Consider the following 115,343-nt stretch of genomic DNA (forward strand, 5'->3'; position numbering starts at 1 on the left):
ATAGTCAAGGCTTCGTCGGGTTTTGACTTCAGCCACCACAAGGGTGTCTCCGTCGATCGCGACGATGTCGATTTCACCGTCTGCGCATCGCCAATTACGATCGACGATCCGCATCCCCTGGCTTTCCAGAAAACCGGCCGCCAAGGCCTCGCCGCTCCTGCCCAGCAGGTCTTTTGGTCTCATGACCATCACCTCCGCTTACCAGCTTTCCGGCTGGCGGCGGTGGGCTGCAGGGGCTCACGGGGCTATGTGGGTAAACCTTCCCGGATCACTGCTGTGGAGGAAGAGTCAGATGCTAGTTTCCAAGATCGCCCAAGTCCCCGAGCCCGCCATCCTTGGGCAGGGACAGGTCTTCACTGCGGGGCAGCTCTTCGACATTGACGTCCTTGAACGTGATCACGCGGACGTTCTTCACGAAACGGGCTGAACGGTAAACATCCCATACCCAGGCATCCTGGAGGGTCAGGTCGAAGTAGACTTCACCGTCCGCGCTGCGTGCCTGCAGATCAACATGATTGGCCAGGTAGAACCGTCGTTCAGTTTCCACGACGTAGCTGAACAGACCGACAACATCCCTGTACTCGCGGTAGAGCTGCAGCTCCATGTCGGTTTCATAGTTCTCAAGGTCCTCGGCACTCATAGTTCCATCTTGCACTATCTGCCGCGCGGCATGCGCCAACCGGAGCATGACCCCAGGCCACAGCAGGGCAGCAGCACTGTGCGGTGTGCCGTCAGCCGGCGTCAGGCCCCGTAAGGTTCCAACTGGTCCGGTGGTAGGCGCTGGGCCCTTGGAGCCGGATCACGTCCCTGTGGGCGGAGGTGGCATATCCCTTGTTCTCGTTCCACCCGTAGGCAGGGACCTCCGAATGGAGATCCACCATGATGCGGTCACGTGCCACTTTGGCCAGGACACTGGCAGCTGCAACGCTGAGGCAGCTCATGTCTGCTTTGACCCGGGTATGTACGGGAGCCTCGCACCAAGGTCCCGGCGCGGGCTCGTCAAAGAGGGACGCCTGAACATCCGGGGAGAGCCAGTTGTGGCTGCCATCCAGGAGGACGACGTCTGGCGTGGTTCCGCCGGCCAGGATCTCCAGCCACGCACGCGTCCCTGCCAGGCGCAAGGCTGCAATAATGCCAATGTCATCAATTTCCCTGGACGAGGCGTGTCCTACGGCGGAAGCAACAGCCCATTCGCGGACCAAGGGTTCCAGCCTGTCACGGTCCTCAGGCTTGAGAAGTTTGCTGTCCCGCACATCGGCCAACAAGCCATGATCCTCTAGGTTGACCACGGCAATCCCGACACTGACGGGTCCAGCCAGGGCGCCACGACCCACCTCATCCACACCGGCCAGCAACCGCACGCCGGGCGCCAGGAAGGACCGCTCCACGTCAAGGGTGGGGAAACCCACAGGGCTCTTGGCCTTGGTGGCGGGCTTGGCGCTCTTCTTGGTCTTGGCCGGGACTTTGACCTGCGTCTTGCCCTTGGGGCCGGCAGCCGTTGTTGCCATTATTTTGCCGGGGTGCTTTCGGGGACATCGCGGAAGACGTCCGGAAAGTTGTCGAGGTAGGTCCAGCGATTGACGGGCCAGGCTATGACAGTGGCCCTGCCCTCAATGTCTTCAATGTTGATGAAGCCGCCGTTGCTCTCCTGGTGGGCCCGTGAGTCCGCCGAATGATTGCGGTTATCGCCCATCACCCACACCTTGCCCTCCGGAACCACAATGTCGAAGGCATTCGGCTGCGGTATCTCGGCCGGGTTGATGTACGTCTCATCCAACGGCACACCATTAATACTGACACGCCCTTGGGCATCGCAGCAGGAAACCCGGTCCCCGGGAAGCCCAATGACACGCTTGACGAGGTGCTGCTCATTGTCGTCGGCAGCCAACCCCACAAACTCCAGCGCGTCCCCCACCCAGTCCATGGGGCCGGCAGGCTCTTTGGCTACCGGCGTCAGCCAGTTCTGGGAGTCCTTGAACACCACAACATCTCCACGTTGCAGGGCGAAAGGTTCAGGGACCAGGAGGTTGATGAAGATGCGGTCGTTGACGTCGAGGGTGCTTTCCATGGACTCCGACGGAATGTAGAACGCCCGGAAAAGGAAAGTCTTCAGCAGGAAGGACAGCACCAGCGCGATGGCCACCACGGTCACAATCTCTTTGACCCAGACCAGGACAGGGTTCTTGCGGGGCTTCTCCACTGCGTGGGCGCCGCCCGTCGATTCACGGGCGGCTGTCTTGCCGTTGCCGGGGGCAGCAGCTGCGTTGCCGGAACCACCTGACGCGTCGTCGGGTTGGCGCGGTTCATCCACCCCGGCGGCAGGTGCCGTTCCGTCCGAGACCCGGGCGTCGTCGTCGTACCGCTCGGGATTCTCTGGAGCCTTGTCCGGCATCTACTGTCCGTTCTTCGATGTTTCGGCCTGCGTAGAGCGAGGCATCTCTGCAAATCTATCAAGTGGCCAGATGATCTGGACCGGCCGTCCTATCACCCGTTCCACAGGAACCATACCGCCGCCCGGCGCACCCAGCAGTCCCCGGGAGTCTGCGGAGCGGGAGCGGTGGTCACCCATCAGCCACAGGCGGCCCTCGGGTACCATGACGTCGAATTTCTGCTTGCTGGGTGCATCCCCTGGATACACATAGGGTTCCTCAACCGGCTGGCCGTTGACTGTGAGGTGGCCACTGGGATCGCAGCACTGGACGCGGTCCCCTGCGACGCCGATGACCCGCTTGACATAGGTGGTGTCGCTGCCGGTCAGTCCAAACCACTGGCTTGCAGCCGAGACGGCGTCAACAAAAGGGCCTTGTCCGCTGCTCAGCGGCGCGAACGAGCCACGGCCGTCGAAGACCACGATGTCACCGCGGCGGATCGGCTCGGAAGTAAAGGCCGTCCGTGACACCAGGATCCTGTCCCCTGCCCCGAGGAGCGGCTCCATGGATTCGGATGGGATGTAGTAAACGTCCAGCCACAAGGACCGGACCAGTCCGCTGATGGCCACGGCGAGGACCAGTGCAAGGAAAACAAAACGCCAGCCCTGTTTCCGGGGCTGGCGTTCTGATGTGTCCATGACTCGTATCCCTGTTGCGTTGCGGATTGCTCCGGAACAACCGGGCACGAATCCTGGACCCGTTACATAAGTCGCAGGACTTACTTGGCGAAGTCGCGCTTTTCCTTGATCTTCGCAGCCTTACCGCGCAGTGCGCGCATGTAGTAAAGCTTGGCGCGGCGGACGTCACCCTTGGTGACGACCTCGATCTTCTCGATGATCGGGGAGTGTACCGGGAAGGTGCGCTCTACGCCGACACCGAAGGAAACCTTGCGCACGGTGAAGGTTTCGCGAACGCCGTCACCCTGGCGGCCCAGGACGAAGCCCTGGAAGACCTGGACACGGGAGTTCTTGCCTTCAATGATGTTGACGTGAACCTTGAGGGTGTCACCCGCGCGGAACTCAGGAACATCGTTACGCAGCGAGGCTGCATCTACGCTATCGAGGATATGCATTAATCCACTCCTGGTGAACGCCACAGGTCATTCACTTTGGGTTACGGCAGACAAGCCCGGGGCACGAAGGGCCGCCGGAAATCTCCGCCGAAGTTTCTTAGTGTCCGGCTCCGCCACTGATTGGCGCGGCCGGGTTGTCCGACTGTTGGCTGAACTCCCCCTGTGGCAGGTGTCAGCCCAGTAGACACAAGGGTTAATTCTGCCATATGCGCTGCCATCGGGCCAACTGTCACGACTATTGAACTTTCGACGGCGGCAGCGGACCTCAGATTGCGGCGTCGCCGCCAGGGCGGGGACGCAAGCGACCGTCGACGACGTCGTACCCGAGGTCAGACAGGGCGTTGCGGTCAGCGCGGCTCAAGGTACCGGCGTCGAACGTTTCCAAAAGGTCCGGACGCCGCTCTGCGGTCCGCCGGAATTGCTCGTGGCGCCGCCATTGGGCGATTTTTCCATGGTTGCCGCTCAGCAGGACAGCAGGGACGTCATGGTCGCGCCACGCGGACGGCTTGGTGTAGACGGGGTACTCCAGGAGGCCGTCCGAATGGGACTCTTCCACCAGTGACTCAGGGTTTCCCACCACGCCGGGAAGGAGCCGGCCGATGGCTTCGACCATGGCCAGCACCGCGACTTCGCCGCCATTGAGCACGTAATCACCGAGGCTGACGGGCCGGACAGTGAAGTGGTCCCGCGCCCAGTCGATGACCCGTTCGTCGATGCCTTCATACCGCCCACAGGCGAAGACAAGCTGCTGCTCCTCGGCGAGCTCATAGGCGAGGGCCTGGTTGAACCGCTCCCCTGCCGGCGACGGAACAATCAGTACCGGCTTGGACCCTTCAGGAGCACCGGCCACTGATTCAAGGGCCTGTGCCCACGGTTCCGGCTTCATCACCATCCCGGCGCCACCACCATAGGGTGTATCGTCCACAGTTCTGTGCTTGTCCGTGGTGAACGCGCGCAAATCGTGGACGTTGAGTTCCAGCAGGCCATCCTGGCGGGCTTTTCCTATGAGGGAGAGCTCCAGCGGTGCAAGGTACTCCGGGAAGATGCTGACAACGTCAATCCTCATTCAGGCTTCATCCCCCGTGCCGTCCTCGGGCTCCCCGGATGAGTCGTCGTTGACTTCAAAGAGCCCGGCCGGCGGGGTGATCAGGATGTACCCGTCCTCAACATTGACTTCGGGAACGATCTCCTCGACGAAGGGAACCAGGATTTCCTTGCCATCGTCCGTCTTGACCATCAGCAGGTCCTGGACGGGCAGGGTGTTGAGGGCGGCCACCTTGCCAACCACCTGCGAACCAACACGCGCCTCGAGGCCGACCAACTCGTGCTCGTACCAGCCTTCGTCGTCGTCTTCGTCGTCAAGTTCTTCGGTCTCGATGAAGAGCTTCGCACCACGGATGACTTCCGCTTCGTTGCGGTCGGCGATCTCCTCGAAGCCCAGCAGCAGAATGTCCTTGTTCCACCGGGCACTGCGGATGGTCAACGGGCCGGCCGATGCCGGTTCCACAATGAACTCGGTTCCTGCGACGAATCGCTCGGAAGGGGCGTCGGTGAGCACCTGGACGGTCACCTCGCCGCGGATGCCATGGGGTTTGCCGATCCGGGCCACCTGGAGCTGCATGGGTTCCTCTGAATTCTTGTGTACCGCGCCGCCGGGCAGCCACGGTGATGAAAGGGTGGATAAAGCAATCCGGCCCCTCCACCATATTCGGTGAAGGGGCCGGACCTAAGACAAGCAGTGCTGAGCGCGTTACCGGCGGCGGTCGGTGTCGACGACGTCGACCCTGACCTGCTCGCCACCTGCCAAGGCTGCAACCACTGTGCGCAAAGCGCGTGCGGTGCGTCCTTGACGGCCGATCACCCGTCCGAGGTCCTCCTGGTGAACGCGCACCTCAAGGGATTCCCCGCGGCGGTTGTTCTTGGCACTGACCTTGACATCCTCAGGGCTGTCAACGATCCCACGGACCAAGTGTTCGAGCGCTTCTGCCAGCAACTTACTCAGCCTCGGTGGTCTCTGCTTCAGCCTCGGCCGGAGCTTCTGCTTCGTCCTTCTTGGCCTTCTTGGTGATGGCTTCCGGAATGATGACGGAACCCTTCTCCGGTGCTACGAAGGCTTCCTTCGGAGCTTTGGTCTTCAGGGTGCCTTCCTGGCCCGGGAGGCCCTTGAACTTCTGCCAGTCACCGGTGATCTTGAGGATCGCAGCAACCTGCTCGGTCGGCTGGGCGCCAACGGAAAGCCAGTACTGGGCGCGCTCGGAAGCGACCTCGATGTACGACGGCTCTTCGGTGGGGTGGTACTTGCCGATTTCTTCAATGGCACGGCCATCGCGCTTGGCGCGGGCATCCATGACGACAATGCGGTAGTACGGTGCGCGCATCTTACCGAAGCGCTTAAGGCGAATCTTTACGGCCACTTTTGTGGTCACTCCTGTTTCTGAAACGAGGTGAACCCGACGTTCTGCACCCGTGGGGCGGGCCATACTGGACGGTTCGAAGGACAAGATACGAGCACGGAGAGAGGGGCCGCACCGATCGAGTACCTGTCTATTGTGCCAGATGCCCGGAGCAAATACGACTTACGCCACCTGGGCCCGTGTGTTGTTGCTCACCCGCGGGGTGCAAGGTGCGCCCATGCCCGGGCGGAAGTGCTATTCGGACCAGACGTAGAGCCCGGCGCGCTCCACCTTTTCAACATCGGTTGCCAAGGCAGCCAACTGCTGGACGTACTGGCGGGATTGGGCAGCGTCGAAGGGCATATCGTCCTGCGCAGCCCAGGCTGCGGCAACGTCATCGAGGACATTTGCCTCGCCTTCGCTCTCGTACGTCAACAGCTCGGCCAAGGCCCGCACCATGGCTTCGGGGACACCCAGAAGCGCATCGCTGGTGACATCAACCAGGGCAAGTTCGTAGTCAGCACCGGCTGCGTGGACCGCCTGGCCGGCAAGGTCACCCAGCTGCTCCACTTCGAAATCGGTAATGCCGTCAATCCTGACGGCGGGGCCGGTGACATCCGCGCCCTTATCCAGGGCCGCTGCCCTCTTGAGTGCTTCATCGTGGGTGGCTACAAAAATTTCGGCAAAGCCCATGGAAAGTACTCTCATTCCTTCGTGCTGACGGGGCGGCGGCACAAAACCCGGTTGGATCCGTGCCGTCACTGCCCAGCCTAATGCAGGAGTGGGCGGCGCAACGGGAGTGTGCCGGCGCAGCAGGAGTGGCGCTGCTTAGCGGACGGCAACCCGCAGTTTGTTCCGCCACGGATCCTCGAACTGGAGTTCGGCGCCGGTGTGGTGGTTCTGCACTCCTGCGATCTTCAATCGATCCGCAAGCGCCGCTACGTCGTCGGCGTCGGGGACCTCAATGAGCACTTCCCCCAGGCCCAGCGTGTCCTTGCGGGGCCCGGCGCCGCGGCTGTTCCACACGTTCATGGCCATGTGGTGGTGGTAGCCGCCGGCGGAAACGAACAATGCCTGGCCATGCCAGCCCGCGGTCCGCTCAAAGCCCAGGGTTTCCACGTAGAAGTGTTGGGCAGTTCCGACGTCACCGACTTGCAGGTGGACGTGTCCAATTCCGGCCGCCGCCTCGCGCTGCCCGGTCACCGCGGCTTCACTCAGGTGCTGCTCGAGGAATCGCTGCGGAGGCAAGGCAACATTGTCCATCACCACATTCCTGCCATCCCACTGCCAGAGTTCACGCGGCTTGTCGTAGTAGAGCTCAATGCCATTGCCTTCAGGATCGGTAAAGTAGAACGCTTCGCTGACCAGATGGTCGGCACTGCCCGCGAACGCTCGGGGCTCGTACTCGGCGGCGGTAGCAATGGTGGCAGCCAATGAAGGCTGGTCGTCGAACAGAATGGCCGTGTGAAACAGGCCAGCCTCCCCACGGCCTGGAATCTGGAGACCGGACGCCGGGGCAAGATGCACCACGGGCTTTCCGAGCCGCCCCAGGTAGAGCCCGCCATCCTGCTCGGCCACCACGTCAAGGCCAAGGGCGCGCTGATAGTAGTCGCTCATGACAGCCATGTTGCCGACCTTGAGCATGACGGTGCCCATGGTCAGTTCGGCAGGCAGAAGATCCTGGCTGAGTGGTGTGGTCATGTGACGCTCCCGGGTTCGAGGTGCCGCTCATCAGCACCTTTCTACTTCTCTAAATTACTTGAAGCTTCAATTTATTCCTAACGGACCAGTGAACCGCGCAGCACGATGTGTTTAAGGCTGGAAACAGTTTCCAGCTCGATCCGGGGATCCTCGGAGCACAACACGACGTCGGCACCCGCCCCTTCGCTGATGCCCTCGGCCCCCAGCCACTCCCGGGCACGCCACGCCGCGGCGTCCAGGACCGCGGCCGGCGGCAGGCCGGCGTCGTGCAGTTCCTTCATTTCGTCTGCGATCCTGCCGTGCTTGATCACGCTGCCGGCGTCCGTGCCCGCATAAATGGCCACGCCTGACTCAAAGGCCTCCAACACCCGCTCGCGCCGACGCTCCCAAAGCCGCACCATGTGGTCCGCATAGTCAGGAAACTTTGGGGCAGCCTGGGCAGCAATGTCCGGGAAAGTCGCAATGTTGACCAAGGTGGGAACGATCGGCACGGACTGCTCCACCAAGCGCGGAATGTGTCGCGGCAGCAGGCCCGTGGCATGTTCGATGCAGTCGATGCCTGCATCTAGCATGTCGTCCACTGTGTCCTCGGCAAAGCAGTGGGCCGTCACCCGGGCACCTTCATCGTGGGCGGCAGCGATGGCATCCTTGACGATTTTGGCGGGGAAAGAGGCAGCGAGGTCACCCACGCCACGGTCGATCCAGTCCCCCACCAACTTGACCCACCCGTCTCCATCCCGCGCTTCCTTCCGGACGGTCTCCACGAGTTGGCCGGGTTCGACTTCATGCCCCAAACCGCGGAGGTACCGCCGGCTCCGGGCAATGTGCCTACCTGCCCGGATCAACCGGGGAACGTCCGCGCGTTGCTGGACCCAACGGGTGTCACTTGGTGATCCGGCATCCCGTATCAGCAGAGTCCCGGCGTCGAGGTCAGCGTGGGCCTGCGCAAGGGTGGTCCGCTCGTCAACGGCGCCACCCACACCCAAACCGATGTGGCAGTGGGCATCAACGAAACCCGGGAGGACCCAGCCATCCAACACCAGGTCCGGTGTGGCCGTGGGGCGTTCGAACGTCAGGACTCCGTCAACAGACCACATCCCTTGGCGCTCTTCGTCCGCCGAGACAAGCACAGATCCGCTGAATTCGATGATGGTGGCCATATCAAAAGCCTAGTCCGCAGCGGCGTCCTGGACGCTGGTTCGTTCATGTGACTGGGTGCCCGTTGTGAGCTGTGGTAGCTTCGTCTACGACCACACGGGGGCCCCTGCAGGGGCTGAGATCGGACTGATGCAGTCTGCGACCGTTGAACCTGTCCGGGTAATGCCGGCGAAGGAAGTGAGTAATCCTTTGAGCACCACAAAAACACAGCACAGCCCTGCCCAAAACCGGTCCGGCTCCAGCGCAAGGACGCCGGAATCTGTGACCCAGTCGCTGACATCCCATTCATTGGCCTACCTGGAGGACCCGGACCACGGGATCCGGGTGCCCGTCACCGAGATCGCCTTGGAACCGTCTCCCAACGGCACAGCCAACCCGGCGTTCCAGGTGTACCGCACTGCGGGCCCCGGCAGTGATCCCGTTGTGGGGCTTGAGCCTTTCCGCGCTCCATGGATCGAAGCCCGCGGTGACACCGTGGCTTACCGCGGACGGGAGCGAAACCTGCTGGACGACGGCAAGTCAGCGGTGCGGCGCGGGGAAGCATCAGCAGAGTGGAAGGGCACCCAACCGGTGCCCCGCCGCGCCGTCGAAGGTAAAACCGTCACGCAGATGCACTACGCCAAGCAGGGCACGGTGACTCCCGAGATGCAGTTCGTCGCGTTGCGGGAAAACTGTGACGTTGAGCTGGTCCGCAGCGAAGTTGCCGCAGGACGGGCGATCATTCCGAACAACATCAACCACCCCGAGTCAGAACCGATGATCATCGGCAAAGCCTTCCTGGTGAAAATCAACGCCAACATCGGCAACTCTGCAGTGACGAGCTCCATCGCGGAAGAGGTGGACAAGCTGCAGTGGGCCACTCAATGGGGTGCCGATACCGTCATGGATCTCTCCACTGGGGACGACATCCACACCACCCGGGAGTGGATCATCCGCAACTCCCCGGTCCCGATCGGGACGGTCCCCATCTACCAGGCGCTGGAGAAAGTCAACGGCGAGGCGAACAAGCTGACGTGGGAGATTTTCCGGGACACTGTGATCGAGCAATGTGAGCAGGGCGTGGACTACATGACCATCCACGCCGGCGTGCTCCTGCGCTATGTGCCGTTGACCGCCAACCGGGTCACGGGAATTGTCTCCCGTGGCGGGTCGATCATGGCGGGTTGGTGCCTGGCGCACCACCAGGAGAACTTCCTCTACACGCACTTTGACGAGCTCTGCGAAATCTTCGCCCAGTACGACGTCGCCTTCTCCCTGGGCGACGGCCTGCGCCCGGGTGCAACCGCCGATGCCAATGACGCAGCCCAGTTCGCCGAATTGGATACCCTCGCCGAGCTGACACAGCGGGCGTGGGAGTTCGATGTGCAGGTGATGGTGGAAGGACCTGGCCACGTGCCGTTCCACCTGGTCCGGGAAAATGTGGAACGCCAGCAGGAACTGTGCAAGGGAGCCCCTTTCTACACCCTTGGGCCCTTGGTCACGGATGTCGCTCCTGGTTATGACCACATCACCTCAGCCATCGGCGCCACCGAGATTGCCAGGTACGGCACCGCCATGCTGTGTTACGTGACCCCCAAGGAACATTTGGGCCTTCCCAATAAGGACGACGTCAAGACCGGTGTCATCACGTACAAGATCGCAGCCCACGCCGCCGACCTGGCCAAGGGCCATCCCGGGGCCCACGAGCGGGACGATGCCTTGTCCAAGGCCAGATTCGAGTTCCGTTGGCGTGACCAGTTTGCCCTCTCCTTGGACCCCGTCACAGCAGAAGCCTTCCACGACGAAACGCTGCCGGCGGAACCGGCCAAGACCGCCCATTTCTGTTCCATGTGCGGCCCCAAGTTCTGTTCGATGCGCATCAGCCAGGACATCCGTGACGAATACGGATCAGAAGAGGCGCAGACAGCCATTGCGGAAATGTACAGCGGCATGCGCGGAAAGAGCCAGGAATTCCTGGCATCTGGCGGAAAGGTCTATTTGCCGGAACTGCAGGTACCCGGCAGCCCGGACACATTTGAGGCCGGCTCAGGAAGCCTGAACTGACATGGCCCGTCCGACGTCACCAACAAACGATCGGATGATGTGATCCCCGTCCACTGAATCCTGGGGCCGGTGCCCTCCCGCAGCAACACGGCGGAGGGCTCCGGTTTCCTGGAGGTAACCGGCAATTTCCTCATACAGGGGTTCCCAGCCACCCGTGAGGACCAACGTGGGGACACCGGGCACGATGTGCAGCGGGGCCTCCCAAGGCGGGGCCTGGAGCCTGAGCCTGCGGGCTGAACGGCGCGCTTCGGGAGTATCCAGTCCCCCCGTTTCGGCAGAAAACGCCCGGCGGTAGTACTCACGTTGGTAGTCGGCGTCGTTGAGCTGGCTCCGTACATCGAACAGGGGTTCCATAAGGGCCCGATGGGAGGCTGTGGCCGGAAGCTCGGCTGTCAGGGACAAACAAGCAGGCTCAACCAAGCTCAGCGAGTGCACCAGGTCCGGACGTTCTATGGCAGCCAGCATGGCGGAGATGGCACCTTGCTCGTGCGCTACGACGTGGCCGCCACCCGTATCCGCCAGGGAATTGATGACAATGGCAACGTCCGCGGCAACGCTCGATCCCACGGGTTCTGCTGCAACGTCAAAGCCATGCCGGCGCAGGAACAGCGCGTCATAAGCGAGGGCCATGCCGTGCTGTTTCGGCCATGCCGCAGCACCAAAGCTGCCCAGGCCGTGAACGAAGACTACGCGCTGCTTATGCATTGGTTCAGCCTATTCCACGGCCCTGACATCCCAACTGCGACGCGGTGGGGATGTCAGCCGCGGCCTATTTGCCGAGGAACTTATCGAAGCCCTTGGGAAGGTTGAGCGATGAGGGATCGAACTCTGCCGCGCCTTGGCCGAAAGCGGCACCCGACGGTGCTGCCGAGGCTGCGTTCGCCCGCTTGGCTTCGGCATCGCGCAGTTCCTGTGCTGCTTTGGCAGGGTTGCCTGAACGCGCCTTCTTCTTGGGCGCATTCTTGCCGCCCTTGCGGCTTCCGCCGGGGCCACCAAGGCCAGGCATCCCGGGCATCCCCGGCATGCCGCCGCCCTGCGCAAGTTTCTTCATCATCTTCTGGGCCTGGGCGAAGCGCTCCAGCAGGCCATTGACCTCGGACACGTGGACGCCTGAACCCTTGGCGATACGGGCGCGGCGTGAGCCGTTGATGATCTTGGGAGCGACGCGTTCGTGCGGCGTCATGGACCGGACGATTGCTTCGACGCGGTCGATCTCCTTTTCATCGAAGTTCTCCAGCTGCTGACGGATGTTTTGCGCACCCGGCATCATCATGAGCATCTTCTTCATGGAGCCCATGTTGCGGATCTGCTGCATCTGGGCGAGGAAGTCGTCCAGGGTGAAGTCTTCCTGGTCGGCGAACTTCTTCGCCATCCGGGCGGCTTCGTCCTTGTCCCAGGCCTTCTCAGCCTGTTCGATCAGGGTAAGGACGTCACCCATGTCAAGGATGCGGGAAGCCATGCGGTCCGGGTGGAAAAGCTCGAAGTCGTCCAGGCCTTCACCGGTGGAGGCGAACATCACCGGCTTGCCGGTCACGGACGCTACCGACAGCGCGGCACCACCGCGGGCGTCGCCGTCGAGCTTGGACAGCACGATGCCCGTGAAGTTGACACCTTCATCAAACGCCATCGCCGTGTTGACGGCGTCCTGGCCGATCATGGAATCGATCACGAAGAGGACTTCGTTGGGGATGATGGCCTGACGTATCCGGCGGGCCTGGTCCATCATCTCGGCGTCGACACCAAGACGGCCGGCGGTATCGACGATGACGACGTCGTGGAGCTTCTGGCGCGCTTCCTCGACGCCTGCCTTCGCGACCGCTACGGGGTCGCCGGCAGGGTGCTCGAGCTCGGAGGTGGCACCAGGGTGCGGAGCGAACACCGGGACGCCGGCGCGCTGACCCACCACTTGGAGCTGTGTCACGGCGTTGGGGCGCTGAAGATCGCAAGCAACCAGCATGGGGCTGTGGCCCTGGGCCTTCAGCCACTTGGACAACTTGCCGGCAAGGGTGGTCTTACCTGCACCCTGGAGACCGGCGAGCATGATGATGGTGGGGCCAGTCTTGGCCAGGCGGATCCGGCGTGTCTCGCCACCGAGGATCTCCACGAGTTCCTCGTTGACGATCTTGACGATCTGCTGGCTCGGGTTCAACGCACCCGAAACCTCGGCACCCAAGGCACGTTCGCGCACGCGGCCGGTGAACTCACGGACCACTGATACTGCAACATCCGCGTCCAGCAGGGCGCGGCGGATCTCCCGGACTGTGGCATCAACATCAGCCTCGGTGAGGCGGCCCTTGCCACGAAGGTTCTTGAAGGTTGCTGTCAACCGGTCAGAGAGTGAATTGAACACGCGCCGTGCACTTCTTTCGATGGTCTGCGAATGGCGGCCAATGCGGCACACCAGAGTCTTGACGATTGCCCCCAGCAAACATGTCTCAACCCAACAAATCTGAATCGACTAGGGGACTCGACTATCTAGGGTACCAAGTCGCACCTGCAAGATGGCATGCTGGCACAGTGACCAGTAAAACAACTGTAAAAACGTTGCTCATCCTCGGCGCGTCCGGGGACCTGACAGGAAGGCTCCTGCTGCCCGGGCTCGCCGGACTGCTGGCTTCCGGCAGGGCTCCCGGATTACGGCTGGCAGGTGCAGGCTCGGACCCCTGGTCTCCGGAACAATGGCGGGAGCGGGTTGCGGGTGCGTTCAACGCGGCCTCGGGCACGGCTGATGATGCCGGCCGTGCGGCACTGGCAAAAGTCGCTGACACCACCGAGTACCACCAGCTTGATGTCACAGCGGACGGTCCCCTGGCGGACCTCCTGGCCACCTTGCAGGGACCCGTCGCCATCTATTTCGCTTTGCCTCCCCACGTCAGTCAGAAGGCCTGCGAGGTACTTCACAGCGATCAGGTGCCTGCCGGGACCCGTTTGGTGATGGAGAAGCCTTTCGGCTCAGGCACCGAATCCGCCCACGAACTGAACAAGACGCTCGCGGCCCTGGTCCCCGAAGACCACATCCACCGCGTGGACCACTTCCTGGGCAAAGCCACGGTGTTGAACATCCTGGGCCTTCGATTCGCCAACCGGTTCCTGGAGCCCGTGTGGAACCGCGAACACATCGAAAAAGTGGAAATCGTCTTTGACGAGGATTTGGCCCTTGAGGGACGCGCACGCTACTACGACACTGCCGGTGCCCTCCGGGATATGATCCAGAGCCACCTCCTGCACATCATGGCTTTCCTGGCGATCGACGCGCCGGCAACCATCGAGGAGCGGGACCTGCGCGACGCCGTGGCAACCGTTCTGCGTGCCAGCAGCATCAAGGCTCCGTTCAAGGAGTCCACACGGCGGGCACGGTACACCGCGGGAACCCTCGGGGAACGGACGGTGCCGGATTACGCAGCGGAGGACGGTGTTGATCCGGCCCGCAATACCGAAACCCTGGCCGAGGTCCGGGTGGAGATCGACAACTGGCGCTGGAAGGGGGTGCCGTTCATCCTGCGCTCCGGCAAGGCCATGGGACGCCGGCGCAAGGAAGCCGTCATTACCTTCCGCCCGGTCCCCCACCTTCCCAAAGGATTCTCCGGCGTGGACTCCCCCAACCAGTTGCGCATCGGCTTCGGTCCGGACGTGCTCCAGCTTGACGTCGATGTGAACGGCCCCGGCGACATCTTCACCCTGGACCGCGCCAGTCTGGTGACCCAGCTCAGCGCGGCCGGAATGCTGCCCTATGGAGAGGTGCTCGAAGGCATCATCAGCGGCGATCCCCTCCTGTCCGTCCGCGGCGATACGGCCGAGGACTGCTGGCGGATCATCGAGCCGGTGCTTCGCGCCTGGGAGAGCGGCGACGTCCCCTTGGAAGAGTACGACGCCGGCAGCGCGGGGCCGGCGGACTGGCCCACCGGCGTCGTGGACTAAAGACAGGCAGCGGCCTAAGATAGCAGGCCTCATGTCCTCCCACACGCGAAAGCGGGCCGGGTACCTTGACTGGTACCCGGCCCGCCTTTTTGGGTGAAGGACTTAGATTGCGGCCGAGCCGCGCTCCCCGGTCCTGACCCGGACTGCTTCGTAGACATCCACGGTCCACACCTTGCCGTCACCGGCGCGTCCGGTGTTGGAGCTGGCGATGAGGACATCCAGGATGTCGTCGGCCTGCTCATCCGTGGCGAGGACCTCAATGCGGATCTTCGGCAGCAAATCCACGTTGTACTCAGCTCCGCGATACACCTCGGTGTAGCCGCGCTGGCGGCCGTAGCCGCTGGCCGCGCTGACCGTCAGGCCCTGGACCCCGTAGGATTCGAGGCCTTCCCGGACTGCTTCGAGCTTTTCGGGGCGGACGATCGCTGTAATGAGCTTCATGCCTGGACACTCTCCTTGCCTTCTGCGGGGGTCTTGGCTGCGGCGGTTTCCGACTTTCCAGTCATGGCGTTGTGCAGCGGCTGGAAGCTGCCGCCGTGGCCGTTGACTCCGAATTCGTAGGCCGTCTCAGCGTGGAGGCTGAGGTCCACGCCAACGTTCTCCTGTTCCGTGGAAACCCTGAAGCCCATGGTCTTGTGGATGGCGAAGGCGATGATGGCCGTCATGATGGCCGAGAACGCGATGGCGATGCCGGCCGCTGCGAGCTGGGCCCACATCTGGGTCATGCCGCCGCCGTAGAAGAGGCCGCCACCTACGCCGTCGGCGGGAAGGGCGATGAAGCCCAGCGCCACGGTGCCGATGATGCCGGAGACGAGGTGGACGCCCACAACATCCAGCGAGTCATCGAAGCCCCAGCGGAACTTGAGGCCGACGGCCAGGGCGGAAGCCACACCGGCAACGACACCAAGCCCAAGGGCCCCGACCGGGCTGACGTTGGCACATGCCGGGGTGATGGCTACGAGGCCGGCAACCACGCCGGATGCTGCGCCCAGCGACGTCGGGTGACCGTCGCGGATACGTTCGGTGATGAGCCAGCCGATCATGGCCGCTGCGGGAGCTGCCAGAGTGTTGATCCAGATCAGGCCACCCTGCTCTGCTGTTGTTGCTGCACCGCCGTTGAAGCCGAACCAGCCGAACCAGAGGATTGCTGCACCGAGCATGACGAACGGGATGTTGTGCGGGCGGTGGTTCGGGTCCTTGCCGAAGCCGCGGCGGTTGCCGATGATGAGGACCAGGACGAGCGCCGCCACACCGGCGTTGATGTGCACCACGGTGCCGCCGGCGAAGTCGATGGCCGGGCCGAGGGCCTTGCCGATTGCGCCTTCGGGACCGAACAGGCCGCCACCCCAGACCATGTAGGCCAGCGGGCAGTAGACCAGGGTCACCCATACCGGAACGAAGATGCTCCAGGCGCCGAACTTGGCGCGGTCAGCGATCGCGCCGCTGATCAGTGCAACAGTGATGATGGCGAAGGTGGCTGCGTAGCCAACCTTGATGAGCCCATCAGGGGTATTGATGCCTTCGAGGCCGAAGGTGGCAAACGGGTTGCCCACGATCTCCATGAAGCCCTCGCCGGAGCTCATTGAGGCGCCCCACAGCACCCAGACGACGCCCACGATGCCGATGGAGATAAAGCTCATCATCATCATGTTCAAGGCTGCCTTGGCGCGTGTCATGCCGCCGTAGAAAAATGCCAGACCAGGTGTCATGAACAGCACAAGCGCCGCCGCCACCATGACCCATACGTGACCTGCGGTAAGTTCCATGGTGCACGTTCCTCTCTTGCTAGATCTGCGGTTCAACCGCTGTCCTGACGCCGTTTGCGTCCTGCTTAAGAGTTTTGTGCCGCCGTGTTTCACCTGCTCGGGTTTTATATTGCGCGCTGGTTACAACAACCTCCCCAACGTAAATGGTGCATATCTCCGGTGTTACGGATATGTTTCAGGCGTCGGACTTCTCTGGAAATCCCCGGTTTTTGACCATCCGGCCCACCACGGCCCCACATCACCTGAAGGACCCGCCCCGTATGACGCAGCCGCCCAGATCCGTCAAAGCTCCAAGGATCCGGCAGGAGAAAGCCCCGTTGCCCCGCGACATTAAGGTGATGTTGGCTGCAGCGTTCCTGATCGCCTTGGGGTTCGGGCTGGTGGCGCCCGTCTTGCCGCAATTCGCCGCCACCTTCGACGTTGGCGCCACGGCTGCCGCTGTGATCGTCAGCATCTTTGCCTTCATGCGCCTGGTGTTTGCTCCGGCAGGCGGTGCCCTGATCGGACGCTTTGGAGAACGGAACGTCTACGTCTCAGGCCTGCTGATCGTGGCAGTGTCCACGGCGGCGTGCGCGTTTGCCCAGGATTACTGGCAACTGCTGATCTTCCGTGGCCTCGGAGGAGCCGGCTCCGTCATGTTTACCGTGGCCGCGATGGGACTGCTCATCCGCCTCGCACCCCCTGAACGACGAGGGCGGGTCTCCGGCGCGTATGCCTCAGCCTTCCTGATCGGCAGCGTCCTGGGGCCGGTAGTAGGAGGTCTGCTGGCAGGTTTCGGCCTCCGGGTACCTTTCCTGGCGTACGCAGGAGCGCTCCTGGTGGCGGCGCTGGTGGTCCGGACCATGCTGAGCGGTGAGGGCAACGCCGCAGAAGATGCTGAGCCGGCACCGGCCATGACCCTGAAGGAAGCTCTGTCCGATTCCGCTTACCGTGCCGCGGTGTTCTCGAGTTTCGGTAATGGCTGGGTGACGTTCGGTGTCCGCATGGCTACTATTCCACTGTTCGCGGTGGCTGTCCTGCAGTCCAAACCTGAGACGGCAGCCTGGGCCTTGGCCATCTTTGCGGTGGGCAACGCCTTGGCGTTGACCTTCTCCGGGCGTTTGGCCGATGCCTGGGGACGGAAGCCCCTGCTGATCCCCGGACTGCTCATCACGGGCGCGGCCACCGGGGTTATCGGTCTCACCACGGACCTGACCGGATTCCTTGTCGCTTCTGCGGTGGCTGGGTTCGGATCCGGATTGTTGGGCCCGGCCCAACAAGCCGCCGTCGCTGATGTCATTGGCAGGGGACGCTCCGGAGGCAAGGTGCTCGCGGTCTTCCAAATGGCTGCGGACACGGGTGCCATCATCGGACCGGTTGTGGCGGGCCTCCTGGCCGACCAGCTGGGCTATGGCTGGGCGTTTGGCATCACAGGTGGCGTTCTGCTCCTCACGGCAGCAGGTTGGTTACTGGCCCGGGAACCCCTTAAACCCAAAAAACTGACGGGCAGCCATGGTGCGCCCTGAGTCCTCAGGGCGCACCAAGCTGCCAGCCAGTTGTATGCGGAGGGGTTTGGACCCGCGCTAGTTGAGCAGTGCGTCCACGAAGCTCTCGGCGTCGAACGGTGCGAGGTCGTCGGGGCCTTCGCCCAAGCCAATGAGCTTGACCGGCACGCCCAGCGACTTCTGGATGGCCACAACGATTCCGCCCTTTGCGGTTCCGTCCAGTTTGGTCAGCACGATGCCGGTGATATTGACCACCTCGGCGAAAACGCGGGCCTGGTTGAGGCCGTTCTGCCCGGTAGTGGCGTCCAGCACCAGCAGGACCTCGTCCACTTCAGCCAGCTTCTCGATGACGCGCTTGACCTTGCCGAGTTCGTCCATAAGGCCGGTCTTGTTCTGCAGTCGTCCAGCGGTATCCACCATGACAACATCGACCTCCTGGTCGATGCCGGCTTTTACGGCCTCGTAAGCCACCGAGGCGGGGTCGGCGCCGTCGATGTCGGACCTGACGGTAGGGACACCTACACGCTGTCCCCAGGTGGCCAACTGCTCGGCAGCAGCTGCGCGGAAAGTATCAGCGGCGCCCAGCAGGACGTCCTTGTCTTCGGCAACCAGGACGCGTGCCAGCTTGCCCACCGTGGTGGTCTTGCCCACGCCGTTCACACCAACAACAAGCACGACGGCGGGACGGTCACCCTTGCGCTCGACGTTCAACGAGCGGTCCATGGAGGGATCCACCAGCTTGATGAGTTCCTCGCGGAGCATCGCCTTGACGTCCTCGGGGCTGCGGGTGCCCAAGACCTTCACGCGCTCACGCAGTGCATCAACCAGCTGCATGGTGGGTTCGGTGCCGAGGTCGGCCAGGAGGAGGGTTTCCTCCACCTCGTCCCACACGTCTTCGTCGATCTTGTCGCCGGACAGCAGAGCCAGGAGGCCCTTGCCCAGGATGCTGTTGGACTTGACCAAGCGGGCGCGCAGGCGGGTCAGGCGGCCTTCAACCGGCGCAGGAGTGTCGATGGCAATGGTTTCGAGCCCGGCGGCATCATCGGGCACATCCGCGCCCTCGACGGTTCCGTCAAAGGTGGGAGCCGGGGCCTTCACCGCGTCCGGGCGCTCTTCCACCAAGGTTCCGCCGCCCGCTGCCGGCGACTGCAGGGGGTCGTTCGCATCCCGGGTTCCGGGGTATTTCGCTCCGGACTTCCGGGCCTTCAGGAGTACCGGCACGAGTCCGCCGACCACCACGAGGGCAGCGAGAATGGACAGAATTATGGGTAGGAAATCGTTCACTCCCCTACCTTCTCATAAAGCTACGCCCCGGCACCGAGCCTCTGGCTGATGACGGTGGAGACGCCATCGCCCCTCATCGTCACCCCATAGAGGGCGTCTGCCACTTCCATAGTCCGCTTCTGGTGGGTGATCACAATCAACTGGCTGGACTCGCGCAGTTCCTCAAAAATGGTGATGAGCCGGCCCAGGTTCGTGTCGTCCAGTGCCGCTTCCACTTCGTCCATGACATAAAACGGCGACGGGCGGGCTTTGAATATTGCCACCAACAGTGCCACTGCCGTGAGGGACCGTTCACCACCGGAGAGCAGGGACAGCCGCTTGATCTTCTTCCCCGCGGGCCGTGCCTCCACTTCGATTCCCGTGTTCAGCATGTCGTCGGGATCCGTGAGTACCAGCTTTCCCTCACCGCCGGGGAAAAGCCTGGCAAAGACGTGGTCGAACTGGGCGGAGGTGTCGGCGAAGGCCTCAGTGAAGACCTGCTGGACCCGGGCGTCCACTTCTTTGATGATGTCCAACAGGTCTTTGCGGCTGGATTTGAGGTCTTCGAGCTGCGAGCTGAGGAACTGATGCCGTTCTTCCAGTGCGGCAAACTCCTCCAGAGCCAGGGGGTTCACTTTGCCCAAGGCAGCCAGCTCCCGCTCAGCCTTTCTGAGTCTTTTCTCCTGCTCAGCCCTGACGAACGGAATGCCGTCCACTATTGCCTGGCCATGCTCATCAACGGGTGTCCGGAGCTCTGCCCACTTGTCGGCAGTGGCTCCGGCGGGCACCGGAACAGGCAGCCCGGGTCCATAGTCTGCCACGAGTTGTTCGCCGGACAGGCCGAGTTCCTCTATGGAACGTGTCTCCAAGGCCTCGATACGCAGGCGCTGCTGGGTCCGCGCCATCTCGTCCCGATGCACGGAGTCCGTCAGTTCGGCCAACTCCTTCGCCAAGGCCTCATTGCCGGTCCGGACCAGCGTCAGCTCCGTCTCCAGCCGTTCCCGGGTCTGCTCTGCGAGGTCGCGCTCCCAGCCGGCAGCCTCCACCGAGACATCGATGAACCGCAGGGCCTGTTCCACCGCTGAAGCTACTGCTGCCGCACGCTGCGCCTGGGCTCGGCGGCGCTGGGCCCTACGGGCCGCCTCTTCACGGGCGCGCCGTTCCGTTGCGGCTGCCCGCTCAAGCGACGCGGCCCGGTTGCTGATCGCCCCCAGTTGCTCTTCTGCCGTCCTGAGGGCCAGGCGGGCTTCTGTTTCGAAGGAACGGGCCATCCTGGCTTGCGCGGCCAGTTCGTCGCGCTGATCCGTGGATGGTTCCTCGTCCGGGGCCTCCTGGGCGGCGGCGAGGCGTTCCGCGGCGACTTCAAGATCCAGTTGGGCTTCAGCGATGTTGGCTTCGGCCTTGGCCATGGAGGCGGCCAGCCTGTCGCTTTCGCCCACGGCACTGCGAAGAACGGAATTCAGGTGGCCCAGGCGCTCCGCCACTGCAGCCAGTCGGGCATCGGACTCGTGCAGGCGTTCCAGCGCGGCGTCCGCACGGTCCTGCGCTTCAGCGCGGCGGGACTGGGCGCCGGCAAGGGCAAAACGGCCCCGCTCCAAGCGGGCAGTGACGTCCTGGAGGCGGGCACCGGCGTCGTCCACTGCTGCCTGGACTTCCAACAGCGACGGCGCTGTGGCCGAACCGCCGGTGACGGTCAGGGAGGTGAAGACGTCACCTTCCCTCGTCACCGCCTTCAGGTCCGGTTGTTCGGAAATGAAGGCCGCCGCGGCGTCAAGATCGTCGACGACGGCGGTCCCCGCCAGAAGGGCCAACACGCCTTCCGCTGCGGGATCGGAAATTTTCACGACGTCGGACGCCCAGCGGCCGCCGTGCGGAAGCGGCACGTCGGCTGGAGTATCTCCGTCAGCGGCGGAACCACCGGCGAGAACCAGGGCTGCCCGCCCGGCGTCGGCGTCTTTCAGGGATCTGAGGGCTGCTGCTGCACTTGCAGCATCTGCAACGACCAAGGCGTCCGAGGCGCTCCCCAATGCTGCGGCGACGGCTGCCTCGAAACCGGGCTCAATGGCCACCAACGCAGCCAGCGGTCCAAGAACGCCCTCGGCCGTCAGGAGGCTGCCGGAGCCATCCTTCCGGTTGAGTCCCAGTTGCAGGGCATCCCTGCGCGCTGTCAGGGCATCCCTCTCGCGGACAGCTTCCCGTTCCGCGGCTTTCAGTTCCTCAATTTCGGCAAGGACAGCATCCAGGACATCGTTCGCATTTTCGTAATCGGCATCCAAGCTCTCCTCGCCGTCCTCAACGCCGGCCACCTGGGATTCAAGCGCCGTGAACTCGCTCTGGGCCTTGCGGCGACGTTCATCGCCGGATGCGAGGGATTCCCTGAGCCGGCCACGTTCAGCTTCGGCGGCTTCGGCCCTGGACCTGGCGGCCGCCACTTGGCCTGCAAGCCTGGCGAGCCCTTCCCTGCGGTCGGCAGCGGCGCGCAACATGGCCGTGAGCCGCTTGTCTTCGGCGGCCGCCAGCGATTCAGCAGCGTCCTTGGCCACCGTGGCTTCAAGAAGTGCGGCTTGCTTCGCCAGGATGTCATGCTGCAGGGCGGACTCTTCCTCGCGCACCCGGGCGGCCTGGCGTTCCAGCTGCTCCGGGTCCCGGCCTGTATCCGCCGCGGCCTCGGAAGAACCCAGAAGCCGGCGACGCTCAGAAGCAAGGGATCCAAGAGAACGAAACCTCTCCCGGCCGGCAGAGAGCTGGTACCAATGATCACGCGCGGCGTTGAGCTTCGGGGTTGATTCGGCTGCCTGCTGTTCCAAGGCAGCCTGGCGCCGACGTCCCGTCCCCAGTTCCGCCTCCACCACCTGGCGTCGTTCCTTCAACGCCGCTTCGTCGGCAACATCCTGTTCAAGACTTGTAGTGAGCTGCACCAGGTCATCGGCCAGGAGGCGGGCCCTGGCATCCCTGACATCGAACTGGACCGTCTGGGCACGGCGGGCGATTTCCGCCTGCTTGCCCAAAGGAGTCAATTGACGCCGGATTTCCGCGGTAAGGTCGCCGAGCCGTGCCAGGTTGGCCTGCATGGCTTCGAGTTTGCGGACGGTCTTTTCCTTGCGGCGGCGATGCTTGAGGATTCCTGCTGCCTCTTCAATGAAACCCCGCCGGTCTTCCGGTGTGGCGTGCAGGACCCTGTCCAGTTGGCCCTGGCCCACAATGACGTGCATTTCGCGACCCAGGCCGGAATCTGAGAGGAGTTCCTGGATGTCCAGAAGCCTGCAGGGTGCGCCGTTGATGGCGTATTCGGAGCCGCCGGTCCGGAAGAGTGTCCGGGAGATGGTGACTTCGCTGTAGTCGATGGGGAGCGCGTTGTCCGCGTTGTCGATGGTGAGGGAGACATGCGCACGGCCCAGAGGCGGCCGGCCGGACGTGCCGGCGAAGATGACATCCTCCATCTTGCCGCCGCGCAGGGTTTTTGCACCCTGCTCCCCCATCACCCATGCCAAGGCATCAACCACGTTGGATTTACCCGACCCGTTGGGACCGACGACAGCAGTGACGCCGGGCTCAAAGTCGAACGTCGTAGCCGACGCGAACGACTTGAATCCTCGGACAGTCAAACTTTTCAGGTGCAAGGCGCTTCGGTTCTCCTGGGTGGCCGTTGTATCCCCTAAATCTACTGCCGTTTGAGCGAAATCCATGGATCTGTTGCCGGAACGCCTTGTGATCGGCCGGACACACCCCTACACTCCTGCCAAGGGCTACTTGGCCTGTTCGTTCCGGTGATCCGGCTGCAGCATGAACTTTGGTTCTGCCACTGCCGGATCCGGTCCCGATCTTCGGAACGTCGAGCCAAGTGCACAATGCCCCATGTTCATAACTGAAGATCTTGGTTTGACCCTGGCTGGGGAGCGGCAAGCAGGGCCCGTGTATGAAATCGCGGACCCGCATATGCATTTTCGGCGCGCCACCCCCAGGAGTTCTGATGCCCGGTACTTCAGCCAACCGACCCCAGCGAGTCCTCAAGGGTTTCCTCGTGCCCTTGGTGATCGCCACGGTGGCGGCCCTCTTGCCCCTTACTGCGCCAGCGGCGGTGGCTGCGGGTCCGTGCGACCCTGTAGTGAACGCCGTGGTGTGCGAGAACTCCAAGACGGGAAGTCCCGCCTCCGAGTGGGATATTGATGGTGCCGGCGACGATACAATCCAGGGATTTTCCACGGAAATTAGTGTCAACGCCGGCCAACCCATCCGCTTCAAGGTGGACACTAACGCGCCCAACTACACCATCGCGATTTACCGGACAGGCTGGTATGCGGGCAATGGAGCCCGAAAGGTCGCCGATGTCACGCCGTCAGTCCTCAGGCAAAACCAGCCAGCTTGCCGGACTGATGTCACCACCGGAATTTACGACTGCGGCACTTGGGCGGTATCTGCAACGTGGCAGGTGCCCTCCACGGCCGTATCGGGTGTCTACATTGCGCTCCTCCGTCGTCCCGATACGGGCGGCATGAGCCACATCACGTTCGTCGTCCGCAACGATGGCAACCGTTCTGCCGTGGTCTTCCAGACCGCGGACCAGACCTGGCAGGCGTATAACTCCTACGGCGGGGCTGACTTTTATCAGGGGGTGAACGGCCGCGCCTATAAGGTCAGCTACAACCGTCCCGTGGCAACCAGGGGAGGTCCGGATGGCCGGGACTTCTATTTCGCCAACGAATACCCCATGGTGCGTTTCCTGGAACAGAACGGCTACGACGTCAGCTACATCAGCGGCCTCGATGCTGACCGCAACGGCGGAGAATTGCTGAACCATAAGGTATTCCTGTCAGTAGGACACGACGAATACTGGTCAGGTTCCCAACGGGCCAACGTCACGGCGGCGCGGGATGCAGGGGTGAATCTCCAATTCCTTTCGGGCAACGAAATGTATTGGAGGACACGGTTTGAGCCATCGATCGTTGACGGTGCCGCCAACCGGACGCTGACCTGTTACAAGGAAACATGGGCAAATGAAAAGATTGATCCCACTGCCCAATGGACGGGCACGTGGCGTGATCCCCGCTTCGCGGCCCAAGCCAACGGCGGCGGCCTGCCCGAGAATGGCCTGACAGGCACGCTGTATATGTCCAACTTCTCAGACCTGCCCGTGACGGTGTCCGCGGAAGAAGGTAAGACCCGGCTGTGGCGCAATACGCCTTTGGCGGCGCTTCCCGCCGGTTCATCCGCAGCGCTGGCTCCCCATACTGTGGGATACGAATCAAACGAAGACCTGGACAATGGATTCCGTCCAGCAGGTTTGATCCGGTTGTCCACCACAGTGGGCAACGTTCCACAATATCTTCAGGACTTTGGAAACACCGTGGCTCCAGGGACTACCACGCATAATCTCACCCTGTATCGGGCAGCCAGTGGCGCGTTGGTCTTCTCAGCGGGCAGCGTCCAGTGGACCTGGGGCTTGGACCAGATGCACGACGGCAATGGTGCTCCCGCCGATGCCCGCATGCGGCAGGCGCAGGTCAACATCCTCGCCGACATGGGTGCGCAACCCGCCACTCGCGCGGCAGGACTGGTCGCCGCGGTCGCCAGCACCGATACCACCAAGCCCACCGCCGCCATCTCCGCACCAGCCAACGGAGCTACCGTGACGCACGGCAGCTCCGTCACCGTTACGGGCACTGCCACGGATGTGGGTGGCGTTGTGGCTGGCGTCGAAGTGTCCACCGACGGTGGAACCACCTGGCACCCCGCCACGGGAAAGCAGAGCTGGACCTATACGTACATCCAGAAGGGCCTCGCTACGGCCACCATCCAGGCGCGGGCCATCGACGACAGCGCCAACATCGGTGCCGCCGCCACCAGGAACCTGACCCTCAGCGGACCGTACAGCGTATTCGGCCAAACAGTTCCTGTGGTCAAAGACTCAGGTGACGGTGGAGCCTACGAAATGGGTCTGCGGTTCACACCATCGGTGGACGGCTTTATCACCGGCGTCCGCTTCTACAAGAGCACCGCCAACACCGGCACGCATACCGGCTCATTGTGGAGCGCAACCGGCGAGCGCTTGGCGACAGCCACGTTCACCAATGAAACGGCGTCTGGCTGGCAAACAGCCCTGTTCAGCCAGGCCGTGCCTGTTGCGGCCGGCCAGAAATATACGGCGTCCTATTGGGCACCCAACGGCCACTACGCCACCAAAGACCATCAATGGGCGAGTTTCGGTTCCACCGACGCGCCGTTGAAGGTTGCTGGTGGTTTCGGGGCTGAACCGGCGGGCGTCTACAGCACCTCGCCGGGATTCCCCACCACCAGCTTCAACGGTGGCAACTACTTCGCGGACGCGCTCTTCAGCACGGTAGACAGCTCCCCCATGACCGTCACGGGCCACTCGCCCATTCCGTCGTCGTCGAGCGTGTCCGTGAACACCAAAGTTAGTGCTGTCTTCTCCAAGCCCGTCACGGCGGCCAGCGTCCAGCTGACGCTGCAGTCGCCGTCGGGACCTGTGGCCGGCACTACGGCATACGACGCCGCGACGCGGCGGGCGACATTCACGCCGTCGAACGCCCTGGCGTTCAGCACCCAATTCACAGCGACGTTGTCAGGCACCGATTCGATCGGCGGCCCAGTCACTGCCGGAGGGACGTGGTCCTTCACCACTGCAGCGACGTTGCCTGTTCCGGGTTCTTGCCCGTGCAGCCTCTTCGATGATTCCGTCACACCCGGGATCGCCGAACTCCGTGAAGGCGTGCCGTTGACCCTCGGTGTGAGATTCTCCAGCGTATCGGCTGGTGAAGTGCTGGGTATGCGCTTTTACAAGTCCGCTGGGAACACGGGCACCCACAACGGAGCCTTGTACACCGCGGCAGGCCAGCAGTTGGCCACGGTGGCATTTACCAACGAAAGTTCCTCCGGATGGCAGACTGCGATGTTCAGCCAGCCTGTCCAGATGGCTGCCAACACGGAGTACATCGTGTCCTATAAATCGTTGACGGGTACCTACTCGGCCACCACCAACGGCTTCGGGTCAGGGCTCAGTGTTGGTCCGTTGCGGGCGGCATCGGATGCCGGGGCGTACACCTACAGCGGCGACTTTGCCGCCTCACGATCGACCACCAGCTACTTGGTGGACGTCGTGGTGACGGTACCGAATCCGCCATTCACGGTCGGCTCACACTCGCCGCTGCCAAACGCTTCAAGTGTTCCACTGAACACCGCAGTCAGTGCCGTGCTGTCCGAGGCCGCGGTGGCGTCCAGCGTCAGCATGGCAGTCAAGGTGACGGGTGGCGCCGCAGTTGCCGGCGCGACGACCTACGACTCAGCTACCCGAAAAGTCACGTTCACCCCCACCGCTGCCCTGACCGCAGGGACCTCCTACACGGCGACGGTAACGGCAACTTCAGTCTCCGGACAACCTATGTCCGCCGGCGGAACCTGGACGTTCACGACTGTTCCCCCACCGCGTACCCCGGGTGTTTGCCCCTGCACGCTCTACCAGGACACCGTGACGCCCACAACGCCCAACGCCGATGACGGTGTCGCGCTGTCGCTCGGTGTCCGGTTCGCCAGCGATACGGCGGGCCAGATCACCGGGGTGCGCTTCTACAAGGCGGCCGGCAACACGGGAACCCACACCGGTTCGCTTTTCACTGCAACGGGACAACTCCTCGCAACTGTGACTTTCACCAACGAGTCAAGCACTGGCTGGCAAACCGCAACGTTCAGCCAACCTGTCACCATCGACGCCGACACTGAGTACGTCGCGGCTTACAAGACTCCCACCGGCAAGTACTCCTACACTGCCGGCGGATTTGGTGCAGGTTTGACGAGCGGACCACTGCGCACTGCTAATGACTCAGGTGCCTTCAGCTACAACGGCGACTTTCCCGGAGCATCGTCCACGGCCAGCTATCTGGTGGACGTAGTGTTCGCTACGCCCGCCCAGCCACTGACGGTAACCGAACAGGTCCCTGCCCCTGGCGCCACGGGCATTCCGACGGACGTTAGGCCATCCATCACCTTCTCGTCCGCCATCAACCCAGGAACATCGTTCACCCTGACGGCGAACGGCACTCCTGTAGCCGGTGCAGCTGCCCTCTCTGCGGACAGCCGGACCGTCACGTTCACCCCCACCGCGGCGCTGCCCAACAGCACCGTGATCTCGGCCAGCGTCAGTAATGTCGTCTCCCAACAGGGGCAGTCGTTCCCGACTACCAACTGGCAATTCACCACTGCGGCGCCCACCGTCCAGGTGTCCACGATCTTTGGATCGCTGACGCCCCAGATAGTTTCCGCGTCCGACTTCATGCCTGTGGAACTCGGTACTGCTTTCAGTGTTTCGCAGGCAGGGAACGTGACAGGCATACGTTTCTACAAGGGGGCCGGCAACACCGGAACCCACGTGGGTTCGTTGTGGAACTCGGCAGGTACGCGCCTGGCGCAGGTGACCTTCACCAATGAGACCGCCACGGGCTGGCAAACTGCCACCCTCTCCGCACCAGTCGCGTTGGTGACAGGCCAAACCTACGTAGTGTCCTACAGGGCACCCAATGGCCGCTACTCCTACACCTCAGGGTTCTTCAACCAGACTTACACCAGCGGGGTGTTCACCGCCAGTGGCCCGAACAACGGCCGCTACCGGTATGGATCCGGTGGCGTCATGCCGGCCAACTCCTGGAACGCGACCAACTACTTTGTCGATGTGGTGTACTCCTTCACCACCCCGGCGCAGCAGCAGGCTGCACCCGCTCCGTCGCCCACAGCTACTCAGACGGCCTCGCCCACACCGTCACCCACGGCAACGGCGACGGCTACTGCTTCCCCGGGCCCCTCGCCCAGTCCGACTCCCAGTCCAACCCAGTCGGGTGGGTTGCTCTGCGGGCTGCTGGGTACATGCTGAGGGTCTGCTGAGGCCAGCAGTATGCCGCCACCGAATACTCACCTTTCTTGGGAGACTTTTTCGGCAGAACGAAGGAGGACGTGTGCGAGTGTAAGGCCAACGACACACCACACAAGAGCGGCCAATACTGCGACCCCCCAGCCTTGACTGTCCTCCATTCTTAGCCAGCCAACTTGATAGGTAAGAGGGTTGAGCGCGGAGATAAGTTTGATGTACGCGGGCGCGGAATCCAGAGGATAAAAGAGCGGCGCAGCCAGAACCACCGGAAGTGTGGTCAGAGTGACTATCAGATCTCGCTTGGAGTAGGACTGGATTCTCGCTCCGGTCGCCGCACCGAATCCCACCCAGCCGCCTACGACCAAAGCGCCGATGAGCAAGTAGGCGCCCATATCCAAAGCGGTGAAAACTCCACCTCCGAAGATCAGCCATGCCACGAGAACCAGGAGCAGGACCTGGGCAGAGAATATCAAGACAGCGCATGTGACCAAGCTGAACAGGTATCCAGAGGTGCGACCACCTTGCATCATGAAAATAGCAAAGACACCCCATTTCCTGTCATTGGCCACATCGCTGACTGCGGCGGTGGCTGCCCGGAAGGCGACCAAGCAGATGACTCCGGACAGGACAAAGTTCGAGTAGTTGCCCTCACCCAAATCCATCGCTCCCCCAAGCCCTCCGCCCAGAAGAGCGAGATAGGCGATGGGTTCAATAAAGCGTCCTATATACACCGAACGCCAGTTCCACATTGAGAGAAAATGGAACTTGGTAAGAATCAGGGACCGAATCACGACTGACCCACCCGTGAGAGGTAGGCGTCCCAAAGGTCCTCGGACTGGGGGACAACACTCATGAATTCCCCCACAGGAAGATCCGAGATCAGGCTGCCATTTTCCATTGCGATGACCCTTGTACATCGGCTGGAAAAACGTGATGTCTCATGCGTGCTGATAATGGCGGCGGCACCATCGCGGCGGCGCCGCTCCAAGTAAGCAAACACTTCAGAAATTCCTGAGGGATCGAGACCTGTTGTAGGTTCATCAAGGATCATCAGGGGAGGATCTCCGGCCATGGCTCGAGCGATCTGGGTTCGACGAAGTTCCCCTCCCGACAAGGTCTCGGCAGTTTGATCAAGATACGGGGTCAGCCCCATGGCCTCACTGAGTTCCATAAGGTCCTGGCGCCCCCTCCGCAAGAAGCTCTTTTGGCGAAGTTCCAGTCCAAGGGCGATGTTCTGCCGTACGGTCAGGGACCAATCGATGATTTCCCTCTGGGGGCACCACCCTATTTCATCAACATCAACACAAAGTTCGACACTCCCCTTATCGGGCCTCGTTAGCCCACCGAGCATGTCAAAAAGTGAAGACTTTCCCGCGCCATTGTGACCCACAACGGCAATCACTTCACCTGACTCAATTTCCAATGAGACTCCGTCAACAGCAGGGCGCTCTTTACCTTTGTAATGTTTAGTCAAGTCTGAAGCTCGAATTAGAGTCATCGCATTAGTTCCATCTCAATAAAATTGGCAATGCATTCAGTACTGGTACCATCGGGGTATCGAACAGCAATTGCTTCAGCAGGTAACAAACTCTCCAGCAGCTCCGCGGGCGCACCACTGAACCACCCCAATTTTGGTGTTGACACGGATTCAATCACCATTTCACCCCCAGTTTTTGACAGGACCAGAACAAGATCAACACAACCCCCAGGTGAGTTACTTTCCCCCAGAATATCTTCAGGATGCACAAGTGCCACGAGTCCAGTATCCGGAGAGACCGATAAACGATGGTCAAAAGACGGGAGCGACGGTATCAGCTCGACCAAAGTGGACCGACGGAAGCCCAGCGGCATCTGAAATGTCTGGGCAGCGCTGTTAGCTGCCTCAAATATCATCAGGCTGTCACTGACAAGCTTCGATCCACGACGACAAAGTTCAAGCATCGTCGAGGTCTTCCCGACGTAGTGGTCTCCAATAATGGCAAGGACCCGGTCATCGGGGAGTCGGACTATCGCACCTGGATGACTTGCCAAGCGACCCCAAAGTCGGGAATGCAAAAATGGGGGAAGCGGGGAAGGCACTGTCGACCATGAAGTAAATTCGGAGACTTCCGGCGGCAAGCCATCGCGGCAAATGGTGATTCGCTTCCTCAGCCCATCCTTTGAAAGCAGACTTTGGAAGAACCCGCGCTCTGGCCAGTCCAGGCACTGGAGATGAACACTGACCTCAGGAGACGCACTGGGGGAAACAAACTTGCGGTAGAGGAACTCCAAGTCTTCGAAGTCGGCGGCTGTGCATGTAACCTCTACACCGACGCCAAAGAATTCCAAGAGCAGCATCTTTCCGAGGTTTGAATCCACGGATGGTGATCTCCCAGTCATTGTCTACCTTCCACGAGCACCAAGATTGCCTCCTGTGCCTGTGCCAAGTGAGTGCGGACATCAAACGAGATCTTGATGGTGCATGGCCCTAGCTTTTCAACATCGAAGTCCTCAGACGACTCCACAATGACAGTCCAAACCCATGCGGGCATCGCGGAACTAATAGCCGCACCAAAGTCCCTGGGATGCAGCGCCGCGGTAATGCCAGTGGGAGTATCAAATTTCTTCGCCTTAGACATAAAGGGCGCCAGCCATGGAGTCCGCTGCAGGGTAGCTTGCCGAATGCCCACCGGGCGCGTGAACGGGATGAAGCAGTGTTGAGCGGTTACAGGAACGGTATCGTCCGAAACGAAATGCCACCCCTCCTTGAGGAGGCCCAGCAGCAAAGAAGATTTCCCTACGGTTGAGGCGCCGTGAATGAGTAGGGCACGGTCAGGATCATCCCGCGGGGTTGCTGCGCAACCGTGGACCGTCCGCATTCGCGTCGACAGTGGAGGAAGGCCGAAGGGCGGCAAAGGAGTCGGCACCACCGACCTATTCACTGACGCGTTTCGCCAGACGCCTTCCTCGTCTTGTATCAAAACAACCTGGTCGTCCGCGACGTCCCACGTGAAGGGAACTGTGGGCGATCTCAGCCACAACCTGAACTCGGGCTCAACGTCGCTGGGCGCACTCCGATAGTCCTGAAAGTAGTAGTCAAGGTGGGCCCGATCATCATCATGATCAACGCGACACTTGGACCCCCCAAAAGTTAAAGCTCAACGACCCGCGAGATATCTTCTCGCCCTCGATACCGGCCCCCCTAGTCATAAATGCCGTCCACATACACACTGCAACCCGTATGGATGGACGAAACAAGGGTCTCAATATCTCCAACGGAGACAACTGCCATCTCTGGGCCCATATCGGAACGCCATGGGGACATAATCAGCGTGCACATACGATCTGCCGGATAGGAAGCTTTCACATATTCAAGCAACGGCATCAAGCGGGCCACTCGGTTCCCATTAATCCTCAGACTATCCGTACCAAAGTCCCCGACCTGTGAGAGCAATAAAGGGAATCTGGGATCAACAGCGACCTCATGCTGCATGAAAGTAGCCGCTTCGTACAGTTGCACTCCAGCATCAAACCGCTTACCAAGATCGATAAGTACCTGATCCACAAATGACGTCGCTGGCAGTGCCTTTGCTCGGAACCCCAGACTGGAGCATCTCTCGAGAAGGTTCCAGCCACTATTGACCAGGAAGAGCGGATGACCGTATGTCATGAAAGCAACCGACCCAAGGAAATGGTTGCGTTCTACATGGTCAAAAACAAATTCCTCCATGAGCTCGTAGGCCGTGACTGCATGATCAGTTGCTTCATAAGTCGACTGTAGATTGATAATATTTGATGTATATTGTTCGCGGATTTCTTTATCAAATGCGGTCAAGTGAAGGATAGTTGCGCAGCTGCGCAAAGCCTCATCAGTTTCTATAGTTCTCCGATTGAATCCGCCGATGCCAAGACCGACGAGGTAAAGGTCGGCCTTGGCATCAGGGACACGGAGATCTTCTCGCAAGTTTCGCAAGAAATACTCCTACACTTTAGCGGCTTGAAAGGACTTACATCTGAGTGAACTGGCGGTGGCCGCCACTCGCCTTCACTGTTTCTTCGATGGTCGGCACATAGACGGGAATGTAGGTTGAAGCGTCCGGCGAAACGAGAACTTCGTCAACTTCGACATTCTTTTCGAAAGTAGTCATTGCTTTCTCCTTCTTCAGTTGTGCCCGCAGGTAGCGTGACGTGACTCACGGTAACAGCAAAGGACTTGTTTGACAATTCATTAGATTTGGCGGAGCCCAGTTGACTTCAATTTTTAGAAGTATGCATATGACTTGCATCTCTGCCACATTTATGAGTTGAAACGCTTTTGCTGTTGACTTGCAATTGAATGGCCGACGTACTACTGCATATAATTTATGTCAATCGCGCACTGTCCGGGCTGAGGTGCCAGGTGGCAGGAGCAGATGTCCGACTCGCGGTGAATAACCCGCGCCTAGTGGGCTCAGCGGACGACGCTTGGAGACCACGCGTGGGCGATGAACAGGCTGGGCTGTGAGCCCGGTTCGGTGCCAAGCTGCCAAATGTTGCTGTCGCCCTCCACTGCATCATCTGCCAAGCCATAGAGCAGGTTCCGGTCATCCAGCCATTCGATCTGGTCATCCACGCTGCGCTTTTCCGCAAGAACCGTTTCCCGACCTGACGCGAGGTCAAGGACGGCGACCTTCCAATGGGCCACCAGCCCTCCGCCGTCGTTCTTCTTGTAAGCGATCCGAGTACCGTCAGGAGAAATCGACGGGCACTCCACATGGTCGTGAATGGCGGTGAGGGTTTTCGCGGACAGGCTCCCCCGGACCAGCCAGATACGGCCCGACGATGCCGCTGTGGCGTAGAAGACATCACTCTGTCCTGGCGCGAAGGTCACTCCCCAGATGTTCCTGTCCGTGGCAACCAGGCGCTCACCGTTAACCATCAACGCGAAGTCCTCAAGGTTTCCGGACGTACCCCCGGGCAAACTGATTTCAGTGGCTGTGGAAAATCCCGAAGCAGCGTAGGAGTGACCCGTGACAAAGACGGTAGTAGCGATCATGGAGCCGTCAGCGCTGACCCGGGTCCTGCTCGGAATGCCCGGGAGGGGCCATGAACGCTGGATCTGCCAGTCGCGGTTCATGACTGCTGCTTCGAAGGCGGTCACCAGCCCGCGGTTCGTCTTCAAGCACACTACAGTTTCGGCCGTTCCATGGACGCGGTCGCACTCTTGTTCACTCACCGCCCGGGTACCGCCCGGAGCGGACAGGGGCACAGTTGCCGCGTTGCCATAGCCCTGGCCCGACGCCGTGTTCCGGAAAAGGACAAAAGGGGCAGCCGGAAGCGGCTGGCCAGCAGTGATACCTACGGACGAAGCCTCGGTCCTGCTCTCTTCGAACCGCTGGTAGGCGCCCACCGCATAGATTCCGGCCGCTGCCAGCACGAGTGCTGTCACGGCGAGGAGAACACCCCACCGCGCCTTGCTGCCGGTCAGTGTCCCACTCATGCCCCGCTGCCCGCGTCCTGTTGTGCGGCTGGCCTGGCACTTCGCAGGATCACGGTGACAGCCACCACTGCACAGGCCAGGAGTCCGCTGGCCACCACCATCGCCGTCGACGCTCCCACGGCATACCAGAGCACGCCAAAGCCCGCGGAGGCGGTCATCCGGCTCAACGCCACCACCGTTTGGGCTGAAGCAATTCCTGTAGCAAGCTTCCCCGCCGGCGTGAGTTGGCTGGCCAAGGCGGCCAGGACGCCATCGGTTGCGGCGTAAAACGCTCCCAGGAGGACCAGGCACCCCACCGTGCCCCACAATCCACCGAAAGGCGCCGCAGCGAGAAGGTATGTTGCCAGCAAGGCGATATGCCCGCCCACAAAAACCGGAATTTTGCCCACCCTGTCAGCCAGCCGCCCCAGCGGAATTGCGAGGGCAAGGAACACCACATTGGTCCCGACGAACAACAACGGGAACCACTGGACGGCGAACGAGTCCCTGGCCTGCAGAACCAGGTAGATGAAGCCATCTCCGATGGTCACCACACCCAGAAGGCCTGCGGCGATCAGCAGCTTGCCCAGCCCCGGTTCCTTCAAATGGCTCCACGAAAAGGCAAAGAGACGCCGGTCCTCCCGTCCCTCAGTGCTCTTCAGGCCGTGGGCGCGGATATCCGGCACCACCAGTGCCAGGACGGCGACTCCGATCACCGCGAAGGCAAGAGACACCACAAAGACGGTGCTGAATCCGTTGGGAATCATCAACAGGACAAGGAAAGCGATCAACGGCCCGGCCGCAGCCCCTATATTGTCCAGCATTCTGTGAACGCCAAAGGACCGCGCCAAATGTTCTGGCTGGGCGGAGACCGAGATCAGTGCGTCCCTTGGCGCAGTGCGAATTCCCTTGCCGATTCTGTCGCCGGTCACAATGGCCGCAATCGCCCAGAAACCACCGGCAAAGAGGAAACCGATTCTGGCAAGCATGGAAAGGCCATAACCGGCCAGCGCTATCCGTTTGGGGTGCCCGCTGCGGTCGGCTGCCCACCCGGCCGCAATCCTGACGATGGCACTGGCGCCTTGGTTGATGCCGTCGATGAAGCCAAACGCGATAGTGGACAGCCCTAAAAACCCCGTCACGTACAAGGGAAGGATTGCCGTGACCGACTCGGAAGAAACGTCCGTCACCATGCTCACCATGCCCAACCAGAGGATGACCGGGGACAAACGGAACGGCACCTCCGCCGCCAGTGCCGTTGCGTTGTTCCGTGACTTGTCCCGTTTACCGCCGCTGTGGTCTGAAAGCGAAATGTACATCGATTCCCTACTCCGCCCTCGTGTGCAGGCTGCCCAGCAGCTGGAAGCGCGAGTTGCCGGTTCCCGTGGTGGCCACTGAAACCGTTACCGTGTCAGCGCCCCGCACAAAGCGTGCCGCTACCGCACCGTCCGGGGCCGGCGCGTCCTCGGTCCAAAAGCCGTGTGACACCAACGATTGGCGGAAGGAGTCCAGGACCTCAGCCCTCGGCTTGGCAACAATGCCATCCGCTGCCAGCTGGAGGATGTCACCGGACGTGGAAACCGAGGTGGACCCAATCGTAGTCCCGGCCGGCAGCGACAGGACGCCGTCGGGCCAGCCGTCCACCAGCTCGCCCGACGCACTGCCGGGCTCCGGAAGTGCACCAGTGATGAGCGGTGCCGGCGCGGAAGGTTCAGGTAAACCTGTTGGCGTGGCAGTGACGGGAGGCAGGACTTCGAGGGGCTTGGCCGTAGACGGCCCGGCATTGCCTTCTGCTCCGCTTGTCCCGTTTCCGCTGCCCTCGGTAGCTGTGCCCCCGGTTGCGCTGTTCGCAGCGTCAGGAGCCGGACTGCCGGATGTCGGCGCGGTCGCGCCGGTGGAACCGGCGCCCGCGGCAGGGGTGGAACTGGACGACGGCGGAGCTTGCGCGGACGTGGCTCCCTGCCTGGCCATCTGGTCGAAGACTACGGCCACGGCGGCAATGAGCACAGCAAGGCAGATACCTGCTATGACCAGCCGCCGCGCCATCATGGCGTACCCGGACCGGATGGGCCGCGGAAGCGGCAGTTGGATCCTGCATCAAGAACGGCTGCGGGTAGAAGTGACGCCACCCGGATTGAGGTGGCGTTGATCCTTGCGATGGCGATTCGAAGCGCCAAGCTGTTCATGGGGACAGTCTGCCATTGTGATCCGGATTCCGGAACAGTTTTGGCCCTACCAACGTCCGTTCCGTGGCCGGGGTTGGCATACGGGACACGTATAGGAGGAACGGTTCATGAACTGTTCCCTTTTCATGACACTGTGAAGGCCGATCGCCTCGCACCGGCTGCACAGTTCGCCGGCACGCCCGTACGCATTGAGGGACCGTGCAAAGTAGCCGGAGTCGCCGTTGACGTTCACGTAGAGGGAGTCGAAGCTGGTTCCGCCAGCGGCCAATGCGGCGTTCATGACGTCCTTGACCGCTTCAACCAGTTTCCCGGCATCCGCACGGCGCATGGTGTCCGTAGCCCTGGCGTAGTGGAGGCGGGCGCGCCATAAGGCTTCGTCCGCGTAGATATTGCCGATGCCGGAGATGACTGACTGATCCAGCAGCGCCCTCTTGATACCGGTCTTCCGGCTCTTGATCCTTCGGTAGAACGCATCGAAGGAAAAATAGGGATCCAAGGGATCCCGGGCAATGTGGGCGGCTTCCGCCGCGATCTCCGGCAGTGGTGTTTCGCCCAAGCCTCCTGGGCCGCCGTCCGGCGTCGGTACCAAGGACGTCACGAACAGTCCGCCGAAAATTCTTTGGTCCACGAACCGCAGCTGTTCCGGCATGCCGTCCGCCGGGCTGAGCTTGATCCTGACTTTGAGGTGTTTTTCATCCGGAACATCCGGGTCCTGCATCAGCAGTTGGCCGCTCATTCCCAGATGGGCCATCAGAGCCACCGCAGGGAGGCTTTCAGCTGCACCTGGGTCGGTGTGGGGCAAGCCCGGCATGGCAAGGGGCATCCAGAGGAATTTGCCTCTCCGCACCACATCCAGCACCGTGGCGTGTTCCAGGTTCCCGATGAAGTCCTCCGCTCCGAGGGCATGCCGTCGGATGGACCGCGGATCAAGGACATCGACGCCGGTCACGGAACGGCCGCGGACCCAGCGCGCCAGGCCGCGGCGTACTACCTCTACTTCGGGAAGCTCAGGCATCGGGGCTCAGGCGGATGCAGGACCGGCAGCAGTCGGATCCAAGGCAGTCAAAGCACGCCAGGCGTCGGCGGCGGCTTCCTGTTCCGCTTCCTTCTTGGAATGACCCGAGCCCCGCCCGTAGGGGGTTCCGCCGATGTTCAGCACGGCTTCAAAAGTACGGGCATGGTCAGGTCCGGAACCTTCCACGGCATAGTGGATGGCGCCCAGCTGCCGGCTGGCAGTCAGTTCCTGGATGCTGGTCTTCCAGTCAGTTCCAGCACCAAGGGCTCCGGCGTCCTTCAGGAGCGGACCCACCAGCCGCATCACTAATTGGCGGGCAGTCTCCATGTCGTTGGACAGATAGGTGGCGCCAATCAAGGCTTCCATGGTGTCGGCCAGAATGGAGGCCTTGTTCTTACCGTCAGTCAGCTTCTCGCCTTGCCCGAGGTAGATGAACTCGCCAACGCCAATTGCCCGGCCGATCCCGGCCAAGGCGCGCGTACTGACGACGGCGGAGCGGCGTTTTGCAAGTTCGCCTTCAGGCAGGGTGGGGTTCTCACGGTACAGAGAGTCAGTAACCGAGAATCCCAGGATGGAGTCGCCGAGGAACTCGAGGCGCTCGTTGGTGGGAATCCCGCCGTTCTCATACGCGTATGAGCGATGTGTCAGAGCAAGACGAAGCGTCTCGGTGTCAATCGAGACACCGAGACGCTTCAGAAGCTCTTCAGTTGAAGACATCCTTAGTCAGCCTGTACGGCAGATTAGGCGTCTGCGACCTTGCGGCCCTTGTATTCAAGGAACAGCGCGGTGCCGGCAGAGTCAGTAACGACCTTTGCCTGGTGCGGCAGGCTGTAGGTAACCTGACCGTTTTCGATGGTCTTGACCAAGTTGGGGGCAGTTGCCTTCCACTGGGCACGGCGGGCGCGTGTATTTGCGCGAGACATTTTCCGCTTGGGAACAGCCACGGCTATCTCATTTCTCTCTTAGACGAACACTTACTAATCGGTTTGCCGGTCAGTCTTAGCCAGATCAGCTAGGGCAGCCCAGCGAGGGTCAATGACCTCGTGGTGGTGCCCCGGCTCGTCTTCCAGGCGCGCTCCGCATTCGGAGCACAGACCCTGGCAGTCTTCCCGGCACACCGGCTGGAACGGCAGCATAGTGACAACTGCGTCCCGCAACACCGGCTCAAGATCGATCAGATCGTACTCGACTCGACGTTGCTCTTCATCGTCTTCTCCGCCCGAAAGCTCTACGCCTTCATAGAAGAAAAGTTCTTGCACATTGACTTCAAGGTCATACGCAAGGGGATCCAGGCATCGGCCACACTCGCCGGTTACATCGACGATTACGGTGCCGGATACCAGAATTCCTTCGTGTACGGCCTCAAGGCGAAGATCCAACTCGATATCCGAGCCTTCCTTCACGCCAATGAGCGCCACACCAAGGTCACTTGGCGCAGGTACATGCTCGTTGAGTGTCCGCATGGTCCCTGGACTGCGTCCAAGGTCCTTGACTACCAGCGCCAAGGGCGAACTTGCATCTCGCTTAATGAGAACTCCTGTAGAACATATGACCGACGTACCATCTTAGCCTGATCACGCTTGAGGACTCAAACTGACGCCGGGCGCGCATAAATGCGCGGTGGTTTCAGCTTGGGGCACTCCGCATAAGGGCGCGAGGTACCCATCAAGCCTACCCCTTGCGCGGGTGTTCCGTTGCAGGCTCGCCAGCGAGGAGACGTTTCAGTACTGACTTGGGCACGAAATCCGAGATGTCCCCTCCCAAAACGTTCACCTCTTTGATGAGTGTCGAAGACAAGTGAACATAGTGCGCTTCAGCAGGAAGGAACACAGTTTCCACACCGGCCAGCTGACGGTTCATGGTGGCCATGGGCAGTTCGTAGTCAAAATCGGACGATGAGCGGAGGCCCTTGACGATGGCCGATACGCCCCGGTGGCGGCAGTACTCAGCCAACAGTCCTTCGCCCATGGGCTCCACGATGATTCCGCGAAGGGACGCCAGCGTTTCGCGTGCCATTTCCATGCGGTCTTCCAGGCTGAACCTGTACTTTTTGGCGTAGTTGGTGGACACGGCCACAATGACTTCGTCAAAGAGGCCGGCCGCCCGGGCAATGACTTCGAGATGTCCGTTGTGGATGGGGTCAAAGGATCCAGGGCATACCGCTCGTCTCATGAGACGAACCTACCCCATAGCTTCGCCGGGATACCATGGCAGACATGGCATCCGCAGGCAGCAGCCCCTCCCTCGAGACGAGCGCCGGCACCACCCCCGGTACCAGAACAGCACCTTGGCAGCGGGCCGCAACCGGAGCCAATCTACTCTCACCCGAAGGAGGGCTGGGGGTGACCATCTTCGAGGAGATGACCACACTTGCACTCTCCACTGGAGCCATCAACCTTGGCCAGGGTTTTCCTGACGAAGACGGGCCCGATGAGATCAAAGCAGCAGCCCAAACCGCCATAGCCTCCGGGGCCAACCAATACGCACCCGGCAAAGGCCTTCCCGTTCTAAGGGAAGCGATCACGGCACACCAACAGCGGTTTTACGGCCTGGCCCCTGACCCTGACACCGAGGTCCTTGTCACCACCGGAGCAACGGAGGCGATCGCGGCAACACTGCTCGCCTTCACCCAGCCAGGTGATGAAGTCCTGACCTTCGAGCCCTTCTACGACTCCTACGGTGCCATCATTGGCATGGCAGGTGCCACGCACGTCACCGCTCCCCTGCTGGCACCGGACTTCCTCCCGGACCTCTCGGCCCTTGAAGGCGTCTTCAGTCACCGGACCCGCATTCTCCTCCTCAATAATCCACACAACCCGACGGGCGCGGTCTTCCCCCACCATGTCCTGGCGAAGATCGTGGAACTGGCTGCCAGATACGATGCCATCATTGTCAGCGACGAAGTCTACGAGCATTTGACCTTTGGCGTGGACCACATCCCCATCACGTCCCTCCCAGGAGCAGCGGACCGGACCCTCACCGTATCCTCGGCCGGCAAGACCTTTTCCTTTACCGGCTGGAAAATCGGCTGGCTCAGCGGTCCTGAACATTTGGTTTCTGCTGTGCGCACAGTGAAACAGTTCCTGACCTACAGTGCGGGGACACCCTTTCAGGGAGCCATTGCAGTCGGCCTCGGCCTTCCCGACGGGTTCTACACCGGCATTGCCAGTACGCTCCAGCACAAACGCGACATCCTGGCAGAAGGGCTGCGTGCGGCGGGGTTCGGGGTATACATCCCCAGCGGCACCTACTTCATCAATGTGGACACCGCCCCCTTGGGTATCCGCGATTCCGTGGACCTTGCGCGGCGCCTGCCGGGACTGGTGGGAGTGGCCGCAATTCCGGTTCCTGTCTTCTGCCATCCAGAGGGGGCAGCGCGCACCCGCAGCCTGCTGCGCTTCGCTTTCTGCAAAAAGACATCCGTCCTGGAAGAAGCAGCCGAACGCCTCGCCTCGCTCAAGGACCGGCTCTGAATACCACGGGCTCCGGACACCACGTCGCCTCGCGCTACCTCCGGACCACGGGGCAGCACGCCACCATTGACGCGGATACCCTCATTGAGGGCAGCTTCATCCTCAGCATCGGCGGGGCCGAGCAGTCGCACGTCAACCTCGCGGATCCGCGGGAGATATTTTATGAGTACCTGCGCAGGATCGGTCATGTAGTGGATTTGGCTGCGGCGCCCGGGGCACCCATCCGCGCACTGCATCTAGGTGCAGGGGCGTTGACCCTTGCCCGCTACATCCAGGCCACCCGCCCTGGTTCGGCACAGTATGCCGTTGAACTGGAACGCGAACTCCTGGACTTCGTGCTCCACAAACTGCCCATGCCCGACGGCACCACGCTGACTACCCACATTGGCGACGCGCGCGACGCGTTGGCGGAGCTTGACGCCGAGGTGACATTCGACGTCGTGATTCTTGATATCTTCTCCGGACCAGAGGCCCCAGCACACATCGCGTGCAAGGAATTCTACGAGGAAGCTGCCGCACGGCTGGGTCCTGACGGGGTCTTGATCGTCAACGTGGGAGACGAACCCGCCCTGACCTTGGTGCGGAGCCAGGTGACGGCCCTGCGTGAGGCCATGCAGGATGTTGCCGCCGTCGCAGAAACCGGCATGTTTGAGGGCCGTTACCCCGGCAACATCATTCTTGTGGGCACACGCAGACGGTGGACGCCGGAGTGGACGGTGGAGTTGCTGGCCCGCGGCCCGCATCCTGCCGCTGTGCTCACCGGGATGGACTTGGACCGGATTGCCGGCTGAGATCCCGGCCCCGAGCCGCCAGGCTCGCCCGAGCCGCCAGGCCGGCCCGACACGCTAGGCCGGTTCGGCGAACCATAGCTTGGTTTCGCCGTACTTCTTGTCGGCGAAGCACTCCATGGTCTCAGGCCACGCCGGTTCCGGGCTCCGCGAACTTCGCTCGACAACCACCACGGCGCCCTCATCCAAGTGCGGCGCGAGTTTTGCCAACACCTCGCTCAAGGCCGGTTCGTCCAAGGGGTACGGCGGATCGAGGAAGACCAAATCCCACAACCCGCCCGCATGTGCCCGTTCAAGGAACGATTCCACCTTGGAACGGTGGACCGAGACCTTCTTGCCGCCCAGGAGCTGGTTCACCAAGTCCGCATTGCGCTGGCAGACGTCGCTCGCCTTGGCGTCGAACTCCACCAGGTCCACGCTGCGGGCACCCCGGCTGGCGCTCTCAATGCCCAGGGCTCCCGAACCAGCGTAAAGGTCAAGGACACGGGCATCGGCGATGACCGCCAAGGATTCCAAGCGGGAAAAGAGAGCTTCCTTGACTCGGTCGGTCGTAGGCCGCGTGGCGGTTCCGGGGACGCTGGCCAGCGGGTTCCCGCCACCGACTCCCGCAATGATCCGGCTCACAGGAATGCTCCCGGTGCTGACGCGCCTTGCGGACCGCCACTCCTTGGTTTTCTAACCGCGCTCAAGGAACGCCTCCTTTTCAGGGTTCAAGTATTCGTCGATGGCTGCGGCAAGCCCCGGCTGGTGCTGGAGGGTGGGGTCCTCTGCAACAAAGCCCTGGGCGTCCGTGCGTGCGCGGGCAATGATGTCCTCATGCTCCAGGACACGGAGCAGCTTCAGCGTGGAGCGCCCACCGGATTGCGAAGCTCCCAGGATGTCGCCTTCGCGGCGGAGCTTCAAGTCTTCCTGCGACAGTTCAAAACCGTCTGTGGTTGATGCAACCGCCTCAAGCCGCCGGCGACTCGGATGCCCGGGTTCCAAGGTGGTCACCAGCAGGCAAGTGCCGGGCAAGCCGCCACGTCCTACACGCCCGCGAAGCTGGTGAAGTTGGGAAATTCCGAAGCGGTCCGCGTCCAGGATCACCATCAGGGTGGCGTTGTGGACATCCACGCCCACCTCAATGACGGTGGTGGAAACGAGCACTTTGACCTGGTTGGCGGCAAAGGATGCCATGGTCTCGGACTTCAGTTGCGGGTCCTGCCGGCCGTGGAGCGGTGCCACAGGGACACCGGCCAAGGCCGGTTCCTGCAGAAGGCTCTCGACGACGGCTGTCACCGATGCGAGCTCCCGCGCTGATCCTTCCTCCGCGAGCTCGGCGTCGCTGGGTTCGACCTCTCCCGGACTGAAATCGCCGTCGTCGTCCGTTCCAATCTTGGGGCACACCACGTACACCTGGTGGCCCGACTCAACCTCTTCACGCGACCGTTTCCAAATACGATCCACCCAGCCGGGGTTCTCCACCAGTCCCACCACATGCGTGGTGATAGGGGCCCTGCCAGCGGGAAGCTCATCCAGGATGGAGGTCTCAAGGTCTCCGAAAACCGTCATCGCCACGGTGCGGGGAATGGGCGTTGCCGTCATGACCAGCAAGTGGGGCGGCCGCTGCGCTTTGGCCCGAAGGGCGTCCCGTTGCTCTACGCCGAAACGGTGTTGCTCGTCCACCACAATCAAGCCGAGGTCCTGGAAGCTGGTCTTGTCACTCAGCAAGGCGTGGGTGCCAATAACGATTCCGGCATTGCCCGAGGCTGCGTCCAACATGGCCTGTTTGCGTGCCGCAGTAGGCATGGAGCCCGTCAGCAGCGTCACGTGGACGGACTCCTGCGCCGGGTCCCCGCCAAGCATCCCCGCCCCACCGAAGACATCGTCTCGTGCCAACGATCCCAACGTCCGGCGGATCGAGTGGAAGTGCTGTGCCGCCAACACTTCCGTGGGTGCCAACAGCGCAGTCTGGCCGCCGGCATCCACCACCTGCAACATGGCCCTGAGGGCAACAACGGTTTTTCCGGAACCCACTTCGCCTTGCAACAGCCGGTTCATCGGCGCATCCCGCGCCAGTTCTTCAGCAAGCGTCTTTCCGACGGCGGACTGGCCGGCAGTCAGCGTAAAGGGCAGGTTCCGGTCAAAGCTGCTGAGCAATCCGTCGGCGCGGGGCCTGCGTGCGGTGGCTTCCTCGGCTGCAAGTTGGGCGCGCCGGCGCGCAAGGGCCGTCTGCAGGACCAATGCTTCCTGGTACCGGAACCGCTCCTGCGCCCGTTGCCAGTCCTTGGCGGTCTCCGGCGAATGGATCAAGCGGTAGGCCTCAGCCACGCTGAGCAGCCCGTCCCTGCGAACGATGCTCGCCGGAAGGGGGTCTTCCAAGGCGTCAAGGTCCATTGTCTGGAGCAAGGCCGTAATCACTTTGTGGATGGACCAACTGGTCAGCTTGGCCGTTGCCGGGTAAACCGGGATGGGCATCGCGGCAAGCTTTTCGGGGTCCATGGAACCTTCGGCTTCCGGGTCCTCATCCAGCAGCAGGAAGTCGGGGTTGGTCAGGCCAAGTGAGCCACCATAGCGGGTGACCTTGCCGGAGAACATGGCCCGCCGGCCTGCCTGAAGTTCCGCTTTGGCCCTGAAACCGTTGAAGAAGCTGACTTTCAACGTGCCCGGAGCGCCGCTTCCACCGGCTTCGTCCGTCACCACAACATCAGTGATGGAGCCGCGGCGGGCCCGCATCTGGCGCGTACTGTTGGACAGAACCCGGGCAATCAGGGTGACTTCCTCATCCAGCGGAAGGTTGCTGATGGGGGTCAGCTCGCCACGGCTGAGATACCTGCGCGGGAAATAGTTCAGCAAGGCACCCGTGGATTTGAGTCCCAGGTGCTTGTCGATGACTGCCGCGGACCGCTTGCCGATTCTGCGCTCGAGGGGTAGTTCCAGCTCAGTCATCATGCCGTGGCTGGCCTGTAATGCTGGGTTCCTGTGATGTTGGAACCTGTCCATCCCCGCTGGGCAGTGCCAATTGGCTGACGGCGATGTCCGTGGGCTCGCCCAGTGACCGAATCAGGGCCACTGCCGGCTCGGGATCTGGAACGTGAACGTGCACCCTCCACCGATAGCTTGCTTCAACCGTGGATTCCTCGTCCTCATCATCCTGGCTCCGGGCACCGCCAACCTGGCTCATGATGACCGAATCACCCATCTCATCCAGACGCTGCCTCAGGATGGCTGCATTCAAGGGGGAAAGGTTGATGGTGCACATGACTTCCACGCCGTCGTCGGCCGGCATCCGCTCATGGATGTGGGGGTCCTGCAGCTTATAGCCGTGAAGCCCGTCCAGGAGTTCGTCCTGGAGTTCTTCGCCCAGGACTGCAGAACGCAGGCAGTCCAGGATCAGCAGCATGCCAACACCCCCGGCGTCCACCACGTGGGCTTCCTGAAGTTGTGCGAGCTCGCCTTCGGTTCGGACAACTGCCTGGTAGGCGGCTTCCACGGTGGCGTCAAGAGCGAGGGCAAGGGCGTGGTTGCTGTCGTCGGAGTTTTGGGAAGCATCCACGGCCTGCGCAGCGTCCGAAGCAGCTTCCAGGACCGACAGCATGGTTCCGGCTACCGGCTCACTCAATGCGGACCATGCCCGGATCTGTGCCCTGTTCAGCGCTGTGGCGAGCAACGGTGCACTCAGCCGCGATTTTCCGCCCAACGGTTCAGCAGCGGCACAGAGGAAGACAGCGAACAGCGTGCCCGAATTCCCCCGTGCCTGCTCCATGGCGGCTTGGCCGGCGCGCGACAAGACTGCGCCGACGTCGTTACCCGTTTCGGTGCTGTCCGGGGCTGCCCCGTCAAGGGCGGACACTGCTGCGCGAACCGTGAGGTACAGATTGGTGCCGGTATCGCCGTCGGCCACGGGGAAGATGTTGATCGCATTAAGGCGATCACTGTGGTTGCCGAGGACCACCTCCGCCTTGCCGAGCCAACGTTTCATGGCGTGCGCATTCGCGGCGATCTTAGTCTGCAAAGTGATCCCATCCAACGGTGTCAGCAGCTTGCCCGGCGATCCGGACGCCGCTGCCTGGCGGCTCGACAACGGCTTGAACTGAGCCTATCGCAGTGAACCCCCGCGGCAGCTGAATTCCTGCTGGGAAGGTGGCAAGCAATCCGTGGTCCTCTCCCCCGCCCAGAACCCACGGCATCGGGTCGCGGCCCAGGAGTACTGCAGCCGGTTCCAGCGGCAGCGCCTGGGTCTTCAAGGCCACGGGATCAAAATCCAGGGCAACATTGCTGGCTGCAGCGAGCTTGCTCCCGTCCCGTAGCAGGCCGTCCGAAATATCCATCATGGCGGTTGCACCGGCGCGTGCCGCCAAGGGTCCTGCTGCCAAAGGAGGCTGGGGACGGCATTGGCTCTCCACCAAACCCCGCTGTTCTGTGTCCAGGCTGCCCATGGGAAAATTGCTTTCCAACAGTGCCCAACCGGCTGCGGCCCTGCCCAAGGTCCCTGCAACAGCCACGACGTCCCCGGGTTTGGCTCCGGACCGCAGCACAGGCGCCACGCCACCGAGGGTTCCGACGACGGCCACCGTCACCGCCAGCTCGCGGCCCCTTCCGAGGTCTCCGCCGGCAACAGAACAATCAGGGGCGCCCAGGCCAACGATGGCGGCAGTGAGGCCATCGGCGAATGACTCGACCCATTCGACGGGAGTGTCCGGCGGCATGGTCAGGCTCACGACAAGGGAGGTGGCGCTGCCGCCCATGGCATTGATGTCGCTCAGGTTTTGCGCCGCAGCCTTCCAGCCAACGTCATATCCGGTGGTCCGGTATCCGTTGTTCCACTCCAACCTGAAGTCCTGGTCCTGGGTCTGGGTGTCTATGGAAATCAGGGCGCGGCCATCCGGTGCAGCGATCAGGGCAGCATCATCTCCCGGTCCCAGCAGGATGCCGGGGCTGTGGTTCAGGCGCGGAAAGATCCTGGCAAGGAGCTCGGATTCCGAAAGGTCTTGGACGGTTATTTGTTCTGCGGGCACGGCTCTACGCTATCGCGATCCACTGACACAATAATGCCGTGCACGTGTTGCGAAGCACGCGGGTGAATGTGACCGGGGTTACGTGAATCTGCCCGGCAGCCCTCGCGGGATAGGCTGGATGGATGCACCGAAAGACCCTCCGCCGGACAGCCCTGGCCGTATCCACAGCCGCTGTGGCCGTCCTCGCTTTGTCGGCTTGTTCTCCTGCCGTTGACGTCACGGCCGCCACCGACGCCGCCAATCCTGCCTGCGCGCCGATGATGGTTGCCCTCCCCGACAGGATCGGCGACGCCGCACTCCGCAAGACCAACAGCCAGGCCACGGCAGCGTGGGGCGATCCGTCCCAGGTCATCCTCCGGTGCGGTGTAAATGTTCCCGGACCCACCACAGACCGCTGCGTGAGCGTCAATGACATCGATTGGGTCATCAAAGAAGGCGATCCCGTATACACCCTGACCACGTTTGGCCGCGAACCGGCCACCGAGATCCTGATTGATCCGGTCAAATTGGAAGCAGCGAACATCAGCTCCGCAACCGTGCTCACTGAACTCGCGGCCGCGGTGGGCAAGATCAAGGCAACCGGCAAGTGCGTGGGCCAGGAAGACCTGCAGAACCTGCCGGCCGGCAAGTAGTACCGGCCGGACACGGTCAGCAGGCCACGGGTCAGCGCAGGCCGGTCTTACGGGTCAGCGCCAGATGAATCAGTTCGTCGATCAGCTCGCCATAGGCCAGACCTGACGCCGCCCACATTTGCGGGTACATGCTCTTGGGCGTGAAACCCGGCATAGTGTTGATCTCATTGATGATCAGCTCGCCGGCAGGGGTATAAAAAAAGTCCACGCGGCTGAGGCCTTCGGCTCCCACAGCATCAAAAGCCACAGCGGCCAGTTCGCGCACGCGGCTGATGGCTTCGTCCGGCATGTCGGCCGGGCAGCTCAGAGCGGCCGCACCGTCTTCGACGTACTTGGCAGCGAAGTCATAGAACTGGTGCTCCCCCGCTGCCACCGCAATTTCACCGGGCATGGACGTTCGGGGCGCGTCGGTGCCCCGCCCCTGGAGGACGGCACATTCAATCTCGCGTCCCACGATCCCGGCCTCGATCACCAGCTTCAGGTCATGCCGGCGGGCTTCTTCGATGGCGGCGTCCAGGCCCTCCAGGGAATCCACTTTCGAGATTCCCATGGACGAACCGGCGCGGGCAGGCTTGACGAATACGGGGAACCCGAGCTTGTCGACGCGCTTCCGGACAGCCTCGGCGTCGGTCAGCCACTGGCGGTCCGTCACTGCAATGTACGGTCCAACGCTCAACCCCGCGGACTCGAACACCACTTTCATGTAGTGCTTGTCCATCCCCACGGCGGAGGCCAGAACTCCGGCGCCAACGTAACGTGTGTCGGAGAGTTCCAGGAGGCCCTGGATGGTTCCGTCCTCGCCCCACGGCCCGTGAAGCAGCGGGAACACTACGTCCACGGAGCCCAGCTCCTGTGGCACGGCATTGGGCTGGGTCACGATCAGCTGGTGCTCACCGCCCACTTCGGCCAACGTCACTGTCTTTCCCGACGGCGCCACCTCAGGAAGCGCTGCGGAACTCAAGGACCACTGACTGGTGTCACCCGAGGCCAGGACCCACTGTCCTGATTTGGCGATGCCAATGGGAATGACCTCGTACTTGCTCTTATCGATGGCCCCCATGACGCCCGCCGCGGTGACGCAGCTGACGGCATGTTCGCTGGAGCGCCCGCCAAAGAGAACCGCTACGCGGGGGCGGCCGGTCGCAGGGGTGGAGTGATCTGTCACCATCAGTAGTCGCCTTCGGACTTCAGTGCCCGGGCCAGCAAACGTGGTCCCAGGTCATCAACGGACATTCTGCCTTCAAGCACCGCTACCACGGCTGCCGTAATGGGCATTTCAACGTTCAACTTGCCGGCAAGCTCGTGCACGGCAGGGCCGGACTTGATGCCTTCGGCGGTCTGCGTCATCTGTTCTGCGACCTGTTCCAGGCTGAGCCCTTCTCCAAGCAACCGGCCGGCAGTGTGATTGCGCGACAACGCCGATGAACAGGTAGCCACAAGGTCGCCCAAGCCGGCCAGGCCGGCCATAGTGTGGGCTTCACCGCCGAGCGCCAGGGCGAGGCGGGAGGTCTCTGCGAGTCCCCGGGTGATCACCGAAGCCTTGGTGTTGTCGCCCATCTGCCGGCCTTCGCAGATGCCCACTGCAAGGGCAATGACGTTCTTGACGATTCCGCCGATCTCAACACCAACAACGTCCGTACTGGTGTACGGCCGGAAGTACGGCGCGGTGCAGGACAACGCGATCGCTGCGGCGGTATCAGCGTCGCTGCAGGCAACCACGGACGCAGTCGGTTGCTCCCTGGCGATTTCCATCGCCAGGTTGGGACCGGAAACCACTGCTACACGGGACGCGGTAAGCCCCAGTTCCTGCGCAATGACCTCGCTCATCCGCGCATCAGTCCCCAACTCCAGGCCCTTCATCAGGGACACCACCACGGCATCGGGGGCCAGCAATGGCTTCCACTCGCCCAGTTGCGGACGCAAGGATTGGGCCGGAACGGCGAGGATCACCAGCGTGGCGTCCTTCAGCACCTCCGCCACGTCCGTGGACGCAGTGATGGTCGCGGGAAGCTCAATGTCTTTCAGGTACTGGGCATTGCGATGCAGCGAATTGATCTGCTCCACCACTTCGGGACGGCGGCCCCAGATCCGGATGCTGCGTTCAGCGCCGGCAGCCTCAGCGGCGTCTGCGAGGATTTTGGCAAACGTAGTGCCCCACGATCCGGCACCCAAAACCGCCACGATGTCCGGTGCGTGGACGTGGCTCTGGAGAATGGTCACTTACCGTCCTCCGGTTCCGGCGCCTCGGAGGATCCGCGCTCAACGAAACGTCCGTGCTTTGACTGTTTGTGAACAGCCGGATCCCAGCGTTCGGCGGGAGCGGGCTCGTTGCGCAGTGTGGCCAGCAGAGCGGTGATGGCGTCCATGATGACCTCGGTTGCCTCAGTCAGCGTGGCGCGGTCCATGGGCCGGTCCGCGAAGGCACTGAGGTCCACCGGTTTCCCGACAAGGACCCGAACCGTTTTGCGCGGGAAAAGGTGGAACCGCTTGGCATAGCGCGGGAAGACATCCTGCGCACCCCAGTGCGCCATGGGCACGACGGGCGCACCGGTCTGCAGGGCAAGCCGGGCGGCCCCTGTATGCCCTTTCATGGGCCAAAGGTCGGGATCGCGGGTCAGGGTGCCTTCGGGATAGATAATGATGGCACCGCCGGCATCCACCACCTCTTTGGCGACCTGCAGCGAGTGGTTCGCTCCCGCCGTCGAGCGTTCAACGGGTATCTGTTTGGTGGCGTTCAGCAAGGCCCCGAGCACGGGCACCTTGAAGAGGCCCTTCTTCGCCAGGAAGTGCGGCGGACGCTGCTGGTTGTAGACCAGGTGCCCGATCACGATGGGGTCGATCTCGGTGCAGTGGTTTGGCGCCGCAATGAAACCGCCGGACGGAAGGTTCTCGACACCTTCCCACTTTTTGGCCATCAGGAGGTTCATCAATGGGCGTGCGATGCCCGCCAGCAGCACGAACGTGGCACGGCTCTTGGCCGATTCCTTCAAGGGATCCCCCGCTACTTGGTGGTGGTGATATCGAAGTCTGCGCCCAGGCCGGCCAACTTCTCGGTAAAGCGCTCGTAACCGCGGTTGATGATGTCGATGCCCGTCACCCTGGAGGTACCAGTGGCTGCCAGCGCCGCGATGAGGTGGCTGAAGCCGCCTCGAAGGTCCGGGATGTCGATGTCGGTACCCCGGAGCGGGGTTGGTCCTGAGATGACGGCGGAGTGAAGGAAGTTCCGCTGTCCGAACCGGCACGGGACACTGCCCAGACACTCGCGATGCACCTGGATGTTCGCGCCCATCCGGGCCAACGCATCGGTGAACCCGAACCGGTTTTCGTAGACGGTCTCGTGGACGATCGACACGCCTTCTGCCTGTGTCAGGGCCACGACCAGGGGCTGCTGCCAGTCCGTCATGAAACCGGGGTGGACATCCGTTTCCAGGACCAACGGGGACAGCTTTCCGCCCTGGTGGTAGAAGCGGATGCCGTCGTCGCCGATGTCCATACCGCCACCCACTTTGCGGTAGGTGTTCAGGAAGGTCATCATGTCCCGCTGCGACGCGCCTTCAACGAAGATGTCGCCCCTGGTCACCAACGCAGCGGACGCCCAGGACGCGGACTCGTTGCGGTCCGGGAGAGCACGGTGGTTGTACCCGCGGAGATCCTTGACGCCTTCAATCCTGATGGTGCGGTCAGTCTGGACGCTGATAATGGCGCCCATCTTCTGCAGGACAGCAATGAGGTCGATGATCTCGGGCTCAGTTGCGGCACCGATGAGTTCAGTGATGCCTTCAGCTCGCGTTGCGCTCAGCAGCACCTGCTCTGTGGCACCAACCGATGGATACGGAAGGGAGATCTTGGCGCCATGGAGGCCGTGCGGTGCGGAGATGTGGATACCGCCCGGGCGCTTTTCCACTACTGCACCAAACTGGCGAAGCACGTTCAGGTGGTAATCGATGGGCCTGTCGCCAATTTTGCAGCCACCCAGGTCAGGGATGAAGGCCTCGCCAATGGCATGGATCAGGGGCCCGCACAGCAGGATGGGAATACGGGAATCCCCGGCGTGGGCGTCAATGGCGGTACTGGACGCAGTCTTTGCATCCTTGGGGTCAAGGGTAAGGTCACCCGTGACCGGATCCTTCACTACTGTCACGCCGTGCAACTGCAGCAGGCTGGTAACAACCTCTACGTCCTTGATTTCCGGCACGTTCCTCAGCACCGATGGTTCGCTGCCCAGCAACGCCGCCACCATGGCCTTGGGCACCAGGTTCTTGGCACCGCGAACGGTCACTCGTCCTGTTAAGGGGACGCCACCGCGGATTGTCAGAACACTACTCATCTATACCGGTTTCCTCACGACTACTCGCCCCCCAAACTTACAAAGGCTCCAGCTAAGCATAGAAGCTCGCGTTACCGAACCGAAATGGACGCACCCGGCGCCGCGAGCTTCAGCCATCAGTTGAACGTTGACGAAAAAGGACCGGCAGGCACTCCCACAGGGTGCCCACCGGTCCTTAATCTGCAGCTTGCGGCCTCAAACGGCGGCGCTATCCAGCTTGAACCTTCGCAGGAAGCGTCTTGGGCTTGAAGGAAGGACGCGTGGCCTCGTAGGCGGTGATGTCTTCTTCATGCTGAAGTGTCAGGCCGATGTCATCGAGGCCTTCCAGGAGGCGCCAGCGGGTGTAGTCGTCAATGTCGAACGGAGCCACGATGTTGCCGCACTCCACGGTCTTGCTGACAAGGTCAACCTTGACTTCGGTGCCCGGAGCGTTCTCCAGCACTTTCCAGATGAGCTCAATGTCATCCTGCGCGACCTGCGCGGCGAGCAGGCCCTGTTTGCCGGAGTTTCCCCGGAAGATATCGGCAAAGCGGGAAGACAGTACGGCTTTGAAACCGTAATCCTTCAGCGCCCAGACGGCGTGCTCGCGGGATGAACCCGTGCCGAAGTCCGGCCCGGCCACCAGGACCGAACCGGCATTGAACGGGGCTTGGTTGAGGATAAAGGAATCATCCTTGCGCCAGGCGGCGAAGAGTGCGTCTTCGAAGCCTGTCCGCGTGATGCGCTTGAGGTAGACAGCAGGAATGATCTGGTCGGTGTCCACGTTGCTTTGGCGCAGCGGCACGCCGATGCCGGTGTGGGTAGTGAATGCTTCCATGGTGATCCTCCTAGACTGCGGTTCCGGTCAGGCTGCCTGCCGGGACGGACTCCAGGTCCGACGGCGAGCTCAGCGTGCCGCGCACAGCCGTGGCTGCGGCAACGACGGGTGAGACCAAGTGCGTGCGGCCTCCCTTGCCCTGGCGGCCTTCAAAGTTGCGGTTTGACGTCGACGCGCAGCGCTCCCCCGGCTCCAACTGGTCCGGGTTCATGCCCAGGCACATGGAGCAGCCGGCGAAGCGCCATTCGGCCCCGAATTCCTTGAAGACCTTGTCCAGGCCTTCGGCTTCGGCCTCCAGCCGGACACGGGCCGATCCGGGGACCACCAGCATACGGACGTTGGGATCCTTCTCACGGCCGCGGATGATGTCGGCGGCAACGCGGAGGTCCTCAATCCGGGAGTTCGTGCAGGATCCCAGGAAGACCGTGTCCACACGGATGTCCTTCATGGGCGTGCCGGCTTCCAGGCCCATGTACTGGAGCGCCCGCTCGGCTGCGGCCTTGGCGTTCTCATCACCGAAGTCCTCCGGAGAGGGCACTTTCGCCGAGAGGGAAACGCCCTGGCCGGGGTTGGTACCCCACGTCACGAACGGCTCCAGGGTGTCCGCGTCCAGGTCCACCTCAACGTCAAAGACGGCGTCGGCGTCGGTGTGGAGCGTGTTCCAATACTCGACCGCGGCGTCCCAGTCAGCACCTTCGGGTGCGTGCGGGCGGCCCTGCATGTAGTCGTAGGTGGTCTGGTCCGGGGCCACCATGCCTGCGCGGGCGCCTGCCTCGATGGACATGTTGCAGATGGTCATGCGGGCGTCCATGGACAGGGCGCGAATGGCCGAGCCGCGGTATTCCAGGACGTATCCCTGCCCGCCGCCTGTGCCGATCTTGGCAATGACCGCGAGGATGATGTCCTTGGCCGTCACGCCGGGACGCAAGGTGCCTTCGACGTTGATGGCCATGGTCTTGAACGGCTTCAGGGACAGCGTCTGCGTTGCCATGACGTGCTCAACCTCGGACGTACCAATACCCATGGCCAACGCGCCGAAGGCCCCGTGGGTTGAGGTGTGGGAATCGCCGCAGACCACTGTCATGCCCGGCTGGGTCAGGCCCAGTTGCGGGCCGACCACGTGCACGATCCCCTGTTCCTTGTCTCCCAGGGAGTGCAGGCGGACCCCGAATTCCTTGCAGTTGGCACGCAGGGTTTCAATCTGGGTGCGGCTGGTGAGGTCGGCTATAGGCTTGTCGATGTCCAGCGTGGGGGTGTTGTGGTCCTCCGTGGCAATGGTGAGGTCAACGCGGCGCAGCTGCCGGCCGGCCAAACGCAGGCCTTCAAAGGCCTGCGGTGAGGTCACTTCATGTACCAGGTGAAGGTCGATGAAGAGAAGATCGGGCTGGGCGTTGGCTCCTTCGCCTTCACCTTTGCGCACTACGTGCGCGTCCCAGACTTTCTCGGCCAGTGTCTTTCCCACGGCCTTGCTCCCTTCACTGCGTTGGCTTGTTGCGTTGTTCTTGATCCACTGAAGCAGCATCGCTGCGAAATAGGCCAGCGAAAGAACTTGCATCTCAGATACTGAGACGGCAATATCATTACATGGACAATTCTAGTGGAGTCGGTGTCATTGATAAAGCGGCCCAGGTACTCGATGCCCTCGAGGCCGGGCCCACGACACTCGCCCAACTTGTAGCGGCTACGGGCCTGGCCCGGCCTACGGTTCACCGCCTCGCGCTGGCGCTGGTCCACCACCGGCTGGTGAGCCGCGACATCCAGGGACGCTTTGTCCTGGGCAGCAGGCTCGTGGAGTTGGCCTCCGCTGCAGGCGAAGACCGGCTGATCGCTTCTGCGGGACCGGTCCTGATCCAGTTGCGCGACGCGACCGGTGAAAGTGCCCAGATTTTCCGCAGGCAGGGCGATTGGCGCGTCTGCGTCGCATCAGCCGAACGCCCCATCGGCCTGCGCGACACCATCCCGGTCGGCACCCAGCTGTCCATGAAGGCCGGCTCCGCCGCCCAGGTCCTGCTGGCGTGGGAGGACCACGACCGCCTTCTTGAAGGGCTGCAAAACGCCCGCTTTACGCCCACCGTGCTGGCAGGAGTACGACGCCGGGGCTGGGGTCAGAGCCTCGGCGAACGCGAGCCCGGGGTCGCGTCAGTCTCTGCCCCCGTTCGTGGACCGTCCGGCCGGGTCATTGCGGCCGTGTCGATTTCGGGTCCCATTGAGCGGCTTACCCGCCAGCCGGGCCGCCTGCACGCCGAAGTAGTCTGCAACGCCGCCCGGGTGCTGACGGAAGCCTTGCGAAAGAACAACGATTAGGCCCGGCATGGACAACTACGCCGTCTTCCTCCGCGGCATCAATGTTGGTGGCATCAACATCAAGATGGCCGACCTCAAGGCTGCACTCCAGGACTACCCGTTCGCCAAGGTCAAAACCCTCCTGGCCAGTGGAAACGTCGTGCTGCAGAGCGAGCTCAAGGCTCTTGAGGTCAAGGCGCAGTTCGAGCAGTGCCTGCGGAAGACCTTCGGCTACGACGCCTGGGTAGTGGTCCTCACAGCAGCAAGGGTGGCCGACCTCGTGGAGGCCTGCCCCTACCCGGCTGATGACAAAACCACCCACAGCTACATCACTCTGGCCTCCGATACTGCGATGCTTGATGAACTCTTTGAAGCAGGTGCTGCCCTGGACGGCGTGGAGCAGGTACGGCTGGGCCCTGAAGCGTCAGCGTGGCTGGCACCCGCCGGCGGCACCCTGGACAGCCCGTTCAGCAAACTCTCCGCCAAAGCCCGCTACAAAGCCGGCACCACCACCAGGAACCTGCGCACCCTCATCAAAGTCCGGGATGCGGCCGCGGCCCTCTAAGCTGCACTCCTTCACTTGGAGCGGGCCGCCTTCAGCGCGGCGTTGAACGCTTTCAAGCGCGTAATTTCCACCTCAACAGGCTCCACGATCCTCTGTTCGGCAACTGATGCCACCGCGGACTTCAAGCGTTTCGCTGCCCCCGACGCCCTGATGCGCGCAGCCCAGCCTCCAAGAATCCTGCCAGTTATGGCAAGGACGATCCCCAGCCCAACTCCCCCGGCGACCATGAGGGTAGGCCACGGCCACCCTTCCGTTCGGGGAACCTCGGGCACCGGCATTTGGAAGTAACCGAGAGCGGCCAACACCCCCAGCCACCCCAGGCCCCCAACGGCCAGCACAAGCGCCAGCCATTGGAGGGTGTTGAACAACGCCCACCACAGTGGCCGCTGCGTGGCCTTCAGGTCAGTACCGGCGATGGCTTGATCCAAGGCATCGGGCAACTGCTCCCGGCCGTCCCTAGCCACGGCGCGGATTGCTGCCCGCCATGGTCCCGGTGCGCCGGCGGATGCGTCGTCCGCAAAATCCCGGACCGCAGCATCGGTTCGCGCCCGCTCCGGAGCACCGGCGGGCGGCAACGATGTCCGGCTGAGTTCGGGCCTGGTGTCCTCCCGCCGCAGGTTCAGCCTCCGCAAGGGATCCGGACGGAAGCGCAGCAGCCAGCGCGTCACGGGCCATCCGGTCCTGCGGGCCGACTCCCTCTTGAAGGACCGCTGGACTGCATCCACCACCACCGGCACGTTGGCCGCCGTCGCCAGTTCAGACGCAAGCCGCGCCTTGGCGCCTGCAGTGATGCCGCGGGCTTCACCGTCGCCGGACGCTTCGGCGAGTTCCGCGCCGGCTTTGACGACGTCGGCCGCCAGCCTCCGCGTTGTTGCCTCGCGTTGGACCACGACGTTCCTGATGGCAGCACGGACGGCAGGGACGCCGTCGCCGGTTAAAGCTGAGGCACCCACCACGCGGACTGTCCCCAGCCCGTCACGCTCCAGGATGCCCTCCAGTGATTGCATCACCGCAGAAGCATCCGCTGCGTTGAGCCTGTCCACCTGGTTCAGCACCACCAGGGTGACGGCGCCGTGGGAGGCCATGGGCCGAAGGAAGTCATTATGCACGGCGGCATCAGCGTACTTTTGCGGGTCCAGGACCCAGACGAGTACATCCACCATGCCCACCATGCGCTGGGCGATCTCCCGGTTTTCCACCCTGGTGGAGTCGAAGTCCGGCAGGTCAAGGAGGACCAGGCCCGTGTCTGCGTCGGCCAGCCCCGGGACAGGTGGCAACGTATGCCGTTCCTTGACGTCCAGCCAGTCGAGCAACGGGCCGCTGCCGTCCTCACCCCAAATTCCCGCCAGGGGCGCTGAAGTCGTGGGGCGTCGTGCTGTCGCGGTGGCGAGCCCGCTGCCGGACACGGCGTTGAACAATGAAGACTTACCGCTGCCCGTGGCCCCGAAAAAACCCACCACGGTGTGGCCGGCCGACAATGAACGCCTGGAGGTGGCACGCTCCAGGACGTCGTAGACAGATTGCAGGTTCTCGTCCGGAAGCACGCCTTCAGCGAGTTCACGGGCCGTATTCAGCGCCTCGAGCCGCCGCTGCAGTTGGGATGCCTCGCGCACCTGGCCGTGGCGGCTCATGCGGCCCCCGCCAGGCGGCGGAGGATCTTGGCGTGCTGGGCCAGCTGGTTTCCTGAGCTTGGATGTGCCGCTTCAAGGCGGTCGAGGAAACGCAGCCGTTCATCGTCCAGCAGCCGTTGGCACTGCGTATGCAGGTCATCCCGCGCCTGCTGCGCCAGGCGACGCACGGCGTCCTCGCCGAATACGGCTTCCAACAGCTTCTGGCCGACTACCGCCGTGCCGCCGGCGATGCCAATCTCCAGCCCGCTCAAGCCTGCGGTCATGGAGAACACCACCACCATGAGCGCAGCGCCCAGGCCGTTGACGCCAAAGGACAACCAACGGGCCTGGGTCCGTTTCCCCTGCCCCTGGGTGCGGATCATCTCCATCAGGCCTTCCTGCCAGGTCCGAATGGCAGCGGCAGATTTCGCGTCGAAACCCTCGCTGGTCCCTGAAAGATCATCAGAGCCAAGGAGGTGGCGGCCCGCAGCGTCAGCACGCCAGCGCCGGTCCACGTTTTCTGCTGCAGTGGCGGCCTCGTCCAGGATTACTGCCTGAAGTCCGGTCTCGATGGCGGTCTCCACCTTCACCGCGGGAGCCGGCTCTCCGCGGAAGAAAGCGCCCACACGGTCCCGCATACGCCCGATGTTTTGCTCCAATGCCCGGAAGAATTCTCCAGTGCCCACAAAGTCCTGCCATCGCGCCAGTACCTCACCGCGGAGCAGTGCACCGTCCTTGGTGGCCGCAAGAATGCGGGAAAGGGCCAGCTCATACTCCTGGACGCAGGTGGTCTGGAGTTCGTGCGCAGCAGCATCCTGGGCTGATGCCGCTGCGGCGATGCCCTCCAAGCGGACGCTGACGGCTTTGACAGCTCCATTAAGAGTCCGCCGTGCGACGTCCGCCCTTCCAGCTGCGTTCGCTGCCAAGGCACCCAGCCATTGGCGTAGAGCTGACACCGATTCCTCCGGCAGCATTCCCAGCCCGTCCAAGGCACTTTCAGGAACGACGAAAAGCTCCGCCCCACTGAGCCCCTGCCGGTCCAGCATGGCTTTAAGGTCAGTCCTGACTTCTTCTTCAGCGGCCGGGGGCACGCGGTCCAACACCACGGCTACGGTGATGTCACGAGAGGCCGCATCCAGGAGCAGCCGCCAGGGGACGGCGTCGGCGTAGCGGTTGGCCGTGGTGACGAATACCCAGAGGTCCGCGGCCGCAAGCAACTGTCCAGCGAGCCTGCGGTTGTCATCTGAGATCGAGTCGACGTCCGGCGCGTCCAGGAGGGCTATGCCCTGCGGCACGGCGTCATGGCCCACCAACACCAATGATGTGATCGCGTGGGCGTCCGGCGCGGCACCTGCCTGGTTGGCAGGCCTCGGATTTGTTGACACGGTCCCTCGGATGCGGTCCAAACTGGGAAGTATCCTGTGGCCTTCAAACCATCCGGCGTCGTTGGGGTGGTGCAGGAGGATGGGTTGGCGTGTGGTGGGCCTGATGGCGCCTGCCCTGGTTACCGGATAACCCACCAGCGCGTTGACCAGCGTGGACTTCCCCGCGCCTGTGGAACCACCAACGACGGCCAACAGCGGCGCATCCAGGCTGCGGTAACGGGGAATGATGTAGTCGTCGAGTTGTGCGAGGGAATCGCGGATCCATTGACGGGCTTCCGGGGCCTCCGGCACGGCCAGGGGAAGGGTGGTGGCCGCAAGCTCCGCGCGGGCAGCTTCCAAGGCCTCGACGGCGGCTGCCGCACCTTGAGGTACGGGGGTTCGCCGGATAGCTGCCGGGTCTTCGTTTGCGGTCACAGCATCATCATGCCAGCCCGACCCACGTCCCGGGCGCCCGGCAGGCGTTATGGGCACAACGAAGGCAAAAAGAAATCCCCCGGAACCGTAGTTCCGGGGGATTCAGTGGTGACCCCAGCGGGATTCGAACCCGCGTTACCGCCGTGAGAGGGCGGCGTACTAGGCCGCTATACGATGGGGCCTTGCACTTTTGTCGCCGTTTCCGGCGATCAAGCTGAATGAGTATTTCATACTTTCAGCTCCGTTCCAAATCGCTTCAGCGACTTGGAGATTCCAAATTTCCGGCGTATTCACGCGGATTTTCAGAGCTGGGATACCAGGACTCGAACCTAGAATGACGGTACCAGAAACCGTAGTGTTGCCAATTACACCATATCCCAAAGTGACTTTCGGACCGGAGTTCATCGCTTCGGTTTCCCTCAGCTTTTCCCTCCGTGCCCCTCAGCACGAGTAATGACTCTACCGGAGTCTTGCCACCTGCACAAATCGGGAAGGCGTTACCTGCATCACATGATTCGCGCCGCTGGATGCGTACCCTCAACGGCGCTTGGGACGGTGGCAAGCAAGCGTGTCAGGGAGTCCACTTGGCGTCCGGTGAATTCCTCCACTACTTCTCCGGTCCTGTTGAGCCACACGCCGATCAACCCTGCCGCCGTGGCGCCATCAGCGTCAAGCAGCCTGTTATCCCCCACGTAGAGCGTCTCGCCCGCCGCCGTGCCCAGGAGGCGCACGCCCTCGAGGTAAATGGCAGGATCCGGTTTGGGCACGCCAACAGTATCTGTGCCCACCAAAACCTTGATCCTGGAAAGACCTGCACCGTCCAACTTGGCGCGCTGGTAATCGTGCACGTTATTGCTCACTGCTCCATAGGGAATGCCCGCGGCGTCGAGTGCATCCAGTACCTCTCCGACGTCGTCGAAGGCCCTCACGTATGCCGTCTGGCGCTGGTGGTATTCCGAGACCCAGGCCTGGGACTCGTCGCCCTCGCCAAGTTCCACACCGAAGTGACCCAACGCAGCCCTGCCGCGAAGCAGCCGCTGTTCATTGAACGTCAGCTCGCCGGCCAGGTAACGGTCATAGAAGTGCGTGGTCTCGTGCGTAAAAATGCGGCCGAACTTCACCCACCCGGCCTGGTCCAGGCCGGGCAGGAGATGTTCGCTGACGTCACGCAAGGCTGTGGTCATGGCGTACTCAAGGTCCACCAGGGTGTCATCGATGTCGAAGAGGACACCGCGGATAGTGCCGAAGGAGCTTGCGATTGCCATGACTGAAGCCGTCCTTAGCCGCGGAAAGCGCGAACGCGGGCCAGGGATGAATCCTTACCAAGGATCACCATGGATTCGAACAGCGGCGGAGAGATGCGGCGGCCGGAGATGGCCGTGCGCACAGGCCCGAAGGCGGCCCGGGGCTTGATGCCCAAGTCCTCCACAAGAGCCTGCTTCAGCGCCGTCTGGATGTTCTCAGCCGTCCACTCCTCGATGGGCTCCAGCGCTGCCAGGGCGGCGTCGAGGACCTCGTCCAGGTTGGCAGGGAGTCCCTTCCGGGCGTCATCTGCTACGTCAATGGCGTCGTCGGCCTTGAACAGGAACGCCAGCATCTCAGGAGCCTCACCGAGGAGGGTGATGCGTTCCTGCACCAGCGGGGCGGCCTCGGCAAGAATCTCTTCCTGCCGCGGTGTGAGGATCTCCCCTACCAACCCGGCAGCACGGAGGTAAGGGGCCAAACGCTCTTTGAAGTCTTCCGGCGCCAGCAGACGGACGTGCGTTCCGTTGATGGCCTCGGCCTTCTTGATATCGAAGCGGGCCGGGTTGCCCAGGACATCGTGGATGTCGAAGTTGGCCACGAGCTGTTCCACGGTGAAGATGTCCTCATCTGCGCTCAGCGACCAGCCAAGCAGGGACAGGTAGTTGAGCAGGCCCTCGGGGATGAAGCCACGCTCGCGGTGCAGGAACAAGCTGGACTCGGGGTCACGCTTCGAGAGCTTCTTGTTGCCCTGGCCCATGACGTACGGCAGGTGGCCGAACTCCGGCATGTACTCGGCAACACCGATGGCGTAGAGCGCACGGTACAGTGCGATCTGGCGCGGGGTGGAGCTCAGCAGGTCCTCGCCGCGCAGGACGTGGGTGATCCCCATCAGTGCGTCATCCACCGGGTTCACCAGGGTGTACAGCGGGGCGCCATTGGCACGGACAACTGCAAAGTCGGGAACGGAACCGGCCTTGAACGTGATCTCGCCGCGGACGAGGTCGTTGAAGGTCAGGTCCTCGTCCGGCATGCGGAGACGCAGGACAGCCTCGCGGCCTTCGGCCTTGAACTGTGCCAGCTGTTCCTCGGTCAAGTGACGGTCAAATCCGTCATAGCCGAGCTTCGGGTCGCGGCCTGCGGCTTTGTGGCGGGCCTCGATCTCATCCGGCGTGGAGTAGGACTCATAGACGTGTCCCCCGGCCTTAAGCTTGGCGATGACGTCCTGGTAGATGTCGCCGCGCTGGGACTGGCGGTACGGCTCGTGCGGGCCGCCGACCTCTACGCCCTCGTCCCAGTTGATCCCGAGCCACTTGAGGGCATCCAGCAACTGGTGGTAGCTCTCCTCGCTGTCACGGGCAGAGTCGGTATCCTCGATGCGGAAGATCAGTTTGCCGCCAGTGTGGCGCGCATACGCCCAGTTGAACAGGGCGGTGCGGATCAGGCCAACGTGCGGCGTTCCCGTCGGCGACGGGCAGAAACGGACGCGGACCGGAGTCTCGGCGTTGACGGCAGGGATGGCGCTGGAGGCAGCGTTCGACGCAGAAGCAGTAGTCATAGTGGTTCCAACTTTACCGCTTGGCGCCGCCCCGGTTTCCCGGCTGGAAGCGCCCGACGGCGGCACTGACCGTTCGTGCGAAAGGTCAGTGCCGCCGTCGAACCTGGCTTTTTGAAGTTTCGCTGGGAGCCTAGCGGCGAACCACCGGGTTGGACAGGCGTCCGATGCCTTCGATCTCCACCTCAAAACGGTCGCCCTCGCTGACCAGGCCGACGCCTGCCGGGGTACCGGTCATGATGACGTCGCCCGGAAGGAGCGTGAAGGCGTGGGAAACGATCGAGACGAGTTCGCGGACGCCGCGGATCATCTGGCTGGTGCTGCCGTCCTGGCGGAGTTCACCATTCAGCCGTCCCTGAATGGACAGGTCTTCGTGGTCGAGCTCGGTTTCGATCCACGGGCCCAGCGGCGCGGAGGTGTCGAAGCCCTTGGCACGGGCCCACTGGAGGTCCGTCTTCTGGACATCGCGGGCGGTGAGGTCGTTGCCGCAGGTGTAGCCGAAAATGACGTCGTCCGCGCGATCCTCCGGGACGTCCTTGCAGATGCGGCCGATGACCACGCACAGCTCGGCTTCGAAGGAGACCTCCTCCGAGAACTCAGGGAGGATGATGGGGTCGTTCGGGCCGATCACCGAGGTGTTGGGCTTCAGGAACAACAAGGGCTGCTGGGGAACTTCGTTGCCGAGCTCCGCTGCGTGCTCGGCGAAATTCCGGCCGACGCCAATCACCTTGCTGCGGGGAATGATGGGCGCCAGGAGCCGCACGTCCTCGAGCTTGTGCTTCACATGGGTACGTTCGACGCCGTTGAAGAACGGGTCGCCGTTAATGACAGTGATTTCCTCACTGCCGGGCTCGCCTTCAACAACGCCGTAAAGGGGATCAGAATCAACTACAAACCGGGCGATACGCATGGGCTCAAGCCTACAGTCCGGGCTTAGCTCCGGAGGTAATCAAGTTGCGCTGCCACGGAAGTCTCCGCCGCCCACCTGACGGAAGGGTCGACGTCGGGATAGACGGCGTCGGTGACGGCGGATATCGAGGCGTCCGGCCCCAGGTTTTTCAGGGCCGCCCTGATCTGGTCAAGGCGCTGTTCCCGGTGGTCCCGGTACTCCCGGCATTTCTCGTCCAAAGCAGGGAGTACCGGCCCATGGGCAGGCAGGAGGATTGCGGGACCGAGGGCTTCCAACCTGTCCAGGCTTGCGAGATAGTCCCCCAACCGGCCATCCGGGTAGTCCAAAACAGTGGTGCCGCGCCCCAGAATGGTGTCCCCGGTAAGGACGGAGCCGACCGGCCCGTCGCCCGGGAGATGGAAGCAGACCGAGTCGGAAGTGTGGCCCGGCGTTGCAACGACGCGGATTTCAACGCCGCCTGCCGTGAGGACCTCGCCGTCCGTGAGTGGCTCGCCTCCGTGACAATGCTCCGCAGAGGCAGCCCGGACCGGAGCCCCTGTCAGCTGATGGAAGCGGGCCGAGGCCTCAGTGTGGTCCGCATGGCGGTGGGTGATCAGCACCACATCTACGGTGCCCGCCGCTGCGAGTACAGCCAGATGCCGTTCGTCGGCCGGTCCCGGGTCCACCACAGCCACATGGCCGGAGCCCGGCGCGCCAATGATGTACGAGTTGGTGCCGTCCAGACTCATGGGGCCGGGGTTGGGGGCCAACCGGAAGCGGGTTAGGTCGCTGCTGCGCTGCAGGGAAGAGCTGCCGTCGCTTTGAGAATTATCTGCAGCCGCCATTGATTCTGAAGTCACTCTCCCATCTTGGCACCTCCGCCGATCCTCTCTCACATCCCACGCCCTTCCCGCCGATCCTCTCTCACATCCCACGCCCTTCCCGCCGATCCTCTCTCACAGAGTCTCAAGAGTGGATCGATTCGAAGAGACAACACAGCAGCAGGCCTCAACCCGTGAGCGAGCGCCACCCCAAACCCCAGGAACCTGATAGAGCGTCACCCCAAACCCCAGGGAAGTGAGCGGGCGTCCGGAAAGCAGAACGGCGGCCCTTCCGCTTGATAACCAAGTGAAGGGCCGCCGTCGTGCGGTGGCGTTCCGGGACGTCCGGAGGCTACACCAGGCGGGTCAGCCAGCCGTGGGTGTCCTCGACGGTTCCGGTCTGGATGCCCAGAAGCTGCTGGCGGATAGCCATGGTGGTGTCGCCGGCCTTTGCGTCCTCGGAGCCGATGAACTCCGTGGCGTCCTTGAGCACACCGATTGGTGTGATCACGGCTGCCGTACCGCAAGCGAAGACCTCGGTGATCTCGCCGGAGGCCACGCCGTCGCGCCATTCGTCCAGGGTGATCTTGCGTTCGGTGACTTCGCGCCCCATGTCCTTGGCCACCTGGATGACGGACATCCGCGTGACGCCTTCAAGGATGGTGCCGCTGAGGGCAGGAGTGACGAGCGAACCGTCCTTCATGACGAAGAAGACATTCATGCCGCCGAGTTCTTCCACGGCGTCGTCGTTGAAGTGGTCCAGGAACAGTACCTGCTTGCACCCGTTCGCTTCGGCTTCCTGCTGCGCGATCAGGGAGGCTGCGTAGTTGCCGCCGCACTTCGCAGCACCGGTACCGCCACGGCCGGCACGGGCATATTCACGGGAGATCCAGATGGAGACGGGCTTGAGCTCGCCGCCGAAGTAGTTGCCGGCAGGGGAAGCAATGACCCGGAAGGACACTTCGCGGGCAGCCCGGACACCGAGGAACGCCTCCGTCGCGATCATGAACGGACGCAGGTACAGCGCTTCACCGTCGCCGGACGGAACCCATTCCTTGTCGGCCTGCACGAGTTCGCGGATAGCTCCCAGGAAGTACTCCTCGGGCAGCTCCGGGAGGGCGAGGCGACGCGCGGACTTGTTCAAGCGCGCAGCGTTGGCTTCGGGCCGGAAGGTCCAGACGGAACCGTCAGCGTGACGGTAGGCCTTCAGGCCCTCAAAGATTTCCTGGCCGTAGTGCAGGACCGCGGCCGAAGGGTCCAGGGAGATGGGTCCGTAGGGCTCAATCCGGGCATTCTGCCAACCGCCATTGCCATCGGCGTCGACTTTGTAGTCGACGACGGCGGTGTGGTCGGTGAAGTAGTCGCCGAAGCCTGGGTTCGCCAGGACGGCTGCACGCTCCTCAGCAGACTTCGGGGTTTCCGAAAGCTGCTGGCTGAATTCGACGCCATGGGCAGTCTGAGTCATGTTTCCTCCACAGTCAGCTACCTGGCAGGGCGAACCGGGTCCCCAAAAAGGGTGTGGTTCAGCGATGGACCAGGGAAGCAGGTAAATAATTCAAGACAAGCTTACGCCTGCGTAATGGGCCTAAAGTGCGGCCGCGATGGCATCGCCGATGGCAGCTGTGCTGCGCGGCGCGCCGGTGCGGCTTTCGACGTCGGCGACGACTGCCGCCTCAATCTTTCGGGCCGCCGTGGTGTAGCCAAGGTGGTCCAGGAGGAGCACTGCGGAGAGGATGGCCGCGGTGGGATCGGCTTTTTGTTGTCCGGCGATATCCGGAGCGGAGCCGTGGACGGGCTCGAACATGGACGGCGCGGTGCGGTCCATGTTGATGTTGCCCGATGCCGCCAGGCCGATGCCGCCGGTCACGGCAGCAGCGAGGTCGGTCAGGATGTCGCCGAAGAGGTTGTCGGTGACGATGACATCGAAGCGGGAAGGGTCGGTCACCATGAAGATGGTGGCAGCATCGATGTGCAGATAATCGTGGGTGACGTCAGGGAATTCCTGGGCCACTGCTTCGACGGTGCGCTTCCACAAGTGCCCGGCGAAAACCAGCACGTTGTGCTTGTGGACGAGCGTGACGTGCTTGCGCGGACGATCGTTCGCACGACGGAAGGCATCGCGGACAACGCGCTCCACGCCGTGGGCGGTGTTGAGGGAAACCTCGGTGGCTACCTCGTGGGGCGTACCGCCGCGCAGGGTGCCGCCGTTGCCAACGTAAGGACCCTCGGTCCCCTCGCGCACCACGATGAAATCGATGGCGCCGGGGTTGGCCAAGGGGCTGCCGACGGTTCCGTACAGTCGCGAGGGCCGCAGGTTCACGTAGTGGTCCAGGCTGAAGCGGAGCTTGAGCAGCATTTCGCGCTCGATGATGCCGGACGGGATGCGGGTATCGCCCGGGGCCGCACCGACTGCCCCGAAGAGGATGGCATCGCGGGTGCGGAGGTCGGCCAGGACCTCGTCCGGGAGGGTCTCGCCGGTCTCAAGCCAGTGCTGGGCACCGAGCTTGTAGTTGGTCAGTTCGAGGGCAACGCCTTCGGCGGCGACAGCCTTTTCGAGGACCTTGACGGCTTCGGCGATGACCTCAGGGCCAATGCCGTCGCCAGGGATGACAGCGAGATTGATGGACGTTGCACTCATAGCTCTATCTAGCCAAGCAATCCACATGCTGGTCAAAATCGTCTCATTCTGCGAACACTGATGTCCGGAAGGAGTCAGACCGCGGCATGACGCCTCCGCGTTAACAAGCGCATAGAGTCTAAGCGTGGATAGAAGGCACGCAGTATATGAATGGTTCCGGATCAACCGCTTCATCGTGGACCTCACGGCAACGTGCCTGCTGATCCTCCTCTTTGGCCCGGTGTACCTGATCGCTGACCGTCCGTGGCTCTCACTCTTATCCTGCAGTCTCCTGCTCCCCCTGGCTTGGCGGCGCACCCGACCTGCCATGGCTGCCGGTGCGGTGGTCATCGTATGCCTGATTCAATGGGCGGTCGGCGCCGAACCCGTGGCGGGGCAAATCGCCGTTCCCTTGATCATCTACGCGACGGCGGCTTACGGGCCTGCGTGGGCCAGCCGCAGTGTCCTGATTGCAGGCCTCGCCGGCGGCGTCATGCTGACCACCCGGCTGTTCTCGACCACTGTGGAATCGGGAATCATGGGCCTTACCATCGGCACGCTGTACACCGTCCTGATCTGGATGCTGGTGCTGGTGAGCTGGACCCTTGGCGACCTCACACGCGTACGCAGGCTCCAACTTCAGGCCCTGGAAGACCGAACGCGGCGCCTCGAGGTGGAACATGTGCAGGAACGTAAGCTGGCCGCCGCAGACGAGCGCTCCCACATTGCCCGGGAAATGCACGACATCGTGGCGCACTCCTTGTCCGTGATCATCACCCAGGCCGATGGAGCCCGATACGCTGCTGCCGCGAAACCTGAACTCGCTACGGAAGCGCTGGCTACCATTGCCGCCACGGGCAGGGACTCCTTGGGCGAGATGCGCAGGCTGCTGGGTGTCCTTCGCTCCGACGACGACTCCCCTACCCGCCCGCAACCGCGGCTCTCGGACCTGGATGAACTCCTCCTCGGGTTCCGTGCCGCCACCCTCCAGGTGGCTTTTGAACAGAGCGGCGTCCCCCGCCGCGCACTTCCGGCCGGAGCGGAGCTCACGGCGTATCGCATCATCCAGGAAGCCCTCACCAATGTCATGAAGCACGCGGGACCGAAGGCGGCCGCGGGCGTCACCCTGACGTGGCAGGCCCGGGGCCTGCAGCTGGACATCGTCGACGACGGCCGGGGCGCCGCCGCTGATCCGCCGGCACCCGGCGGCGGCAACGGCTTGCTGGGCATGGGTGAGAGGGTCTCCCTCTACGATGGTTCTTTGACCGCAGGCCCTAAGCAGGGCGGCGGTTTCCGTGTGTCCGCTTTCATCCCGTATTCGGAGGCCTAAGCCATGCCAGAACTTCCTGCGCCCATCAGGGTGGCACTCGTCGACGACCAACAGTTGGTCCGTTCGGGTTTTGGCATGCTGATCAATTCGCAGCCGGACCTCGAAGTCGTGGCTGAGGCAGGCAATGGGATCGAGGCTGTCCAGGCCCTGTCCGCTACCGCCGCCGACGTGGTCCTGATGGATGTCCGCATGCCCGGGATGGACGGCATAGAAGCGACCCGACGCATCTTGGAACAGGCGGCGGCACAACCCTCCGGTTCGCAACGTGCGGAGATCAAGATCGTGGTGCTGACCACCTTCGACCTGGATGAGTATGCACTGGCCGCCATCCAGGCCGGGGCCAGTGGGTTCCTCCTGAAGGACGCTCCGCCCGAAGAGCTCCTCGAGGCCATCCGCACCGTGTACCGTGGGGACGCGGTGATAGCTCCCTCCACTACCCGGCGTTTGCTGGACCATGTGGCACCGTTGCTGAGGACACAGACGCCTGAGCAGACCGAGCATGCTGCCGCCGTCGAACGCCTGACAGCCCGCGAGCGCGAAGTGTTCCAACTGATCGCCCAAGGACAGTCGAATCCCGAGATCGCAGCAGGGCTGTTTCTCTCCGAGGCCACGGTGAAAACCCATGTGGGGCACATCCTTGCCAAGTTGGGTGCCCGTGACCGGGTGCAGGTGGTGGTCATCGCCTATGAGACCGGAGTTGTAGCCCCCGGCTCCTAGCACCTCAGACCACGGTATGAGGGCACCCACCGGACAATGGGCCCCTGGCCCGATCCTGACGGGGTGCAGCAAAACATAGCGTGAAACCATGACAACCTTCACGCCTCTCTCCCACCCGTCAGGAACCGATCGACCCACAGGGTCCGATGAGGCCCAGGCCCGACCCGCCGTCGAGGCCCACGAGCTGACCAAGAGCTACGGCCGCGCCGATACCACCGTGACCGCGCTGAACAAGGTGTCGGTGAGCTTTGACGCCGGAAAGTTCACGGCCATCATGGGTCCCTCAGGTTCAGGGAAGTCCACCTTGATGCATTGCCTGGCCGGCCTCGATACAGCGGACTCCGGCCGCATCGTCCTGGGGGGCACCGAACTGACCGGCCTCAATGACCGTCAGCTCACCGCGCTCCGCCGGGAGAGGATCGGCTTCGTTTTTCAGGCGTTCAACCTGGTGCCTACGTTGACGGCCGAGCAGAACATCACGCTTCCGCTCGCTTTGGCGGGGACCACCGCCGACGCCGGGTGGCTGGATACCGTTGTCAGCACCCTTGGTTTGAAGGATCGCCTGAAGCACCGCCCCCATGAGCTTTCCGGCGGCCAGCAGCAGCGCGTAGCAGTAGCCCGCGCCCTGTTGACCCGCCCCGACGTCGTTTTTGGCGATGAGCCTACGGGCAACCTGGACTCCAAAGCCGGCGGCGAAGTACTGGCGTTACTCCGCCGGAGCAGCCAGGAGATGGGCCAGACCATCATCATGGTCACCCATGATCCCGTGGCCGCCAGTTATGCCGACCGAGTTGTCCTGATGAGCGACGGCGGCTTGGTGGGCGAGATCCACGATCCCACCGCGGACTCCGTCCTGGCAGCCCTCGGCAAGCTGGGAGCCTGAGCATGCTGCGTGTTGCCGTTTCCCAACTGACGACGCACTTCCGGCGGTTTATCGCCATCGGCCTCGCCGTCATGTTGTCCGTGATGTTCCTCTCCGCCACGCTGATGGTGGGTGCGAGCACGAACGCTTCCTTGGGGGCCAGCATCGGTGAGGCGTACCGAAACGCTGACCTTGTTGCCACATCCAAGAACGGTGAAGCATTCACCCCGGCCGCTGTGGAGGCTGCCGTCTCCTCCCCGGCAGTGGAGGAAAGCTACGCGGAGCGTTCCACGTACGTCACGTTCGGGGCCGGCGGCGGAGAGCAGTATGGCCGGCTGCGGAATGCAGCGCCCGCAGCCTTGGAAGGTGCCGTACTTTCTTCCGGGTCCATGCCGTCGAAGGCCTCTGAGGCTGTGATCGACGTCAAGACAGCCGGGCATCTGGGCCTTAGCGTTGGCAGCACGCTTGAGCTGCACGGGGCGGGACCTGTCAAGAATGCCAAGGTGACCATCACCGGCCTGATCCAAGCCACCAATGATCCTTTCTCGTCATCGGCAGCGCAGTTGGTGGCGTCCGAATCGGTCCTGAACGCGGTCCAGGACGCGGGTTCCGGTTTTACCGGAGTGCAGTTCTCGCTCAAGGCCAGCGAGGACGTGGCCGCCGCCAAGGAGTACATCACCCATCGCATGGAAGCTGCGGGAGCTACCGGGCCTGTGCTGGAAACGGCCCAGGAGAAGGTGACCTCCACTGTTGCCATGCTGAGCGCTGGGCAGGACCAGCTGACCATCGTACTGCTCGCGTTCGCCGGCGTGGCCATCCTTGTCTCCACTTTGGTGGTGGCCAACACCTTCTCTGTACTTGTGGCACAACGGACCAGGGAGTTGGCGCTCCTGCGCTGCCTCGGTGCCGGGCGGGCACAAATCCGTGGGTCCGTCATGCTCGAAGCCCTGGTGGTCGGTTTCCTTTCCTCTGTGGTGGGCGTCCTGGCGGCCACGGGCTTGATGACCGGGCTGATTGCCTGGGCCAAGTCCCAGCCTGAGCAGGCCTTCGCGACGCTGGCTGTACCGCCGTCGGCCATTATCGCCGGCCTGGTGGCAGGAACTTTGTTGACCGTGGTCGCGGCGTTGGTTCCCGCCAAGGCGGCTACCGCCGTCGCGCCCCTGGCCGCCTTGCGGCCCAGCGATGACGCATCCGTCCGGAACAAGCGCGGCAAGGTACGCCTTGTGCTGGGCTTGTTGGCCCTGCTGGGCGGAGCAGCAGCGCTGGTGTACGGCAGCGTCAACGTATCGCTGGGCGTTGCGCTGCTGGGCGGAGCCGCCTCCTTCGTGGGTATTCTCCTGTGCTCCACGCTGTTCATCCCCACGGTGGTTGCCCTGGCCGGCAGGCTCGCCGCACCCGCGGGAGTGCCGGGCAAGCTCGCGGCCGTGAACGCCACGCGCAACCCTGCCCGCACCTCTTCGACCGCGGCCGCGCTGCTCATCGGCGTCACGTTGGTATCGCTCATGATGACGGGTGCGGCCACATCCCGGCAGGCATTCAACGACACCCTGGCCGAGAACTACCCTGTGGACCTTTCGGCACAGACTGCAGTGGATGGTTCAGTCGACCACCGGCAGGCCCTGGCGAGGATCAAGGCGCTCGACGGCGTCAGCGCTGCGGTCATGCTGCAGCCGATAGGAACACTGGGCGATTCCGCTGCACCGGACAGCGGCATGACCATCTACGGCCTTTCCGCCGCAGATGCAGCGTCTGTGCTGCGCGATAACAACCTGAAGCCGGGCCCGGGCATGGTTTACCTTCCAGAAGACTCTCCAGAGGGTGCTGCGACGATCTCGACGGCGGAGGGCACGGTTTCGCTCGACGCCAAGGTGCTGCGGACCCGCCACGTCCCGGCGTTTGTGGAAAGCTCCAGCATCGCTGCGTCCCCGCTGCCGGAAACGGCGTCCATGGTGTGGGTGAAGCTGGATGATTCCGTCTCTACGGACCGGGTGCAGGCTCTCCAGAAAGACATCGCGGCAGCATTGGGGGTGCAGGAGCGAACCGTCAGTGGGGCCGCGATCGAGAGGGTGACGTTCAACAGCATCATCGATGTGCTCTTGTTGGTTGTCACCGGTCTGCTTGGTATCGCCGTGGTGATTGCGCTGATCGGCGTGGCGAACACCTTGTCCCTCTCGGTCCTTGAGCGGACCAGGGAGAACTCCCTCCTCAGGGCCCTTGGCCTCACTCGGGGCCAACTGCGCGGAATGCTGGCCATCGAAGCCGTGCTCGTCGCAGGCGTGGCCGCAATCATGGGCGCAGGCATGGGAATCGTCTACGGATGGCTGGGGGCGCAGGCAACACTGGGAGGCGTAGCCAGCGTTGTTCCTGCCGTTCCGTGGATGCAACTGGCCGCAGTCTTCGGGGTGGCCGTGGTGGCCGGACTGCTGGCCTCGGTGATCCCTGCCCGGCGCGCCGCACGCCTCTCCCCCGTCGAGGGTCTGGCCACCGCCTAAGGCAGCAACGCTCTCTCACATCATCACGCCAAACGAGAATCGCTCTCTCACTTCCCGCGGTCATACTGTCGGAAAGTGAGAGAGCGATTGCTCTTTATGGATGGTATGTGAGAGAGGGTCCTAAGCTTCAGCGGGCTCTTCGAAGCGGGGGAAGATCGGGGCTGGAGCCGGCAACTGCGTGCCTGCAAAGATCGGCGTGGCGATCGCGGCGAACTGCCTCGCCTCGCCTTCGGCCTGGCCCAGGACTTCGAGCAGCTTGGCGGACGACGACGGCATGACCGGCTGGGCGAGGATCGCTACGATCCTTACTACCTCCAAAGTGACATACAAAACCGTGTTCATGCGCGCGATGTCGGTCTTCCGCAGCACCCAGGGGGCCTGGTCGGCAAAGTAGGCGTTGGTATCGCCCAATACGGTCCAGATGGCTTCCAGCGCGCGGCTGAATTCCTGCTTGTCGAAGGCTGAGCGGGCTGTTTCCAGCAACTCCCCTGCCTGCGTCAGCAAGGCAGTGTCCTCCGACGTGAACTCTCCGGGCACCGGGACCTTGCCTTCACAGTTCTTCGCCACCATGGACAACGAACGCTGGGCAAGGTTTCCGAAGTTGTTGGCGAGGTCCGAGTTCATGCGGCCCACGATCGCTTCGTGGTTGTAGTTGCCGTCCGCACCGAACGGAACTTCGCGGAGGAAGAAGTACCGGCACTGGTCCAAACCGTACTGCGCCACAAAGTCCTGCGGCGCGACGACGTTGCCCAGGGACTTGGACATCTTCACGCCATTGTTGGTGAGGAAGCCGTGGATCATGACGCGCTGTGGCAGCTCAAGCCCGGCGCTCATGAGGAACGCAGGCCAGTAGATCGCGTGGAAACGCGAAATATCCTTGCCGATGACGTGGACGTCGGCAGGCCAGAACTTCTTGAAGGATTCCGACTCGACGTCGGGGTAGCCAACGCCGGTGAGGTAGTTGGTCAGGGCATCAACCCAGACGTACATGACGTGCTTCTCATCGCCGGGAACAGGAACACCCCAGTCAAAGGTGGTGCGGCTGATGGACAGATCCTCGAGACCACGCTTGACGAAGCTGATGACCTCGTTGAAGCGGGACTGCGGAGCGCCGAACTCAGGCTGCGCCTCATAAAGGGCAAGGAGCTTCTCCTGGTAGCTGGAAAGCCGGAAGAAGTAGCTTTCCTCCGCGGTCCAGGTGACCAGCGTGTCCGTCTCCTTGGAGTAACGGAGACCGTCCTCTTTCACCACGGTGTCGTCTTCGACGTAGTATGCCTCGTCACGGACGGAGTACCAGCCCTCGTATTTGGACAGGTAGATGTCGCCGTTGGCTTCCATCTTCTTCCAGATGGCCTGCGAGGCGGCGTAGTGGTCCTGGTCGGTGGTGCGGATGAAGCGGTCATGGGAGATGCCCAGGTCCTGGCTCATCTGCTTGAACGCAGCCGAGTTGCGGTCGGCGAGTTGCTTGGCAGTGATGCCTTCCTTCTCGGCAGACTGCTGCATCTTGAGTCCGTGCTCGTCCGTTCCGGTCATGAAGAACACTTCATGACCGTCAAGGCGCTTGAAGCGCGCCATGGCATCAGTTGCAATGACCTCGTAGGCGTGGCCGATGTGCGGCACGCCGTTGGGGTAGCTGATTGCGGTGGTGATGTAGAACGGGGATTTCTCTGGAGACGTCACTCTAAGAAGTTACCTTTTTTTGGGATGAAATAGCTTAGTTAAGTTCGGTCAGCGTATCGCTGAGCCGCACCAGCTCGTGGTCATGGGAGGCCACCAGGACAGCGATGCCATCGCTCGTGGTGTCCTTCAGGATCCCGATAATGCGGTTGGCTGCTGCCCGGTCCAGGCTGGCCGTGGGTTCATCCACTACCAGCACACGGGTGCCCAGGATCAGCGCGCGGGCGATGGCGACGCGCTGGCGCTCACCGCCGGAGAGCTGTGCGGGACGGTGCCGCATGCGGCGACCCAGGCCCACCAGGTCCAGGAGGTCCTTGGCCATTTCCGTCCGCTGTTCCACTTCGCCATCGGGCACCGCGGGAAGCAGGACGTTCTCCAGGGCGCTCATGCCGTCGATCAGGGCGCCGCCCTGGTCCACATAGCCGATGAGCGCGCGGCGGCGGTCAGCAATTTCGTCATCGCCCATGGTGTCCAGCGGCACGCCCTCCCAAAAGACCTTGCCCGACGTCGGGAGCGTCAGTCCGGCGCTCACGGTCAAGATGCTGGTCTTGCCGGAGCCGCTTCGTCCGGCGATGCAGTGCATCTCACCGGCGTGCAGGGTGAGGTTGAAGTCGTCAACGACGTCCACTTCCTCGGCGCCGCCCTTGTCGCCGCCGTAGTGGATGGTCACGCGGCTCAATTCCAAGGGGGTTGCGTGGTCGGAGGCCTTCACGATCGTGTTGGCGCGGGTCTGCAGCGACTCTTCCGTGGATTCCGGGGTGGCCGCCAGCTCGGGGTTGAGTTTGTCAGTCATTTGACTACTTTCGTTGCAATCGGAATCCAGCAAATTACGGCCAGCAGACCGGCCAGACCGGCCCACAGGGCCGCGTAGGGAGCCAGCAGCAGTCCCAGCCCCAAGGCGCCAAGGACGCCCAAGGGAAGAGCCACTGTGCCTACAAGTGCGTTCTCGAAGAAGCGGACCTGGCCCAGCATGTCCGGGTTCCAGCCCATGGCCTTCAAGGTACCGAGGTACTCCCGCTTGGCATGGAGTTCAAAGCGCCCGGTCACAAGGGTCAGCAGCAAGCCCACCACGACTCCAAAGACCGCCAGGATGACGCTCGGCAAAGCGATGCTTGCAGCTGCCAGGCCACTCAAAGCACTGGCACCGGCTGCGCGGGGGATGTCAATCAGCAGGGCGATCAGGGCACCCACTGCAGCGCCGAACACGCCTACTGCCACGGCAAGGGAGATGGAGTTGAACCGGTTGGTGGTGAGCTGCCGGTTGGCGAACGTCAACGGGGAATCCACCGTTACCAGGCGGTCATCGTGCTGCGGTTCCTGGTCGATCACTACACGGTGACGCAGCTGCTGGGCTGCCAGCAGCGCGGCTCCGCTGTAGATGATGAGCATGGTCACGGAAACAATGACGGTGGCAATATTCCAGCTGAGCAGGCTCAGGACGAGACCGGCCGCAGCAAGGGCCGCAGCTCCCACCGCAAACTCTTCAAGGACCCAGGACCGGATGCGTTTCTGCGTCCAGCCCATCGCCCTGAGAATGCCTGCTTCGCTCCGGCGTTGGCGGATGTAGCTGACCGTCGAGGCGCCTGTCAGGAGAGTTGCGCCCAAGAGCGTCAGGAAGAGCAGGGTGATGTTGGTACCGGTCAGCGAACCGGAGACGGCATCGGCGGCATCCTGGCGGACCCAGGACTGCTGGACGGTGCCCAACGGTGATTCCTTGCCGGCGTCGTCCTTGCTGTAGCCGGGAACAAAGATATTGGCATCTTCGCGCGCGGAACCTGCAACGACTGTGGCTTCAAGGCCGAGCCCGCGAATCTGCGTGGCCAGCTTCTCAACCTCGGGCTGGGCCGTTTTCCAGTTGCCGGCGGCCGAGGCCTTGACCCGGACGGCGTCAATAACGTCGGCGTTGGTGTCGTAGCCACGGGCTGCGGCTAGACCGTAGTAATCGGTGATGGCACCGGCGGACTGGCTGACCAGGCCCGTAGCGCTCAACGAAGGCTTCAGTTCCGTGCCTTCGACATCCTTGCCCTCAGCGTCCTTGGTGAGCGTCATCGGCGTGGGATCGTAGCCGCCCAGAGGCAGCTTGTTGACGTCCCCGGCTGCTGACTGGACGTCGGCGGGGTCAAACGTGCCGTACACCATGGGCAGCGGCGCGGCCGGCTTCTTGCCTGTTTCCAGGTCCTCGCGGTAGGAGCGCTCATCGACTGGTTTGCGCTGCGTCTGGTCCACGGCGGCACCGAAGGAGGACTTCTCAGGCAGGCGGTTGACCGTCACCCAGTCCCCCGGCGTCGCGCTCTTGTCCGAAGCGCCGTTGGAAGCTTCGTCGCCGTCCTTGTACTTGGGGGCTGCTGCAAACGCCGCGCTCCAGGTGGCGGGGTTGTACAGGCCTTGGCTGAAGGAAGCCGTGCTTCCGAGCAGCTTGCTGTGATCTGTTGAACCCGGCCATTCGAGGGCGAAGGGCGACTTGGACACGAAGGGGAGGTAATCCTTGTCCAGGCTCCGCGTCACCGTGCCGACCTCATTGACTACCTTGCCACTGGCATCCAGTTCCTCGATCTTCACCGAGTACTGCAGGTCAAGGGAGGTGCCGGAGCGGACAATCAGCGGGATGGCCTGGGAATCGTCAGTCAGCAAACCGTCACGCTTGGCCTGCTGGTACTGGGTCATCAGCGGCGCCCAGTACTTGAGCTTGACGCCCAGAAAGTCAGGACCTTCTTCCAACTGGTCCATGCTGAGGCCTGTGGTGAAAAGGCTTTCGAAGTGGCGTCCGATTGCTCCTGCGTCACGCGCATCGGCCGGCGGAGCCTTCTCAAGGGGTGCCAGGAAGTCGCCTGCGGATCCCAACAGCGCCCTTTCGGCGGCGGGGTCCACCGCGACGACGGACTCGGTCACCTCAGGGGCTAGGGGCAGCGCCACCGAGAGGTTGAAAAGATTGTGCTCGGAGCCAAGTGCGGGAGCCGGGAATTTGATGCCGGTCTCGCCTTCGGGTCCGGCGATCCTGACGTTGGAGCCGCCCGCAGCCTGCTCCTGGATCAAGCGGCCCTTGCCCAAGGTGCCCTCTGCGCTGGTCTTGAAGAGCGTCTGCTGGTTCACACCGTCAGAACTCGTGGCAGAGGCCGTCAGGCGGTACTTCTTGGGGGTATCGGACAACACCGATTCCGCAGCGGGCCATTTGCTGGAATCCATGGCCGAAGGATCCCCCGCGGTCACGGCTCCGGCCAGGCCGGCGTTGTACCCGAGGTAGTCCATGGCATTGAGGCGGGGAGCCTCCAGGTTCTGCGAAACGCGCGAAACCAGGCTGATGGGTGCGGCCACAGCCGTTTGGCCCATGGTGCGGATCTTCTCCAGCTGCTCAAAGCTGATGCCGCCTTGGCCGTTGGCGATTTCCGGCTGGATCAAAGCACCGCCGTCGCCATCTTGGGCCTGGTCCGGCTTGGCCTGGACCAGGATGTCGTAGAGTCCCCGCGAGTTCTCATCCACTGTCCGGTTCAAAGCAGCCTGTGACTGGCTTTGGACGAGGACGGACAAGCACATTGCGACGATCAAAATGGCCGCGGTCAGCAGCAGCACACGGCTTCTGATGAACCTTTGGACGGCGTTCATTGGGCTCCCTGAGACCTTGATTGCGGGCGCGCACACAGAGACCGGAATTCCTCAAAAGACACAAGGGAATACCGGGCTTTAGGTGCAAAAGTTGTGGCCGGCCTGCTGCCGGGTCCGAATCCCGGACCCAGCCATTGTAAGCAGACCGGCCACGCCTGCGTGCCAAAGGTGTGTCGCCGGCACGCGAACTCAGCTGATGGAAATCAGTTGCAGCCCTAGTCCTCCAGATCCACTTCCCGGACCATGTCGGCTCCGATGCCGGCCTTGATGGCCTCCAGGACCTGCTGCGGAACAGAGCTGTCGATGGTCAGGAGCGCAAGAACCTGGCCGCCTTCAGTCTGGCGGGCCACCTGCATTCCGCCGATGTTGATGTTGTTCATGCCCAGAATGTGTCCGATGGTGCCAATGACGCCGGGACGGTCTGCATAGGCCACCACAACCAGGTGCTCGCTGATGGGGATTTCGACGTCGTACCCGTTGACACCCACGAGCTTCTCCACCTGCTTGGGCCCCGTGAGGGTACCGGCTACGGAGATCTGGGAACCATCGCTGAGGGCACCGCGGATGGTCAGGACGTTGCGGTAGTCCTCAGCATCCGGGGTGGTGATGAGGCGGGTGTTGATTCCGCGCTGTTCGGCGATCACAGGAGCATTCACGTAGGAGACCTGCTCGGTCACCACATCGGCGAAAACGCCCTTCAGTGCGGCAAGTTCGAGCACCTTGACGTCCAGGGCGGCAATTTCGCCCGCCACTTCCACATCGATCTGGGTAAGGGAAGCGTGGGTCAGCGCAGTGAAGATCCGGCCCAGCTTTTCGATCAGCGGGATGCCTGGACGGACATCCGGAGCGATGACGCCGCCGGCGACGTTGACAGCGTCAGGCACCAGCTCGCCGGCAAGTGCCAGGCGAACAGACTTGGCCACCGAGACGCCGGCTTTCTCCTGTGCTTCGTCAGTGGAAGCACCCAGGTGCGGGGTCACAATGACGTTGTCGAACTCGAAGAACGGCAGGTCCGTGCTGGGTTCCTTGACGAAGACGTCCACACCGGCGCCGGCGATCTGGCCTTCCTTCAGGGCAACATGGAGTGCTTCCTCGTCCACCAGGCCGCCACGGGCTACGTTGACCACGTAGGCCGTTTCCTTCATCTTGCGGAAGGCGTCGGCTCCCAGCATGCCCACCGTTTCCGGCGTCTTGGGCATGTGGATGGTGATGAAGTCGGAATTCTCCAGAAGTTCATCCAAGGTGACCAGCTTGACGCCCAGCTGGGCAGCGCGGGCTGAAGTGATGTAGGGGTCGTACGCAAGGATCTGGGTATCGAAACCCTGGAGGCGCGCTGCAACCAAAGCACCGATGCGGCCCAGGCCGATGATGCCGATCTTCTTCTCGAAGAGTTCAATTCCCGTGTACTTGGAGCGCTTCCACTCACCGTTCTTCAGCGCAGAGCTGGCCTGCGGAATGTGGCGGGCCAAGCTGAGGATGTGCCCTACCGTGAGCTCGGCGGCGGAGACGATGTTGGACGTCGGGGCGTTGACTACCATGACGCCTGCCTGTGTGGCGGCCTTAATGTCCACGTTGTCCAGCCCAACACCCGCGCGGGCGATGACTTTCAAGTTCTTCGCGGCGGCAATGGCTTCGGCATCCACCTGGGTAGCCGAGCGAACCAAAATGGCGTCAACGTCAACGATTGCGGACAGCAGCTGGGAACGGTCTGCGCCGTCGGTCTGGCGGATTTCGAAGTCCGGGCCCAGAGCCTCGACTGTGGCGGGCGAAAGTTCCTCGGCGAGGAGGACGACGGGTTTGCTGGCTGACACGGGGAGGCACCTTACTTTGGACAACTTTGGGACAGGACTGGACAAGGAGCGGATGCGTGGCCCGGGGCACGGCGCCGGGACCAGCCCAGAATATCGAATCCGGGCAGGGATTCCGGTGCCGGAGGGGGATGTTACGGCCGGGCCGGTAGCCGTTGTGAAGAAGTTCACAGCCAAGGAGGCTGATGAAAACGGGAGCGAAATGCCGGTGATACGGCAACGCCCGCCCGGCTTTGTCCACCGGGCGGGCGCGTCGTTATGGCGGAGGCCGTCAGGCCGGCGCCAAAGGATCAGCGGGCTGCAGAACCTTCAACGTAGTCAGCGTCCTGCTGCTGCCAGGAGAAGAGGGAGCGCAGTTCGCGGCCGACCTCTTCGATGGGGTGCTGCTCAGCCTTGGCACGCAGTTCCTTGAACTCGGTGCCACCGTTGTCCTGGTCATCGATGAAGCGCTTGGCGAAAGCACCGCTCTGGATGTCGGCGAGGACAGCCTTCATGTTTTCCTTCACCTCGGGGGTGATGACGCGCGGGCCGGAGACGTAGTCGCCGTACTCTGCGGTATCGGAAACGCTCCAGCGCTGCTTGGCGATGCCGCCTTCCCACATGAGGTCGACAATGAGCTTGAGCTCGTGGAGAACCTCGAAGTAGGCGATCTGCGGCTGGTAGCCGGCTTCGGTGAGGGTTTCGAAGCCGTACTGGACCAGCTGCGAGACACCGCCGCAAAGGACGGACTGCTCGCCGAAGAGATCGGTTTCGGTCTCTTCGGTGAAGGTGGTCTTGATAACGCCGGCGCGGGTTCCGCCGATGGCCTTGGCGTAGGACTTCGCCAGGTCCCATGCAGAACCGGAGGCGTCCTGTTCGACGGCGATGATGTCCGGGATACCGCGCCCGGCTTCGAATTCGCGGCGAACCGTGTGGCCCGGAGCCTTCGGGGCGATCAGGATGACGTCAACGCCGGCCGGAGCTTCGATGTAACCAAAACGGATGTTGAAGCCGTGGGCGAAGGCCAGGGCCTTGCCTTCGGTCAGCTTGTCCTTGATGGAGTCGTTGTAGATGGCGCGCTGGTGCTGGTCCGGAGCCAGGATCATGATGACATCTGCCCATTCGGCGGCGTCGGCAACGTTCTTGACCGTGAAGCCTGCGTCTTCTGCCTTGGCGGCCGACTTGGAGCCGTCCTTCAGCGCGATAACCACCTCGACGCCGGAATCGCGGAGGTTCAGGGCGTGGGCGTGGCCCTGCGAGCCGTAGCCAACGATGGCTACCTTACGGCCCTGGATGATCGACAGGTCTGCGTCGTCGTCGTAGAACATTTCAGTCACTTGCGTAACTCCTCTTGAGTGGTTTCTTAGATAGTGATTGTGGTGCTGCGGTACTGGACGTTCTGCTCACGCGGAGCGGAGCGCCCTGTCACTCATGGAGCGGGATCCCCGTCCAACGGCCAAGGTGCCGGACTGCACGATTTCACGGATGCCGAACGGCTCGAGCACTGAAAGCAGTGCAGCGAGCTTCTCGGGGGTACCGGTTGCCTCGATCACCAACGAGTCTGTGGACACGTCGACGACGGCGGCACGGAACAAGTCTGCAGCCTGGGTAACCTGCAGGCGTGTCGCGGCATCCGCACGTACCTTGACCAGGATGTGGTCGCGTTGTACGGAAGATTCGGAAGTCAGCTCCACAATCTTGATCACGTTGACCAATTTGTTGAGCTGCTTGGTGACCTGCTCAATGAGGTCGCCGTCGGCGTCGACGACAACCGTCATGCGGGACATGCCGGGAACCTCGGTGGGTCCCACAGCCAGGGAATTGATGTTGAATGCACGCCGGGCAAAGAGGCTGGCCACGCGGGTCAGCACGCCGGGCTTGTCTTCTACCAGAACGGACAGTGTGTGGCGGGTCATGCCTAGTCCTCCTCTTCCCATTCCGGGGTCATGTTGCGGGCAACCTGGATCTGGTCATTGCTGACGCCCGAAGGCACCATGGGCCACACCATCGAGTTGGGGCTGACGACGAAGTCGATAACCACTGGACGGTCATTGATCTCGAGTGCCTTCTGGATGGTGGCGTCGATGTCTTCGTCACGCTCACACCGCAGTGCTGCACAACCGTAGGCATCAGCCAGTTTCACGAAGTCCGGGATCCGGACGGTGTCGTGGCCTGTGTTCAGGTCCGTGTTGGAGTAGCGGCCCTCGTAGAACAGCGTCTGCCATTGGCGGACCATGCCCAGCGAGGAGTTGTTGATGATGGCCACCTTGATGGGGATGTTGTTGATGGCGCAGGTAGCCAGTTCCTGATTGGTCATCTGGAAGCAGCCGTCACCGTCGATGGCCCAGACCACGCGGTCCGGCTCACCAACCTTGGCACCCATTGCTGCCGGAACCGAGTATCCCATGGTTCCTGCTCCACCGGAGTTCAGCCAGGCGTGGGGCCGTTCGTACTTGATGAACTGGGCGGCCCACATCTGGTGCTGGCCGACGCCGGCAACATAGATGCCTTCGGGACCGGTGAGCTCGCCGATGCGCTTGATCACGCGCTGGGGTGCGGTGAGCCCGTCTTCCGGCTCGGTCCAGCCCAGCGGGTACGTGTCGCGCAGGTTTCCAAGGAAAGCCCACCATGAATCCAGGTCCGGGGTGCCGCTTAGTTCAAACTGCGTCTTCACGGCTTCGGTGAGTTCGGGGATGATCTCCTTGACCGAGCCAACGATCGGGACGTCCGCGGTGCGGTTCTTGGAGATTTCCGCGGGGTCGATATCAGCGTGGATGACCTTGGCAAACGGGGCGAAGGTCTTCAGCACGCCGGTAACGCGGTCATCGAACCGGGCTCCCAGGGTGATCAGGAGGTCGGCCTGCTGGAGGGCAGTCACGGCGGAGACTGAACCGTGCATGCCGGGCATGCCAACATGCTGGGGATGCGAATCAGGGAAGGCGCCGCGCGCCATCAGTGTGGTGACCACGGGAGCGCCGGTAGCCAGCGCCAGTTCCATGAGCTCGGCGGAGGCGTGGCCCTTGACTACGCCGCCGCCCACGTACAGGACCGGCTTGCTGGCAGCAGCGATCAACTTGGCAGCTTCGCGGACCTGCTTATTGTGACCCCGCACCACGGGGCGGTATCCCGGCAGATCCACCTTGGGCGGCCAGGAGAAGGTCATCTGGCCCACCTGGGCGTCCTTGGCGATGTCCACCAGGACGGGTCCCGGGCGGCCCGTGGACGCGAGGTGGAATGCCTCTGCCATGACGTGCGGGATGTCATTGGGGTCGGTCACCAGGAACGAGTGCTTGGTGATGGGCATCGTGATACCCACGATGTCCGCTTCCTGGAAGGCATCGGTGCCGATGACTCCGCTGGACACCTGGCCGGTGATGGCCACCATCGGCACGGAGTCCATGTGGGCGTCCATGATGGCGGTAACGAGGTTGGTGGCACCGGGGCCGGAGGTGGCGATGCAAACGCCAACCCGTCCGGTAACCATGGCGTAGCCTTGCGCGGCGTGGCCGGCTCCCTGTTCGTGACGGACCAGGATGTGATTCATGCTGGAGGCCATCAAGGGGTCGTAGGTGGGCAGGATCGCGCCACCGGGCAAACCGAAAATATCATCCACGCCGAGTTCTTCGAGCGAACGGACAATTGCTTGCGAGCCGGACATCACCGTTGGGGGTACAACGGTGTTCGGCCCAAGTACAGGAGAGAGAGGTGCAGCAGCGTCGACGACGACGGACTCAGCCGTACGGTCGACCTTTTCCGGAGCTTTGTAGGCTCCAGCGGACTTTGCAGCCATCAGCGAGGGGCTGATCGGCGATCCTTTGCTCATCGGACTCTTCCTTAGTGGATCTTCAATAGATGGGTCTTGCTCGGGGAATAAAAAAACCCCTCAGCCTTCCGGCTCTTCGAGGGGTTTGCGCGTGACGGTTCGTTACCAGTCGGGCTAAGCCACGCGCTTGGTAAGGACGACGACGCCGACGGTAACGAATGTGATCATGCGTTCAGTGTTCCCTCAAAGTGAGATACGTGTCAATTGACCACAATCGTATCTCACTATTTGGACAGCCATGTCCGCCTGCCGGACTCCGCCCTTAGGGCGGGCGGAGTCCGGAGCAGGAATTACCCGCAGTACGCCCCCGTGGAGGCACTGTGGACAAGCTTGGCGTATTTGGCCAGCACACCCTTGGTGAACTTGGCCGGCAGGGGCTCCCAGCCCTCCTTGCGGGCCTCGAGCTCGGCCTCGTCCACCAAGAGGTCGAACGAGCGCGCGGCGATGTCCACACGGATGCGGTCCCCGTCCTTCACGAAGGCGATGGGACCGCCGTCGACCGCTTCTGGCGCAACGTGGCCAATGCACAATCCGGTGGTGCCGCCCGAGAAACGGCCATCGGTAAGCAGGAGCACATCCTTGCCCAGCCCTGCGCCCTTGATGGCTCCGGTGATCGCCAGCATCTCGCGCATGCCCGGGCCGCCCTTGGGGCCTTCGTAGCGGATCACCACGACGTCGCCCTTATTGATTTCGCCGTTGTCCAACGCGCTGAGGGCCCCCTGTTCACGCTCGAAGACACGCGCAGTGCCTTCAAAGACGTCCGCATCGAAGCCGGCGCTCTTCACAACGGCGCCTTCGGGCGCCATGGAACCGTGGAGGATGGTGATGCCACCGGTCTTGTGGATTGGATTGTCCAAGGCGCGGAGGATCTTGCCATCAAGGTCCGGCGGGTTGATGGAGGCGAGGTTTTCGGCGAGTGTCTTGCCGGTCACGGTGAGGCAGTCACCGTGCAGCAGTCCGGCGTCGAGCAGTGCCTTCATGATGACGGGCACGCCGCCGATCTTGTCCACGTCAGTCATGACGTAGCGACCAAAGGGCTTCAGGTCGCCGAGGTGCGGAATCTTGTCACCGATTCGGTTGAAGTCATCGAGCGTCAGCTCAACTTCTGCCTCGCGGGCAATGGCCAGCAAGTGCAGGACGGCATTGGTGGAACCACCGAAAGCCATAGTGACGGCAATGGCGTTTTCGAAGGCCTTCTTGGTCATGATGTCGCGGGCCGTGATTCCCAGGCGCAGCAGGTTAACCACCGCTTCGCCGGACTTGCGGGCGAAGTCATCACGACGGCGGTCTGCCGACGGCGGGGCGGCTGAGCCCGGCAGCGACATTCCCAGGGCTTCGCCGATGCAGGCCATGGTGTTGGCCGTGTACATGCCGCCACAGGCGCCTTCGCCGGGGCAGATGGCTTTTTCGATGCGGGTGAGGTCTTCCATGCTCATCTTGCCTGCGGCGCAGGCACCCACGGCTTCGAAGGCGTCAATGAGGGTGACTTCCTTTTCCGAGCCGTCCTCGAGCTTGACCCATCCGGGCATGATGGAGCCGGCGTAAAGGAAGACGGAGGCGAGGTCCAGGCGGGCAGCGGCCATGAGCATCCCGGGAAGGGATTTGTCGCAACCAGCCAGCAGGACCGAACCGTCAATACGCTCGGCCTGCATCACGGTTTCCACGGAGTCGGCAATGACCTCGCGGGAAACGAGCGAGAAGTGCATGCCTTCGTGCCCCATGGAGATGCCGTCCGAAACGGAAATCGTGCCGAACTGCATGGGAAAGCCACCGCCGGCGTGGACGCCTTCTTTGGCGCCTTGTGCAAGGCGGTTGAGGGAGAGGTTGCAGGGCGTGATTTCGTTCCATGAACTGGCGACACCAATTTGCGGCTTGGCGAAGTCGTCGTCTCCCATGCCAACCGCACGGAACATCCCACGGGCGGGTGCAGCGTGGATGCCATCGGTGACCACCCGGCTGCGGGGCTTGATGTCCGGCGTGATGTCTGTCGCAATCTCGGTGTCACTCATGAGCAAAGTCTATGGGTACCTCGTTGCCGCCGCCGCTCTTCCATGCCGGGTTAAGCAGGATCGACCAAATATTGCAGGGCAAACAAGGTTTCCCGGCAGCCCGGTATTGCGGTCCCCGGGTTACGTACCCGGAGGGGAGTCCCGAAGCTCCTTGGCGATTTCCGCGGCTTCACTCCTGAGCATGTCAAGGACGATCGCGATGGTTCCCCGGGCGGCTACCTCCTGGCGGGAAAGTGCCACGATGCTCCTGCTGGCCTTCACCTCCGTGAGTGGCCGCAGCACCAGGCCCCGTCTGGCACTGGCCCGGGCCGTGTACCGCGGGAGGAGGCAGATCCCATGGCCCGCACCCACCAGTGCCTCCAGCACCCGCAGGTCCGGATACCGCTGGCCACGGTTGGCCTGTCGGCCCGCATGGAGCTCGATTTGGCGAAGGACAGTGTCAAAGGGAAATCCCTCCGGTACACCGATCCAGGGGTAGTCAACAACATCGCTGGGACTTAACCTCGCCTTGGCTGCCAGCGGGTGGCCCACAGGCACAGCGACGTCGAGGGCTTCTTCGAGCAGCGGAACCACCGTCAGGCCCTGCCGGGCAAATACTTCCGGGCCGTCCACGCTGTGGGCAAGGACAATGTCGTAGTCGGCCACCAAGGGCGCGAAGTGCGCGGTTCCCGGATCCTCGAAATGTGCGTCGAAAGTCAGCCCCTCTACAGAGGACACCCGATGCAGCATCCCGGGCAGCAGCATTTCTGCCGCGCTGGGGAAGAACGCTGCGGACACGCGGGTCTGCCATCCCTTCCTGTAGGTGTCGATCGTGGACTCAGCCCGCGCCATGGCTGTGGCGATGTCGGCAGCCGCGGCCGCCATGGCGTATCCCGCTTCGGTGAGCTGCACACCCCTGCCGACCTTTTCCACCAGCACAACACCAATTTCCGCCTGCAACGTCTTCAGTTGCTGCGAGACTGCCGACGCCGTGACATTCATCGCCTCAGCCGTGGCACCCACACTTTGACGGTCTGCCAGCTCGCGCAGAATCTGCAGTCTTTTCACGTCCATTCAGCCAGACTAGGCGACCCGAAGGAATTCCATTCCCCATGATTTTGCAGCACCCGCGATTTTCCTCAGCAGACTGATCACATTCCATGGAACAGCAGGTCAAAGGCTGGACAGCCCATTAGCAGGCACGTAACGTCAGGAACACCACGAACTGCACCCCTGTGAGCAGAAGGGCATCCACATGGACTGGATAATTTGGGTCATTGTCATTGTGTTGGCCATTGCCATTGTTTGGTGGCTTATGAACCGCAACAAAGCACGTAATTCGTCCTCAACCCAGGCTCCCGCCGCAATGGAGCCCGCCAACACCACAACCCTGCCGGATGCGGCCGCAGCAACAGCCGGGGTGGCGGGCCTGGCCGGCGTCACCAACCTGGGTAAGGCGGCCGCCGAGGGCAGCGGCCCCTCCGGCGACGAATCCCCCCGGGATCCGGCAAGGGAACCAGCAGGGCAACCCGCCCGGGAATCAGTGGACGAGTCCATCGCTGATGAACCGGCTGACCTCAAAGCCCGCAGGGACCAGGAGGCTGACGACGAGTCGTTGGCCGGGGACATAAAGGCTGGGCCAGCCGCACTTACGGGTGACGAATCACTCGTGCAACCCGCCCGGGAACCAGTGGCAGCCCCATCTCCCGACCCCGCGCCGTCTCCCACCCCCGGCCTCACAGTGGAGGAGCCCGTTGTTGCCGCTCCCGTGGTGGAGGAACCGGTGGTTGAGGAACCCGTGGTGGCCCAGCCGACAGTCGACACCGACGCCGCTGTGTACTCGGCTGACACGGGGCACACAGCCGACACGGCACACACAGCCGATCCTGGCGACGTTGACGACTGGGATGCGGGTGCTTCGGAGCCCGCAGGCAAGGATGCTGCAGACAAGGCCGAGTGGGAATCGACATGGACCGACTCATCAGGGGCTCCAGTCCACCACCACGAGTACACGGACGCGCACTCCCCCACCCTCCCGGGCGCCGAGTCTGCAGCGGCAGAGGACCCCACAACCTCCGGGCACCTTGCCGCCGAGCACCCCTACGGAACCGGCTCCTCCAGCATTGCGGGAGACGCCTATCCCGTCAAAGCCAACGCGGCGGCCATGACGTACCACGACGAAGACACTGCGGACTATGACGACGTTGCCGCTGACGTGTGGTTTGAATCGGCCGCGCATGCAGAGGCTGCGGGGTTCAGGCCACCAAGGCGCAACAGGCACTGACCCGGCAAGCCACCACTTGACCGGTAACTACGGACCTCGGTAACGGACGCTGGCATGGGCACGCACTCACCGGAACGGCGAAGACTGCTGATGTTTGCCGCCGCGTTCGCGACAATCCTGGTGATGACAGGCTGCACGGGCAGCCCGTCATCCCCGGGAACCGCGGTAACGCCGAACCCCACCACCACGGCCCCAGTGCCTTCCAGCCCCGGCAGCAGCGAAAGGCCAGCAGGAGGTCAAGGGACAGCCGGCAGCCGGCAGGCTCCCGAGATCACTGAAAAGCTCGACGTCGGGTTGCAGCTGCCGTGGTCGGTGGTGTTCCTGCCGGATGGAACCGCAGTGGTATCAGAGCGCGACTCCGCCCAGGTCAAAGCCATCAGTGATGGCAGGTCCACCACCGTAGGCGAGGTTGCCGGCGTCGTCCCTGGAGGCGAAGGCGGCCTCCTGGGCCTTGCAGTGTCTCCGACGTTCCAGAACGACCGCTGGCTATATGCCTATTTCACGTCCGCCAGCGACAACCGCATTGCAAGGATGAAGCTGGGCGAAGACAGCGGGGGGACGTTGTCGCTAGGCGAACCCGACGTAATTTTTTCGGGAATTTCGAAGGCTTCAACCCACAACGGGGGGCGAATCCGCTTTGGCCCCGACGGGTTCCTCTACGTGGGCACGGGAGACTCGCAACGCCGGGATCAGCCGCAGGACACCAATGCCTTGGGTGGCAAGATCCTGCGCATCACCCCCGAGGGACGGCCGGCACCCGGAAATCCCTTCGGCGACAATCCCGTCTTCAGCTACGGACACCGCAACGTCCAGGGTTTGGCATGGGACAGCGAGGGAAGGTTGTGGGCCAGCGAGTTCGGCCCGGACGTGGATGACGAGTTGAACCTGATCACGCCGGGCGGCAATTACGGGTGGCCCACAGTCACCGGCGCACCGGGAAGGAACGGCCTGATCGATGCAAAGGTCGTGTGGCCTTCGACATCTGAAGCTTCTCCGAGCGGTCTGGAGATCGTCGGCGACGTGGCGTACACAGGCGCCCTTCGCGGTCAACGGCTGTGGACGGTACCGCTCGACGGCGAGTCAGCCGGAGAACCTGTGGCCTATTTCACAGGACAGCACGGGCGGCTGAGGGATGTCACCCGCGCCCCGGACGGCACTTTATGGCTGGTCAGCAACAACAGAAACCCCGACTTTGCGCTGATTCTGCGGGTCGCGTCGTAGGGTCAGTGATGGGGCACGGGCCGATTTCACAGTTGGGCGGATGTCGTGTAGAGTTACATGTCGTTGCGGAGATCGCCGGGGAAAGAAAAGCTCCCGGTTTGGTCGAATTCAACAGCTGCACCTCTAGCTCAACTGGCAGAGCAATTGACTCTTAATCAATGGGTTCCGGGTTCGAGTCCCGGGGGGTGCACCAAGGAAGGCCTTGGAGTGAATTTCACTCCAAGGCCTTTTTTCATTTCCGCAGGGCTTTGGAATCATCTCTTCATGGCATGCATCACTCCGGGGTCATGATGGTTTTGAAGCGTCGAAATCTGGTGTAGAGTTATTTGTCGTTGCGGAGCTCAACGAGGAATACGAATTCCCCTGAGAGCACGAAACAACAGCTGCACCTCTAGCTCAACTGGCAGAGCAATTGACTCTTAATCAATGGGTTCCGGGTTCGAGTCCCGGGGGGTGCACCAATAACAAAGGCTCCGGATCGTGAAAACGATCCGGAGCCTTTTATTCGGGCCCTGGGGTAGGTCAGCTTTGCGCGACGTCGGTGGCTTCGTCGCTGGGTTCCGGCTCAGGAGCCGGTAAACCAGCGAGCCCCCGGACGACAATCCTCAGTTCCTCCCGCAATCGTGCGGTATCAACGGCAACGGGCGCCAAGACGTCCTGCTCAAGCTTCACTGCTTCTGCGAGAGCTGCACTGCCGGCCTCTGTCAGGGTCACCACATGGCTCCTGCGGTCGGAGTCGCTGCGCTGGCGCGCGATGTGCCCGTGCAGCTCCAACCGCGCAAGAGTAGTACCCATTGTCTGGGCCTTGACCCGTGCGACTTCGGCCAACGCCGCCTGCGTAATTGCGCCTTTGGCGGCAAGCACTTGCATGGCAATGACCCCGGCGTGGGTAAGGCCGATGGACTTCAATTTTTCGTTCCACGAGATTTCCACCAGGCGCGCAGCTGTCGAAAGCAATCGGGTGGTGGGCCATCTCTCCATATCTGGCATGCCGACAGTATATGCGCGGACGGGGAGCCAGCGCGGCTCCTCCCCACTAAACTGGGAAATCGCGATCCCCAGCAAGGAGCATATTGTGGCAGAACGACTTATCCCGGGCGACGTTGCCCCCCACTTCACACTTCCCGACGAAACCGGCAAAAGCGTCAGCTTGTCGGACTTCCACGGGCGCAAAACCATCGTGTACTTCTACCCTGCAGCCTCCACCCCGGGTTGCACCAAGGAAGCATGTGACTTCCGTGACACCCTGGCCTCGCTCCAGGCTGCAGGCTACGACGTCGTTGGCGTCTCCCCCGATCCCGTCAAGGCACTGGCCAAGTTTGCAGCCGAAGAACAGTTGACGTTCCCGCTGCTCTCGGACGAGGACCATGCAGTGGCTGACTCTTACGCGGCCTGGGGCGAGAAGAAGAACTATGGCAAGACCTACATGGGATTGATCCGGTCCACCATTGTGGTGGACCCGGAGGGGAAAGTGTCCCTGGCGCAATACAACGTCCGCGCAACCGGGCATGTTGCCAAGCTTCGCCGGGACCTCAAGCTGGACAAGTAGCGGGTACACTGGAGGCCGATGGCGGGCCGCCCCAGGGCACCGGCCATCAGCCAGCGCGAGTGGTGAAATTGGCAGACACGCAGGATTTAGGTTCCTGTGCCTTCGGGCGTGGGGGTTCAAGTCCCCCCTTGCGCACAGCATGAAACACACAGTGGCCATGGGCCACCCGGAATACCCCCGGTTGCAGAACTCTGCAGCACGGGGGTGTTTTTTCCTCAAGCAGCGGGGATGGCTTCCTGAAAATGTGCTGGGAAGTGCACTCAGGACGTTCAACTAGACTGGAATGCGGTCTGGCCGAAGCCGGCCACAGCACTTCCAACCGGCTTGAGGGGACAAGAGTGGCAAGCAGCAAAATGCGGCGCCTGACCGTACAGTTCGGAGCTGCCGTAGCGGTTTTGGGGCTGGCAGCGTGCACGGGAACACCGGGCCCGGCACCGTCTTCGTCCTCCAGCAGCACCGCTCCGGTGGAGCCCACCGCCACCTTCAACTTCGGCACAGCATCCATGCCGCTGGGACTCGATCCCGCCATGACCGCGGATTCCGAGTCCTACCGTGTCACTCGGCAGGTCCTCGAAGGCTTGGTCGGCGTGGATGGCGCCACCGGTGAGACAACTCCACTTCTGGCTACGGAGTGGAAAGACAGCAACAACGGGCTCAGCTACGATTTCACGCTCCGCTCCGAGGTAACCTTCCACGACGGCACTCCACTGGACGCTGCCGCTGTCTGCGCAAACTTCAATCGCTGGTTCACCTTTCCCTCTGAACTCCGGAAACAAGCACCCGGCATTTCGTTCCAAGGAGTGTTCAAGGCCTATTCCGATGAGCCGGTGTTCTCCATCTTCAAGGACTGCAAAGTGGTCTCGGCCAACGACGTCCAGATCAACCTGACGCGGCCCTTCACCGGTTTCCTGCAGGCGCTGACCCTCCCTGCTTTTGCCATATCCTCGCCCACCGCCCTTGAAGCGCAAAAGGCGAATGTGCTGAACCAGACCTTGAACGGCCAGGCCGTGTCCGCCTATGCCAGCCACCCCGTAGGCACGGGCCCCTATGAATTCAGCGCTTGGGATGAGAACAGACTCACGCTCTCCACGTACAAGGGCTACTGGGGCAACAGGGGCCAAATAGCCACCATCAATTTCATCCCATTCGATCGCGCCGAAACGCGGCAGCAGGCCCTCCTGGACGGGAAGATCGACGCTTACGACCTGGTAACACCCGGAACCTTTGACCAACTGGTCAAGAAGGGTGTCCAGATTATCCAGCGCGACCCGTTCTCCGTGATGTACCTCGGGATCAACCAAGCCGTGGCGCCCTTGGAGAAGCTCGAAGTCCGCCAGGCCATCGAAATGGCAGTAGACAAGGAAACGCTGATCCGGCGGTTCTTCATCGACAACACTGCACAGGCCTCACAGTTCGTGCCGCCCAAGCTCAGTGGGTTCAACAACAACGCCCCGTCCCTCGGGTACAACCCGGAGAAGGCCAAGGAACTTCTGGAAAAGGCGGGCTACAAGGGTGAGGAAATCAAGTTCTACTACCCGCTGAACGCCACCCGCGCCTACATGCCCACTCCCGAGAAGATCTATGCCGAAATCAGCCGCCAACTGGTTGCTGTTGGCTTCAACATCAAGCCAGTGCCGGTTGACTGGGAGGGTGGCTACCTGCAGCGGGTCCAGTCGGCGGGAGATCGTGGACTGCACCTTCTGGGCTGGAACGGCTCCTACGCCGACGCCGATAACTTCCTGGGGCCGCTCTTCGGCGAAACCCGGCCAGAGTTCGGCTATGCGGATTCGGAAGTCTTCCACAAGATCGAGCGGGCACGCGCCATGCCCGACGGAGACGACCGCAACGCCCAGTACCAGGCCATCAACGCAGAGATCGCGGCCTCGGTACCGGCAGTGCCGATCGCCTTCCCCATCTCCGCTTTGGCGTTGTCCAACAAGGTGGAAAGCTACCCGGCTTCACCGGTCCTCAACGAAGTTTTCACGAACGTCCGCTTAAAGCCTTGACGTTCGCCCGCAATTTCAGTATTGGGTCTTCGCGGGGATATTCTGTGACAGCCAGTGCCGCCGCTAACGGAGATTGATCGTGACCTTCATTTCCAAGACTCAACATGCCGACGTCGTCCTTATTGGCGGCGGAATCATGAGTGCCACCCTTGGTGCGTTCATCAAGCAACTCGAACCCACCTGGACCATCTCCCTGTTCGAACGACTCGACGAAGCGGGGCTTGAGAGCTCCGGACCGTGGAACAACGCCGGCACCGGGCATGCCGCGCTGTGTGAGCTTAACTACTCCCCCGCAGCCAAAGACGGCTCCGTGGACCCTTCCAAGGCCCTCCACATCAACGAGCAGTTCCAACTGTCACGTCAGTTCTGGTCCCACCTGGTGGACACCAAAGTCATTGGATCCCCCAAGGGCTTCATCAACACCGTCCCGCACATGAGCTTCGTCATTGGCGACGACCACGCGAACTTCCTCAAGACCCGGTACGAGGCACTCAAGCCCAATACGCTGTTCCGCAGCATGGAATACACCGAGGACCAGGACCAGATCGCACAATGGGCTCCCCTGATCGTCAAGGGACGGGACCGCAAGCAGCGCGTGGCCGCTACCCGCGCAGCTGAAGGCACCGACGTCGACTTCGGCGCCCTGACGCGTGAGCTCACAACCTACCTGCAGGACAGTGGTGCCGAGGTCAACTACGGGCACGACGTCACCAACATCAGCCGCGCATCCGGTGGTGGATGGGACCTGTCCATCAAGCACCCCAAGTCCGGCGAGCACGGCCGCATCCACGCGAAGTTTGTCTTCGTGGGAGCAGGCGGCGGTGCCCTCCACCTGCTTCAGGCCTCCGGTATTCCTGAGAGCAAGGGCTACGGCGGTTTCCCCGTTTCCGGCCAGTTTTTCCGCTGCACCGACGACGCCATCACGTCACAGCACAGCGCCAAGGTTTACGGCCAGGCATCCGTGGGCGCGCCGCCCATGTCCGTCCCGCACTTGGATACCCGCTACGTGGACGGCAAGCGCTCCCTCCTGTTCGGCCCGTACGCCGGTTTCTCCACCAACTTCCTGAAGACCTCCAGCTACCTGGATCTTCCGCTGTCCATCCGACCCGGAAACATCATTCCCATGTTGGCTGTGGCCAAGGACAACATGGACCTCACCGCGTACCTCATCAAAGAGGTTGCCAAGCGGCACGAGGCCAAGGTTGAGGCTCTGCGTGAGTACTACCCCGAGGCATCCGGTGGCAACTGGGAACTGATTACCGCTGGCCAGCGTGTACAAATCATCAAGAAGCACCCTCAGAAGGGTGGCGTCCTGCAGTTCGGCACCGAGGTCATTGCCTCCCGCGATGGTTCCATTGGCGCGCTGCTGGGTGCCTCGCCGGGCGCTTCCACGGCGGTACCGATCATGATCGAGCTGCTGCAGAAGTCCTTCCCCAAGAACTTCAAGGGCTGGCAGTCCAGGCTCAAGGACATGATGCCTGGCTATGGCGTCAAGCTCAACGAGAACCCTGAGCTCGCTGCCGAACTGGAAGCAAGCACCGCGCGGTCGCTGCAGCTTGACGTGGCCAACGCCGTCCAAAGCTAGGCCATACCCGGGGCTGCGGCCGGTTCCCGTCAGACGAATCGTTACGTAGACCCTGGGAGTCAATGCAATGTTCCGCCTGGCCAAGCTTTCTCTGGGAAACCGGGCCCTGATCGCGCTGATCACCGTCTTTGCGGCGGTGTTCGGCGTGATCACCATGGGATCCCTGAAGCAGGAACTCATTCCGTCCATCGAGTTCCCGCAGATCACTGTGGTGACCTCCATGCCCGGAGCTTCCCCGGAGGTCGTGGACAAGCAATTGAGCCAGCCCCTGGAAACAGCACTGAACAGTGTTGAGGGACTGGAGTCCACCACGTCGACCTCCCGCAATGGTGTATCGCAGATCACCATGGTATTCACCTACGGGTCCAACCTTGACCGGGCACGGAACCAGATCGACCGGGCCATCTCCAACGCCAAGCGGGTGCTGCCCGCCGACGTCGAGCCCCAGTCCATTGCCGGGAACATCAGCGATTTCCCCATCGTCTACTTGGCCGTATCCTCGGACAAGCCCCTCAGTGAACTCAATGCCGACCTCTTGCGGCTAAGCGTTCCCCGGCTCCAGAAAATCGACGGCGTCCGCGGCGCCGATGTGACGGGCGGGGCCAGCCAGCACATCCTGATCCAGCCCCGTCCGGCAGACCTGGCCAGCAGCGGTGCATCCATCCAGGCCATCAGTAATGCCCTGAAGAACAACGGAACCTTGGTCCCCGTAGGCACCATCGAGGACCAAGGCAAGACGTTGTCCCTCCAGCTGGGCAGTCCCGTGGATTCCCTGGACATCATTAAGGGACTTCCCCTGACAGGGGCAAAGAATGCTGCCACCATCGGGGCAGTGGCCGACGTCAGCATCGAGGACGACGCCGCTACCTCCATCACGCGCACCAATGGCAAGCCGACGCTGGCACTGTCCGTCACCAAAAAGCCCGAGGGCGATACTGTGGCGATCTCGCATGCCGTGCGCGATGCGATCGGACCCATGCAGGACGAACTGGGCAACAACGCCACCTTCACGCCGGTCTTCGATCAGGCCCCGTTCATCGAGAAGTCCATCAAGGACCTCACCACCGAAGGCCTTCTTGGACTGGGCTTCGCTGTGGCCGTCATCCTGGTATTCCTGATGTCCGTGCGGTCCACCCTGGTGACCGCCGTCTCCATACCGCTGTCCCTTTTGATCACCTTCATAGGCATCTACGCCACCGGCTACTCACTGAACATCCTCACTTTGGGCGCACTGACCATTGCGATCGGACGTGTGGTGGATGACTCCATCGTGGTGATCGAGAACATCAAGCGACACCTCAGCTACGGCGAACACAAGCTCACCGCCATCCTGACTTCCATCCGTGAAGTCGCCGGAGCCATCACGGCCTCCACACTGACCACCGTGGCCGTCTTCCTGCCCATCGCCTTTGTGGGTGACCTCGCTGGAGAGCTGTTCCGGCCGTTCGCCCTCACAGTGACCATCGCGCTGTTGTCGTCATTGTTGGTTTCGCTCACGATCGTTCCGGTGCTGGCCTACTGGTTCCTCGCGTCCCCGGCAAAGGGCGCTGATGCGGCGGCCTCCACCCAGGAGGCGGCAAAGAAGGCCCGGGACGCCGAGCAAAAGAGCAGGCTCCAGCGCGGTTACCTTCCGATCCTCGCGAAAACACAAAAGCACCCGGTCATCACGCTGTCGGCCGCGGCTTTGGTGCTCGTGGCGACCGTTGCCGTTTCACCGCTTCTGGCCACCGACCTGCTGGGCCGCTCCGGCGAGAACAGCATGACCGTACGTCAGGTCCTGCCCGCCGGGACAAGCCTGCAGGCCACCAGCGATGAAGCCGCCAAAATCGAAGACGCCCTGAAGGGCATCAACGGCATCAAGGACGTGCAGGTCACGTCCGGAAATGCGCAGACAGGCTTCGCTGCCCTGACATCAACCGGTTCGTCCAACTCGACGTTCACCATTGTCACCGACGAGAAAGTGAACCAGGCCAAGCTCCAGGATGAGGTTAGATCACAACTTGAAGGTGCCGCGGGGAAGGTTACCGTCGGGTCCCAGCAAGGCGGCTTCGGTACATCCTCCACAGTGGACATCACCATCCGGGCGGCTAACTCCGCCGACCTCCAGACTGCCAGCGACGCCATGGTAAAGGCCATGGACGGGGTGCCGGGCAGTTCCGAGGTAGCTACCAACCTCGCGTCCAAGCAATCGGTGGTCCAAGTCCGCGTTGACCGCGCCAAAGCTGTTGCAGCCGGCTTGACGGAGGAACAGGTAGGGGCCTTCCTGGCCACCACCGTCAGCCCCATCCCTGCCGGTACCGTCCGGATCGATACCAACGACTACCCGGTACAGATCGGTGAGGGCACACGCTTCACCAGCATCGCTTCAGTCCGGGCACTCCAGCTACCCACAGCACGCGGCGGGGTGGCTTTGGAGTCCATTGCCGCGGTCGAGCAGGTTGATACTCCTGTCTCCATCACCAGCAGCAACGGGCAACGCACCGCGCGGGTGACCGTGACGCCGTCAGGTTCCAACCTGGGCAGCGTGAGCACCGCCGTTCAGGAGCGCCTGGCATCAGTGGATCTTCCGGCCGGGGTCACCGCCACCATCGGCGGTGCCACAACCCAGCAGGCCGAGTCTTTCCGGCAGTTGGGCCTGGCACTACTGGCGGCCATCGCGATCGTTTACGTCATCATGGTGGCCGCATTCAAGTCACTCATCCAACCGCTGATCCTGCTGGTGTCGGTTCCTTTCGCCGCCACGGGCGCCGTCGGCTTGCTGTTGGTGACCGGTGTTCCGCTGGGCTTGCCTTCGCTGATCGGCATGCTGATGCTGGTGGGCATCGTGGTGACCAACGCAATCGTCCTGATCGACCTCATCAACCAGTACCGCAAGCCCCACGATGGCAGCCCGGGCATGAACGTGGCAGACGCCATCACGCACGGTGCCCGCCAGCGCCTCCGCCCCATCCTGATGACGGCATTGGCCACGGTGTTCGCACTGACGCCCATGGCCTTGGGACTCACGGGCGGCGGCGGGTTCATTTCACAGCCCCTGGCCATTGTGGTGATCGGCGGGCTGGTCTCCTCCACGGCCTTGACGCTGGTGCTGGTCCCGGTACTTTACAAGCTGGTGGAGGGACGCCGGGAGAAGAAGGACCTGCTGAACGCCCTGCAGGACAAGCCGACGCCGACCGGAAGCGGCTCGTCGGACGAGTTCCAGGATTGGACCACGGGCATGATTCCCAGGGTCAAGGGCCGCCGCGCAGCCCACCATCCCGGCGAATAGCAGCCACCGCCAACAGACTCACCTTGCAGGCAGGGCCGGGAACAATTCCCGGCCCTGCCCTGTTACAGGTACCGATACATGCAAATGCATCTAGTTTGAGGTACACTGTTGAAAGAGCCCGGGACCACGGGCAGGGAGAAAGGCACATCATGCAGATCGGCGTATTCAGCGTCAGCGACATCACCACTGACCCCACCACGGGCCACACGCCCACGGAAAACGAACGCATCAAGGCGTCCGTTGCCATCGCCAAAAAGGTCGAAGAAATCGGTATGGATGTCTACGCCCTGGGCGAGCACCACAACCGGCCGTTCTTCTCCTCCTCCCCCACCACCACACTGGCTTACATCGCCGCGCAGACCGAGCGCATCACGCTCTCCACTGCAACCACGCTCATCACCACCAATGATCCGGTGAAGATTGCCGAAGACTTCGCCATGCTTCAGCACCTCTCCGACGGCCGCGTGGACCTGGTCCTCGGCCGTGGCAACACGGCGCCGGTCTACCCCTGGTTCGGCAAGAACATCCAGGACGGCGTCGAACTCGCGATCGAAAACTACAGCCTGCTCCGCAAGCTGTGGGATGAGGACACCGTCAATTGGTCCGGCAAGTTCCGCACGCCGCTGCAGAACTTCACCTCCACTCCTCGACCGCTCGACGGCGTGGCTCCGTTCGTGTGGCACGGTTCCATCCGTACGCCGCAGATCGCAGAGGTTGCTGCGTACTTTGGCGATGGCTTCTTTGCCAACAACATCTTCTGGCCCAAGGAGCACTACCAGCAGCTGATCGGCCTCTACCGCGAGCGTTACGAGCACTATGGACACGGCAAGGCAGATCAGGCGATTGTGGGCCTCGGCGGGCAATTCTTCATGAGGAAGAACTCCCAGGACGCTGTCAAGGAATTCCGCCCGTACTTCGACAATGCGCCGGTCTACGGCCACGGACCGTCGCTGGAGGACTTCACCTCCCAGACGCCATTGACCGTAGGAAGCCCCCAGGAAGTCATTGAAAAGACCCTGACCTTCCGCGAGGCCTTTGGGGACTACCAGCGCCAACTGTTCCTGATCGACCACGCCGGCCTTCCCCTGAAGACTGTCCTGGAGCAGTTGGACCTCTTCGGCGAGGAAGTCCTTCCCGTCCTGCGCAAGGAATATGCTGCCATGAAGCCGGCACACGTGCCGGATGCTCCGACGCACGCATCCCGCGTTGCCGCAGCATTGGAAGAAAAAGTCAGCGAATCCGCAACTGCCGGTGCCGCGGGGCAGGACGCCTGATGTCCGGTCCAACGGGCGCTGCGTCCTCCGCCGTTCGCCTCGCCGCCGAAACCTGGGAGTCGTTGTTCCGCTCCCAGGTGGCGGTGATGCGGAAGCTTCAGTCAGGACCGGCGTTCAAAACCCTTCCAGTCAAGGAATACGACGTTCTTTTTACGCTCTCCAAGTGCCCGTCGGGGCAGCTCCGGCTCAACGAAATCAACGACAAAGTGCTGTTGAGCCAGTCGAGCCTGAGCCGCTTGGTGGACCGTCTTGAGAAGCGCGGTTTGGTGGAGCGGACGGCAGCCCCCGACGACGGCCGCGGAGTGTTGCTCTCACTCACCGAAGCGGGCAGCGAACTTCAAAAAACGATCGGGCGGGAACACGTGCGGGACATCGCCCACTTGGTGGGACCGGCCCTCACCCCCGAAGAACAGCGCGAACTCCTTCGTCTAACGGAAAAACTCCGTGCGTCCGTGGCGGGACACTAACGAAGGCTGACGGGCTCCCGGAGATCCTCTACCGGGAGCTCGCCATTGACCGAGGCACTGACTTTGAGGGTCTTCAGTGTCAGGCTGCCACCCACAGTGGAGAGGAACGCCGTATCCGAGGAATCCCGGCCTGCCGTGATCCTCAGCATGGATTCACGGGGTGCCAGGCCCGTGGGGTCGACAATGTACCAAGCACCGTCAATGTACGCTTCGGCCACGGCATGGAAATCCATGGGACTCAACCCGGGGGCGTACACAGCTGCGAGCCGGGCAGGTACATCCTTGGCCCTCAACAACGCAATGGCCAGGTGGGCGAAATCGCGGCACACCCCCTTGCGGTGCAGCAACGTTTCCACGGCACCATCGGTACCCCGGGACGAACCGCTGACGTAGCGGAGTTCCGCGTTGACCCAGTTGCGGACCGCCTGGAGCAGTTCGGCTCCTTGCAGCGAGCCAAACTCGGCGTAGGAGGTGGGCAGCAGCCTGTCAGACTCCGCGTACCTGCTGGGCCTGACGTAGCGGATCAACTCCATGGGAGTGGACTTTTCAGGGATGCCAAAGCCGTGAACAGTGGCGCGGTACTCCACCGTCACTTCACTGGGCTCGGTGAACTCAAGGTAATGGAATCGGCCACCGTGGTGGTCGCTGAGTTCGGCGAAGGGAAGCTCGTCACCGGCGGAGGTGATGGACAGGGTTTCCGTCACTGAGTCGTAACCGGAATTCCGGGCCACGGCTATTGCCATGGCTACTTTGGTGCTGGCTGCGGTCTTGAAAACGAGCGTGGCAGCAACGTTGCGTTCCATTGATCTCCGGGATATGTTGCGGCGGGCAGTCCCCAACGGCGCCGTATGTGTGAAGCAGCCAATCGCGGGACTATTGATTGACCTTCAGAGACAGTAGCATCCGCTGGACATTGGCGAATTCAGAACCGTGGACCGCGTACTTCGCGGCCAGGTCCAGAGTGTCGAAGGATTTGGCCGGCGCCACCTTCTCATCTGCAGCAAACGCATGAAGGGCGGGGACGTCACCAAACGAATAGTCGCCCTTTCCCGCCGGTCCCAACACCCGGTTCCGGAGTTCGCACGACTGCCCATCAGCCCCCGCCACCATGTTGGTGATGCCGTAGGAACCGAAAAACTTGTAGCCCTGGATCACCCGGAAAACGACCCGCGGGTCAATGGTGTCCGGACCATCCGAATGGGGGACGTCCAAGGGGACGCTGCTGATCACCACATACGGCCGCCCCTGGCCGGCCGGGCAATCCAACGGAGTGGATGGAGGCAGGCCTGTCTGGAGGGTGGCAACATAGCTGCCCCCACCGTCCTTGACTTCCACCTTCACTGCTCCCGCCAAAGAACCCGCATCCGGAGTTACCGACTGGACAATCCAATCCCTGGGCAGATCGAAGCTGACAGTCTTGGCCGGATCCGAATACGTCTTCCATGACAGCGCTGTTGCTGCCCCACTGGGACTGGGACTGGCGCCGGCCGGATCAGGCGAGGCTGCCGTCCCTCCGGAACCAGGCGTTGCGGAAGTGGGTTGCCCGCCGTGCCGGGTTCCGCCGTCGAACTGTCTGTTGGCGCGCCTGTACCCGACTCCGAACTGTTGGGCTTCGACGTCGCCGTAGAAGAGACCTGGGGTCCCTTGTTTTCAGCTGAACAAGCGGAAGCTGCGGCGAGCACCGACCCTGCCAGCACCAAGGCAGCGAGCTTCACCGGAACACACTCCAGGTTCATGATGCCCTTCATGACCACAGCCTATCGGCGGCGATACCGCGACACGCACAGGACTAGGCTGAGGGTATGGCTCCCGATCACCAGGACTATTTCGAGGACGACATCCCCACCATGTCAGCGGTTGATATTGCTGACTGGCGCTTGCGGACATTCGCGCTGTACGACAAAGTGCGTCAACTGGCGGCCACCAACCCGTTCGACGCCCACGTTTTCTGGCGCCAGGAGCGGGACCTGATGTTCGCCACCCATCCAGCATCAGCGCTGACTGCGGAGATGAAGGCTTCATTCACAGGACTCCGCACAGCCGGCTACGACCCCGCCTTCCGCAAATACGCGGTGCTCTCTCCCCACGGCTCCGGGCAGGAAATGAATGTTGAGACGGGCACCGATGGCGTGGTGCCGTTCGTCCGCATCGGTACTTTCGAGCTGACCGGCCTGGGCTCGTTGGCGGTGTGGCGGCTCCGGAGCTACGGCGGCGGGATCTTTGTCCCGTTCCGCGACGCAACAGCTGGGAAGGACGGCGGAAGCTACGGGGCGGGCCGCTACCTGCTGGACACGGTCAAGGGCTCCTTCCACGGGACAAGAAATTCGTCCGGAGAACAGGAGTTCATCCTTGATTTCAACTTCGCCTACAACCCCTCCTGCGCCTACAACGAAGCGTGGGCGTGCCCCTTGGCCGGGCCGGACAACCGCCTGGCCACGGAAGTTCCGGTGGGCGAACTGTACCTGGGCTAACCAAACGTTCCTCCCGCGCCAGCAGCTGCGAGCGCCGCGACGGCCGCCAGGATGGTCAGCGGTGCCACGATCAGGCCGTACACGGCGTAGCCCTTCCATGTGATCAGCACATTCATCCGCATCAGCCGGTCATGCCACAGCAGGGTGGCCAACGAAGCCCACGGCGTGATCAAGGGACCTGCGTTCACACCCACCAGCAGCGCGGCCATCCGCTCCGGACTTCCCGCCAGGGGCTCAGCCACAAGATATGCCGGCAGGTTGTTGGCCAGGTTGGCGCCAAGGGCGCCCGTCATGGCCAGCCTGAGCAGCTCAATGAACCCGCTTCCCTGGCCTGCCACCTGTCCCAGCAGCACTGAGGCACCGAGGTATTGGGCAGCCTCCACCACCAGGAAGAGGCCACAGGTGAACAGCAACAACGACCACGGAACCAGCGTCACTGTGAGGACTTTGGGTCGTCGAAAGGCAAACACCCCGGCAAGGATCAGGGCTGCCGCTGTGGCCGGAATCCAGATGGCAACACCGGACACCAACGCGGGCAAAAGCAACACCAGGACTGCTGCGCTGACCACCAGCAGGAGTCTGTCCGTTACAGGAGCCGCCGGTGGGACCTGGGCTGGACGTGCAGCATCGAGGGCATAGGTCTTGCGAAGGTCGCGCCGGAATACCACAGCGATGAAGGCCAGGGGAACCAGTATTGCCGCCAATGATGGCGCCCACATCAGCTGGGCAAACCGTATCGGACTGATGTTGCCAAGATGGTGCTGGGCCAACAGGTTGGTCAGGTTGGAAATCGGGAGCAAAAGACTTGCCGTATTCGCCAACCACACCGTTGTCAGGGCGGAGGGCAGGACTGGGAGACCCGTTTGTCGGGCCACCGTGACCACCACAGGCGTCAAGAGCACCGCCGTCGTATCCAGCGACAGGAAAACGGTGCTCAAAATCGCGAACAACGCCAACAGCAGCCAGAGGAGGACACCGCTGCCGCGGCCCCACCGTCGCAGCCGCCGCGCGATCCATTGGAAGGTGCCGGCTTCGCTGACGAGCTCTGTCACCACGGTCATTGCGACGACGAACCCCAGGATAGGCGCCACCCGGTCCACCAGGACCGCTACTTCCTGCCATGGCAGGACGCCCGTGGCCACGGTGACACCGCCTGCCACAAGGAGAACCAGTCCGATGATCGCCAGCCGCATGAGTCGGATTCTAAGCCCGGTGGCTGGGTTTGCCGCCCAGGTTCCTCCGGGGAACGGCCCAGGCAACAGCACGTCACCGTACCGTAAGCAATGAAGCCCCCGCTCCGATGACGTGAAGCCTAGCCTTGAGCTATGAACCGATGGCGGAGTTTCATACGGGACCACAGGACCCTTGCTGCGGTGGTCGGAGTGCTGATCCTGTCAATGGTGGTGGTAGCGGCTGCGCTCTTCCAACCGTGGCGGCTGTTCACCAGCAGCAGCGTCAATGAGGCGCTGCCGGTAGTGGGTTTGTCCACGGGTCAACCGTCGGCTGGCGGGACGGCGGGCGCGCCGCCAAGCCAGGCCGTGCCAAGCCAGGCTCCACCCAGCGGCCCGGCAGTGGTGGGCGGTGGCATTTTCCAATCCCAGGAACATCAAACCACCGGCACGGCGCAGCTGTTGATGCTCCCCGACGGCAGCCATCTGCTCCGCCTCGAGAATTTGGCAAGCAGTGACGGACCTGACGTCAAGGTCTGGCTCAGCAGCCAGGAGGCCGGCGGAGACTGGTTCAAATACCGCTCGGGACGCTATGTGGACCTTGGCCCCATCAAGGCCACGCACGGCAACCAAAACTATGCTGTTCCGGCCGGCACCGACATCACGGGGCTGACGTCCGTGGTGCTTTGGTGCGATCGGTTCAGTGTTGCTTTCGGATCGGCCCCGCTCGCCTGAGGCGTTGCGGGGCCTGCACTGTGCGCCAAGACTCTGCCACAGGACGTAAAGCGGGCCCCACAACGCGAGGCATCAGGCAGGGAGGACGTAGGATGTCATCATGACCATGCCTGCTCCCCGCCGCATCGCCCGTGTCCGCCCCACCCCCGTTCCGACCGTCGCCGGCCAACCCTTGGCTCGCCAGTACCCCGACGAGCACTTCTTTGTGGCCAACGACGCCCCGGATTTCACTTCGGTGGAAGGCACCAGGTGGACTGTGGTGGAGTCCCCTTTCCCGGCGTCGAGGGCCAATGCCAACAGCCCTGCCAGGAAAGGGTGGGAGCTGGGCGCCGTAGTGAGCCAGGATGCTTTTACTTTCCTCGCGCCTTCAGTGCCTGTGAACGTCTTTGGCATGGCACACAATACCGGGCAGCCGGGCCGTGACCTGCCTCCCCAGGCTTTCCACAAGGCGGCGTCGAGCGTGATCGGCCCGGGGGAAGCCATCCAGCTGGACTCCGGCGTGGGCTACGTCGACCCGGAAGCGGAACTGACGGTCGTCGTCGGGCGCCCTGCGCGGGGCTTGACGCTGGAAACAGCCCGGTCAGCGATTCTTGGCTACACCATCGGCAACGACGTATCGGCCCGGGACCTGCAAAAGACCGACGAGCTCTGGATCAGTGCCAAGAGCCAGGACACGTTTACGCCGGCGGGGCCTTGGATGGTCACCGATCTTGACGACTCGAACCTGGAGATCGGGATCGTGCACAACGGCAATGAACTCAAGACCGCCAGTTCTGCTGACCTGGGCTGGAAGGTGGACGAGATCCTGGTCTACCTGAGCTCGTTCATGACCCTCCAGCCCGGCGACCTGGTGCTGACAGGGTTCCCCGCAGAGTGCGCCCGCATTCAACCCGGCGACACTGTGGTGTGCCGGATTGAAGGAATCGGCGAGCTTCGGAACCCCGTCACCAGCGCATCCTGGGAGGACCAGCCCGCTTGATGTGTCAGGCTTAAGCCATGGAGACAGCTGCGGACGCCACTGAGCTGCGCCCGTCTCCCCCACAGCAACAACCCCGCACACGGCACCGCGGAGTCCTCAGATACCCCGTCGTGCGGCAACTGGCCCGCTTCACCGGAGTCGGAGTGGTGTGCACGGCAAGCTCGCTGGCCATTTACGCGTTGTTGCGTCCATGGATTGACCCTCAGCTGGCCAACGCCGTGGCACTGATTGTGACGTCCCTGATGAATACTGCGCTGAACCGCCGGCTCACGTTCAAGATCACGGGAAAGAACAAACGCACCCGGGACCACCTCAGTGGCGTCATAGTGATCGCCATTGCCTTGGTCATCACGGGAGGCAGCCTGGGCGTCCTGCACCTCATCAGGCCGGAAGCCACAGTCACCGAAGAATTGTGGACTACTACGTTGTCCGGCTTCGTGGCCACAGCGGTTCGGTTTACCCTGCTGAGGCACTGGATTTTCCGGCGCGCCCGGCACGTGTAACCCGTCGTACTGCGGCAACCGGCCACAGTGCAGCTATCCCGCTTGCGGGGATGCCAGGTTCCGGACGCGTCCGACGGCGGTTTCCACGGCGTCGGCGGCCTGCTCCAGTTCTGTTTCGGTGACAGTCGAGGTGAAGCTGAAGCGCACGGCCGTCTGTGCCGTTTCAGGTGCGATGCCCAGGGCCACCAAGACAGGTGACGGAGCATCGGATCCCGCAGCGCAGGCCGAGCCGCTGGAACACACTACGCCAAGGCGCTCAAGCTCCAGCAACACCGATTCTCCACTGGTGCCCGGGAAACAGAAGGACGCCACCGATGGCAACCGCTGCAGTCGGTGGCCAGTGACCACAGTGCCCGCGACACCAGCCCGGATCCGTTCAATGAACTGATCCCTCAAGCCTGAGACTCGAGCGGACTGCTCTGGTTGCTCCGCGCTGGCCAACAACAACGCGGTGGCCAATGCCACGGCGCCAGCCACGTTCTCCGTACCCGAGCGCTTACCCCGTTCCTGGCCCCCACCGTGAACCAAGGGCTCCACCCGGAGCCGCCCTTTGGTGAAAAGCACACCGGATCCTTTGGGGGCACCAAGTTTGTGTCCGGACATGCTCAGGGCATCCACCCCGAGCGCCTTGACGTCCAAGGTCAACCACCCGGCAGCCTGGACGGCATCGGTGTGGAAGGGGACGCCGTGTTCCCGCGCCACTGCTGCCAGGGCTGGAATCGGCTGGACCGTTCCGATCTCGTTGTTCGCGTACATGATGCTGACCAATGCCGTTTCGGGCCGCACCACGGCCCTCAGCCCCTCAACCGACACCAGGCCCTCAGCGTCCACCGGCAGCACATCCACGATGAAGCCGTGCACCCGCTCCAAGTACCTCGCCGATTCCTCCACTGCAGGATGTTCGATCGCGCTGATGACCACCCTGTTCAGTGTCGGATCAGCCGACCGCCGGGCCAGCGCGATGCCTTTGACGGCCAGGTTGTCTGCCTCAGTGCCTCCGGAAGTGAAAGTGACCTCCCCCGCACGGCAATTGAGGATCTTCGCGACGCCGGCACGCGCCCCGGCGAGCGCTGCTGCTGCCGCTTCACCCAGGGTGTGGTGGCTGGAGGGGTTGCCGAACTCACCGCTCAAGTACGGCCACATGGCCTCAAGTGCCTCGCGGCGTACGGGGGTGGTGGCTGCGGCGTCGAGGAAGATCATGGGACCGTCAGGCTGTCTCTAGGACAACGTCGAGGCCGAGATCGAGGGCGCTCACGCTGTGGGTCAGGCCCCCAATGGAGATCACGTCCACGCCGGCCGCGGCTATTTCGGTGACGGTGGTGACATTGACATTGCCGCTGGCTTCCACCATGGCCCTGCCGTCCACCTGCTTGACCCCGGCCCTGAGTTCCTCGATGGAGAAGTTGTCCAGCATGATGGTGTCCACGCCGGCCGCCAGCACGGGTTCGATCTGCTCAGCGCGGTCCACTTCAACTTCGAAGTGCGTGGTGTGGCCCAGCTGGGCTTTGGCAGCAACCAACAGCTCGGTGAGCTTGGTGGAGTCGCCGCCGGTCATGACGGCCAGGTGGTTGTCCTTGGCCAGCACCGCATCGGACAGGCTGTAGCGGTGGTTCGCTCCCCCACCACACCGCACAGCGTAGCGTTCAAGGACCCTCAGGCCGGGCGTGGTCTTACGGGTGTCCGTAATCCTGGCGCGGGTACCTTCCACGAGCCGGACAAATTCGGCGGTCTTCGTAGCAATGGCACTCATCCGCTGCACCAGGTTGAGCCCAACGCGTTCAGCGAGGAGCACGGAGCGGGCGCTGCCGCTGACCCGCGCAAGGTGCGTGCCGGCGTCGAACGCTTCACCATCGGCGAGCAGCAGTTCCACGTCGGTATCAGGGTCCACAAGCTTCATGGCATCGCGGAACACGGTACCGCCGCTGAAGACACCGGGAACCCGCGCGTTCAGCACGGCGGTTGCCCGGGCGTCAGCGGGGATCAGCAACTGGGAGGTAATGTCCCCGCTGGGTGCGTCCTCCGCGAATGCCCGCTCCAGGATGTCCCGGACAGGGGCTGCGGGGAGGGTCAGGTTAGTCATGGACGAGGCTCACTTTCCGGCTCATGGTGTAACGCTTGTCAAAATCGTCGACGGCGGCTGGTTCCCCCACGCTGTCGCTGCGGTAATGCGCCCCCAAGGACTCCCGCCGTTCCCGGGCCGCCCGCACGAGCAACTGGGCAGCCAGCAGAAGGTTGGAGTCCTCATGTTCCCGGACATCGAATGAATCAGGAACATCCAAGGGCAGAACCTCACCCTCCCAAGACCCAAGAGTTTCCGCGGCCTCAGCCAACAACTGACCATCACGCAACACGCCCGCTTTGGCTGTCATGAGGAGCCGCAGCGCATGGCGTGAGAACCCACTGGAGGAGGCAGGGTGGGCGAACGGATGACCCTCCAACAATTCCAGCGGCGCCGGAGGCCTCGACAGCGCCGTTGTCGCGTGAGCGCCCGAACCGGCCGCCGAGCTTGCGAGGCGAGCGCCGGTTCGAGGCGCGAGCGCAGGCGCCAAGGGGCCTGCGGTGCCGTCAGGCGACTCACCAGAGAGAAAAACGTCAACAGCCCGCCGCCCAAACACCAGCCCCTCAAGCAGGGAGTTACTTGCCAAGCGATTGGCCCCTTGCACACCGGTACAAGCCACTTCGCCTGCAGCCAGGAGCCCAGGAACAGAGGTGCGGCCGTAGAGGTCGGTCACCACCCCACCCATCCAGTAGTGGGCCGCCGGCGCCACGGGGACCAGTTCCCGGGTCCAGTCGACGCCTGCTTGGCGGGTCCTCTTGCTGAGGTTGGGGAAGCGCTTGGCCAGGAAGCCGCTGCCCCTCTGCTCTTCGATCACAGTGGCGTCGAGGAACACATGGCCGTTGGGATCGCCGAGTTTTGCCAGGTGCAGGGCGATGCTGCGGGAGACGACGTCCCGGGGTGCGAGTTCGGCGTCCGGGTGGTAGCCGGGCATGAACCGGTGGCCCTGGGCGTCCACGAGGACGGCACCTTCCCCGCGGACGGTTTCGGAAATCAGCAGGGGGTCGTTGTTGCCTTCCACCTCCCGGGCTTCGGCCGGAAGGACCATGCAGGTGGGGTGGAACTGGAAGAATTCAAGGTCGGCTACGGCCGCGCCGACGCGCCAGGCGAGCGCCAGTCCATCCGCTGTGGCGACGGAGGGGTTGGTGGTCTGGGCGAAAAGTTGTCCGGCGCCCCCGGTGGCCAGCAACACGGAGTCGCCATGGACGCCGAGGTGGCGCCCTTCGTGGAGGAAATTGGCCCCCACCACACGGCCACCATGCTGTCCGCCCAGCGAGAGCGACGTGACGTGGGCGTGCCCGATGACCTGGATCTTGCCGGCGGCCTGAAAGTCCAGGACAGTGCGGATCAGTGCGGCCGCCACCCCGGCGCCGGTGGCATCGCCGCCGGCGTGCAGGATCCGTGGAGCGGAGTGGGCGGCTTCAAGACCCAAGGCGGGGTCGCCGTCGTCGTCAAGGTCGAACTCGACGCCGAACCGCCCCAGCCCGGCGATGTCCAGCCGCGCCTCGGTGCACAACACCCGCACTGCCTCTTCATTGCAGTGCCCAGCACCGGCTGTGAGGGTATCGGCAATGTGGGCGGCAACAGTGTCTCCGGGAGCAGGCTCGTCCAGCACAGCCGAGATGCCACCTTGGGCGTAGTAGGTGTTGCTGTCCGCAAGGGCTCCCTTGGTCAGCAACACCACTTCCGCCCCGGCTTCCGCGGCCAGCAGGGCTGAGTACAGTCCTGCGATGCCGCTTCCGACGACGATCAGCCGCTGGGGCGCGGGGCCGCGAGCAAGGCTCTCTGTAGTCATGTGGGGCTCGATTCGGCTAGTCCGTTGGGGTATGCCCGGCCATTAGGCAGGCTTGGCTGCCAGCATGCGCTCCAGCGCAATCTTGGCGTTGTCCTGCACGGAGTCGTCCACGGTAATGCGGTTGACCACTCGTCCTTCCACCAGCTCCTCAAGGACCCAGGCGAGGTAGCCCGGGTGGATGCGGTACATGGTGGAGCACGGGCAGATGACCGGATCCAGGCAGAAGATGGTGTGCTGCGGGTTTTCCGCAGCGAGCCGGTTCACCATGTTGATCTCGGTGCCGATGGCGAAAGTGGTGGGTTCCGTGGCAGCTGCTATGGCCTTCTTGATGAAGTCCGTGGATCCGGCGGAGTCGGCTGCGTCCACTACCTCCATAGGGCATTCGGGGTGGACGATCACGTTGACGCCGGGGAAGTCCTGGCGGGCTTTTTCGATCTGGCCCACGTTGAAGCGCTTGTGGACCGAGCAGAAGCCATGCCACAGGATCACCCTGGAGTCGAGCAGTTGCTGTTCATCGTTGCCGCCCAGTTCCTTACGCGGGTTCCACATGGGCATCTGTTCCAGCGGGACTCCGAGCGCCTTGGCAGTGTTGCGGCCCAGGTGCTGGTCGGGGAAGAACAGGACGCGCTGACCACGCTCGAAGGCCCATTCAAGGACCACCTTGGCGTTGGAGGAGGTGCAGACGATGCCACCGTTGCGGCCACAGAAAGCCTTCAGCGCAGCAGAAGAGTTCATGTAGGTGACGGGGATGACCGGCACGCGGCCTGATGCGTCCGGCTCGGTGCCGAAGATCTCCTCCAGCTGTTCCCAGCACTCCTCCACGGAGTCTTCGTCCGCCATATCGGCCATGGAGCAACCCGCTGCGAGGTTGGGCAGGATGACAGCTTGCTCCGGCGTGGAAAGGATGTCGGCGGTTTCCGCCATGAAGTGCACGCCGCAGAAGATGATGGCTTCGGCGTCCGGCCTGGTGAGGGCCGCATTGGCAAGCTGGAAGGAATCGCCGACGAAGTCGGCATACTGAATGACCTCATCGCGCTGGTAGAAGTGCCCCAGGATGACGGCGCGGTCCCCGAGTGTTGCCTTGGCGGCCCGAATCCGGGCGTCCAGTTCGGCGTCGGAGGCTTTTTTGTACTCCTCCGGCAACTGGCCCTGGCGTGGCGTGGCCTTGGGGGCGACGTCGCTGCTGGAGGCACCGGGCCCATACGCGGGCTCGCCGGCGAGGGCTTCGGCAAGGTCGTATTCCCATGGGCCCCTGGCCAAGGCCGGGCTGCACGTGGACCCGGCGCGGGAAAGTCCCTTCTCGGCTTCCTCGCGAGTGATCAGCTGGACGGCAGTGTTGACGCTGCTCATGGTGTACTCCTGTTATCTGGCCCGAGGCCGGGCGTGCCGGTGAAGCGGTAGAGGCGGGGTGGGCGGTGTTTGCCGCCTTGAAGGTATTCACCGGTTTCTTCGATTTCCGGTGTTGCCTTGACGTGTCGGCGGAAGTTTGCGGGATCGAGCTGACAGTCCAGAACGGCCTCATAGACTTCGCGGACCTGGGCGAGGGTAAAGAATTCGCCCAGCAGGTGGTAGGCGATGGACCCATAGGCCATCTTGTTGCGGAGCCGCCATAAGGCGTAGTCCACGATTGCGTTGTGATCGAAGGCGAGTTCACCGAGCCGGTCGGCCCGGAACCACCGCACATTCTCTGACTCGTCGGCCAAAGCAGCTTCGGTGGGTTGCACCAAAGCCCAGTACACGATGGAGACAACACGCTGGGTGGGCGACCTGTGAAGACCACCGAAAGCGTAAAGCTGCTCAAGGTAGTGCGGGGTCAGCCCGGTGGTCTCACGGAGGTTTCGCGACGCCGCGTCCTGGAGGGACTCGTCGTGGGCCAACGGCCCGCCCGGGAGGGCCCACATGTCCTTGTAGGGCTCGCGGATGCGCCGGACCAACGGCAGCCACAGCGTAGGGCGGCCGGACTTCTCGCTGGGGCGAAGGGCGAAAATCACCGTTGAAATAGCCAACGACGGCGGTGCAAGCCGCCTTTCGGCGACGTTCGCTGAGTTGGTGTTCACGGCGTTCACCTCGCTTCATCGCCGCCTGGAGCGCTCCACCAGTAACTTGGAGAACTAGTTAAAGTCATGTTGACTAGAACTAATGGTACGACTCAACAGGCGCTTGGCAAAATGCCTGACGTCACACTGTCTTGGCTGCGGCCTCCATCAGCGGCAGGGTGCGGCCTTGGATGTGACTGTTGAGCACGATGACCGACGAACACCGGACCACCGACTTTGTGGCGATCATGGCATCAAGGACGCGCTGCATGTCCGGGTTGGAACGTGCCGCAATCCGCACCATGAGGTCCGAGTTCCCCGTGACGGTATGGACCTCGATGATCTCGGGAATGGCACTTAGGCTTTCAATGATGGCGTCGTGGCCGATCTCCTGTGTGATGGTGACCGAACAGAACGCCACTACCGGAAAACCAAAATTGGCCGGGTCGGGCTGCGGTACCCACGAGCCGATGACCCCGTTCTCAATCATTCGATCAATCCGGGACTGCACGGTAGCCCTGGCAACCCTGAGCACGCGGGAGGCCTCCAGCACGGAAGATCGCGGTGAATCCGTGAAGAAACGTACAATTTTTGCATCAAGCGCATCGACCAGCATCAAAGTTCCTGTCCCCGGGGATCCATACCCATCACATCGCCACAGCAAAAAGTGATGTATCTTACAAACTGCGAGAATTATTCCACGGCTCTTGCTGCGTCGTCGACGCCCGCGTGCCAAGCCCATGAGGCCCACACGCCAAACCAGCATGCAATCCATAGAAGGTAGACACGTATGACAACGAAGTCCATCGCGGCTCCTGCCCCAACATCCGGCCTCGGCCATTCGCTCAAACCGCGCCAGCTCACCATGATGGGGCTCGGCAGTGCGATCGGAGCAGGCCTCTTCCTCGGCTCGGGCGCCGGGGTCCAAGCTGCAGGTCCGGCCGTGCTCATTTCCTACCTCGTCGCCGGCACCCTGATCATCCTGGTCATGTGGGCCCTCGGTGAGATGGCGGCTGCCAACCCCAACAGCGGCGCGTTCTCCGTGTACGCAGAGAAGGCCATGGGCAAGACCGCCGGCGGAACCATCGGCTGGCTGTGGTGGCTCCAACTGGTGGTGGTCATTGCCGCAGAAGCCATCGGCGCGGCCGGACTGTTGTTCTCGATCTGGCCCGTGATTCCCGTATGGATCCTCGCCCTGGTGTTCATGGTGGTCTTCACCGGCATCAACCTCGTGGGCGTCCGCAACTTCGGTGAGTTCGAGTTTTGGTTCGCCATCCTCAAGGTCGCCGCTATCGTCATCTTCCTGCTGATCGGCGCAGCCCTGCTGTTCGGATGGCTGCCGAACGTCCCCTCCCTTGGGCTCTCGACCTTCGGTGACTTTGCCCCCAACGGCATCGGTGGCATTGCTGCAGCACTGTTCGTCGTGATCTTCGCCTTCGGCGGAACCGAAATCGTCAGCGTTGCTGCCGCCGAAACCGAGAACCCCGCCCACAGCGTGGGCAAAGCCATTCGCACCGTGGTCTGGCGCATCCTGGTCTTCTACATTGGCTCCGTCTTTGTCATCGCAGCTGTTCTCCCGGTCGGTTCGGACGGACTGAAATCTCCGTTCGCCGGAGTCCTGGACCTGGCCGGCATCCCGGGCGCCGGCGCTGCCATCACCCTGGTGGCCGTCGTCGCCTTGCTCTCTGCACTGAACGCCAACCTGTACGGCGCTTCCCGGATGATCTTCTCCCTCTCCGAACGCGGGGAAGCTCCCCGGTTCCTGTCCCGCCTGAGCGCTTCCAAGGTTCCGGTAGCCGCCGTCGGAATTTCCGTCGCTTTCGGCTTCATCGCAACGGTCCTGGAACTGCTGTTCCCCGAGAAAATCCTGCCCGCACTGCTGAACCTCGTGGGTTCGACCTGCCTGGTGGTCTGGGGCACCGCCTTGGTGTCGCAGCTCATCCTGCGCCGCAGGGCTGACAGGGAAGGCACAGAACTGCCGCTGCGCATGAAGGGCTTCCCCGTACTCACCATCATTGGCCTCATCCTGCTGGGCCTCATCCTGGTGGTGGGCTTCGCCAACCCGGAAAGTGCCGGACAACTGATCGGAACGTTCATCCTGATCCTGGTCATCGCCGCCGGCTGCTTCATCAACGCCAAGTCCAAGGCCGCCAAGCAGCCCACACTCGTGGAGTAAACCGACTGTTCATCACCATTAAGAAGCCCTGCACAGTTTGTACTATGCAGGGCTTCTTTATGTGGCCAAATTGTGCAAAGTGTTTCCTATCAGCTGTGCTGTTTGCGCACAGCTCTACTGGGTGACTAGGGTCACAGCATGACACCAAAATCTGTGCTGGCCGCAGTCGATGACGACGCGGCCCCGCTCACCCACCATCAACTCCGTGAGCTGTACACGCTGATGGCAGCAGTCCGGCACCTGGACACCTCAGCCGTGGCCTGGCAGCGCCAAGGCATCATTCCCGGTTATGCCCCCGGGCTCGGCCAGGAAGCCGCGCAGGTAGGCAGCGGCTACGCCGTGGACCGGACCCGCGATTTTGTGTTCCCCACCTACCGCGAAATGGGTGTAGCCCGGGCCATGGGCTTGGACATGGTGGGCTACATGGCCACCCACAAAGCCACCTGGCATGGCGGCATGTACAACCCCTTGGAGTCCAGGTTCGCTCCCATCCAGGCTGTCGTGGCAGGCTCCGTCCTGCACGCTGTGGGATGGGCGCACGGCCAAACCCTCGCCGGCAACGCCGAGGGTGACCTGGGTGTCGCCATGACGTACTTCGGCGACGGCGCCTCCTCACAGGGTGACGTCCACGAAGCCATGAACTTCGCCGCCGTCATGAAGGCACCCGTAGTGTTTTTCATCCAGAACAACGGCTGGGCCATCTCAGTCCCCACGGAACGCCAGGTGGCCGGCGGCTCCGTCGCGGCGCGCGCGGCCGGATACGGCATTCCGTCCCTGCAGGTGGACGGCAACGACGTGGTGGCTGTCTTCGAAGCGACCCGTTCTGCCTTCGCGCACTGCCGGGCAGGAAACGGCCCCGTGGTGATTGAAGCCATGACCTACCGGCGCGGCCCTCATTCCACCGCTGATGACCCGGGACGGTACCGCACGCTGGAGGAAGAACGCCTGGACGCCGGCGAAGATCCGCTGGAGCGGTTCAAACAGCGGCTGCTCACGGACGGCGTGGCCGACGAGGCCTTCTTCGCGGACGCGCAGCGATTGGCCGCAGAAGAAGAAGAGGCCGTCCGGGCGGGCATAGCGGACCTGGGTCCAAGGCCCGGCGCCGAAATGTTCAGCCTGGTCTTCCAGGAACCAACGCCCGCCCTTCAATCCCAGGCCACCGCGTGGCGCGAGGAGTCAGAACATGCCTGAGACCATCACCGATCTGCGACTAAAAGACAACAGCACGGAAACGGCCGCAGTCGGCGTACAGCAAGCGTCCATGCAGCAGGCGCTGAACCGTGCACTGGATGAGATCCTGGCCGAGAACCCCAAGGCCGTCATCTTTGGCGAGGACTGCGGACGGTTGGGCGGCGTGTTCCGCATCACCGATGGGCTGCAGGCCAAGCACGGCGAAGCACGCGTCTTCGACACTCCCTTGGCTGAGTCCGGCATCCTGGGCATGTCGGTTGGCCTCGCCATGGCCGGCTTCCACCCCATCCCCGAGGTCCAGTTCGATGGCTTCGCCTACCCGGCCATCAACCAGATCGTGTGCCAGATCGCCCGGATGAACTACCGGAGCCGTGGGACCCTGCCGATGCCCATCACGCTGCGCGTCCCCAGCTTCGGTGGCATCCGCGCACCCGAGCACCATGGTGAAAGCCTGGAAGCCCTGTTCGCCCATGTACCCGGCCTCAAGGTGGTCTCCCCTTCCACCCCGCACGACGCGTACCACCTGCTCAAGTACGCTGCCACGCGTCCGGACCCGGTGATCTTCATGGAGCCGAAATCCCGTTACTGGCAAAAAGGGCCTGTGGACGTCACCAACCCCACCCCAGGCACAGCAGCGCACGTCGACGGCGGCGGCCTCACCGGCGCCCGCGTGGCCAGGGAGGGCCGGCACCTGACACTCATAGCGTGGGGTGCCATGGTTTCGCGGTGCCTGCAGGTTGCTGAACTGGCAGCAGAGGACGGCATCGACGTCGAGGTCCTGGACCTGCGCTGGTTGAAACCGATTGACGCCGAAGCACTGGCGCGGTCCGTCGGGAAGACGCGGCGCGCCGTCGTCGTTCATGAAGCGCCACTGACTTCCGGCCTCGGCGCAGAAGTTGCCCAGCTCATCACGCAGAGCTGTTTCGCAACACTCAAGGCGCCGGTGGAACGGGTCACCGGCTTCGACGTCCCCTACCCCTCCGGCGACCTCGAAGACGAGCACATTCCGAACATTAATCGCATCCTCTTTGGGATCCAACGCGTACTGGAGTACCGCCGTGGCTGAAATTTCCTTCCCGCTTCCCGATTTGGGCGAAGGCCTCATCGAAGCGACCGTGCTGGACTGGCTGGTGGAACCGGGCCAGCAGGTGGAACGCAACCAGCCCATCGTGGAGCTGGAAACCACCAAGTCCGCCCTCGAATTACCCAGCCCACAGGCGGGTAAAGTGGTGCGTATTCACGGTGCGCCAGGTGACACGATCAACGTTGGCGAACCGCTGATCGTGTTCGAGGTCCCGGACGACACCGCCGGGATCGTGGGCACTGTTCCGAAGGACGAAGCACCCAAGCGCCGGGTCCGCCTGAGCGCCGTACTCGATGAGGACTGACACCATGACCGGCAGGCACACCGTGGAACAGCAGAGGCACACAGTGGAGGGCACCGATCCCGGACTGTTCGTCGAAGTCCATGAGCCGGCTGCCGATGCCGGGCTGCGGCCTGTCCTGTTGATCCACGGCTTCTCCTCGTCCAGCAAACTCAACTGGCAGGACAGCGGCTGGATCACCACGCTCCAGGACGCCGGCCGCCGGGTCATCACCGTGGACTTGCCGGGCCATGGGCGGAGCCACTCCCCCGAGGACCTGGACTCATACACGCCCAGCCGCATCCGCGCGGATCTCCTCCAAATCGTCACCGACGCCGGAGCGCGGCCGTTGCGCGATGGCGACCCTTCAACGGGACTGGATGTGATCGGATACTCGCTGGGCTCGCGGCTTGCGTGGGAATTCGGAGCCACCCAGCCAGACCTGGTGCACAGGATCGTCCTGGGCGGACCAAGCTCCGCCGATCCCTTGGCAGCTTTCGACCTCGTTGCCGCACAACGCTACCTGGCCGACGGCACACCCATCGAGGACTCCTCCACGGCCGGACTGTTGAAGATGGCGCAGATGCTGCCCAGCAACAACCTGTTCGCCATGTTGTCCCTCATTGAGGCCATCAAGGGAGAACCTTTCGATCCCGCCGAGGCTGCCCCGCACATGCCCCTGTTGCTGGTTGCCGGCGAGAGGGACGAGCGCGCGGCGAGCATGCCGGAACTGGCCTCCATTGCCGGCAAGCGTGGCGGCATGGTGGAAACCTTGGTCATTCCCGGACGGACGCATACGAATGTCATCACCAGCCGGGCCTTCAAGGACGCTGCGCTGGAGTTCCTTGGCGTCTAGTGCTGCAGCCCGCGGCGGCTGGTCCGACTGACAGCAGTCAGCGGGCCAGCCGCTCCGCGTTAAGGCTCATGCGCTCCAGTACGCTGAGGGCCATTGCATACTCGTCAATGCCAATCCCCATGGACAGGTCCTGCCGCGCTGCTTCCACCAACCGCTGGGCTTCGTGGTATTTTTCCCGTCCCCGGTCACTCAGGACCAGCCGGTCATCGACCATGGTGATCATCCCCCGACCAACCAGTGCCGCGAGTTCCCTCTCCCGCATCCGGATATCGTTACCCCACAACGGGTGCAGGGATTCCTCCAGTTGGTCCGGAAGCATGGCGCCCTCGGACAGGACACTGAGGGTCTGCCATTGACGGCGGCTGAGCTTGATCCTGGCCAGGATGCTGTCCAGTTGGGCTTCCAGCGCGGCATCCAGCCTCTTGATCCAATATCCGATGGGCTTGTTCACAAGCCCATGCTTTCAGCGGAGACCCTGCCGGGCAAGGTCTGGACGGTAGGCTTGGAACTGCAACGGATTTCGTGGAAGTGGAGCAGATGGGCATGCGTTTCAAGGACCGCGCGGAAGCCGGTCGACGCCTGGCTGAAGCCCTCCCCCAGCTAAGGGAGCAGCCGGACACCATCGTGTTGGGCCTTGCCCGCGGTGGAGTTCCCGTGGCCGCAGCAGCAGCAGCAGAGCTGTACCTGCCTTTCGGCGCTGTCCTGGTACGCAAGCTCGGCATCCCGGGCCGCGACGAAACCGCCTTCGGTGCCTTGGCCTGGTCGCAGGGGGATGTCCTCCGTATCGTCAACAAACCGTTGAGGGAACTCATCCTCACCCACGGCATCTCCCAGTCCGCGCTTGATGCTGTGGAAGCCCATGAACGCGCCGAGCTTCTCCGGCGGGCGCAGGAATACCCTGGCACTGGCCACGACCTTCGCGGAAAG

General features: G+C 62.7%; 101 protein-coding genes, 5 tRNA genes and 1 riboswitch (2 of these 107 cut by a window edge). Of the genes, 34 read left to right on the top strand and 72 right to left on the bottom strand.

Features of this window, described 5'->3' with window-relative positions; genetic code table 11:
* The 13 genes from AYX22_RS12770 to AYX22_RS12830 form a co-directional block, all read right to left on the bottom strand.
* Positions 1-192 carry the 5' portion of a YraN family protein gene (locus AYX22_RS12770; RefSeq protein WP_207593787.1) on the bottom strand. The gene continues 174 nt to the left of window position 1, outside the view, so the window shows 192 of its 366 coding nt (coding positions 1-192); it begins with the start codon at positions 190-192; its stop codon lies beyond the left edge, outside the window.
* A 103-nt stretch (positions 193-295) separates the two neighbouring features.
* Positions 296-640 carry a DUF2469 domain-containing protein gene (locus AYX22_RS12775; protein WP_089595421.1) on the bottom strand — a complete coding sequence of 115 codons (345 nt, stop codon included), beginning with the start codon at positions 638-640 and terminating at the stop codon, positions 296-298.
* Positions 641-731: 91 nt separating this feature from the next.
* Positions 732-1,508 (bottom strand): ribonuclease HII, encoded by a 777-nt coding sequence (locus AYX22_RS12780; RefSeq protein WP_207593788.1) that lies wholly within the window; start codon positions 1,506-1,508, stop codon positions 732-734.
* Positions 1,508-2,392, bottom strand: a complete 885-nt coding sequence (gene lepB / locus AYX22_RS12785; RefSeq protein ID WP_207593789.1) for a signal peptidase I — start codon at positions 2,390-2,392, stop codon at positions 1,508-1,510. The genes AYX22_RS12780 and lepB (AYX22_RS12785) overlap by 1 nt, the downstream gene beginning before the upstream one ends.
* Complete coding sequence (gene lepB, locus AYX22_RS12790) at positions 2,393-3,067, bottom strand: signal peptidase I (protein ID WP_207593790.1); 675 nt, start codon at positions 3,065-3,067, stop codon at positions 2,393-2,395. It lies immediately after the preceding gene.
* Positions 3,068-3,147: 80 nt separating this feature from the next.
* Positions 3,148-3,501 carry a 50S ribosomal protein L19 gene (gene rplS, locus AYX22_RS12795; protein WP_144649543.1) on the bottom strand — a complete coding sequence of 118 codons (354 nt, stop codon included), beginning with the start codon at positions 3,499-3,501 and terminating at the stop codon, positions 3,148-3,150.
* A 265-nt stretch (positions 3,502-3,766) separates the two neighbouring features.
* Positions 3,767-4,567 (bottom strand): tRNA (guanosine(37)-N1)-methyltransferase TrmD, encoded by an 801-nt coding sequence (trmD, locus tag AYX22_RS12800; RefSeq protein WP_207593791.1) that lies wholly within the window; start codon positions 4,565-4,567, stop codon positions 3,767-3,769.
* The gene (gene rimM, locus AYX22_RS12805) at positions 4,568-5,122 is read right to left on the bottom strand and encodes a ribosome maturation factor RimM (RefSeq protein ID WP_207593792.1); all 555 of its coding nucleotides are present in this window, start codon (positions 5,120-5,122) and stop codon (positions 4,568-4,570) included. It abuts the gene before it with no gap.
* 129 nt (positions 5,123-5,251) lie between these two features.
* Positions 5,252-5,494 (bottom strand): RNA-binding protein, encoded by a 243-nt coding sequence (locus tag AYX22_RS12810; protein WP_011775119.1) that lies wholly within the window; start codon positions 5,492-5,494, stop codon positions 5,252-5,254.
* A gap of 1 nt (position 5,495) precedes the next feature.
* Positions 5,496-5,915 (bottom strand): 30S ribosomal protein S16, encoded by a 420-nt coding sequence (gene rpsP, locus AYX22_RS12815; protein WP_017199647.1) that lies wholly within the window; start codon positions 5,913-5,915, stop codon positions 5,496-5,498.
* A 234-nt stretch (positions 5,916-6,149) separates the two neighbouring features.
* On the bottom strand, positions 6,150-6,602 hold the full coding sequence (locus tag AYX22_RS12820; RefSeq protein WP_242703325.1) for a hypothetical protein: 453 nt from the start codon (positions 6,600-6,602) through the stop codon (positions 6,150-6,152).
* Between the two features lie 120 nt (positions 6,603-6,722).
* Entirely contained in the window at positions 6,723-7,595 is an 873-nt protein-coding gene (locus AYX22_RS12825) for a VOC family protein (RefSeq protein ID WP_207593793.1), read from the bottom strand.
* A gap of 77 nt (positions 7,596-7,672) precedes the next feature.
* Positions 7,673-8,755, bottom strand: coding sequence for an amidohydrolase family protein (locus tag AYX22_RS12830; protein ID WP_207593794.1), 1,083 nt, complete (start codon positions 8,753-8,755; stop codon positions 7,673-7,675).
* Positions 8,756-8,839: 84 nt separating this feature from the next.
* Positions 8,840-8,947, top strand: a riboswitch (TPP riboswitch).
* On the opposite strand from AYX22_RS12830, the gene thiC reads away from it, so the two are divergent.
* Positions 8,943-10,796: a phosphomethylpyrimidine synthase ThiC gene (thiC, locus tag AYX22_RS12835; RefSeq protein ID WP_242703326.1), complete on the top strand. Its 1,854-nt coding sequence runs from the start codon at positions 8,943-8,945 to the stop codon at positions 10,794-10,796. Its footprint overlaps the riboswitch before it by 5 nt.
* On the opposite strand, the gene AYX22_RS12840 is transcribed toward thiC, so the two are convergent.
* Together AYX22_RS12840 and ffh are read right to left on the bottom strand one after the other, a co-directional pair.
* Entirely contained in the window at positions 10,779-11,501 is a 723-nt protein-coding gene (locus AYX22_RS12840; protein ID WP_207593796.1) for an alpha/beta hydrolase, read from the bottom strand. The two genes, thiC and AYX22_RS12840, sit on opposite strands and share 18 nt — an antisense overlap.
* A 64-nt stretch (positions 11,502-11,565) precedes the next feature.
* The gene (gene ffh, locus AYX22_RS12845) at positions 11,566-13,146 is read right to left on the bottom strand and encodes a signal recognition particle protein (protein WP_207593797.1); all 1,581 of its coding nucleotides are present in this window, start codon (positions 13,144-13,146) and stop codon (positions 11,566-11,568) included.
* A 167-nt stretch (positions 13,147-13,313) separates the two neighbouring features.
* On the opposite strand from ffh, the gene AYX22_RS12850 reads away from it, so the two are divergent.
* Positions 13,314-14,714, top strand: a complete 1,401-nt coding sequence (locus tag AYX22_RS12850; RefSeq protein WP_207593798.1) for a glucose-6-phosphate dehydrogenase — start codon at positions 13,314-13,316, stop codon at positions 14,712-14,714.
* A 102-nt stretch (positions 14,715-14,816) separates the two neighbouring features.
* On the opposite strand, the gene AYX22_RS12855 is transcribed toward AYX22_RS12850, so the two are convergent.
* Together AYX22_RS12855 and AYX22_RS12860 are read right to left on the bottom strand one after the other, a co-directional pair.
* Entirely contained in the window at positions 14,817-15,155 is a 339-nt protein-coding gene (locus AYX22_RS12855; RefSeq protein WP_089595433.1) for a P-II family nitrogen regulator, read from the bottom strand.
* Complete coding sequence (locus AYX22_RS12860; RefSeq protein ID WP_207593799.1) at positions 15,152-16,480, bottom strand: ammonium transporter; 1,329 nt, start codon at positions 16,478-16,480, stop codon at positions 15,152-15,154. The genes AYX22_RS12855 and AYX22_RS12860 overlap by 4 nt, the downstream gene beginning before the upstream one ends.
* A gap of 260 nt (positions 16,481-16,740) precedes the next feature.
* On the opposite strand from AYX22_RS12860, the gene AYX22_RS12865 reads away from it, so the two are divergent.
* Positions 16,741-17,985: an MFS transporter gene (locus tag AYX22_RS12865; protein WP_207593800.1), complete on the top strand. Its 1,245-nt coding sequence runs from the start codon at positions 16,741-16,743 to the stop codon at positions 17,983-17,985.
* Between the two features lie 57 nt (positions 17,986-18,042).
* On the opposite strand, the gene ftsY is transcribed toward AYX22_RS12865, so the two are convergent.
* Both ftsY and smc read right to left on the bottom strand, forming a co-directional pair.
* Positions 18,043-19,248, bottom strand: coding sequence for a signal recognition particle-docking protein FtsY (gene ftsY, locus AYX22_RS12870; protein ID WP_207593801.1), 1,206 nt, complete (start codon positions 19,246-19,248; stop codon positions 18,043-18,045).
* Between the two features lie 20 nt (positions 19,249-19,268).
* Positions 19,269-22,847: a chromosome segregation protein SMC gene (gene smc, locus AYX22_RS12875; protein WP_207593802.1), complete on the bottom strand. Its 3,579-nt coding sequence runs from the start codon at positions 22,845-22,847 to the stop codon at positions 19,269-19,271.
* A gap of 350 nt (positions 22,848-23,197) precedes the next feature.
* Here smc and AYX22_RS12880 point away from each other — a divergent pair, with 350 nt between their 5' ends.
* Entirely contained in the window at positions 23,198-28,105 is a 4,908-nt protein-coding gene (locus tag AYX22_RS12880; protein WP_207593803.1) for a DUF4082 domain-containing protein, read from the top strand.
* Positions 28,106-28,143: 38 nt separating this feature from the next.
* Here AYX22_RS12880 and AYX22_RS12885 read toward each other — a convergent pair whose 3' ends face one another.
* The 13 genes from AYX22_RS12885 to coaD form a co-directional block, all read right to left on the bottom strand.
* The gene (locus AYX22_RS12885) at positions 28,144-28,893 is read right to left on the bottom strand and encodes an ABC transporter permease (RefSeq protein WP_207593804.1); all 750 of its coding nucleotides are present in this window, start codon (positions 28,891-28,893) and stop codon (positions 28,144-28,146) included.
* Positions 28,890-29,576 (bottom strand): ABC transporter ATP-binding protein, encoded by a 687-nt coding sequence (locus AYX22_RS12890; protein ID WP_207593805.1) that lies wholly within the window; start codon positions 29,574-29,576, stop codon positions 28,890-28,892. The genes AYX22_RS12885 and AYX22_RS12890 overlap by 4 nt, the downstream gene beginning before the upstream one ends.
* Before the next feature lie 20 nt (positions 29,577-29,596).
* Positions 29,597-30,460 carry a hypothetical protein gene (locus tag AYX22_RS12895; protein WP_207593806.1) on the bottom strand — a complete coding sequence of 288 codons (864 nt, stop codon included), beginning with the start codon at positions 30,458-30,460 and terminating at the stop codon, positions 29,597-29,599.
* Between the two features lie 823 nt (positions 30,461-31,283).
* Positions 31,284-32,054, bottom strand: a complete 771-nt coding sequence (locus AYX22_RS12900; RefSeq protein WP_207593807.1) for an SAM-dependent methyltransferase — start codon at positions 32,052-32,054, stop codon at positions 31,284-31,286.
* A 34-nt stretch (positions 32,055-32,088) separates the two neighbouring features.
* Positions 32,089-32,229, bottom strand: a complete 141-nt coding sequence (locus AYX22_RS12905; RefSeq protein WP_207593808.1) for a hypothetical protein — start codon at positions 32,227-32,229, stop codon at positions 32,089-32,091.
* A gap of 302 nt (positions 32,230-32,531) precedes the next feature.
* Positions 32,532-33,560, bottom strand: coding sequence for a hypothetical protein (locus AYX22_RS12910; protein WP_207593809.1), 1,029 nt, complete (start codon positions 33,558-33,560; stop codon positions 32,532-32,534).
* Positions 33,557-34,780 (bottom strand): MFS transporter, encoded by a 1,224-nt coding sequence (locus AYX22_RS12915; protein ID WP_207597578.1) that lies wholly within the window; start codon positions 34,778-34,780, stop codon positions 33,557-33,559. The genes AYX22_RS12910 and AYX22_RS12915 overlap by 4 nt, the downstream gene beginning before the upstream one ends.
* A gap of 85 nt (positions 34,781-34,865) precedes the next feature.
* Entirely contained in the window at positions 34,866-35,588 is a 723-nt protein-coding gene (locus AYX22_RS12920; protein ID WP_207593810.1) for a hypothetical protein, read from the bottom strand.
* Between the two features lie 183 nt (positions 35,589-35,771).
* Complete coding sequence (gene mutM / locus AYX22_RS12925) at positions 35,772-36,740, bottom strand: bifunctional DNA-formamidopyrimidine glycosylase/DNA-(apurinic or apyrimidinic site) lyase (protein ID WP_207593811.1); 969 nt, start codon at positions 36,738-36,740, stop codon at positions 35,772-35,774.
* 6 nt (positions 36,741-36,746) lie between these two features.
* Complete coding sequence (gene rnc / locus AYX22_RS12930) at positions 36,747-37,457, bottom strand: ribonuclease III (RefSeq protein WP_089595441.1); 711 nt, start codon at positions 37,455-37,457, stop codon at positions 36,747-36,749.
* Between the two features lie 23 nt (positions 37,458-37,480).
* The gene (gene rpmF, locus AYX22_RS12935; RefSeq protein WP_011775139.1) at positions 37,481-37,684 is read right to left on the bottom strand and encodes a 50S ribosomal protein L32; all 204 of its coding nucleotides are present in this window, start codon (positions 37,682-37,684) and stop codon (positions 37,481-37,483) included.
* Positions 37,685-37,717: 33 nt separating this feature from the next.
* Positions 37,718-38,245 (bottom strand): DUF177 domain-containing protein, encoded by a 528-nt coding sequence (locus AYX22_RS12940; protein ID WP_089595442.1) that lies wholly within the window; start codon positions 38,243-38,245, stop codon positions 37,718-37,720.
* A gap of 166 nt (positions 38,246-38,411) precedes the next feature.
* Complete coding sequence (coaD, locus tag AYX22_RS12945; protein WP_026540246.1) at positions 38,412-38,912, bottom strand: pantetheine-phosphate adenylyltransferase; 501 nt, start codon at positions 38,910-38,912, stop codon at positions 38,412-38,414.
* 35 nt (positions 38,913-38,947) lie between these two features.
* Here coaD and AYX22_RS12950 point away from each other — a divergent pair, with 35 nt between their 5' ends.
* Together AYX22_RS12950 and AYX22_RS12955 are read left to right on the top strand one after the other, a co-directional pair.
* Positions 38,948-40,213 (top strand): aminotransferase class I/II-fold pyridoxal phosphate-dependent enzyme, encoded by a 1,266-nt coding sequence (locus AYX22_RS12950; protein ID WP_207593812.1) that lies wholly within the window; start codon positions 38,948-38,950, stop codon positions 40,211-40,213.
* The gene (locus tag AYX22_RS12955) at positions 40,210-41,004 is read left to right on the top strand and encodes a fused MFS/spermidine synthase (protein ID WP_207597579.1); all 795 of its coding nucleotides are present in this window, start codon (positions 40,210-40,212) and stop codon (positions 41,002-41,004) included. Before AYX22_RS12950 ends, AYX22_RS12955 begins: the two co-directional genes overlap by 4 nt.
* A gap of 54 nt (positions 41,005-41,058) precedes the next feature.
* Here the strand turns inward: AYX22_RS12955 and rsmD are convergent, their stop codons facing one another.
* Genes rsmD through AYX22_RS12975 form a run of 4 tightly spaced genes read right to left on the bottom strand, consistent with a single transcriptional unit; the run spans position 41,059 to position 45,998 of the window.
* Positions 41,059-41,625, bottom strand: a complete 567-nt coding sequence (gene rsmD, locus AYX22_RS12960) for a 16S rRNA (guanine(966)-N(2))-methyltransferase RsmD (RefSeq protein WP_207593813.1) — start codon at positions 41,623-41,625, stop codon at positions 41,059-41,061.
* A 51-nt stretch (positions 41,626-41,676) separates the two neighbouring features.
* Positions 41,677-43,932, bottom strand: a complete 2,256-nt coding sequence (locus tag AYX22_RS12965) for an ATP-dependent DNA helicase RecG (RefSeq protein ID WP_207593814.1) — start codon at positions 43,930-43,932, stop codon at positions 41,677-41,679.
* The gene (locus AYX22_RS12970) at positions 43,922-44,962 is read right to left on the bottom strand and encodes a DAK2 domain-containing protein (RefSeq protein ID WP_207593815.1); all 1,041 of its coding nucleotides are present in this window, start codon (positions 44,960-44,962) and stop codon (positions 43,922-43,924) included. The genes AYX22_RS12965 and AYX22_RS12970 overlap by 11 nt, the downstream gene beginning before the upstream one ends.
* 22 nt (positions 44,963-44,984) lie before the next feature.
* Entirely contained in the window at positions 44,985-45,998 is a 1,014-nt protein-coding gene (locus AYX22_RS12975) for a thiamine-phosphate kinase (protein ID WP_207593816.1), read from the bottom strand.
* Between the two features lie 122 nt (positions 45,999-46,120).
* On the opposite strand from AYX22_RS12975, the gene AYX22_RS12980 reads away from it, so the two are divergent.
* Positions 46,121-46,630 carry a DUF3515 domain-containing protein gene (locus AYX22_RS12980; RefSeq protein ID WP_207593817.1) on the top strand — a complete coding sequence of 170 codons (510 nt, stop codon included), beginning with the start codon at positions 46,121-46,123 and terminating at the stop codon, positions 46,628-46,630.
* A gap of 31 nt (positions 46,631-46,661) precedes the next feature.
* Here AYX22_RS12980 and AYX22_RS12985 read toward each other — a convergent pair whose 3' ends face one another.
* The 6 genes from AYX22_RS12985 to leuC all read right to left on the bottom strand — a co-directional run bounded on the left by AYX22_RS12985 (position 46,662) and on the right by leuC (position 53,236).
* Positions 46,662-47,798: a D-alanine--D-alanine ligase family protein gene (locus AYX22_RS12985; protein ID WP_207593818.1), complete on the bottom strand. Its 1,137-nt coding sequence runs from the start codon at positions 47,796-47,798 to the stop codon at positions 46,662-46,664.
* Positions 47,798-48,850 (bottom strand): NAD(P)H-dependent glycerol-3-phosphate dehydrogenase, encoded by a 1,053-nt coding sequence (locus AYX22_RS12990; protein WP_207593819.1) that lies wholly within the window; start codon positions 48,848-48,850, stop codon positions 47,798-47,800. Before AYX22_RS12990 ends, AYX22_RS12985 begins: the two co-directional genes overlap by 1 nt.
* Positions 48,847-49,620 (bottom strand): lysophospholipid acyltransferase family protein, encoded by a 774-nt coding sequence (locus AYX22_RS12995; protein ID WP_207593820.1) that lies wholly within the window; start codon positions 49,618-49,620, stop codon positions 48,847-48,849. The genes AYX22_RS12990 and AYX22_RS12995 overlap by 4 nt, the downstream gene beginning before the upstream one ends.
* Positions 49,621-49,631: 11 nt before the next feature.
* Positions 49,632-50,957 carry a UDP-N-acetylglucosamine 1-carboxyvinyltransferase gene (murA, locus tag AYX22_RS13000; RefSeq protein ID WP_089595453.1) on the bottom strand — a complete coding sequence of 442 codons (1,326 nt, stop codon included), beginning with the start codon at positions 50,955-50,957 and terminating at the stop codon, positions 49,632-49,634.
* 208 nt (positions 50,958-51,165) lie between these two features.
* Positions 51,166-51,774, bottom strand: a complete 609-nt coding sequence (leuD, locus tag AYX22_RS13005; protein ID WP_089595454.1) for a 3-isopropylmalate dehydratase small subunit — start codon at positions 51,772-51,774, stop codon at positions 51,166-51,168.
* Positions 51,775-51,784: 10 nt separating this feature from the next.
* Positions 51,785-53,236, bottom strand: a complete 1,452-nt coding sequence (gene leuC / locus AYX22_RS13010) for a 3-isopropylmalate dehydratase large subunit (RefSeq protein ID WP_207597580.1) — start codon at positions 53,234-53,236, stop codon at positions 51,785-51,787.
* Between the two features lie 122 nt (positions 53,237-53,358).
* Between leuC and AYX22_RS13015 the strand changes: the two genes are divergently transcribed.
* Both AYX22_RS13015 and AYX22_RS13020 read left to right on the top strand, forming a co-directional pair.
* Positions 53,359-54,078 (top strand): IclR family transcriptional regulator, encoded by a 720-nt coding sequence (locus AYX22_RS13015; protein ID WP_014922101.1) that lies wholly within the window; start codon positions 53,359-53,361, stop codon positions 54,076-54,078.
* 7 nt (positions 54,079-54,085) lie between these two features.
* A complete protein-coding gene (locus AYX22_RS13020) occupies positions 54,086-54,622 on the top strand; it encodes a DUF1697 domain-containing protein (RefSeq protein WP_207593821.1) in 537 nt (178 codons plus the stop codon).
* Positions 54,623-54,633: 11 nt separating this feature from the next.
* Here the strand turns inward: AYX22_RS13020 and AYX22_RS13025 are convergent, their stop codons facing one another.
* From AYX22_RS13025 to AYX22_RS13070, 10 genes are all read right to left on the bottom strand, one after another.
* Entirely contained in the window at positions 54,634-56,253 is a 1,620-nt protein-coding gene (locus AYX22_RS13025; RefSeq protein ID WP_207593822.1) for a GTPase, read from the bottom strand.
* On the bottom strand, positions 56,250-58,031 hold the full coding sequence (locus tag AYX22_RS13030; protein ID WP_207593823.1) for a dynamin family protein: 1,782 nt from the start codon (positions 58,029-58,031) through the stop codon (positions 56,250-56,252). The genes AYX22_RS13025 and AYX22_RS13030 overlap by 4 nt, the downstream gene beginning before the upstream one ends.
* Before the next feature lie 106 nt (positions 58,032-58,137).
* Positions 58,138-58,213, bottom strand: a tRNA-Glu gene (locus tag AYX22_RS13035).
* Between the two features lie 126 nt (positions 58,214-58,339).
* Positions 58,340-58,411: transfer RNA gene (locus AYX22_RS13040), tRNA-Gln, on the bottom strand.
* A gap of 126 nt (positions 58,412-58,537) precedes the next feature.
* Positions 58,538-59,296 (bottom strand): HAD family hydrolase, encoded by a 759-nt coding sequence (locus AYX22_RS13045; protein ID WP_207593824.1) that lies wholly within the window; start codon positions 59,294-59,296, stop codon positions 58,538-58,540.
* Between the two features lie 14 nt (positions 59,297-59,310).
* Entirely contained in the window at positions 59,311-60,831 is a 1,521-nt protein-coding gene (gene gltX, locus AYX22_RS13050; protein ID WP_207593825.1) for a glutamate--tRNA ligase, read from the bottom strand.
* Between the two features lie 130 nt (positions 60,832-60,961).
* Entirely contained in the window at positions 60,962-61,738 is a 777-nt protein-coding gene (locus AYX22_RS13055) for a fumarylacetoacetate hydrolase family protein (protein WP_207593826.1), read from the bottom strand.
* A 23-nt stretch (positions 61,739-61,761) separates the two neighbouring features.
* Positions 61,762-62,562, bottom strand: a complete 801-nt coding sequence (locus AYX22_RS13060; RefSeq protein ID WP_207597581.1) for an MBL fold metallo-hydrolase — start codon at positions 62,560-62,562, stop codon at positions 61,762-61,764.
* Between the two features lie 328 nt (positions 62,563-62,890).
* The gene (locus AYX22_RS13065) at positions 62,891-64,003 is read right to left on the bottom strand and encodes a branched-chain amino acid aminotransferase (RefSeq protein WP_207593827.1); all 1,113 of its coding nucleotides are present in this window, start codon (positions 64,001-64,003) and stop codon (positions 62,891-62,893) included.
* 120 nt (positions 64,004-64,123) lie between these two features.
* Entirely contained in the window at positions 64,124-65,176 is a 1,053-nt protein-coding gene (locus AYX22_RS13070) for a 3-isopropylmalate dehydrogenase (RefSeq protein ID WP_207593828.1), read from the bottom strand.
* A 124-nt stretch (positions 65,177-65,300) separates the two neighbouring features.
* On the opposite strand from AYX22_RS13070, the gene AYX22_RS13075 reads away from it, so the two are divergent.
* The 4 genes from AYX22_RS13075 to AYX22_RS13090 all read left to right on the top strand — a co-directional run bounded on the left by AYX22_RS13075 (position 65,301) and on the right by AYX22_RS13090 (position 70,556).
* On the top strand, positions 65,301-66,485 hold the full coding sequence (locus AYX22_RS13075) for a histidine kinase (protein WP_207593829.1): 1,185 nt from the start codon (positions 65,301-65,303) through the stop codon (positions 66,483-66,485).
* A 3-nt stretch (positions 66,486-66,488) separates the two neighbouring features.
* The gene (locus AYX22_RS13080) at positions 66,489-67,202 is read left to right on the top strand and encodes a response regulator transcription factor (RefSeq protein WP_207593830.1); all 714 of its coding nucleotides are present in this window, start codon (positions 66,489-66,491) and stop codon (positions 67,200-67,202) included.
* 88 nt (positions 67,203-67,290) lie between these two features.
* Positions 67,291-68,085 (top strand): ABC transporter ATP-binding protein, encoded by a 795-nt coding sequence (locus tag AYX22_RS13085; protein ID WP_207593831.1) that lies wholly within the window; start codon positions 67,291-67,293, stop codon positions 68,083-68,085.
* Positions 68,086-68,087: 2 nt separating this feature from the next.
* A complete protein-coding gene (locus tag AYX22_RS13090) occupies positions 68,088-70,556 on the top strand; it encodes an ABC transporter permease (protein ID WP_207593832.1) in 2,469 nt (822 codons plus the stop codon).
* Positions 70,557-70,676: 120 nt separating this feature from the next.
* On the opposite strand, the gene metG is transcribed toward AYX22_RS13090, so the two are convergent.
* The 9 genes from metG to AYX22_RS13135 form a co-directional block, all read right to left on the bottom strand.
* Positions 70,677-72,236 (bottom strand): methionine--tRNA ligase, encoded by a 1,560-nt coding sequence (metG, locus tag AYX22_RS13095; protein WP_207593833.1) that lies wholly within the window; start codon positions 72,234-72,236, stop codon positions 70,677-70,679.
* Between the two features lie 34 nt (positions 72,237-72,270).
* Complete coding sequence (locus AYX22_RS13100) at positions 72,271-73,026, bottom strand: ATP-binding cassette domain-containing protein (protein ID WP_207593834.1); 756 nt, start codon at positions 73,024-73,026, stop codon at positions 72,271-72,273.
* Positions 73,023-75,833 (bottom strand): FtsX-like permease family protein, encoded by a 2,811-nt coding sequence (locus AYX22_RS13105; RefSeq protein ID WP_207593835.1) that lies wholly within the window; start codon positions 75,831-75,833, stop codon positions 73,023-73,025. The genes AYX22_RS13100 and AYX22_RS13105 overlap by 4 nt, the downstream gene beginning before the upstream one ends.
* A 215-nt stretch (positions 75,834-76,048) precedes the next feature.
* A complete protein-coding gene (serA, locus tag AYX22_RS13110) occupies positions 76,049-77,644 on the bottom strand; it encodes a phosphoglycerate dehydrogenase (RefSeq protein ID WP_207593836.1) in 1,596 nt (531 codons plus the stop codon).
* A 287-nt stretch (positions 77,645-77,931) separates the two neighbouring features.
* On the bottom strand, positions 77,932-78,957 hold the full coding sequence (gene ilvC / locus AYX22_RS13115) for a ketol-acid reductoisomerase (RefSeq protein WP_026540216.1): 1,026 nt from the start codon (positions 78,955-78,957) through the stop codon (positions 77,932-77,934).
* Between the two features lie 66 nt (positions 78,958-79,023).
* Entirely contained in the window at positions 79,024-79,536 is a 513-nt protein-coding gene (gene ilvN, locus AYX22_RS13120; protein WP_021470923.1) for an acetolactate synthase small subunit, read from the bottom strand.
* A 2-nt stretch (positions 79,537-79,538) separates the two neighbouring features.
* Positions 79,539-81,443, bottom strand: a complete 1,905-nt coding sequence (locus AYX22_RS13125) for an acetolactate synthase large subunit (protein WP_207593837.1) — start codon at positions 81,441-81,443, stop codon at positions 79,539-79,541.
* A 290-nt stretch (positions 81,444-81,733) separates the two neighbouring features.
* A complete protein-coding gene (ilvD, locus tag AYX22_RS13130; protein WP_207593838.1) occupies positions 81,734-83,452 on the bottom strand; it encodes a dihydroxy-acid dehydratase in 1,719 nt (572 codons plus the stop codon).
* A gap of 120 nt (positions 83,453-83,572) precedes the next feature.
* Entirely contained in the window at positions 83,573-84,505 is a 933-nt protein-coding gene (locus tag AYX22_RS13135; protein ID WP_207593839.1) for a LysR family transcriptional regulator, read from the bottom strand.
* 181 nt (positions 84,506-84,686) lie between these two features.
* On the opposite strand from AYX22_RS13135, the gene AYX22_RS13140 reads away from it, so the two are divergent.
* The 4 genes from AYX22_RS13140 (at position 84,687) to AYX22_RS13155 (ending at position 87,397) form a co-directional block, all read left to right on the top strand.
* Positions 84,687-85,715, top strand: coding sequence for a hypothetical protein (locus AYX22_RS13140; protein ID WP_242703327.1), 1,029 nt, complete (start codon positions 84,687-84,689; stop codon positions 85,713-85,715).
* Between the two features lie 54 nt (positions 85,716-85,769).
* Positions 85,770-86,936, top strand: coding sequence for a PQQ-dependent sugar dehydrogenase (locus AYX22_RS13145; protein WP_207593840.1), 1,167 nt, complete (start codon positions 85,770-85,772; stop codon positions 86,934-86,936).
* A gap of 117 nt (positions 86,937-87,053) precedes the next feature.
* Positions 87,054-87,129: transfer RNA gene (locus tag AYX22_RS13150), tRNA-Lys, on the top strand.
* Positions 87,130-87,321: 192 nt separating this feature from the next.
* Positions 87,322-87,397, top strand: a tRNA-Lys gene (locus tag AYX22_RS13155).
* Between the two features lie 61 nt (positions 87,398-87,458).
* Here the strand turns inward: AYX22_RS13155 and AYX22_RS13160 are convergent.
* Complete coding sequence (locus tag AYX22_RS13160; protein WP_242703328.1) at positions 87,459-87,926, bottom strand: MarR family transcriptional regulator; 468 nt, start codon at positions 87,924-87,926, stop codon at positions 87,459-87,461.
* A gap of 85 nt (positions 87,927-88,011) precedes the next feature.
* On the opposite strand from AYX22_RS13160, the gene bcp reads away from it, so the two are divergent.
* The 7 genes from bcp to AYX22_RS13195 all read left to right on the top strand — a co-directional run bounded on the left by bcp (position 88,012) and on the right by AYX22_RS13195 (position 97,085).
* On the top strand, positions 88,012-88,485 hold the full coding sequence (bcp, locus tag AYX22_RS13165; protein ID WP_207593841.1) for a thioredoxin-dependent thiol peroxidase: 474 nt from the start codon (positions 88,012-88,014) through the stop codon (positions 88,483-88,485).
* 53 nt (positions 88,486-88,538) lie between these two features.
* Positions 88,539-88,620, top strand: a tRNA-Leu gene (locus tag AYX22_RS13170).
* Positions 88,621-88,823: 203 nt separating this feature from the next.
* On the top strand, positions 88,824-90,491 hold the full coding sequence (locus AYX22_RS13175) for an ABC transporter substrate-binding protein (RefSeq protein WP_242703329.1): 1,668 nt from the start codon (positions 88,824-88,826) through the stop codon (positions 90,489-90,491).
* Between the two features lie 79 nt (positions 90,492-90,570).
* Complete coding sequence (locus tag AYX22_RS13180) at positions 90,571-92,076, top strand: malate:quinone oxidoreductase (protein WP_207593842.1); 1,506 nt, start codon at positions 90,571-90,573, stop codon at positions 92,074-92,076.
* 67 nt (positions 92,077-92,143) lie between these two features.
* Complete coding sequence (locus AYX22_RS13185) at positions 92,144-95,344, top strand: efflux RND transporter permease subunit (RefSeq protein ID WP_207593843.1); 3,201 nt, start codon at positions 92,144-92,146, stop codon at positions 95,342-95,344.
* A 149-nt stretch (positions 95,345-95,493) separates the two neighbouring features.
* On the top strand, positions 95,494-96,618 hold the full coding sequence (locus AYX22_RS13190; protein WP_207593844.1) for an LLM class flavin-dependent oxidoreductase: 1,125 nt from the start codon (positions 95,494-95,496) through the stop codon (positions 96,616-96,618).
* Complete coding sequence (locus AYX22_RS13195) at positions 96,618-97,085, top strand: MarR family winged helix-turn-helix transcriptional regulator (RefSeq protein ID WP_207593845.1); 468 nt, start codon at positions 96,618-96,620, stop codon at positions 97,083-97,085. The genes AYX22_RS13190 and AYX22_RS13195 overlap by 1 nt, the downstream gene beginning before the upstream one ends.
* Here the strand turns inward: AYX22_RS13195 and AYX22_RS13200 are convergent.
* Positions 97,082-97,888, bottom strand: coding sequence for a transglutaminase family protein (locus AYX22_RS13200; RefSeq protein ID WP_207593846.1), 807 nt, complete (start codon positions 97,886-97,888; stop codon positions 97,082-97,084). The genes AYX22_RS13195 and AYX22_RS13200 overlap by 4 nt on opposite strands.
* A gap of 70 nt (positions 97,889-97,958) precedes the next feature.
* Complete coding sequence (locus tag AYX22_RS24095; protein WP_242703330.1) at positions 97,959-98,426, bottom strand: hypothetical protein; 468 nt, start codon at positions 98,424-98,426, stop codon at positions 97,959-97,961.
* Between the two features lie 461 nt (positions 98,427-98,887).
* Between AYX22_RS24095 and AYX22_RS13210 the strand changes: the two genes are divergently transcribed.
* Positions 98,888-99,556 carry a DUF1684 domain-containing protein gene (locus tag AYX22_RS13210; RefSeq protein WP_207593847.1) on the top strand — a complete coding sequence of 223 codons (669 nt, stop codon included), beginning with the start codon at positions 98,888-98,890 and terminating at the stop codon, positions 99,554-99,556.
* Here AYX22_RS13210 and AYX22_RS13215 read toward each other — a convergent pair.
* On the bottom strand, positions 99,553-100,749 hold the full coding sequence (locus tag AYX22_RS13215; RefSeq protein WP_207593848.1) for an SLC13 family permease: 1,197 nt from the start codon (positions 100,747-100,749) through the stop codon (positions 99,553-99,555). The genes AYX22_RS13210 and AYX22_RS13215 overlap by 4 nt on opposite strands.
* 132 nt (positions 100,750-100,881) lie before the next feature.
* Between AYX22_RS13215 and AYX22_RS13220 the strand changes: the two genes are divergently transcribed.
* The 3 genes from AYX22_RS13220 (at position 100,882) to AYX22_RS13230 (ending at position 102,942) form a co-directional block, all read left to right on the top strand.
* A complete protein-coding gene (locus tag AYX22_RS13220; RefSeq protein WP_207593849.1) occupies positions 100,882-101,460 on the top strand; it encodes a DM13 domain-containing protein in 579 nt (192 codons plus the stop codon).
* A gap of 100 nt (positions 101,461-101,560) precedes the next feature.
* Positions 101,561-102,439, top strand: a complete 879-nt coding sequence (locus tag AYX22_RS13225) for a fumarylacetoacetate hydrolase family protein (RefSeq protein ID WP_207593850.1) — start codon at positions 101,561-101,563, stop codon at positions 102,437-102,439.
* A gap of 17 nt (positions 102,440-102,456) precedes the next feature.
* Positions 102,457-102,942, top strand: a complete 486-nt coding sequence (locus AYX22_RS13230) for a GtrA family protein (protein WP_207593851.1) — start codon at positions 102,457-102,459, stop codon at positions 102,940-102,942.
* 33 nt (positions 102,943-102,975) lie between these two features.
* Here the strand turns inward: AYX22_RS13230 and AYX22_RS13235 are convergent, their stop codons facing one another.
* The 6 genes from AYX22_RS13235 to AYX22_RS13260 form a co-directional block, all read right to left on the bottom strand.
* Positions 102,976-104,142, bottom strand: coding sequence for a cysteine desulfurase family protein (locus AYX22_RS13235; protein WP_207593852.1), 1,167 nt, complete (start codon positions 104,140-104,142; stop codon positions 102,976-102,978).
* A 7-nt stretch (positions 104,143-104,149) separates the two neighbouring features.
* A complete protein-coding gene (gene nadC / locus AYX22_RS13240; RefSeq protein ID WP_207593853.1) occupies positions 104,150-105,022 on the bottom strand; it encodes a carboxylating nicotinate-nucleotide diphosphorylase in 873 nt (290 codons plus the stop codon).
* The gene (locus tag AYX22_RS13245) at positions 105,015-106,793 is read right to left on the bottom strand and encodes an FAD-binding protein (RefSeq protein ID WP_207593854.1); all 1,779 of its coding nucleotides are present in this window, start codon (positions 106,791-106,793) and stop codon (positions 105,015-105,017) included. The genes nadC and AYX22_RS13245 overlap by 8 nt, the downstream gene beginning before the upstream one ends.
* A gap of 42 nt (positions 106,794-106,835) precedes the next feature.
* Positions 106,836-108,143 carry a quinolinate synthase NadA gene (nadA, locus tag AYX22_RS13250; RefSeq protein WP_207593855.1) on the bottom strand — a complete coding sequence of 436 codons (1,308 nt, stop codon included), beginning with the start codon at positions 108,141-108,143 and terminating at the stop codon, positions 106,836-106,838.
* Positions 108,140-108,859, bottom strand: coding sequence for an NUDIX domain-containing protein (locus AYX22_RS13255; protein WP_207593856.1), 720 nt, complete (start codon positions 108,857-108,859; stop codon positions 108,140-108,142). Before AYX22_RS13255 ends, nadA begins: the two co-directional genes overlap by 4 nt.
* Before the next feature lie 112 nt (positions 108,860-108,971).
* Complete coding sequence (locus AYX22_RS13260) at positions 108,972-109,445, bottom strand: Lrp/AsnC ligand binding domain-containing protein (RefSeq protein ID WP_207593857.1); 474 nt, start codon at positions 109,443-109,445, stop codon at positions 108,972-108,974.
* Between the two features lie 174 nt (positions 109,446-109,619).
* Between AYX22_RS13260 and AYX22_RS13265 the strand changes: the two genes are divergently transcribed.
* From AYX22_RS13265 to AYX22_RS13285, 5 genes are all read left to right on the top strand, one after another.
* Positions 109,620-111,005, top strand: a complete 1,386-nt coding sequence (locus tag AYX22_RS13265; protein ID WP_207593858.1) for an amino acid permease — start codon at positions 109,620-109,622, stop codon at positions 111,003-111,005.
* A gap of 138 nt (positions 111,006-111,143) precedes the next feature.
* Positions 111,144-112,196 (top strand): thiamine pyrophosphate-dependent enzyme, encoded by a 1,053-nt coding sequence (locus AYX22_RS13270; protein ID WP_207593859.1) that lies wholly within the window; start codon positions 111,144-111,146, stop codon positions 112,194-112,196.
* On the top strand, positions 112,189-113,262 hold the full coding sequence (locus AYX22_RS13275) for an alpha-ketoacid dehydrogenase subunit beta (protein WP_207593860.1): 1,074 nt from the start codon (positions 112,189-112,191) through the stop codon (positions 113,260-113,262). Before AYX22_RS13270 ends, AYX22_RS13275 begins: the two co-directional genes overlap by 8 nt.
* Positions 113,255-113,584 (top strand): biotin/lipoyl-containing protein, encoded by a 330-nt coding sequence (locus AYX22_RS13280; RefSeq protein WP_017200407.1) that lies wholly within the window; start codon positions 113,255-113,257, stop codon positions 113,582-113,584. The genes AYX22_RS13275 and AYX22_RS13280 overlap by 8 nt, the downstream gene beginning before the upstream one ends.
* Positions 113,585-113,588: 4 nt before the next feature.
* Complete coding sequence (locus AYX22_RS13285) at positions 113,589-114,416, top strand: alpha/beta fold hydrolase (protein WP_207593861.1); 828 nt, start codon at positions 113,589-113,591, stop codon at positions 114,414-114,416.
* A gap of 37 nt (positions 114,417-114,453) precedes the next feature.
* On the opposite strand, the gene AYX22_RS13290 is transcribed toward AYX22_RS13285, so the two are convergent.
* Positions 114,454-114,867 carry a MarR family transcriptional regulator gene (locus AYX22_RS13290; RefSeq protein ID WP_207593862.1) on the bottom strand — a complete coding sequence of 138 codons (414 nt, stop codon included), beginning with the start codon at positions 114,865-114,867 and terminating at the stop codon, positions 114,454-114,456.
* A gap of 71 nt (positions 114,868-114,938) precedes the next feature.
* Here AYX22_RS13290 and AYX22_RS13295 point away from each other — a divergent pair, with 71 nt between their 5' ends.
* Positions 114,939-115,343 carry the 5' portion of a phosphoribosyltransferase family protein gene (locus tag AYX22_RS13295; RefSeq protein ID WP_242703331.1) on the top strand. 279 nt of this gene lie beyond the right edge of the window, so only the first 405 of its 684 coding nucleotides appear in the window; its start codon is at positions 114,939-114,941; its stop codon lies off the right edge, out of view.

Origin of the sequence: Arthrobacter sp. D5-1 (genome assembly GCF_017357425.1) — a bacterium.
Lineage (GTDB): Bacteria > Actinomycetota > Actinomycetes > Actinomycetales > Micrococcaceae > Arthrobacter.

Bases quoted from the DNA above. Each gene is read 5' to 3' on its own strand.
- rimM (WP_207593792.1), bottom strand. From the start codon at position 5,122: ATGCAGCTCCAGGTGGCCCGGATCGGCAAACCCCATGGCATCCGCGGC.
- AYX22_RS12840 (WP_207593796.1), bottom strand. From the start codon at position 11,501: ATGCATAAGCAGCGCGTAGTCTTCGTTCACGGCCTGGGCAGCTTTGGT.
- AYX22_RS13135 (WP_207593839.1), bottom strand. From the start codon at position 84,505: ATGGACGTGAAAAGACTGCAGATTCTGCGCGAGCTGGCAGACCGTCAA.
- AYX22_RS13235 (WP_207593852.1), bottom strand. From the start codon at position 104,142: ATGATCTTCCTCGACGCCGCAGCCACCACCCCCGTACGCCGCGAGGCA.
- AYX22_RS12970 (WP_207593815.1), bottom strand. From the start codon at position 44,962: ATGAAACGTTGGCTCGGCAAGGCGGAGGTGGTCCTCGGCAACCACAGT.
- AYX22_RS13080 (WP_207593830.1), top strand. From the start codon at position 66,489: ATGCCAGAACTTCCTGCGCCCATCAGGGTGGCACTCGTCGACGACCAA.
- AYX22_RS13070 (WP_207593828.1), bottom strand. From the start codon at position 65,176: ATGAGTGCAACGTCCATCAATCTCGCTGTCATCCCTGGCGACGGCATT.
- AYX22_RS13085 (WP_207593831.1), top strand. From the start codon at position 67,291: ATGACAACCTTCACGCCTCTCTCCCACCCGTCAGGAACCGATCGACCC.
- trmD (WP_207593791.1), bottom strand. From the start codon at position 4,567: ATGAGGATTGACGTTGTCAGCATCTTCCCGGAGTACCTTGCACCGCTG.
- AYX22_RS12855 (WP_089595433.1), bottom strand. From the start codon at position 15,155: ATGAAGCTCATTACAGCGATCGTCCGCCCCGAAAAGCTCGAAGCAGTC.
- leuD (WP_089595454.1), bottom strand. From the start codon at position 51,774: ATGGAAGCATTCACTACCCACACCGGCATCGGCGTGCCGCTGCGCCAA.
- AYX22_RS13265 (WP_207593858.1), top strand. From the start codon at position 109,620: ATGACAACGAAGTCCATCGCGGCTCCTGCCCCAACATCCGGCCTCGGC.
- AYX22_RS12775 (WP_089595421.1), bottom strand. From the start codon at position 640: ATGAGTGCCGAGGACCTTGAGAACTATGAAACCGACATGGAGCTGCAG.
- AYX22_RS12980 (WP_207593817.1), top strand. From the start codon at position 46,121: ATGCACCGAAAGACCCTCCGCCGGACAGCCCTGGCCGTATCCACAGCC.
- mutM (WP_207593811.1), bottom strand. From the start codon at position 36,740: ATGCCTGAGCTTCCCGAAGTAGAGGTAGTACGCCGCGGCCTGGCGCGC.
- coaD (WP_026540246.1), bottom strand. From the start codon at position 38,912: ATGAGACGAGCGGTATGCCCTGGATCCTTTGACCCCATCCACAACGGA.
- AYX22_RS12910 (WP_207593809.1), bottom strand. From the start codon at position 33,560: ATGAGTGGGACACTGACCGGCAGCAAGGCGCGGTGGGGTGTTCTCCTC.
- murA (WP_089595453.1), bottom strand. From the start codon at position 50,957: ATGAGTAGTGTTCTGACAATCCGCGGTGGCGTCCCCTTAACAGGACGA.
- nadC (WP_207593853.1), bottom strand. From the start codon at position 105,022: ATGACTAACCTGACCCTCCCCGCAGCCCCTGTCCGGGACATCCTGGAG.
- gltX (WP_207593825.1), bottom strand. From the start codon at position 60,831: ATGACTACTGCTTCTGCGTCGAACGCTGCCTCCAGCGCCATCCCTGCC.
- ilvD (WP_207593838.1), bottom strand. From the start codon at position 83,452: ATGAGTGACACCGAGATTGCGACAGACATCACGCCGGACATCAAGCCC.
- AYX22_RS13045 (WP_207593824.1), bottom strand. From the start codon at position 59,296: ATGGCAATCGCAAGCTCCTTCGGCACTATCCGCGGTGTCCTCTTCGAC.
- AYX22_RS12825 (WP_207593793.1), bottom strand. From the start codon at position 7,595: ATGACCACACCACTCAGCCAGGATCTTCTGCCTGCCGAACTGACCATG.
- AYX22_RS13020 (WP_207593821.1), top strand. From the start codon at position 54,086: ATGGACAACTACGCCGTCTTCCTCCGCGGCATCAATGTTGGTGGCATC.
- AYX22_RS13215 (WP_207593848.1), bottom strand. From the start codon at position 100,749: ATGCGGCTGGCGATCATCGGACTGGTTCTCCTTGTGGCAGGCGGTGTC.
- AYX22_RS13195 (WP_207593845.1), top strand. From the start codon at position 96,618: ATGTCCGGTCCAACGGGCGCTGCGTCCTCCGCCGTTCGCCTCGCCGCC.
- AYX22_RS12950 (WP_207593812.1), top strand. From the start codon at position 38,948: ATGGCAGACATGGCATCCGCAGGCAGCAGCCCCTCCCTCGAGACGAGC.
- AYX22_RS13285 (WP_207593861.1), top strand. From the start codon at position 113,589: ATGACCGGCAGGCACACCGTGGAACAGCAGAGGCACACAGTGGAGGGC.
- AYX22_RS13065 (WP_207593827.1), bottom strand. From the start codon at position 64,003: ATGACTCAGACTGCCCATGGCGTCGAATTCAGCCAGCAGCTTTCGGAA.
- AYX22_RS12820 (WP_242703325.1), bottom strand. From the start codon at position 6,602: ATGAGAGTACTTTCCATGGGCTTTGCCGAAATTTTTGTAGCCACCCAC.
- AYX22_RS12860 (WP_207593799.1), bottom strand. From the start codon at position 16,480: ATGGAACTTACCGCAGGTCACGTATGGGTCATGGTGGCGGCGGCGCTT.
- AYX22_RS13230 (WP_207593851.1), top strand. From the start codon at position 102,457: ATGGAGACAGCTGCGGACGCCACTGAGCTGCGCCCGTCTCCCCCACAG.
- AYX22_RS13220 (WP_207593849.1), top strand. From the start codon at position 100,882: ATGAACCGATGGCGGAGTTTCATACGGGACCACAGGACCCTTGCTGCG.
- AYX22_RS13210 (WP_207593847.1), top strand. From the start codon at position 98,888: ATGGCTCCCGATCACCAGGACTATTTCGAGGACGACATCCCCACCATG.
- rplS (WP_144649543.1), bottom strand. From the start codon at position 3,501: ATGCATATCCTCGATAGCGTAGATGCAGCCTCGCTGCGTAACGATGTT.
- rnc (WP_089595441.1), bottom strand. From the start codon at position 37,457: ATGTCTTCAACTGAAGAGCTTCTGAAGCGTCTCGGTGTCTCGATTGAC.
- AYX22_RS13025 (WP_207593822.1), bottom strand. From the start codon at position 56,253: ATGAGCCGCCACGGCCAGGTGCGCGAGGCATCCCAACTGCAGCGGCGG.
- AYX22_RS12830 (WP_207593794.1), bottom strand. From the start codon at position 8,755: ATGGCCACCATCATCGAATTCAGCGGATCTGTGCTTGTCTCGGCGGAC.
- AYX22_RS12985 (WP_207593818.1), bottom strand. From the start codon at position 47,798: ATGGTGACAGATCACTCCACCCCTGCGACCGGCCGCCCCCGCGTAGCG.
- AYX22_RS13200 (WP_207593846.1), bottom strand. From the start codon at position 97,888: ATGGAACGCAACGTTGCTGCCACGCTCGTTTTCAAGACCGCAGCCAGC.
- nadA (WP_207593855.1), bottom strand. From the start codon at position 108,143: ATGAGCAGCGTCAACACTGCCGTCCAGCTGATCACTCGCGAGGAAGCC.
- lepB (WP_207593789.1), bottom strand. From the start codon at position 2,392: ATGCCGGACAAGGCTCCAGAGAATCCCGAGCGGTACGACGACGACGCC.
- AYX22_RS13270 (WP_207593859.1), top strand. From the start codon at position 111,144: ATGACACCAAAATCTGTGCTGGCCGCAGTCGATGACGACGCGGCCCCG.
- AYX22_RS13125 (WP_207593837.1), bottom strand. From the start codon at position 81,443: ATGAGCAAAGGATCGCCGATCAGCCCCTCGCTGATGGCTGCAAAGTCC.
- AYX22_RS13245 (WP_207593854.1), bottom strand. From the start codon at position 106,793: ATGACTACAGAGAGCCTTGCTCGCGGCCCCGCGCCCCAGCGGCTGATC.
- ilvN (WP_021470923.1), bottom strand. From the start codon at position 79,536: ATGACCCGCCACACACTGTCCGTTCTGGTAGAAGACAAGCCCGGCGTG.
- AYX22_RS12920 (WP_207593810.1), bottom strand. From the start codon at position 35,588: ATGATGGCGCGGCGGCTGGTCATAGCAGGTATCTGCCTTGCTGTGCTC.
- AYX22_RS13105 (WP_207593835.1), bottom strand. From the start codon at position 75,833: ATGAACGCCGTCCAAAGGTTCATCAGAAGCCGTGTGCTGCTGCTGACC.
- AYX22_RS12905 (WP_207593808.1), bottom strand. From the start codon at position 32,229: ATGACTACTTTCGAAAAGAATGTCGAAGTTGACGAAGTTCTCGTTTCG.
- AYX22_RS12780 (WP_207593788.1), bottom strand. From the start codon at position 1,508: ATGGCAACAACGGCTGCCGGCCCCAAGGGCAAGACGCAGGTCAAAGTC.
- AYX22_RS13190 (WP_207593844.1), top strand. From the start codon at position 95,494: ATGCAGATCGGCGTATTCAGCGTCAGCGACATCACCACTGACCCCACC.
- AYX22_RS13225 (WP_207593850.1), top strand. From the start codon at position 101,561: ATGACCATGCCTGCTCCCCGCCGCATCGCCCGTGTCCGCCCCACCCCC.
- AYX22_RS13060 (WP_207597581.1), bottom strand. From the start codon at position 62,562: ATGGCGGCTGCAGATAATTCTCAAAGCGACGGCAGCTCTTCCCTGCAG.
- AYX22_RS13260 (WP_207593857.1), bottom strand. From the start codon at position 109,445: ATGCTGGTCGATGCGCTTGATGCAAAAATTGTACGTTTCTTCACGGAT.
- AYX22_RS12880 (WP_207593803.1), top strand. From the start codon at position 23,198: ATGCCCGGTACTTCAGCCAACCGACCCCAGCGAGTCCTCAAGGGTTTC.
- AYX22_RS13275 (WP_207593860.1), top strand. From the start codon at position 112,189: ATGCCTGAGACCATCACCGATCTGCGACTAAAAGACAACAGCACGGAA.
- AYX22_RS13100 (WP_207593834.1), bottom strand. From the start codon at position 73,026: ATGACTGACAAACTCAACCCCGAGCTGGCGGCCACCCCGGAATCCACG.
- AYX22_RS13160 (WP_242703328.1), bottom strand. From the start codon at position 87,926: ATGCCAGATATGGAGAGATGGCCCACCACCCGATTGCTTTCGACAGCT.
- AYX22_RS13145 (WP_207593840.1), top strand. From the start codon at position 85,770: ATGGGCACGCACTCACCGGAACGGCGAAGACTGCTGATGTTTGCCGCC.
- AYX22_RS12865 (WP_207593800.1), top strand. From the start codon at position 16,741: ATGACGCAGCCGCCCAGATCCGTCAAAGCTCCAAGGATCCGGCAGGAG.
- AYX22_RS13055 (WP_207593826.1), bottom strand. From the start codon at position 61,738: ATGCGTATCGCCCGGTTTGTAGTTGATTCTGATCCCCTTTACGGCGTT.
- AYX22_RS13090 (WP_207593832.1), top strand. From the start codon at position 68,088: ATGCTGCGTGTTGCCGTTTCCCAACTGACGACGCACTTCCGGCGGTTT.
- AYX22_RS13140 (WP_242703327.1), top strand. From the start codon at position 84,687: ATGGACTGGATAATTTGGGTCATTGTCATTGTGTTGGCCATTGCCATT.
- AYX22_RS12965 (WP_207593814.1), bottom strand. From the start codon at position 43,932: ATGATGACTGAGCTGGAACTACCCCTCGAGCGCAGAATCGGCAAGCGG.
- AYX22_RS13185 (WP_207593843.1), top strand. From the start codon at position 92,144: ATGTTCCGCCTGGCCAAGCTTTCTCTGGGAAACCGGGCCCTGATCGCG.
- AYX22_RS13015 (WP_014922101.1), top strand. From the start codon at position 53,359: ATGGACAATTCTAGTGGAGTCGGTGTCATTGATAAAGCGGCCCAGGTA.
- lepB (WP_207593790.1), bottom strand. From the start codon at position 3,067: ATGGACACATCAGAACGCCAGCCCCGGAAACAGGGCTGGCGTTTTGTT.